Here is a 111989-nt window from a genome sequence, read left to right on the forward strand (position 1 = left end):
AGGTGGCGCGACGGAATGCCGAGCGCGGGGTCCTTCGGAAGGCACCCCAACACGGCGACGTGCGGCAGGGAGGCCGCCACGGCCTCCCGCAGGATCGCCTCATGGTTCGCGCTCGCCACGTTGTTGAAGATGACACCGGCAACCTTGACACCGGGATCGAAACTCGCGAAGCCGTGCACAAGGGCGACGGCGCTGCGGGCCTGGCTCCGGGCGTCCACGACGAGCACGACCGGCGCCGCGAGGAGCTTCGCCACCTGCGCCGTGCTCCCGGACTCGGAGACGCCGTCGATGCCGTCGAAGAGCCCCATCACCCCCTCGATAACCGCGACGTCGGCACCGGCTGCGTGGCGGGCGAAGGTAGAGCGGACGAAGTCAGGGGGACACATCCAGCCGTCCAGGTTCACGGAGGGTGCACCGGTAACCAGCCGATGATAGCCGGGGTCGATGAAGTCCGGCCCCACCTTGAAGGGGGCGACGCCAAACCCGCGCCGCCTCAGAAGGGCCATGATGCCGAGTGTGACCGTGGTCTTCCCCGAGCCGCTGTGCGGCGCTGCGATGACGAATCGTCTCATCGGAGCCATCCTGTCACCCGTTCACCAACTGCACCACGGTGTTGCCGTCGGCCCAGTAGTCGATGATGTTCATGGCGCAGTACTGCTGGTCGATGCTGAAGAAGGAGCCCAAGGGCGCCTTTATCGCGTCCAGCAGGACGATGCGGTTCACCCCGCCGTGCGCCACGACGAGCACGTCCTCGCCGCGGTGCCGTTCCACGATCTCTTTCAGGGCCGGCAGCACGCGGGCCGCGAGCTCTCCGAGGCTTTCTCCGCCGGGGGCGCAGAAGTTTTCCAGGTCCGCGATCCGTGCCGCCCACTCGTCCGGTCGCTGCTCCTGGATCTGCGCGACGGAAAGCCCCTCCCACACGCCGCAGTTGAGCTCGCGGAGAGCAGGGACCTTCACCGGGGCCACGCCGAGGTACGGCCCCAGGATCTCGCCGCCGCGCACGGTGCGGTAGAGATCGCTCGTGTAGAGGGCGGTGATCCGGTCCGGGTCGAGGCGCGGCTTCATCTGGTGGTACATCTCCTCCCCGCGCTGGGTGAGGCGGACGTCGAAGTGCCCGTTGTAGCAATGGGAGCGCTCGACCTCGCCGTGACGGATCAGGTGTATGCGTGTTCTTTCCATGGTCACGTCCTTTCTCCGGACTACCCGAGCCGCCCGAGAAGGGCCAGCAGGAAGAGCAGGGAGAATATTTCGTTCAGCTCGCTGGCGCACCCGATCACGTCACCGGTTACGCCGCCCAGCCTGCGGTGCGCCCACCCCTTGACGCCTAAGGTGAGCACGAACAAAAGGAGCAGGGTGATGAGGCCCGAAAGCCCCAGAAGCAGCGCGCCGACCGCCACGGTGCAGGCACCGGCCAAGACGAGCTGCAATGCCCCGGCACCTCCGACGAAGGCGTGCCCGAGGCCGTCCTTGCGGGCGCGCTTCGAGCCGACCGTCATCTGCACCTGGGCGAAGCGCGCCGCCATCGGGAAGAAGAGAAGGGCCGCGCGCTTGTGCTCGACGGGGATCGCCAGAAGCGCCTGGTACTTGAGCATGAGCCCCAGCACGAGACCGACCGCGCCGACTGCGCCGACGCGCGAATCCTTCATGATCTCGAGGAAGCGCTCCCTCGGGCCGCGCGCCGCCAGCCCGTCACAGACGTCTGAGAGCCCGTCCAGGTGCAGCGCCCCGGTCACGATACTCAAGAGGGCGACAAGCACGAGGTCGCCCACCGGGCGCGGCAGAAGCGGCGCGAGCAGGAAGTCGGCCCCCACCATGAGGGCGCCGACCGCGAGCCCCACCAGCGGGAAAAAGGCCATGGAGCGCCCCAGGTCCTCCTCCTCGCAGCGCACCGTTACCGGCAGCGGCACGATGGTGAGGAACTGGAAAGCGATGATGAAGAGACGCATCGGTCCTCCCGCCTCCTAAGAGGAGGCCACCCCGGCTTCTTCGAAGGTCGCCATCTCCTTGAGCACCTTGACGCCCGCCTCGATGAGTCCCATGGCGAGCGCCGCGCCGGTTCCCTCGCCGAGCCGGAACTGCAGGTCGAGAAGCGGCTTGACCCCGATCCGCTCCATCATCATCTGGTGCCCGATCTCGACGGAGGTGTGCGCGGTGAAGATGTAATCGCGCACCGACGGATGCATCTCCGAGGCGATGAGCGCGCCGGCGGTGGATATGAAGCCGTCCACAACGACCGGGATGCGGTTCGCTGCGGCGCCGAGCACGAGTCCGGCGATCCCGGCGATCTCCAGCCCCCCCACCTTGGTGAGGACGTCGAGCGGGTCCTTCGGGTCGGGACGGTTCAGGTCGAGGCCGGCCTGGATCACCCGGATCTTGTTCTCGAGCGCCTCGTCGCCGATGCCGGTGCCGCGGTGCGTCACCTCGCGGACGGTGCACCCGGCAATGGCGGCGATGATGGCGGAAGAGGGGCTCGTGTTGCCGATCCCCATCTCGCCGGTGCCCACCATGGCGACCCCTTCCTTCTTTGCCTCGTCGGCGAGCGCGATGCCGACCTCGACGGCGGCGACCGCCTCTTCAGCGGTCATGGCGGGTCCTTTCGCGAAGTTGCGGGTTCCCTTTGCCACTTTCCTGATGATGAGTCCGGGAGCGGGCTCGAAGTCGTAGTCGACGCCGACGTCCACCACACGCACCTCGGCACCCGAATGGCGCGCGAGCACGTTCACCCCGGCGCCGCCGCGCAGGAAGTTGAGCACCATTTGCGGCGTGACCTCTTTGGGGAAGAGGGAGACCCCTTCCTCGACGATGCCGTGATCGCCCGCGAAGGTGAAGATGACCTTCTTGGTCGTGTCGGGGGAAAGGTCCTCGGTGATGGCGGCGAAACGGCGCGCCACCTCCTCCAGACGCCCGAGCGAGCCCTGCGGCTTGGTCTTGTTGTCGAGTTTGGCCTGGGCCTTGGCGAGAAGCGCCTCGTCCACGGGCTGAATTTTGGCCAGGGTGGCCTCCAGAAGTGTCATGCCTGCCTCCTTGTGCGTCATCGCAACTTTCATTTGAGCCTGAGCGGCAGCCCGGAGATGGTGACGTACACCTCGTCGGCCGCCGCGGCTATGATCTCGTTCGCCTCACCCGCCAGGTCCCGGAAGGTCCGCGAGAGCGGGTGCTCCGGGACGATCCCCATGCCGACCTCGTTGGTGACGATGATGAGTGGTGTATTTAAATGCGGGAAGCTTCCGGCGAAGCTCTTCACCTGAGCCAGGGCCTCCTGCGCGCCCCCCTCGCAGCGAAAGAGGAGGTTCGTGACCCATAGGGTGACGCAGTCCATGAGGATCACGTTGAAGCGGTGCTCATGGGCGCGGATCGCCGCCTCCACCCCGACGGGCTCCTCGACGGTCTGCCACTCGGGCCCGCGTCTTCCCCGGTGCCGCTCGATGCGCTCGGCCATCTCGGCGTCCCCCGCCTCGCCGGTGGCGAGGTAGCCGCGCAAGGGGGCGTAGCTCTCGGCTAACCCCTCGGCGAAACGGCTCTTGCCGCTTCTCGCACCGCCGGTGACCAGGACCGTTTTGGACATAAAAAAACCCCCCTTCCATGGACGGAAGGCGGGTCAAAAATCGCACTACGGGCGCGATTCCGGCTTTAGCCCCTCTGCCACGGAGGTTGCAGTAGCTTCCTTCCTGGCAGGTTTCCTGACTCACGGGTCGTCTTACTCGCCGCGCCTTCCCGATAAGATCAGTGGCGTTGTTGCGGCTTTCATCTCCGTTCACAGTTGCGGGACAGCGAGGGATTCACACCCTCTTCCCTTTTAACCCCTCCTCGGGGCACCAGGACGAACGTCTTAATTTTTTACAGCGCCATGTTTACTAACAGAGGCGCCGCTGGTTGTCAATCAATAACCGGCAAGGCTTCCGGCGCGATTTCGCCGGGTTCGGCGTCTTCGGGCGCCAAAAGGGCATCGATACGTGCCCACACCGCGTCGCGTCCCTCCTTGTTCAGGGCGGAGAAAAAGGTGAGCTCCCCTTTCGCCACGCCGAGCTTCTCCGCAATCACCGCGGTCTGCCGCGCGCGCTCGTTCTTCGAGAGCTTGTCGCACTTCGTGACCACGAGGATGGGGGCGACGGAATAGGCCCTCAGCCAAGTGAGCATCTGCAGGTCGTCCTCGGTGGGAACCCTCCGGATATCCAGGATGAGCACCACGCCGCGCAGGTTCTTCCTTTTCGCGAGGTAGGTCTCCATCATCGGGCGCCAGTCCTTCTTCACGGCGAGCGGCACCTTGGCGTAGCCGTAACCCGGCAGGTCGACCAGCATGAAGTCGTCGTTCACCTGGAAGAAGTTGATGAGCTGGGTACGCCCCGGGGTGGAGCTCGTGCGCACCAGGTTCTTGCGGTTAACCAGCACGTTCACCAGCGAAGATTTACCCACGTTGGAACGGCCGGCGAAGGCGATCTCGGGGAGGTCCCCCTCGGGGTAGTGGGCGGGCCTTGTTGCACTTTTAATAAACTGCGTCGTCTTTACGATCAATGTACCGACCTGTCCTGTTTTTTCGCCGCAGTATAGACCGCGCCGCCCCCCCTTTCAATCATTAAATCCCCGCTTGATTAAAGCTAACGATTTGGTATATTTTGGAACCTGACCGAAACCCGCCGTCCCAGCCCACGCAAGGATCTCATGGCATGAACAAAGAACTCGAAACTGCGATCATGACCGCAGCGGACCTCCCCACCATCCCCATCGTCGCCATCAAGGTTATGCAGCTCATCGAGAGTGACACGGCAACGGCGGAAGAACTGGCCAAGATCGTTTCCTCGGACCCGGCCGTCGCGGCCCGCGTCCTAAAGATATCCAACTCATCTTTCTACGGCTGCCGCCGCCAGATCCAGACCCTCTCCAGCGCCATCGTCATCCTGGGCTTCAGCACCTTGCGCAGCCTCGTCGTAGCCGCCTCGGTGAAGCAGGTCTACAAGCCGTACGGGCTCACCGAGAAGATGCTCTGGGAGCACTCCTTCGCCGCAGGTCTCGCCGCCAGGATCATCGCGAGCCGCACCCGCGCCGCAAACGAGGAGGAGGCCTTCCTCGCCGGCCTGTTCCACGACATCGGCAAGATCATCATGAACACCCTGGACCGCGACAAGTTCCAGGAGGTCATGCAGCACTGTTACAACGAGGGGATCACCTTCGGGCAGGCGGAGCGCGGGATATACCCCTTTACCCACGACGAGGTGGGGGCATACGTGATAAAGAAGTGGAACTTCCCGGAGATACTGACAAGCGCCATACTGCAGCACCACAACCTCGACTTCACCGAACTGGACGACCCGGCGGTGGTCAACCTCACCGCGGTCACCTCGCTTGCGGACCAGTTCTGCCTCAAGCTCGGCATCGGCATCAGGGAGCCGCGGGAAGATGTGGATCTCGCCGGCTCGAAGGCAGGCCAGATGCTGAACCTAAGCGAGGACAAGGCCGAGGAGATGCTGGAGATATTCGACAAGGCCTTCGGCGAGGACAAAGCCCTCTTCACCAGCTAAGCCTCGGGAGTTTCCCCCACCTCGGCCTCCTGCAGCAGCTTTTTCGCCTCGTCGGAGATGCTGACGCTGTCTGCCTGGTCCGCCTTGTGGCCCGGCTTTTCCCGCTTGCGCCGCTGCTCCTGCCCCCCCGCGTCCGGGTCGATCCTGAGGTTGTTCGAAATCCTGTCGACGATGTAACTCATGCTCCCGATCCTCCCGCCGCCTCTGGTCATGAATATCAACGACCGGCATCTTAGCAGCAAGTTCACGCTAATGGAAGCCAATTAACCGAAGCCGCAACAGCCCTCCGGCGAGAGATCGCTCTTGTCTGGGTGAAGGCGCTGCAGTATACTTCGGAGCTTAGTGAAAACTCACCGTCCGGAAAGGGTGTTATGAAACTAAATACAAAGCTGGTGATGATCATGCTCACCATGCTGGTAGTCGCCACGCTGGTACTCTTCCTCCTGAACCAGTTCAGCCAGAACGACCTGGTGCAGGAGATCCAGGAGAGTTCCACGGTGGTCTCCAAGGCGATTCAGCTGAGCGTGGAGGACTTGACCTCTGAAGAGGAATCCTCCCGCCTCTCCGAGTACCTAAGCCACGCCAAGAACAAAGGGATCAACGAGATCAACATCATCAACAACGAGGGTGAGATCATCAACTCCTCCGACCCGGCGCAGGTCGGCAAGAAGCGCGAGATCAAGAAACTCGAGAAGGGTCTCAAGGCCTCGCGCCGCGGCGGCGGAGGGGGATCGCTCAAGCCCTACGACCTCGTCGTGCCGGTCATCGTCGGGGACGAGCAGCTGGGCTACGTGCAGATCAACCTCCTTTTGGACAACATCCGCGACATCCAGCACGCGAACTTCGTCCGGCGCCTCTCCGCCACGGTGCTCGTATTCATGGCGGGGATGATCCTCATCATCTTCCTGGCGCGCCGCTACACGAGCCCGATCAGGCGCCTGGCCACCAGCGTCAAGGAAGTCTCCGCCGGGGACCTGAGCGTCACCTTCGAGGCGGGAAGCGGCGACGAGATCGGCGAACTCGCAGCGAACCTGAACGAGATGGTGAAGAAGTTGAAGGAGAAGGAGCAGCTGGAAAAAAGGCTGTACGAGGCGGAACACCTCTCCAAGGTGGGGCAGCTGGCCGCCGGTATCGCCCACGAGATCCGCAACCCGCTGAACTACATAAGCCTCGCCATCGACCACTTGAAGAGCGAGCTGCTGCCGACCTGCCGCGACAAGGGGGGCGAGCTCACCTCGATCGCGGACAACATCAAGGAAGAGGTCCGCAAGGCGAACTACATGGTCTTGAACTTCATGAACTACGGTCGGCCGCTCAAGCTGAAGCTGCAGCAGGTGAGCTACAACGACCTCGTCAGCAAGGCGATGCAGATCATGCAGGACCGGCTCGTCGAGCGCAACATCACCGTGGTCAGGGAAATCCCGGCGGATCTCCCCCCCCTGCAAATCGACCCGGAGCTGATGCGAAACTGCCTCTGCAATTTCTTGAGCAACAGCACCCAGGCGATGCCCGAAGGGGGCCCCATCACGCTGGGGGCGGCGCTCGACGCCGACAACGGGGTTTTCCGCCTCACCTTCAGCGACCACGGCACCGGGATCGAGGAGCAGGACCTGGAGAAGGTCTTCCAGCCCTACTTCACCACGCGCGAGGCCGGCATAGGTCTCGGCCTCGCCATCACCGAGCGCATCATCAAGGAGCACGGCGGCAGCATCTCGGTTGCGAGCCGCAAGGGAGAAGGGACCACCTTCACCGTGCTCCTTCCGGCCCCCGGCGCGGCGCAGCAGAGGCAGGAAACGCGGGAAGCGGCGGCGCAGGCCTAAGCCGCCGGCATCGATCAAGACATGAATGAGACAGGAGTGGTAATGAGCGGCAGCATCCTGGTAGTAGACGACGAGAAAGGGCAGCGGGACATCCTGAGCGCCATCCTCACCAAGGCGGGGTACCGCCTCTGCACCGTGCCGAGCGCGGAGGAGGCGCTGCAGGAGTTGGGGCGCGCGGAGTACGACCTCCTGCTCACCGACCTGAAGATGCAGGGGATGACCGGGATGGAGCTCATGGAGCAGGTACTCGCGGAAAATCCCGCCCAGTGCGTGGTCATGATGACCGCCCACGGCACCATCGATTCCGCGGTGGAGGCGATGAAGAAGGGGGCCTTCGACTACCTGGAGAAGCCGCTCGAACGCGAAAACCTGATCCTCACCGTGCAGCGCGCCTTCGAGCGCATCATGCTCCTGAAGGAAAACCGGGTGCTGCAGAAAAAGCTCGCCGAGACGAGGACGCTGCCGAACATGATCGGGGAGCACCCGAAGATGATGGAGGTGGCCCGCATCATCCACAAGATCGCCCCCACCTCCACCACGGTCCTCATCTACGGCGAGTCGGGAACCGGCAAGGAACTGGTGGCGCGCGCGATCCACGACGGCAGCCCGAGAAAGGACAAGGCGTTCTTCGCCATCAACTGCGCCGCCATCCCGGACGCGCTCATGGAAAGCGAGCTCTTCGGGCACGAAAAGGGGTCCTTTACCGGCGCAGGGAGCCGGGAGATCGGCATCTTCGAGGCGGCCGAGGGGGGCACGGTATTCCTGGACGAGATCGGCGAGATGAACGTCGCCATGCAGGCGAAGCTTTTGCGCGCCATCCAGGAGAAGGAGATCCGCAGGGTCGGCGGCAAGGTGAACATCCCGGTCGACGTGAGGATCATCTCGGCCACCAACAAGGACCTCGAGCAGGAAACCAAGCGCGGAAACTTCCGCGAGGACCTCTTCTACCGCCTGAACGTGATCCGCATCACCCTCCCCCCGCTGCGCGAACGGGGGAGCGACATCGTGACCCTCGCGCACTTCTTCCTGAAGAAGTACAGCGCGGCGTCCGGGATACCGGTCAAGGGGATCGGCAAACCAGCGCTCAAGATCCTTTTGGACTACAACTGGCCCGGCAACGTGCGCCAGCTCGAGTCGGTGATCGAGCGCGGCGTCCTCATGGCGGAAAGCGATTACATTCAGCCCGAGGACCTGCCGGCCGAGGTGCACAACGAGGCGACCCCGGCAGGGTCGCTCCCCTTCGACTTCCCGGCCGAGGGGATATCCATCGACAACCTGGAGCGCGACCTGATCACGAAGGCCATGGAACGGGCCGACTGGGTCATCGCAAAAGCGGCACCACTTCTTGGCATGAGCTACAAGACGCTACAATACCGGCTGGAGAAGTTCGGTATCGGGAGGCCGGAGTAAGTAGCGAGGAGGCGGCATGAACCTCTTCTCGACGCTGCACCGCTTCACCGTTGTCCCCTCGCTCCCGAAGGAGCTCACCGGGCTGCAACGGATCGCATACAACCTTTGGTGGACCTGGGAGCCGGAGGCCATCGGCCTCTTCAAGCGGCTCGACCCGGAGCTTTGGCGCACCACGCGCCACAACCCGCTCGAGATGCTCGGCTCCCTCCAGCAGGCGACCTACGAGAGCCTGATGCTGGACGAGGGGTTCATGTCGCACCTCTGTCACGTGGAGGAGCGGCTTGGCGAGTACCTCGCCACGCGCACCTGGTACGAGCGGCACGGCAACCCGCACGCCCGCATCGCCTACTTCTCCATGGAGTTCGGCCTGCACGAGTCGCTCCCGGTCTACTCGGGGGGGCTTGGCATCCTGGCCGGAGACCACCTCAAATCCGCGAGCGACCTGGGGCTCCCGCTCGTCGGGGTCGGGCTCCTGTACCGGCAGGGTTACTTCCGCCAGTACCTGAACCTCGAGGGGTGGCAGCAGGAGATCTACCCCGAAAACGACTTCTACAACCTTCCCCTCACCCTCGAGCGCGACGCCGACGGCAACCCGCTCTCCTTCGAGGTCGAGTACCCCGGACGCCCGGTGCGGGTGCAGATCTGGCGCGTCATCGTGGGGCGGGTGCGCCTGTTTCTGCTCGACACCAACCTCGAAGAGAACGCCCCCGCGGACCGGGAGATCACGACGCGCCTTTACGGCGGCGACCAGGAGATGCGCATCCGCCAGGAGATCCTGCTCGGCATCGGCGGGGTCCGGGCGCTGCGCCTTCTTGGGGTAGAGCCCAACGTCTGCCACATGAACGAGGGGCATGCCGCCTTCCTCGCCCTGGAGCGTATCCGCCTCCTGATGGAGGAGCGCTCGCTCACCTTCGGCGAGGCGATGGAGGCGGTGCGCGGCGGCAACGTCTTCACCACCCACACGCCGGTCGAGGCGGGCATCGACCACTTCCCCCCCGAGCTTCTCGAGCGCTACCTTGGGCAGTACTACCGCCGCCTCGGGCTCTCCCGGGAGCAGTTCCTGGCCCTCGGCATGCAGAACCACGGCAGGAGCAACGAGAACTTCTGCATGGCGGTCCTCGCCATGAAGCTCTCGGTGCATTCAAACGGCGTGAGCGAACTGCACGGCATGGTCTCGCGCCGCATGTGGGCCGACGTCTGGCCCGACCTCCCCGAAGAACAACTCCCACTCACCTACGTGACCAACGGCGTGCACCAGAAGAGCTGGCTCTCCGAGGAGATGAGCGGCCTTCTGACCCGCTACTTAGGGACCCGCTGGATCGAACAGAGCGACGACGCCCTCTGGCGCAAGGTCTCGCGCATCCCGGACGCCGAGCTTTGGCGCACGCACCGCCGCGGCACCGAGCGCCTCGTGGACTACGCCAGGCATTCGCTGAAGACCCAGTTGCAGAAACTCGACGCGAGCACCAAGGAGATCGATCGCGCCGGCGACGTACTCGACCCGGAGATCCTCACCATCGGGTTCGCGCGCCGCTTCGCGACCTACAAGCGCGGCACGCTCCTTCTGCACGACAAGGAGCGCCTGGACCGGATCCTGAACCACCCGGAGCGCCCGGTGCAGATAGTCTTCGCCGGGAAGGCGCACCCCGCCGACCACCAGGGGAAGGAGCTCATCCGGCAGATCGTGCAGCTTTCCAAAGAGGAGAAGTTCCGGCGCCGCATCCTCTTCCTCGAAGACTACGACATCTCGGTGGCCCGGCGCCTCGTGCAGGGGGTGGACGTCTGGCTCAACACGCCGCTGAGACCTTTGGAGGCAAGCGGCACGAGCGGCATGAAGGCGGCCTTCAACGGCGGGCTCAACATGAGCATCCTGGACGGCTGGTGGTGCGAGGGGTACCGCGGGAACAACGGATGGGCCATCGGCAGGGGGGAGGTCTACGACGACCTCACCTACCAGAACGAGGTGGAGAGCCGGGCCATCTACGACCTTCTGGAGAAGGAGATCGTGCCGCTTTTCTACAACCGGGGGAGCGACGGCGTGCCGCGCGGCTGGACCGCTTTCATGAAGACATCGATGGAGACCCTCTGCCCGGTGTTCTCCACGCACCGCATGGTGCAGGAGTACGCCCGTCGCTGCTACCTCCCCGCCTTCGAGCACTGGGAGCGGCTGAACCGGGACGACCTGAGGCTCGCGGTCGAGCTCGCGCGCTGGAAGGAGCGGCTGCACGGCGTGTGGGGGGGGCTTTCCATCGTGGCGGTGGAGGCCACGTGCGCGCGGGAGGTTACCGTCGGGGAGCGGGTTCCCATCTCGGTGCAGATCACCCCCGGCGAGGTGCCGCTCTCGGAAATCGCGGTCGAGGTGTACTTCGGGGTGCTCGATTCGAGGGGATCGATCGTGGGAGGGGAAGTGGTGCCGCTTGCCCCCGCACCCGACCCGGAACGGGCCGGTCACTTCGGCGGAGAACTTGAGTGCCGCTTCTGCGGGCGGCACGGCTTTATGTTGAGGGTCATGCCGCGGCACCCGGAACTGGGGACCGTGTACGACCCGGGGCTGATCCTTTGGGGGTGATTCCGTGGAGGTGAGGCGCCCGCCTCACCTCTTCTTCAGGCTGTAGACGTAGGCCAGGATCTCGGCGACCGCGGCGTAGAGCCCCTCCGGGATCTCGGTCCCCTCGTCCACCTGGGCGTGCAGCTCGCGGGCGAGGAAGCGGTTTTCCACCAGGGTCACCCCGTTCTCCCGCGCCACTATCTTGATCTGCAGCGCCATCTCGTCGACACCCTTGAAGATCACCATCGGGGCGGACATCTTGAAGCGGTCGTATTTCAGCGCCACGGCGTAGTGGGTCGGGTTGGTGACCACGACGTCCGCCGTCGGCACGATCTGGCGCATGCGGCGGCGCGCCATCTGGAAGGCCTTCTGGCGCTGCTTCCCCTTGATGGCCGGGTCCCCCTCCGTGTTCTTGTGCTCGTCCTTCACCTCCTGCTTGGTCATCATCAGGTTCTCGGTGAAACGCCACTTCACGAAGGCGAGGTCGAGGACCGCGAGGAGGATCAGCACCCCGCAGGTATGGAGCACGATCTTGAAGGCGAGGTGCCCTATGAACTGCAGGATCCCCTGCAGGTCCTGGTCCACCAGAAAGACGATCCCCTCCATCTCCTCGGCGAGGATCTTGTAGGCCATGTACCCCACGATCGCCATCTTCATGAAGGACTTCGCCACCTCGAAGACCGAGTCCTTGTTGAAGAGCCTCGACACCCCCTGCGCCGGGTTCAGGCGCCCCAGGTCGAACTTCAACTTCTCGGAGCTCAGGTTGATCCCCCCCTGGCCGATCTCCACCGCCATCCCCGCGATGAGGCAGACCAGCATGAACGGGGCGACCATGATCGCCAGGTTGGCGAACTCCTTCATCATCAGGTGATGCACCCCGCCCGGGGTCACCTCGATGGTGGCGAGCCCCCCGAAGATGTCCCTCATGGTCCCCTGCAGCGTCTTAAGGATGAGCCCCGAGGTCGCGTAGAGGCCGATCATGGCCGCGATGAGGGTGAAGGCCGAGGTCATCTCGCGGCTGCGCGCGACCTGTCCCTTGCTCTTCGCGTCGGAGATCTTCTTGCTTGTAGGTTTCTCTGTTTTTGAGTGTTTGTCGTCGGACATCGGAGGGCCTTAGGCTAAGAGCCTGAAGAGCGTGCGCATCTGGTCCGTGAAGTTGGCGAAGCTTCCCTGCAGCACCCTGAGGAAGATCGGGAGGGAGATGCCGAGGAGGAGGAAGCCGATCCCGATGTTGAGCGGCATGCTCACCATGAAGACGTTCATGGCGGGGAAGCTTCTCGCCACGATGCCGAGCGCCACGGTGGTCGCCAAAAGGGCCACCGAGACCGGCGCCGCGAGCTTCACCGCGATGACGAAGACCCCGGTGCTCGCCTGGGCCAGGAACTTCAAAAGCCCCCCGCTCACGTGCCAGGCCCCGAGCGGGATCACCTGGTAGCTCTCCACCATCGCCCTGATGAAGAAGTGGTGCACGCCGAGCGAAAGGAAGATGAGGGTGGCGAGCGCCCCCTGGAAGATCGCCATGGTCGGGACGTTGTTCTGGGTGGTCGGGTCGAACTGGGCGGCGATTGATATCCCCATCTGGGTACCCACCATCTGGCCGCAGAGCTCCACCGCGGCGAAGACGAACTGCGAGATCGCCCCGAGGGTGAGCCCGATGAGCGCTTCCTGCACCACCAGGAGGATGAGGGAGATGGAGTCGTTCGCCGCGGTCATCGCCTGCGGCCGGATGATCGGGAAGATGAGCAGGGTCAGGGCGAAGATGAGCACCGCCTTGACGCGGTTTGGCACCACGCGGGCGCCGAAGATCGGGATCGCCATGAAGAGTCCCGACACCCGGGCGAGAACCAGGCCGAAGGGGATCAGGTCGGCCAGGGTGCTTAAGGGGAGGGAGTCGAACACACCTAGTGCCTCATGTTCGCGATCATGCCGTAGATCTCGCGCGTGAAGTCGCTCATGTACATCATCATCCAGGGGAAGAAGACGACCATGGCGACCATGACCGCGATGATCTTGGGCGCGAAGGCGAGCGTCGCCTCGTTGATCGAGGTCACCGCCTGGAAGATGCTGACGAGGAGGCCCACCACGAGGGCGCAGATGAGAAGCGGCGCCGAGAGGAGGATCACCGCCTCGAAGCTCCGCCTGCCGAGTTGCACTACCATTTCCGGGGTCATACCAACTCCTTATCCGAAGCTCTTCACGAGCGACCCGATGACGAGCCCCCAGCCGTCCACCAGCACGAAGAGGAGGATCTTGAAGGGAAGCGAGATCATCACCGGCGGCAGCATCATCATACCCATCGACATGAGCACCGAGGCGACCACCATGTCCAGCACGAGGAACGGGATGAAGATGAGAAACCCGATCTGGAACGCGGTCTTCAGCTCGCTCACCATGTAGGCCGGGATCAGCGTCATGGTCGGGATGTCGTCGGCGTTACGCGGCCTCGGGAGCTTGGAGAGGCTGATGAAAAGCGCCAGGTCCTTCTCGCGCACCTGGGAGAGCATGAATTTCCTGAGCGGCGCCACGCCGCGCTTGAGCGCCTCCTCCTGGGTGATCGTGTTCGCCTTGTAGGGCTGCAGCGCCTGGGTGTTCACCTGCTGCCAGACCGGCGCCATCACGAAGAAGGTGAGAAACAGCGACAGCCCGACGATGATCTGGTTCGAGGGGGCCTGCTGCGTCCCGAGCGCCGAACGGAGAAAGGAGAGCACCACGACGATGCGTGTGAAGGAGGTGGTCATCATCAAAAGGCTTGGCGCCAGCGAGATGACCGTCATCATGAAGAAGATCTGCAGCACCACGGAGACGTCGCCCGGCTTGCTCACCTTGCCGACCCCGACGCTCACCGTGGGGAGGGAGAGGGGCTCGGCACCCGCAGTCGCGACCAGAACGAGGGAGAGGGCCGCCAGAAGAACGACCCCGAGGATCTTGTCAGCTTTCACGCACATCCACCGCTTTTCCTTAACTGTGCGAGCGGCGCCTCCCTGCGCGGGAGCACGCCCTTGAGCGCCGCCAGCTTGTCCTTGAGCCCGGCCGGTACGACCAGCCCCCCGACCCCTTCGGGGACCACCTCGATCTCCTCCAGCATCTCCACCTGCTTCAGGAGGGTGACCCCCTCGCCGCTGTTGCTAAGGAGCAGGTATTCTCCGCCCACCTCCACCAGCATGAGCGACTTCTTGGGCGCCAGGTGCTTCGTCTCCACCACCCGGATGTAACCGCCCCGGTTCCCCTGCGGCATCTTCATCAGGCGCCCGGCGAGGTAATAGAGGATCAGGATGATCCCGATCACGAGCATGAGCGAGCCCGCCATCTGGGCCAGGCTCCCGACCAGGTCGGGCCCCCCTTCGGCGTGTGCCGCCCCCGGAAGGGCCAAAAGCGCTGCGGTCACTGCGGCGAGCGTTCTCATAACACCTTGTCCACCCTTTCGTTCGGGCTCACGATGTCGAGGAGCCTGATGCCGAACTTGTCGTTCACCACCACCGCCTCGCCGCGCGCCACGAGCTTCGAGTTCACGAAGACGTCCAGCGGTTCGCCGGCCAGCTTGGTGAGCTCCACCACCGACCCCTGGTTCAGCTGCAAAACGTCCCGCACGAGGAGCTTGGTGCGCCCGAGCTCGACGGTCAGCTGCAGCGGGATATCCATGATGAAGTCCAGGTTCTTCATCTGCGGGGCTTCCTTCTGTTCGTCCAAAGCGAGTTTTTCGCTCAATCTTCACCTCCAGTCAGGGCACGCGTGATCTGTACCGCCTTGTTGCCGCCGCTTACCCCGGCAATTCCCATAAACTTCTTGGTCCCCCCCACCTTCACCACGAGCTCGTCCTTGCCGCTCGTGTCGAGCATGACCACGTCACCCGCCGAAAGGCCGGTAAGGTCGGCGAGCGATATGGTCGCCCCACCCATCTCGACCGAGATGTCCATCGGCGCTCCCATGAGTTCCTCCGAGAGGCGGTAGGACCAGAGCGGGTCCACCACCATCATGTCCATCTGCACGCCGCGCTTTAACTTGTCGCGGATCGGCTCGATGGTCAGGAACGGGATGGCGAGGATCATGTTCCCCACCGTCTCCTCGATCTGGATCTTCATGCTCATGGTGACCACCTGGTATTCGGGGGGGACGATGTTCACCAGGCGCGGGTTCATCTCCAGGCGCAGGAGGTTCATGCTCGCCGGGCAAAGCGGCGCCCATGCGCGCTCCAGGTCGGCCAGCGCATCCTTGACGATCTTCTCGACGAGGCGGAGTTCGATCGAGGTGAACAGGCGGTTCATCCCCTGCCCCGAGGTAACGCCGGAACCGCCCAGGATGCTGTCCACGATGGTGAAGACCAGGGTGCTGTCGAAGGCGATGAGGGCGGCACCCTTCAGGGGGTCCATCTTGTAGATCGCCATACAGACCGGGGAAGGAAGCACGCTCAGGAAATCCCCGAACTTGTAGGGGACCGCCTCCTCCTTCTTGATGTCCACCATCCGCCCGAGCCGGTTCGACATGGTGACCCGGTTGTAGCGGATGAAACCGTCGTAGACGATGTCAAGGTTCGGGATGGCGCGATGAGCCTCGATATCGAGCAGGTCGAACTGCTCCGCCTGAGGCCCTTCCTTGGCGAGCTCGTTTTCCGGGACCAGGGTCCCGTCGAAAACGGCCGCCACGAGGGCGTCAATCTCTTCCTTGGTGAGGAGTTTTTCCATCGATGGCACCTTTTACTGCACCACGTATTCGGTGCGGCGAACCCGCGCGGTCTTTTCCGAGTGGAGCTCGCGCTCGAGGACCAGGGTCCCGCTGAACACGGCCGCCACGAGGGCGTCGATCTCTTCCTTGGTGAGGATTTTTTCCATCGAGAGCACCTCTACTGCACGACGAAGTCGGTGAAATAGACCTTGGTTATCTTGCTGGGCGGCACCACCTTGGAAACGGCGGCGAGGATCTGTTCGCGCAGCTGGTTTTTACCCTGCAGGTCCTGGATCTCCTGCATGGTCTTGGTGGTCAGGAGGATGAGGATGGCGTCCCGAAGCGGTGCGAGCTTCGCGTCGAGCTCGGCCTTCGCCTGGGGGTTGGCCATCTCGAACTCCACCTTGATCTTCAGGTAGCGCAGTTCCTGACCGTCGTAGATGTTGACGATGAAGGGCTCCAGGGGATAGATGGTGCCGCCGACGGCACCCCCCCCCTCGCCCCCTTCCTTGGCCGGTGCTCCATGCTCCCCACCACCTTCCGCCTTCGCCTCGACCTTCGCGCCTTCGGGAGCTTTCGCCTTCTTGCCCCCTCCCATGAAAAAGGCGGCCGCCCCGCCGATGGCGAGGACCGCCACCACGGCGCCGATGATGATGAAGAGCTTCTTGTTGTTCTTTTCGGGGGTCTCTGGGGCCTTTGCCGGTTCGGCCATGCTGGGTTCTCCTTTTAAACAGCGAGAGCTGGTGTATTCGGTTTGAACACCCTTGCAACCGAGATGCCAGATCCGCGAAGCCGCGCCTGTTATGACGGCACGGGCGCGGGGCGGCACCGGCGGAACGGCTCGCAAACCCTTATGTTACGGCGCCTTGCACCATATCTCGTTGTATCGTGATGTGCCGGGGAATGAGGGGCCCCTATGCGGCGGCCGGAACAGGGTCAACTTTTTGACCGGCACGCCGTTAACCCGGGCTGCCGGTGCGGCGCACGCGGCGCAGGGAGCGCATTTCCCCGCGGCATGCGGGATACGGGAGTGGAAACGAAGGGGATAAAGCCCCGGAAAGGGCGAGCGCGCCGTCGGCGACGCGGGTGTCAGAGCTACGACGTCGGGGGCGGCTTTGACGCGGGGAAGGGATCGGGGGCGCGGCTTACCGCCGCGCCCCCGCTTTCGCTAGCGGATCAGCTGCAGGACTTCCTGCGTCATCTGGTCCGTGGTGGTGATGGTCTTGGAGTTGGCGGAGTAGGCCCTCTGCGTGACGATCATCTTGACGAACTCGCTCGCCATGTCGACGTTGCTCTGCTCGAGGGTGTTGGAAAGGATCTTCTCGCTCACGCCGTTGGCCTTGTTGGAGGCGAGGGAGAAGGCGGTGGTCGGAACGCCGGATTCCGTGGTCGCCTGGTAGAGCGAGCCACCCATCTTGGTGAGGGCGGTCGGATCGGAAGCGGTGACCAGGGCAAGGCGCTGCACGGTGGCCGCGTTGGCGGTGGTTGCAGGGACACCGACCGCCCCGGAGGTGTTGTAGTAGTTCTGGGTGATGCCGTCGGTGGCGAGGTAGGTGATGAGCCCCGAGTTGTCGACGCTGATGATCTTGCCGAAGTCGGTGGTCGGCGCGGTGCCGGAGTTCACGAACTTGATCGGGTTACCCTGGGTGTCGAGCACCTGGTAGCCGTCCGGGTTCACCAGGGTCAGGTTGTTGTCCACCTGGAAGGCGCCGGCGCGGGAGAGAAACGCGGAATTCTGGGTGCCGATGGGGAAGGTCGCGGTCGGCGGCGCCAGCGCGAAGAAGCTGTTCCCCTGGATGGAGAGGTCGGTTACGTTCTCCGAGGTCTGGGTGGAGCCTTGGCTGAACATGTTCTGCACTACCTGCATCTGCACGCCTTTACCGATCTGGGAGCCCCCGCCGACGTTCTGGGAGAGCATGTCGGAGAAGAGGGTCCTTGCCCCCTTGAAGCCGATGGTGTTGACGTTGGAGATGTTGTTGCCGATGACGTTCATCGCTTCGCCGTTCTGGATGAGACCGGTAACGCCGGTAAACAGTGCGGAAGTAACGCTCATTTTTTTGCCTCCTTGGGCTTAGGTTGTGGGACGCCTCGGTCGGTCGGTGTCCCGCGGGCTTTCCTTCTGGAGGGCCAGCCCGTTTCGTTTGTCGTGTTTAGAAAAATACTGCCGAGTCGATGTTGGTGAAAACGTTTCCTTTCATCCCCTGACGATCCATGGCGGTGACCACTGTCCGGTTTTTGACGCTTACCACTAGGGCCGCGTCCCCCATCAGGATCAGGGACTCCCTGCCACCTTTTTGCGCCACGCTGTCCACCGCCCCTTCCAACTGCTTCATGTCGGCTTCGGAGAGGGTGATGCCGCGGGATTTCAGGCGCTCCTGGGCGTGCTGCGACAGCTTTACCGGCTGCCCCGGGAGTTTCTGGTCCAGGACCTGAGCGAACGCCGTGCCGCTCCCCGCACCCTTCGCCGCGGGCTTGTTCCCGTTCGCGTTGGGTTTTACCGGTGCCTGGATCGGTTGGGGAAAGAGGATGCTGTTGTCGATCATCCTAGGCCCCCTCGGTTACCGAAGTGACGTCCGTAAGGTTCAGCTTGAGCGATCCGACGGAGAGTACCGGTGTGGTTCCGGACATGTCTACGCCGTTCACCCTGCCGCGCACCAGCCCCGTGCTGGTGACCGTGTTGCCGGTGGCATCCTTTGCCGAGACGCTGAAGCTGTAAGCGCCCGGGGTGAGCGTTGCGCCGGAGTTGTCGGTGCCGTCCCAGCTCACGCTGTTGTTCCCGATGCCCTGCGCCCCGCCGTCGATGGTCTTCACCACCTTGCCGTTGGCGTCGAGGATCGAGACGGTGACCGTCGTGGCGCTCCGCGCCAGGTTGTAGTTGACCGCGGAAGCGCTTCCCGAGGTGAGCTCCACCTGGGAGCCGGGTGCCTCCACCTCCTTGCCGATCAGGGAGACCGCCGCGAGGGTTCCCGCGTTGTTCCCCTGGGACAAGAGGCTCTGGAGGTTCGTGTTGGTGTTGTAGGCCTGCTCGACCTGGGTCAGCTGGGCCAGCTGGGAGATGAACTGCGTGCCGTCCTGCGGATTCAGGGGATCCTGGTTCTGCAGCTGGGTCACGAACAACTTCAGGAAGTCGTCCTTGTTCATCCCGGTTGCCTGTTTCATGGCGGCCGCCGCCTGCGAGGTGCTTGCCGCCGATGTTGCATCGGTAATCATGCCTTCCTCCTTTTTAGAATCTCACGTCGAGCAGGCTGTTGACCTCGGCAGTCAGATAATTGACTCGAGGTGCATCCTGGCCGTCGTACCCTGCACCCCTGGCGAACCTCTGGGGCTGCTGCTGTTTCTGGTTCCCCCTCTCCTCGTTGAGCGGCCCGTTGAAGCCGCCACCGCCGGTGGAGACGTTGAAACCGTCCATGGTGAGATTCTTGCCGGAAAGGGCCTCCTTGAGGGAGTCGAGGTTGCCGAGGAGCAGGTCCTTGACCATCCGGTTGTCGGCCTGGACTTCCACGTTCAGCCGGTTGTTCTCCATGCGGACCTGGATCTTCAACTCGCCCAGTTCCCCCGGGTTCAGCCGGATGCTCATCTGGCCGTTCCCCTTGCCGTCATGGGTCACCACCCCTTCCTTTACCTGAGCCAGTATGCTCTCGTGCAGCGGGGTCCTTGCCTGCGCCTGTTTCGCTTCGACAGGCACCGTGTCGGCGGTGTTACCCTGCGCCACTACCCCGGCGCCGAGCAAATGCCCGTTTTGCTGCTCCCCTTTTTGCTGCGCCCCGCCGCCATGGCTTTCCGAAGCCTCACGAACCGCACCAGGTTCCTGGGTCAGCTTGGTTGCCGCGGGTGTTGCACGTCCGGTGCCGGAAACCTCTTCGCCGGAGTTCTTCGCCGCGCCGGCCTGCAAAGCCTGCTCAGCGCCGCGCCCTTCCTTGCCTGCGGGGGACTCGCCGTGGCGCATCTCCCTGTGCTGCTGGGCCTTCCCCGTCGCGGAATCGGCGTCTGCTGTGGCCTGGGTCGTCTGCTGATCAGCGCCGGCAACGTTCTCCTTCTTCCCCTCGCCGTAAGCCACCTTCACCTCGGCCGCTGCCTGCTTCGCCGTCGCTTCCCGGGTCGCGCCGTCAACGGCACCGGAGGTTTCCTTGGCCGCCGTGGAAGCGTCCCCCTGTGCCGGGGCCGTCGCCTCGGTTACCGTGCCGTCGGTGACAGCGGTTGCCGCCGCCTTTGCGTTCTCCGCCGTCTGCACGGAGAGGTCGCGTACCGGCATGGCGACGAACCGCCCCTCCCCTTGCTGCCGCGCGGAGAGACGCTCTGCCGCTGCCGTCTGATCGGCGACGACCGATGTTTTGGCCGCCTCGGGAAGCTCCTTCGGCTGTGCCACTTTCCCGGACGCCTCCTGCGCCTGGGGCTTCTCGACCTGCGCCCTTTCTGTGGTGCCCGTCGGAGTTATGACCTTGGCTCCCCGCTCGTCGCGGGGAAGCTGCGCCGCATCGGCCTTCTGGCCTGTTTCGGCTCCGGTTGCCGCGCCCATGAGGGGCCGGTCTCCCGTTTTGTCCTGCTGAACCTCCTGCTTCGCTTCCTGCCCGACTGCCGGCTTCGCCGCCTGTGCTGCCTCGGGCTCCCCGGCCTGGGGACCTTTTGCCTCGACAGTCGGCTGCTGCAGGGCTTCCAGCCTGGAGAGCGCCTGAGCGCCCGCCTCGTCGGCGTTGCCCGCGCCTGTCTTTTGCTCCTGGTGTGACGCCACTTGCGCCAGCGCCACGACCAGTCCCGGGTTGGGTTCCGGGATGAGCCCCGCCGGGACGTTGTCCTGCGCCGACCGCACCAGGTCGACGGAAGTTGTGTCCTGCGCGGGTGTTGCCGCGTCCTCCGGGGTTCCCACCTTTTTGGAAGGCGCCTTTTCCGCAGGTTCTGCGGTCGCCGCGGTCGCTTCCCGCACCGCGCCGTCGGAGGTATCCTGCGCCGGACGTTGCCTTGCGGCAACGGTATCTCCCGGCTGCGCCTCCTGGGAGCCCGCTCCCTTGCGGGGGGCGGCTGGCGGCGCCGCTTCGGCCTTCGCGCCGACTTCCTTCGCGGGTTTTCCTTCCGCCGCCGGTTGCTTCGCTTCCGCTTTCCCCTGGGAGGAGGCCTGAGCCTGTTTCCCCTGGAGCATCTGCTGGAAGCCGCCGGTACCGGAGGGTGCCGCGGGTGCCGACCCGGCCGGAGCCGCCGGGAAGGCGTCTGGAATAAATGCTGCGTTTTGAACCATCATCTCGTATCACCTCCTTTTTGTTTGGCGTTACGGCGGCGTCCGCCGCCGGTCGAATCCGCCCTTGCAGGCGGTTCAATCAGTATCTTCGCCTACTTGCCGGCGAGGTTCAGCCTGGTCCATTCAAGGACCCGCGGCTGGCTTATGAAGGGGATGAGCTTGACGGCGGTCTTCTGATCCATCTGGTTCAGCATCTGGATCACCATCTTCTCGTTCAGCTTGTTGAGCAGGTTACCCGCCTCCTCCGGCTTCAACCCCTTGTAGATCTTGATCATTTTCTTGTAGCGCTCGTCGTCCTGCTTGTTCTTCGCGGTGAGCGACTCCTCGATCCCCTTCTTGGCCGCGTTCAGTTCCGCGACCCGGGCGTCGAGCTTGGCGGCAAGGCGGTTCAGCTCGGCCTCCTTCGCGTTCAGCACCGCTTCCTTCTGTGCCAGCTGCTGCCGTTTCGCCTCGAGTGCCGCGGCCTCGACGGAAGCCGCGGAGCGGGGAGGATTCTTCACCTCGGCCGCCTGCACCGAGGGCCCTTCCCCACCGCCGCTTAAAAGCGGCAGCGCGACAAGCGCGACGGCGGCGGTCCGTATCACCCCTTTCACTTGCGCCCCCTCCCCTGGACCGCGATCTCGTCCAGGAAGGCGCGTTCCCGGTTCAGTTGTTCCATCCTCAGGTCCCGCATCTTCTTCTCCTTGAAAACCTCAAGGGCCTTCTTTTCCTTCGCCGCGGCCAAAAGGGCCTCGCGCTTTTCCTGCACCGCCTTCTCGAGGACCACCAGGCTTTCCCGCAACTGCAGGATTTCCTGGCTCTTTCGTCTGGAGAAGTCGCCGTAGAGCTGCAGGTCCTTCGCCTCGATGCCGTTCATCTGGCGTTCGGCGCATTCCTTTTCCCGCTGCTCCATCATGGCCTTTTCGTTTTTCAGCCGCTCCCTGGCGCTCTCGTGCTGCTGCTTCGCCGCAGCGAGTTCCAGTTGGTGCATCTTCTCCACTTCCTTGCGGAACTTGAGCACCTGTTCGAGCCTGAATTCCTGTCCTGCCATGGTCTTTCCTCCCGCCTTCGCCAAGCTCCGCAACCGGGTGTGTTCAGCCCACCCCCTTGGCGTGTCCAGCCATTTCCTGATACTGCCGAGGGCGGCGTGTCAAAATCCCGGCACGCGGCCGGGGGCCGCAGAGCATGCTGCATAAAGCGTGCTACTGGAAGATCTTCGCGAGCGCCTCGATCGATTCCTCGAAATTGACCTCGTCGGCCACGTCCTGCTTCAGGTACGCGACCATGCGGTCCATCCGCGCCACCGCCGTGTCGATCTTCGGGTTGCTCCCCGCCTTGTAGGCGCCGATGTTGATCATGTCCTCGGCCTGACGGTAGGTCGCCAGGGTCTCCTTGAACTGCCCGGCGAGCGCCCGGTGTTCCCTCGTGGTCACGTCGCTCATGACGCGGCTCGCACTGTTCAAGAGGTCGATCGGGGGGTAGATGTTGCGGGCGGCAAGCTCTCGGGTGAGGATGATGTGCCCGTCGAGGATGCTGCGCATCGCGTCGGAGATCGGCTCGTTGAAGTCGTCCCCTTCGACGAGGACGGTATAAAGGCCGGTGATGCTCCCACCCTGGAAGTTGCCGGTCCGCTCCAGAAGCCTAGGGAGCGCGGCGAAGACGCTCGGGGTGTACCCCTTGGTGGTCGGGGGCTCGCCGATGGCAAGACCCACCTCGCGCATCGCCATGGCGAAACGGGTTGCGGAGTCCATCATGAGGAGCACCTTCTTCCCCTGCGCCTGGAAATACTCGGCGATGGTGGTCGCGATGTAGGCGCCGCGCATCCGCACCAGGGGGGGCTGATCGCTCGTCGCCACAACGACCACCGATTTTCTGAGCCCCTCCGCCTGCAGGTCCTTCTCGATGAACTCGCGCAGCTCGCGGCCGCGCTCGCCGATCAGGGCGATGACGTTGACGTCCGCCTCGGTGTAACGGGCGATCATGCCGAGAAGGGTCGACTTGCCGACGCCGGAGCCCGCCATGATGCCGACCCTCTGCCCCTCGCCGCAGGTCAAAAGCCCGTTGATGGCGCGGATGCCGAGATTCAAAGGCTTCCTGATCGGGCGGCGCTTCATCGGGTTCACCGGCAGCGCGTAGATCGGGTACTCGTCCACCGTCTCGATGGGGCCCTTGTCGTCGATGGGGTCACCCAAGCCGTCGATGACCCGCCCCAAAAGGGCAGGGCCCACCCCCAGGGCCGCCTTCTCGCGCCTGACCGAGATGACGCTGCCAAGTCCCACCCCCCTCAGCTCGCCCAGCGGCATCAGGAGCGTCTTGTTCTCGCGGAAGCCGACCACCTCGGCGGGAATCGGTGCATGCCCCTCGGAATGCACCTCGCAGACGCTCCCGACCGCGGTCTCAGGGCAGAACCCCTCGATCACGAGCCCCACCACCTGGGTCACCTTCCCGTTGAAACGCACCGGCTTGGCCGCCTCGACCACCGGCAGGTACCGTGCCAGATCAATTCCCACCGTTTTCATCCTCCCGCCGCGCGTTGCGCTCCTCGGAAAGCCGGCGCATGATCTCCTCGAGCTGCGCGTCGAAGCCGGCGTCGATGTTGCCGCGCACCGTCTCCACGACGCACGCGGCGGGCCCAAGCGTGGGGTCCTCGCGCAGAACGATCTTCTTGCGGTCCCGGCTGAGCGCCTGGAACTGGGGGGAGTAGGCCACCACCTGGTACTCCTCCGGGTTCAGCCGGACCACGATCTCCCCCTCGTCGGCGGCAAGCTCCACCGCGCCGTGCACGAGGTTCGCGATCAGCCCCGGGTCGATGGCGAGTTCGCGCATCATCACCTTGCGGGCGATCATCACCGAGAGCTTCAGGAGGTCCTCCTCCGCCTCGTGCAGGAGCTGGCCGCGCACCGCGCCGGTGGCCAAGAGGGCCTGGGCCATCGCCTCGCTCACCTTGGCGAGATCCTCCTCGGCCTGCTGCCTACCCTTCTTCATCCCTTCCGCGTGCGCCTGCTGGATCCTCCTGAGTGCCTCCTCCTCGGCTATCATCTCCGGGGGGACCTCCGGTTCCTCTTCCTCGACCGGCAGCGGTTCCTCGCCCGCGAGGGAAACCTGGCGGAACACGTCCTGCCCCGGGGGGGGGACCAGTTCGTTGCCGAGCGGCTCCAGGGTGAAGGCCTGGGACTCGAACCCCTTCCTGATGATCTTAGACGAGGACATCTTCCGCCCCGCGTCCCGCGATGACCACCTTCCCTTCCTCCTCCATCTTCCGGACGATCTTGATGATCTCGCTCTGCGCCTTCTCGACGTCGGAAAGGCGTACCGGCCCCATGACCTCCAGGTCCTCCTTGATCATCTCCGCCGCACGGCTGGAGATGTTGCGGAAGATCTTGTCCTTCACCTCGTCCGGCGAAGTCTTCATGGCGAGGGTGAGGGTGTCGTTGGAGACCTCGCGCATGATGGACTGGATGGCGCGGTCGTCCAGCTTGAAGATGTCCTCGAAGGTGAAGAGGTGCTTCCTGATCACCTCGGCCAGAGGCGGGTTCATGGTGTCGAGTTTGTCGAGGATCTTCTTCTCGCGGCTTCTGTCGAGATGCGCGAACATGTCGACCACCTTCTCGACGCCGCCCACCTTGAAGCGCTGCACGCCGCCCAGGGCGGTCAGCTCCACCCGGATCACCTCGTCGATCTCGGAGAGGATCTCGGGGGAGACCTGGTCGACCTCGGCGATCCTGATCACCACCTCGGCCTGCAGCTCCTGCGGCAGGAGTGCGATGATCTCGCTGGTCTGCTTAGGCTTCAGCTTGGCGAGCACCACGGCGATGGTCTGCGGATGCTCCTGGGAGAAGAAGTTCGCGATGGTGCGGGGGTCCATGGTGGAGAGGAGGTCGGCCATGTCGCCGATGCCGGAGGTGCGGATCTCCTGCAGCAGGGTCTCGGCGCGCAGGGGACCAAGGGCCTTCTCGAGGATCTTCTTGACGAACTCCTCCCCCTGGGAGAAGAAGCCGGTCTCGGGGTTCGTGATGTCGGTGAACTCCTCCACCACCGACGCGATCTCCTCGCGCGGCACGTGGCCCAGTTTCGACATGCTCTGGCTGATCCTCTTTATGTCGCCGTCGTCCATGTGGCCGAAGACCTTGGCGGTTGCCTCGGGGCCCAGATATAAAAGGAGTATGGCGGCCTTTTCGGCTCCGGTCATGCTGCACCTCTAGGGGTCGTGGATTTCATCTAGTCCTTGCGCGTCAGCCAGTTCTGCAGGATCTGGGCGGCCTGGTAGGGGTCCTGCTTGACCTTCTCCACCAGCTCGATCTGGGTGACCCTCATCTTCTCCTGGGCGAGCTTCTGCATCTCGAGCATGTGTGCCTGCTCGGCGTCGTCCTGGATCGGCATGAAGGAGGAGGCGGGCTTCTTCTCCACCTTGAGCATCTTCAGAAGCGGGCGGATCACGAACAGGATCAGGGCGAGGAAGCCGAGCCCGATCAGGCCGTTCTTGATCAGGGCCTGCACGATGGGGGCGTCGTACCACTGGGGCTTCTCGCCCGCGCCCTCGCCGGTCTCCTGGAACGGGATGTTGGCCACGGTCACCTGGTCGCCGCGCTCGGCGTTGAAGCCGACCGCGCTCTTCACCAGCGCATCGATCTTCTGCATCTCGTCCGGGGTGCGCGGCTGGTATTTCGGGTTAGACCCGGGCTTCGCGCCGACCGGGAGGTCGTACTTGCCGTCCACCAGCACCGCGACCGACACCTTGGAGAGCGCCCCCACCGGCTCGATGATGCGGGCCGTGGAGCGGCTCACCTCGTAGTTCAGGGTTTCGTCGGTCTTGGAGCCGCCGCCGGACTGTCCCGCGCCGCCCGGCGCGGTGCGCCCGAGGTTCGTCTGCGCTCCCGGGACGCCGGAGGCGGTGGCCGTGGTGCCCCCCTTCTCCTCGCTTCTCTGTTCGCTCCTTACCGCGGCGGACTCGGGGTCGTAACGCTCCTCGTACTTCTCGACCTGCTTGAAGTCGAAGGTCGCGGTGACGCGGGCCACGCACTTGCCGGAGCCGACCACGCGGTCCAGAAGGCTCTGCAGCTTGTCTTCCTGGGTCTTCTCGAAGTTCCTCTGGGTTTCCTGGCGCGATCCGGTCAGCTTGCTGGCGGGGTCGGAAGCGGTGTTGCCGGAGAGCATCTTGCCGCGGCTGTCCAAAACGGTCACCTGCTCGGGGTCCATCCCCTCTATGGAGGAGGCGACCAGGTGTACGATCCCCTGCACCTCGGCTTCCCTGAGGCCGCGGTTCGACTTCATCTTCAGTACGACCGAGGCGGTGGCCGGTTTCTCGGCGTCCTTGAAGAGCGTCTTCTCCGGGATGGCTAAGTGCACGCGGGCCGACTCGACCCCGGCGATCTGGGCGATGGTGCGCGAGAGCTCACCCTGCAGGGCGCGCTGGTAGTTGAGCTTCTGCACGAACTCGGTCATGCCGAAGTTCTTGCGGTCGAAGATCTCGTAGCCTACCCCGCCTCCCTGCGGGAGCCCGTCGCTCGCCATGGAGAGCCTCAGGTCGTAGACCTTGTCCGAGGGGACCATGATCGCCTTGCCGTCGTCGGTGATCTGGTACGGCACCTTCTGCTCTTTCAATTTTTTGACGATCTCGCCGGCGTCATCGCTTGTCAGGTTGGCGAAGAGCGGACGGTAGTCCGTCTTGTTCGCCACGGTGATGAGCGCCGCGAACGCGAGGAGCGAGGCGAGCGCCACACCACCCACGACGAGCCGCTTCCCGGTCGACAGAGCGAGAAAAGGTTCCAGCAATTTTTTAAGCCCTTCCGGCATGGTGTCTCCAAGTTATGCAGGTTATACCGGCATCCTCATGATCTCCTGGTACGCCTCGACCGCCTTGTTGCGCACCTGCGTCAGGAGCTGGAAGGAGATGTTCGCCTTTTCCACCGCGAGCATGACCTCGTGCAGCCCTTTCCCCTCGCCGGTCGCCATCGCCTGGATCGACTTGTCGGCGGTCGCCTGCTGCTCGTTCACCTTGGAGACCATCTCCTCGAGGAAGCTGCCGAAGCCGACGGTGGGGTTTGCCTGGGTGGCCTGCGCCTCCTTGGCGGGAAAGGCCTGCGCGAGGCCGTCTACCTTGGTGAGTGCCGAAATTTCCATTGCCATTGATTACCTCCTCGCTAGCGCAGCAGATCGAGCGTCTTGAGAGCCATGCTCTTCGCCGCGTTGGTCGCGGTGATGTTAGCCTCGTAGCTGCGGCTTGCGGTGATCATGTCCGCCATCTCCTCGACGACGTTGATGTTGGGATAAGCCACGTACCCGTTCGGGTCCGCGTCCGGGTGCCCCGGCTCGTACTGCATTCTCGGGGGGCGCTGGTCCTCGTTCACCTGGGTGACCTGGACGCTGCGGGCGTCGTTGGCGCGGGAGAGCGCCGCGCCGAATGAGCCGGCCTCCTTGAGCGGGGTGGCGGTGAAGACCGCGTCCTTGCGCCGGTACGGGCCCCCTTCCGCGGTCCTGGTGGAATTGACGTTGGCCAGGTTGGAGGAGATGAGGTTCATCCTGGTGCGCTCGGCGGCGAGGGCCGAAGCGCTGATATCCATCGAGGTGAAAAAGTCCATTATAAGGTACCCCTTATCGCCTGCTTCAACTCATCGAACTTCTTGCTGAGAAGCTGCACGCCGGCGTTGTACATGATCTGGTTCTCGGCCAGCCGCCCCATCTCGGTCTCCATCTCGACGCCGTTGCCGTCCGGGCTCATACTGCGCGTGCCGACCTCGACCACGTCCCCCTGCACCCGCTCCAGCGATGCGGCGCGCCCCTTGAGCGGGATGTGGCGCGGGTTGGTGACCCCGCTTTCCTTCACCCCCCCTTTGAGGGCGCTTTTCAGCTGGCTCTCGAAAGAGACGTCGGTTGGCGTGTAGCCGGGGGTCTCCACGTTGGCGAGGTTCGACGAGATCATCGTCTGCCGCTTGGCCCTGAGATCCAGGGTCTTCCCCAGAAGTTCAACGGTCGTCCCGAATATTCCTTGTACTGGCATGTGCTTCCTCCTTGTCGCCAAGCTGCAGCAGCAAAAGCCGTACCAGCGCGACAGGTCCCTGTTATCGGCAGCTTGCACGCGCCGACGACAGCAAAGTCATATTTCTGACAGCGTCAGGGGAGTTGCCCGGCGATCTTCATGCGCCAGTTGAGGTCGTTCAGCGCCTCGCCGGCCAGCTTGCCCCAGGTCCCCCCCGTGGCGGTCGCCTTCTCCCAGCTTCCCTTCGCCTCGCGCACCGCCCCGAGCTTCAGTTGCAGCTCGCCTGCCTTGAACAGGAACTGCCCCGCCATCTCGCCGCCGGCGACGCTTGCGCCGACCTGGCAGGCCGCGAGGGCGTGCGGGTAATCCTTCACCTCGGCGAGCTCGACGGCGAGGTTGTAGTAGGCGTCCGGGAGGAGGGGATTGCCGCTTTTCGCGCTCGTCGTGAAACGGACCAGGCTGCGCACCGCGCCGCCGTGATCTTTGGCGGCCTGGAGCGCCTTGCCGAGGTAGTACTCGCTGTCGGGGAGAGCGGCCTTGGCCTTGGGTGCCTTCAGGAAGGCGAGCTGCGCCGCCGCCCCGGGGAGGTCCCCCTTCTCGAAGGCGAGCCGCCCGAGCTGCTCCCGCACCCTGCCGAGGTTGGGGTCGCGCGGGTAGCGCCCGAGGAAGTCGCGCGCCGTCGCCTCGGCCAGCGGTGCGTTCCCCAAGACGACCGCGTCGTCCACCATGCGCGAAAGCATGAAGGGGGCGCTCGAAGCAGCCCAGTTCTTGCCGTCCAGGTAGTTGAAGAGCTCGAGCTCCTGCGCCGTCTTCCCGGTCTTCTCGAAGGCCTGGGAGAGCCGCGGCGCGAAGCCCGCGTCGCCGAAGCAGCGTGAGAGGTACTCGCGGTTGTCCATGGCGAGGCGCACGAGCCCCTCGTCGTTGCCGGCCGCGGCGGTCTCCTGGTAGACGGGGAACAGGATCTCCTCGCGCATCTTGCTGAGGACGGTGGAGAAGATGCCGCGCGGGTAGCGCCGGTTGTAGGTCACCGCCGCTTCGAGCGCATCCTTCGGGGGGGCGTAGAGCGCGAGCAGCAGCGACATCTTGAAGAGCGCCTCGTCACGGGAGGAGGGGTCGCCGGGCTCGCCGTAAATCGCCTGGTACCTGGCGAGGAGCTGCCGGTAGCGGTCCCGCGAGATGGAGAAGAGCGCGCGGTCGGCAAGCTTCAGGCGCGCCCTCCCCGCGGCGGCGCTCCCATCGGCGTACATGACCACGCTGCGGTACATGGCAAGGGCGGCCTCCTTCTGCCCGTTGCGCTCGATCAGGTCGGCGAGCCGGTTCAAAAGCTCGGCCTGGTACGGGGTGCCGACGTAGCGGTCCATGAGGCGCAGCAGCATCCTCCTGGCGCCGGGGAAGTCGCCGGTGCGCGCGAGGGCGTCGGAGTAAGGCTGCATCAGCTCGGGTGCCTGGTTCAGGTACCCGGGCCAGAGGGTTTCGGCATTGCGGAAGGAGGCGAGCGCCTCCTGGTGTCGTCCCAGCTTCTCGTACGCCTCGCCCGAACGGAAAGAGGCGAGCGCCTTCACGCGATCCCCCTTCTTGTCGAACATGGCGAAGACGTTCACCGCCTCCTCGGCGCGGTCCCGGTACAAAAGGCTTTCCCCCTGTTGAAACAAAAGCGCCTCACCCTCGGGGAGGAGCTCTTTCAGGAGCTTCCCGTCCGTAGGCGAGAAGGGAACCCCGCCCGGCTCGGCATCGAAATCGCGCACGAAGCGCTCGGTGCCGGAGAGGATCGGCTCGCGCCCCGGTGCTATGTCCACCCGGCTCACGCGCGTCATCGCCGGTCCGATGTCGATGGAAAGGACGCTCGGGTTGGCGCAGGAGATCGCTTGCGCCGAGGCATCGGCCACGCGCACCGGGACCGAGACGTTCAGTACGCCGCGCGTCTCGGAGGCGTTGACCCCCGCGATCATACGGTCGTTCAGGTTGCGCAGCTTTTTGAAGCTCGGGGCGTCGGCATCGCGCACCTCGAGCCGTACCCGCCCGGGGAGGACGCGCAGCGTGTAATCCGGCGGAGAGAGGAAAGAGAGGCTGACCCTGGTGAACCCTTGGTGGGGATATACGGCGACGCGCAGCAGTCGATTTTGCTGCTGTGCGAAGGCGCCCGTCGGGAGCGCGCAGGCGAAGAGCGTCGTGACGAGCCCCAGGAGGAGCCACGGTCTGGTTTTGCGCGGAAAGCGGATCATGGGAGAGTGCATGGCAAAAGGCATGCCGTAGCGGCGCGGGATGCGCCGTCACGCCAAGCTACCGATACTGCGGGGTTTTATCCGGGGAGATTTTTCCGGCGGCGCCGAAAGAGGGGCCGGCGCGCCGCGCCAGTCAAAAAAACTGCGGCGGGGGATGTTTTTTTGACTCGTGCGTCAGTGCAGGAATTTCGCCACTTTCTCGGTGAGCTCGTGCGGCTCGAAGGGGGGCATCACCACACCCTTCACCCCCGCCTTGAGCGCTTTGAGGACCGCGGTCCGGGTCCATTCGTGGGCGCAAAGGAGCACGGCGCCGCCGCTTCGATCTACGAGCGGCACCACCCGCTTGCAGATGGCGAGGTCGCGGTCGGTGGTGTTTTTGAGCGAGATGAAGGCGACCCTCACCTCCCCTTGGGCAAAGAGCCCCGGGAGATCGGCCCCGAGTGGGGCGTCGATGAGGTTCATGCCGCTGTCGGCAAGCCCCTCCACCAGCTCCCGGCGCGCGTCGTCGTCGCCCAGCACCAGGATGGAGGCCGCAGGAGCCTCCTCCTCGACCTCCGCCTCGACCTCGGGCGCGGCCGCTTCGACCGCCGCCTCTTCCGGCTGGGGATCGAACAGGTTCGCCAGCGGGTGCGGGATCAGGATGTCCACCATGTTCATCTCGTGCCCCTCGATCTGCAGGGGGGCACGGTACATCAGGTATTCTCCGTCCGGGAAGGGGACGTCGTCGGTGAGGGGGTCGGTCCCCGGCACGTACTTCTGCGGCGGAAGGAGCTTCAGGTGCACCTTGTCGGGGAGGTTCGGCTGGAACACCGAGTTGAAGGAGCCGATGATCTGGTTGGCGATCTCGCCGAAGGCGTCCACGTCGTCCGGCTCCTGGATGGAAAGCCTGCGTTTCTCCTGGATCCTGGGCCCCGGGATCCCCAGGAGGATGGAGCTCATCACGATGGTGTCGCCAAGCGAAAAGAGGAGGTAGAAGAAGCCCGGATACGCCTCGCGCGACTCCACCCCGACCACGTAGATCGGGTTGTCCTCGTCACCCAGGTAGCTCTTGCGGTTGGTGTTGAGGACATCGGAAGCCGCCACGGACATGGCCTGGCCCAGGAGCATGCCGCTCTCCTCGCCCGCCTGCTTCATCGCGGCATCCAGCATCGATTGTAGTTTTTCGAATCCGGCCATTTGAATCTACCGCCTAGACTTCCTTCCTGAGTTTGAGCCCGACAAGGAACCGGTCACCCTCGTTGGTGAAGGGGATGATGACGCAGTCGCTGTCGGCCATCGAGTTGACCGTGTAGTCCTCTCCCGAGATCACCGTCGGGATGGAGAGGTTGATGTCGAGCCCCCCCTTGGAGAGGATCTGCTTCACGTAGCCGCCGAGCATGTTGGCGATCTCGCCCAGGGCGTCGTTCACGTCCTCGCCCACCTCGTCCACGTCCATGCCGAGCATGTTCGAGGTGATCCTGAGTGCCAGGTGCTGCGGGCAGTGGATCGAGAGGATGCCGGTGTAGGTCCCTGCCAGGCCGACCATGCCGGTGACCGAGCAGTGGAAGGAGGTGACGGGCTCCTTCAGGGGATAACTATCCTCGAGGGCCATCATCACCATGGTTTCGAACACCTCTTTGGTGGCGTTGATGACGTAAGTGGCCAGGTCCGCCTCCTGCAGGTGTGTCGCGGTAGCGATTTCCTGGTTGAGGGACATCATAAGAGTCCTCCGAGCTTCTCGTTCAACTGGTCCGGTGTGAACGGCTTTTTGATGCTGTCGCTGGCGCCGTTGCTGATCGCTTCCTTGAGGATGTCCTCGCCACCCTCGGTGGTGATCATGACGATCGGGGTGTTCACTCCCTTGCCCCGGACGCACTTGATGAATTCGAGCCCGTCCATGTTCGGCATGTTGATGTCGGACAGGATCAGGTCGATGGTTTTGCCTTCCATGGCGGAGAGTGCCTCGATGCCGTCGCCGGCCTCGTAGATGTCGTCTACCGGAAGCCCCGCCTGGCGCAGGCTGCGGGAAATGATCTTTCTCATGGTCGAGGAATCGTCCACTATCAATACGTTGCCCATGCTGTTATCCTCCTTGGCTGTTATCTATGCGCGCACACGGCGGCTTTATTTTGCTGCTGCGGTTGGCCCGCATGGCCTTTCATTTGCGGCCGATGAGTGCCTAATCGGCCGTCATCGCTGGAAACTTTAACCTTTAAATTGGCGCCTGAAGGTGGTGCGCTCCCCCTTGAGCGGCAACAAGACGGTGAAGCGGCTCCCTTTGCCGGCGGTGCTCTCGACGCGGATGCTGCCGCCGTGCGCCTCGACGATCGCCTTGCTGATGGTGAGGCCAAGGCCGGTCCCCTTGAAGCCGCGGGCCGCCGAGGAGCGGAAGTACTTGTTGAAGACGCGGGAGACCTCGTTTTCCGGGATGCCGATGCCGGTGTCGGCGACCTCCACGAGCAGGCGGTCCTCCTCGACCGTTGTGCTGACGCTGATGGTGCCGCGGCGCGGGGTGAACTTCACCGCGTTGCCGATCAGGTTGGCGAAGACCCTGGTGATCTGCTTCGCGTCAAGATCGAGTGTCGGGATTCCGTCGCAGAGGTCGCTCAGGAAGTAGGAACCGTGCACCGCCGCCTCCTGTTCCCCGTCGCGGCAGCATCCTTCGAGGAGGGCCCGGGTGTCGGTCGGTTGGCGGTCTATCTGCAAAAGCCCCGCCTCAAGGCGGTAGGCGTCCAGGACGTCGTCGATCATGGAAAGCATCTTCGCGGCGCTCTTGTCCATCTCCTTCACGAACAGGTGCAGCGAGGGGTCCATCTTGGTGGGCATCTCCCCGATGAGCGCCTGCATGTACCCCATGATCACGGTGAGCGGCGACTTGAGGTCGTGGGTCATCATCGCCACGAACTCCTCGCGCTGGCGCTTCTCCTTCTTGTCCGCGCTGATATCGCGCAGTTGGAATAGTTCGCCCTGGGTGTCGCCCGGAAGCTTCGAAGAGCGGACCTGGATCACGGCGCCGTCGATGCTCACCTCCGCCGGTTCGTCCTGGACGTTCTCGCTGAGCACGCGGTAGACCGGCGTCCGAAGCGGCAGCATGTCCACCCTTTTGCCGACGACCTCGGCGCGGCCGATGTGAAGGATCTCCTCCGCCCGACGGTTCATGAGCAGCACGTGGCCGCCGGCGTCCAGGTAGACCACCCCCGAATCGATCTCCTCAAGCAGGGACGCGGTTATGTTTTCAAGTTGCTCCTGCATGCTACCTCCACCATGGGCCTAGGCCCTGCTTGGGCTTATCGGAACCTGTCTGCATACCTTGAGCCAAAAGGACCGCAAAAGTTTACCAGAATTTGAAAGGGAGGGGCCGCGCAGAAAGTCCGACTGGTCCGACTGGTCCGACTGGTCCGACTGGTCCGACTGGTCCGACTGGCAGTGCTGGCAGTGCTGGCAGGTGCTGGAGCGGGTGCGGGCGGTAGGGGTGGGGCTGGTGGCAGCTAAGCCGTAGCTGCCGAAGGCGTCCCTTCCCCCGCCTGCGGACCGTAGCCTGTGGGCGTAGGTCCGGAGGGGGAGGGACAGGGAGGGGAAAACCTACTTGCCGCCCAGTTGCAGCGGCAGACCGTTCTGGTACCAGCCGACGATGCCGTCGGTCATGTTGTAGACCTCGCGGTACCCCTTGGAGGCGAGAAAGCTCGCGGCGGTGGCGGAGCGGGCACCGACGGCGCAGTACACGAGCACCGGCCGGTCACGCGGAACCTCCTGCACCCTGCGGTTCAGCTCGCCCAACGGGATCAGCACGGAACCTTTCAGGTGCGCCTGACGGAACTCGTCCGGGGTGCGCACGTCGAGCAGGAACATCTTCTTGTTCTTCGACATCACGGCCTGCGCCTGCTTCGATGTCACGTTGGCAAGCCCTACGGCCTGGGAAAGGGAAGCGGTGAGTACGACTACGGCAAACAAAACGGCAAACAGTCTCATCAATAATCCTCACTTTTCAATTCATCTATTCTGCTTCGAGCACGTACCCCACCTGCATCGGCTTGAACCCTGCCGGGAACGCCTGGGCGAGCCGGGCCGCCGCGTGAAACCCGGTGCAGTGCCCCGGGCAGATCTTCTTCAGTCCGTACTTCTTGAGCGCCTTTATGGTCTGGTCGACCTGCGGCTGGGAGGAGAAGGCCAAGTGACACCCACCCACCACCCCGTAGACCCGGTCCACCCCGGTCTTCTCGCGAGCATGCTCGATGGTGTTGATCATCCCGGCATGGCAGCATCCGAGGAGGATCAAAAGCCCCTTCCCGGTCACCACGACGAGCGACTGGTCGTCCCGTATCTCGTCCCTCTCGCACCCCGCCTCGTCGCAGAAAAGCCCCGCGTCACCTTCTTCGTAAGGAGTCCTGCGCGGCACCTCGCCGGTCAGGAAAACGCCGGGCATCACCTCGCGGAACTCGTCGCTGTAGGAGAAGACGGCCCCGAGACCGGCCAGGAACTCCTCGGAGTAGGGCACCCCCACCGAGCGGGCGGTCCCTTCCCGCACGGAGTAACGCCGGGTGAAGATGCCGGGGTGCGCGAGGATCCTTTTCGGGCCGCCAACCTGCAGAAGCGGCCAGAGCCCCCCCGCGTGGTCCCAGTGCCCGTGCGACAACACGACCTGGTCGATCCCCTTCAGGTCGACGTTCATGCGCTGGGCGTTGTGCAAAAGCGTGTGCCCCGCCCCGGTGTCGAAGAGAAGGGACCGGTCCCCCTCCTGCACCAGCGCGGCGAAACCGTGCTCGCCCAGCGTGCCGGAAAGCGCACCGGCGGTGTTGTCGCAAAGGACCTTGATGCGGCAGATCATTTACCGCACTCCCTGGGCGGGAGCTTGGGAACGCCGAGCTTGTCCAGGATGGTCATCATCGGGCACCAGTTGGTGAAGCCGGACTGCAAAAGGTTCAAGCCGATGAAGGCGGTGAACCAGAGCCAGCGCGGATCGTGGTAATGGGCCAGCGCCAGGGAGATCAGGGTGAAGGTGCCGGCTATGAGTCTAAGCAGTCTGTCGATGTACATATAACCTCCTTGTCCGGTCACTTTTTCTGCAAAAGTTCCGCCACCTTGCCTGCGGTATTGGCGGTGAATTCGACGCAGCGCTTCTTGCCGTTGGCGGTGAGGGCCTTGCAGCAGGTGACCCGGTACTGCTCCTTGAACCAGTGGTGCAACTCCTTCGTCAGCGCGGCGGAAAGCTTCCTATCCTTCACCACGAGGCCGATGGCCATGGTCCCGCCGGCCACCGCGCCGCAGATGCATCCCGCCCCCGAGCCGCCGCCGAAACCGGAAGCCAGATGCACCAGTTCGTCCCCGGCTTCGGGTAGGAATTCGTTTTTCACCGAAGCGAGCACCGCCTCGGCGCAATGCATCTTGCCGGAACGGTAGAACCCTTCAGCCTCGGTGGCGACCTTTTCCGCAACGGATGCGCCTTCCACATTCTCTGCCACGTTCTTTCTAAGCCAAAACACTACAACCTCCTAAGCTGCGAGCTTTTTTTGATGTTTTTCCTTCCAGGACTGCACCATGAAGTAAAGGATCGGAATCGTGATCCTGGAAAGTGTCGTCGAGGCGATCTCGCCGCACATCATGGCGAGGGCGAGCCCCTGGAAGATCGGGTCGAACAGGATTACGAAGCTCCCCACCACGACGGCGGCGGCGGTGAGCAGCATGGGACGGAAACGGACCGCGCCTGCGTCGATGATCGCCTCGTCGAGCGGCATCCCCTCGCGGCGGCGCAATTCGGCGAAATCGATGAGGATGATGGAGTTTCGCACGATGATGCCGGCCAGGGCGATGAAGCCTATCATGCTGGTCGCCGTGAAGAAAGCCCCCATGATGGCGTGCCCGGGCAGGATGCCGATCAGGGTGAGCGGGATCGGCGCCATGATCACGAGCGGCGTGGTGAAATCCTTGAACCAGGCCACCACCAGCACGTAGATGAGCACCATGACCGCGGCGAAGGCGGCACCCAGGTCGCGGAAGACCTCGTAGGTGATGTGCCACTCGCCGTCCCACTTGATGCCGGGGCGCTCCTCGCTCCAGGGCTGGGTCGCCGCGCGCTGCTCGATGTGGTAGCCGCCGGGAAGCGCTATGTTGTCGATGTCCTTGTGCATCTTGAGGATGGCGTACACCGGCGCCTCGATCACCCCGGCCACGTCGCCTATCACGTACACCACGCTCTTCATGTTCTTTCTGTAGAGCGATTTGTCTTCCACGCCGCGCACCACGCGGACCAGCTCGGAAAGGGGTACGTTCCCCTTGTTACCGGCGACGTAGATGGAGGAGAGCGAGGAGACGTCGCTTCGGGAACCGACCGGGAGGCGCAGGTTGATGCGCACCGGTTCCTTCTCCTGGGGCACGTGCATGATCCCCACGTCGGTTCCCCCCACCGCGAGTTTAAGGGTCTGCACCACCTGGGCCGTGTCCACCCCTGAGAGCGCCGCCTTCTCCCGGTCCACCTCGAAGCGCAGCGTGGGATGGTCGTCCTCCTGGTACCAGTCGACATCGACGACACCGGCGGTGTTTTTGAAGATGTCCCTGATCTTCTTGGCGATATCGACGCGGGTTTTCTGGTCCGGGCCGTACACCTCGGCGACGAGCGTCGAGAGGACCGGCGGACCCGGCGGGATCTCGGCCACTTTGAGGCGCGCGCCGTAGCGGTCCGTGATCGCCTTGAGCGTCGGACGGATCCTCTTCGCGATGTCGTGCGACTGGGCGGAGCGCGCCTCCTTCCCTTCCAGGTTGACCTGGATCTCGGCGACGCTCGGCCCCTGGCGCAGGTAGTAATGGCGCACGAGGCCGTTGAAGTTGAACGGGGAACTCGTGCCGACGTAGCTTTGGAAGTCGGTCACCTCGGGGACCTTCCTGAGCGCGTCGCCCAGTTCGGCCACCATGCGCGCGTTGTCCTCGAGGGTCGTCCCCTCCGGGGCGTCGATGATGAGCTGCAACTCGCTCTTGTTGTCGAACGGCAGCATCTTCACCGTCACCGCCTTGAAGTAGACGAGCGAGCAGGAGACGAGGAGAAGGATCACCACCATGGAAAGAAAGCCGTAGCGCACCTTCTTGTCGTGCAAAAGCCTCCCCATCATGCGCCGGTAGAATCCCGTCATCCATGACTCTTCCGGGGGAGCGTCGGTGCCGTAATGCGACTCCCCCTTCATGAAGCGGTAGGCGAAGTACGGCGTGACGATCAGCGCGATGAGCAGCGAGAAGACCATGGCCATGGACGCGCCGACCGGGATCGGGCGCATGTACGGCCCCATGAGGCCGCCTACGAACCCCATCGGGAGGATGGAGGCGATGACGGCAAGGGTCGCCAGCATGGTCGGGTTCCCGATCTCGTCCACCGCCCGCACCGCCGCCTCGAGCGGCTTGAACTTGGTCGTGGTGAAGTAGCGGTGGATGTTCTCCACCACCACGATGGCGTCGTCGACCAGGATGCCGATGGAGAAGATGAGCGCGAACAGGGTGATCCGGTTCAGCGTGTAGCCGATCCGGTTGAAGATGAACATGGTGAGCGCGAGGGTCACCGGAATCGCGATCGCCGCCACGGCGCCGGCGCGCCATCCCATGAAGACCGCGATCAGCAGGGTGACCGAGATGGCGGCCAGGAACATGTGGAACAGGAGCTCGTTGTTCTTGTCCTTCGCGGTCTCCCCGTAGTTCCTTGTGACGGTCACCTGCATCTCGGAGGGGATCAGTTTCCCCTTCTGGAACTCGACCCGCTTCAGGAGGTCCTCGGCGACCCAGGTCGCGTTCGCCCCCTTGCGCTTGGCGATGGCGATGGTGACCGCCGGGTAGTCGGCCGCGCCCCCTTTCAGGTGCTTCTGCGCCGCCGCGGGGCCGAGCCCGAAGAAGACGTAGTCCTTCGGTTCCTGGACGCCGTCGGTGATCGTGGCGACGTCCGAGAGGTACACCGGGCGACCGTCCTTCACGCTGACGACGAGCCTACCCGCGTCGGCGGGGTCGGAGATGAAGCCACCCGCCTCCAGGCTGTACTCGCGGTTACCCGAGGCGAAGGAGCCCGCGCGCTGCGAGACGTTCCCCTTCTCCAGCGCTGAAGCTACGGCAAGCGGGGTGAGACCGTAGGAGGAGAGCCGCACCGGGTCCAGGCGGACCTTCAATTCGCGTGAGAGTCCTCCCTTGATCTCGGAATGCGCCACGTTCTCCACTTTCTGGAGGTCGTCGCAGAGCTCGCGGGCCACCTTTCTCAGGGCATGGTGGTCGTAGCGGTCCGACCAGAGGGTGAGCGAAACGATAGGAACGTCGTCGATCGACTTCGACACCACGAGCGGCTCCCCCGCGCCCGGCGGGAGGAGGTTTCGGTTGCTCATCACCTTGTTGTAGAGCTTGACGAGGGAATCTTCCATGCTCTCACCGACCAGGAAGCGGACCGTGATGATCCCCATCCCCTGGCGGCTTGCCGAGTAGATGTATTCGACCCCGTTGATCTCCCAGATCTTCTTCTCGAAGGTGGTCACCACCCGCTCCTCGACCTCCTTAGGAGAAGAGCCGGGCATGGGGAGGTAGATGTCCACCATGGGGACGACGATTTGCGGCTCTTCCTCGCGCGGCGTCGCAAAGACCGAGTAGAGCCCGATCAAAAGCGAAGCGGCCACGATGAGCGGCGTCAGCTTGGAATCTATGAAGGCGCGGGCGATCTTCCCCGCGAAACCCAGGTTGTTCATGCTATCTCCGATGATGGCGGTACCTTCACTTCCACCTACTGCACCTTCGCGCCGTCGACCATCTTCTCTATACCGGCGGTGACCACCTTCTCGCCGGGGGCGAGGCCGGAAAGGATCTCGACACGTCCCCCCTGGGCGCGCCCGGGCTTCACCAGCCGCAAGCGGGCGAACCCGTCGGGCGACACCACCCAGACCGAGGTGAGCGAGGAACGCTGCACGACGGCCCCCTCGGGGACGGCGATCCCCTTACGGGATCCGGTCTTGAAGAAGGCCTTGCCGTAGCTCCCGGAGCGCAGCCCGCGGGAGGGAAGATCTACCTTGACGGTGAAAGTCCGCGTCGCGGGATCGACCACGGGCACCACCTCGGAGACGCGCCCGGTCGCCGGGGCCCCCTCTACCGCGATGCCGAGCTGGTCGCCCCCCTTCACCTTGCCGAGCAGCGTCTCCGGGGCGGAGACCTCGAGACGGTACCCGTCGTCACCTTCAACGGTCAGAAGCGGCGTCCCCGGGAAGACGGTCTGCCCCGCCTCGACCTGCTTGGCAACCACCACACCGGCTATGGGAGAGGTGACCTTGCCGTAACCCGCGACGGCACCGGCGGCTCTCGCCCCCTGGCGCGCCTGGGCGAGCCTCGCCTCGGCACGCGCCACACCCTGGGCGGCAACCTCCTGCTCGGTCTTTTTCGTGTCGAACTCCTGGCGGGTCACCGCCTGCTCGGCGACGAGGCGCGAGTAGCGCTCGAAGGTGACATCGGCGAGCCTCTTCTGGGCCTGTGCCTCGGAGAGGGCGCGTGCCGCCTCCTCGACGCCGGAGACCGCTCCCGCTGCCGCCGCTCCGCTCTCGACCGCATCGATGGCGGCCAAAAGCTTGCCGCGCCCGACCCGCTCACCTTCCCTCACGTACACGCGGTTGACACTCCCGGCGATACGCGCGGCGATGAGCGCGGTGTTGCGTGCCTTCACCGTGCCGACCGCCTCCTGGACGTCGGCCAGATCCTCGGTCGCCACGGTAACCACGGTGGCTCCCTGCACCACGGGGGGTGCCGCCGGGGCGGCGCTCTGCTCCTTCTTCGCGCCGCAACCGAAACCTGTTGCTATGACAAGGGCAAAAAAGGCTGCCCGGTACGCTTTCATCGCATGACCTCCTGTATTAAGACGCCGGTACGGAAATAGACCTCTGCCGTAGCGGCGTAACCGGCGTTTTCAACTTCCACAAGGTTCGCCCGGGCGCGGTCGAGGGCGGTCTCGGCGTCCATCACCTCGACGAGCGGGGAGAGACCGTTGCCAAAGCGCAGCGTCACCAGGCGGCGGCTCTCCTCGGCGTCCCGCACCGCGGAACGGGCGCTCTCAAGCCTAAGCAACGCCTCCTGGCGGTGCAGCACGCTCTCGGTCACCTGGAGCGCGACTTCGCGGCGCTCGTTTTCCAGCACCTCGGCGGCACTTCTCTTGGTGAGCTCCGCCTGCGTCTTCTCATGGGAGCGCCGCATGCCGTCGAAGAGCTCCCAGCGCAGGTTGACGCCGACGTTCCACGAATCCTTGTCGGTGCCAAGCGGCATGTCGCGGTCGTTCAACTGGTAGCTGCCGCGGGCGTAGAGGGTGGGGAGATAGGCGTTTTTCGCCTGCTTCACCGCGAGCTCGCCCCGCTCGACCGCGTTCTCGGCGGCCTTCAGGTCGGGACGGTTCTTTTGCGCGAGGACGATCAACTGCTCCGTTTCCGGCGCCGGTTCCTCCAGGCGCGGCATGTCGCCGATATCCAGCGTCCCCCCCTGCGCACCACCGACAACGAGGTTAAGCCGCATGCGCGCTATGAGCACTGCGTTGTTCGCCGCCACCACGCGCTGCTCCGCCTCGGCCACGGCGGTTGCCGTGCGCAGGCGCTCCGACTTAAGCCCGATGCCGTCCTTCTCGCGCAGCGCCGCCAACCGGTCGTGCTCGCGCGCGTTGATCACGGACTGCTCCGCAACCTCGCGGTAGGCCTGGGCCTTGCGCACCTCCAGGTAGGCCACGTAGACGCGGAAGGCGATTTCCTCGCGCCGTGCCTCTTCGGAAAGCGCCGCCGCCTCGGCCCCTTTCCCGGCCATTGCCACGCCGTTCGAGATGCCGAAATCAAGCAGCGGCTGCTCCAGCGTCACCGCGGTTTTAAAGTCGCCGCGCGGCGAGGGGTTGTTCAGGGGATCGGCGGCGAAGTCCTTGGCGGGGCTGATGCGGGCTTCGTCCAGCTTCATCATGAAAACGGTGCTCGGGGTATTGGAGAGGACCGCGCCGCTTTCCAGCGACACGCGAGGCAGGTAACGGCTGCGGCTCACCGCAACGCCCTGCTCCGCTGCCCCCTTCTCCAGCGCGGCGGCCTTCAGCAGATGGTTGCTTTCGAGGGCGCGCTTCACCGCCTGCTGCAGCGTCACCACCTCTCCAAAGGCGGGCGTCGTCAGGACGGAAAAGAGCAGTGCGAGCAGCGGTGCAAACCTTCTATTCACCCGTGAAACCTCCTTGCGGGCATAGTTGTGATCTTGTGTCGAGATATATTCGAATTCTTATATATATACTCCGAGACCGATTGTCAAGGTAATAACCTTATAAGCATAGGTTAAGTAGCCCATATCGGATCTCACGACCGAAACATTGTAACAGCTTAGAAAGGGTACCGCGCTTTCCACATGAAAAATGTGGCGGGAGCGAGGACCTAAATGGAACTTTCGAAAGGGGAGCAGGGACTTTTGGAAGCCAACAAAAAAGACCGGCGCGCTCCGCAGGTGAGCGCGCCGGTCTTAACGCTTTTATTCCGGGAGGGATCAGGCGCCGGGCTGGTCCAGCAGGTAGCGTCCGACGTAGTTCTTGGAGAACTGCATGGCGGTACGACCGCAGCGCTTGGTCTTGTCGTGCGACCACTGTATCGCATCCAGCTCCAGTTCCTTGCTCCAGGGGATGGTGACGTTGCGGCTCTTTGCCTCGCGCTCGACGCACTGGCGCACCGCGTCGAGGTAGCGGTCCTGGGTGAAGACGTGGAAGGCGACCCAGAGGCCGAAGCGGTCCGAGAGGGAAACCTTCTCCTCCATCGCCTCGCTCTCCTGCAGCTCGCCGTTCACGTATTTGCCGCCGAGCAGGTCGGTGTTGTACTGGGGAAGCAGGTGGCGCCGGTTTGAGGTGACGTAGATGAGGACGTTTTCCGGAGCGCAGTACACCGAGCCGTCCAGGGCGCTTTTCAGCATCTTGTAGGAGAGTTCGCCGATCTCGAAGGTCAAGTCGTCGCACAAAAGGATGAAGCGGTAGGGCTGATCCTCGACGGCGCTGAAGATCTCGGATAGGTAGATGAGGTCTTCCTTCTCTACCTGGATCACGCGCAGCCCCTCAGCGGCGAATTCGTTCAGGAGCGCCTTCACCATGGAGGACTTGCCGGTCCCGCGCGAGCCCCAAAGGAGCGCGTTGTTGGCCGGGAGCCCCTTCACGAACTGGCGCGTGTTGTTGACCATGATCTCCTTCTGCTTCTCGCACCCGAGCAGGTCGTCGAGCTTCGTCTGGTCGGTGACTTTCACCGCCTCCAGGTAACCGGAGAAGGAGTGACGACGCCAGTTGGCGGCGTGGCAGGTTTCCCATTTGACCGCCTTCACGGCCTTGGGGAGTAACATTTCCACAGAGCTCAGCACGCGTTCGAGCTGGGCAACGACTTCCGGTTTCAGATTCAGCATGTAGGTTTCCGTCCCCCGTGCGGTGGGTCCCTGACCGGCTGTTTGCTGACATGAAACAACCGCGTCCCGGTAACCCCCGGTAATTTTGTCCATTCTGTATACGTTATCGGGCATGGGCGTGTCAAATTAAAACAATGTGTCAATTGGATGGAACCCGGCTGCGGCAGAGCACCCAGGCGCTCACCCCCGGCAGGACGAGACCGGCACGTGCGAGAACGATCATCATGGCGTTTTCCAGATGCAAAATACCGGCGACGCCACGGCTCACAAGTCCACCGAGACGGAAGGGTCCCTGGTCCTGCGCCCCCTGCCATTTGGTGCACCTGTCCATCAAAAACTTCGGGATGAGGAGGGAGCCGAAGAGGTAGCCCGAGGAGAGGACGGCGAGACCTGACGCTGCGGCAACCTCCCTCAGCTCCTTGAGGCGATAGCGCCGGTAGCGACCGAGGAACCAGTCCCTTCCGCTGAAGAGCGACGGGAAGGCGGGCACCGTGATGAGGACGTGCCCCCCGGCCGCAACGTGCTGCCATACCAACCGCTTGAGAAACCGCCGGTCTTCTTCGACGCGCTCCAGCACGTCCACAAGCAGGGTCAACTCGAAGCGCCTTCCGGCGGCGGGGAGGTCCGGCACGTAGATCACCCCCCGAGCCGGAACGAGCCGCGTAACGGTCCTTTCGGTGAGGTCGGCGACCACGGCGGTGACGCGGATGCCCGGCAAGGCCGCACAGAGGGACCTGCTGAGGTACCCGTCCCCGCAGTCGACGTCGAGAACGCTCATGCCGTCGCGCAGATTTTCCCCGAGCAGCATCGCCACGGTGCGTGCCCGCGCCACCTCCCACGGGCCCCTTTCAGTAAGTGCCGCCTCCTTGCCGGGGTCCATGGCTAAAACCTCAGCTCGCAGCTCAACCCGGTGCCGGAACCGGTGACCTGCGGGCGCAGCGAAAGGCTGCGGAGCGGTGAACTGCCAAGATCAGTGCCGGCGGCAGGAGAGTCCGGGTCGTCGCCGTGCAAAAGTACCGGGAGGAAACCGCCGGTGAAAGGCCGGGTTACGGCTACGGCAGGAACGTAGGGGTCATAGTGGTGGTCGAGGCCGCCGCCAACGGGGAGCGCCGAGGCCGGCCCCGGCAGGGTAGCCGTGGCGAAGGGGAGAAGAAGAGCCGTCGCGATATGGTGCAGGGGGGATTTGACCATAGGCGATATTAAAGATTACCAATGATGCCTTGTCAAACCGTAGCGGCGCGCGGCACCTCGAGTTCCCCGGTGTGGCTCAGCCAGGCGAAGGAAAGCGCCAGCATGTCGGCCACTCCTCCCATGGTGAGGTTGCGGCTCACGTAGTGGGCGTTTCTTTCGGCAAGAAAGGCGATGAAGTCCTCGCGTTGTGCCACCAGCAGCTCCAGGGTCGCCCCGTCCTCGCGCACCGTCTCCAGCCCTTGCCGACCGCAGCGGTGCAGGGCGGTGGTGTCCTCGACACTCGCCATGAGCCGCCCCAGCATGGCGAATGTCGCGCTCCCCCGGTTGCCGCCCTCCGCCATCTCGCGTCGGAAAACCGGAAGCGCCTCGCCGAAGAGCGCCGGGAGACCGCGCAGCGCCTCCCCCCGGATTCCATCGGCACGGTAAATCTCGCGCACCCGGCTGCCGTTACTCCCCGAGGCGTCCGCCGGACCGAAGAGTTCCCCGGCTAGCCGCGCCACCGCGGCGCTCAAGGCCGCCTCGTCGCGGCGGCCGGTGCGCGCGCTCGCGCAAAGCAGCAGACCACTTAAAAAGATGTACCCGCGGTGACAGTTGGTGCCGGTTTCCTCCAGCATGGCCCGTTCGGCCTCCACACCGAGACGCACCTGTTGTGCGAGCACCTCCCCTGCGGCGAGCGAGTCGCTCACCCGGTCAAGGTACCCGGAGACGACGGCGAGGGAGGCTTCCATGCGTGGGACGGAGAGGTCGCGGTGGGATCCGGAGTCGTTCAGGTCGACGAGCCCGGGCTTCGGGGTGAGGTAGAGCTCCATGAAGGCGCCGCGCACGAGGCTGCGCGAAAGATGCGTGAGCTCAGAGCGCATCGATGAGGGCCCTGGCCGCGCGCGCCAGTTCGTCGCTTGTGTGGCGCCCGGCGCGGATGCAGGCGAGCGCCGGTTCGCGGCAGATGAGGCAGCTTCTGGGGGCCACGTCGAGGTCGGCGCGTCCCATCTGGTTCCCGGCGTGGTCGTAGACGTCGAGGTCGAGCAGCCTTCCCGCCGGGTGCGCCCCCTCGAGGGCTATCCCCAGCCGCTTCACCTGGGTGGCGAGAAGCCGCGTGCGATAAAGGACGAAGGGGCCGAGGGCGTCACGTCCGCGCGCGGCGGCGCTTCCCTTCATCGCCTGAAGGAGCGCCCGTTCCCCCCAGGCGAAGAGCCGTTCGGCCCGTGCGCCGGTCTTCTCCGCCCCCGGGAGGTTCAAGGAGAGCATCACCGTCGCGGGAAACAGGGTCGGGAACAGGGTGTCCAAAAGCTCCTGCCGGCGGTCCCGCGCCGCCAAGAGGCTATTCCTTAACGCGTCTGACGACATCGATGATGCTCCCGTCGCGGTACTCGATGGCCGCCACCACCTCGTCCTCGAACTCGAGGGGGCGCGGCGTGCCGGTGACGCGGCAGATCTCGCGCTGCAGGTCGGCGATATCCTTCACCGGGAGCTTCCTTCTGATCAGCTCCTCCTTGAGCTCGGCGTGCCTGTCGTTCACCGCGATGCCGCGCTCGGTGACCACGACGCCGATGGTGTCCCCCGGGGTGGTGATGGTGGTGACCCGGTCGCGCACGATGGGGAGGCGCCCTCGGATCGAGGGGGCGACGATGATGGAGAGCTTGGCCCCGGCCGCGGTATCGGAGTGTCCGCCGGTGTTGTGCAGCAGATAGCCGTTCGATTCGGTGTTCACGTTGACGTTGAAGGCGGTGTCGACCTCGGTGGCGCCCAGGATGACGCAATCGAGCCGGTTCACCACGCTCCCGGCGTTGAAGGGGTTCGCGTACATGTCGGCGCTTATCTCCTGGTGTGCGCGGTTCACGCCGATGGAGCGCACCGCCTCCTGGTCGAAGCACTGCACGTCCATGAGCGCCGAGAAAAGCCCCTCCTCGAGCATCTCGACGAAGTAACCGGTGATGCCGCCGCAGCCGAAGCTCCCCTTGATGGAACCCTTGCGCATGGCGTTACGCACCTTCTCCGCAACGGCGAGCGAGATGCCACCCGAGCCGGTCTGGAAGGAGAAGCCGTCCTTTAAAAGCCCGGACGCCTCGATCACCTGCGATGCGTAGCTTGCGATCTGCAGGCCTACCGGATCGGTGGTGACCCGCGTGGTGGTGGAGACGATCTTCGCCGGGTCCCCCAGGCGGTCGACCGCCACCACGTAGTCTACGAGGGTCTGCGGGATGCCGACCGGAACCGCGGGAAAGGGGACCAGGTTGTCGGTGACCGCGACGACGCAGGAGGCGTAGCCCGCGTCGATCTGCGCGTAACCCAGGCTGCCGCAGGCGGACGGGCCGTAGTAGCCGTTCATGTTGCCGTACTCGTCGCAGCAGGGGGCCGCGATGAAGGCGACGTCGATCTTCACGCTCCCCTCGATGATGGAGCGGGCCCGGCCGCCGTGGGTTCTGACCACGATGGGGCAGGAAAGCTCGCCGCGGCTCGCCAGTTCGCCGATCAGGCCGTTCACGCCGCACTGGAACCCGGCGATGACGCCGCTTTTAATGTGCGGGATGATCTCGGCGTGCACCGGATGCACCGAGGAGGAGGCGATCCAGATCCCCTTGAGCCCCATGGCCGCGATCTCGGCCACGATGCGGTTCAACAGAAAATCGCCGTTTCTCAAGCTGTGGTGCGTGGCGATGGTCATGCCGTCGGCAAGGCCGCTCGCCTCGATCGCCTCCCTCAGCGAGGAGAGCCGCTTCCCCTGCCCCGGGTTCACGCGCTTCACCGGGCGGGCGGCGACGGTCCCTTCCGGCCGCAGCGACCAGGCGTCGCCGTAGGGGACGAGTCTTTTTCCCGCGTAAGAATCCGGGATCTCACGTCCCAGGCTATTGAGCGCCATGAATCTCCTCCTCGTCGATCAGGGTGTCCACCATGCCGTGGGCGTAGGCGGTGCGCAGAACGCGGGCGGCCCGCTTCACCACCGGGGCGTCGACCATCTTCCCCCCGAGGGCGATGACGCCGGTCCCCAGCTGCCGCGCCCGTTTGATCGCCTCGATCACCTGGAGCGCGTACTCCACCTCGTGCTCTTTCGGCGCGAAGACGTCGTGCACCACCTCGATCTGGCGCGGGTTCACCAGGCACTTCCCGGTGTAGCCGAGCCTTTTGGCGAGCTCGGTCTCGGCCCGGAGCCCCTCCATGTCCGAGACGTCCGCGAAGATGGTGTCGACCGCCTGGATCCCCTTCGCCTTGGCGGCCCAAAGGACGCGGGTACGCGCGTTGAAAAGTTCCTCGCCGCCGCGGCTTCTCTCGATCTCCATGCTCGCCGTGTAGTCCTCGGCACCGAAAGCGAGGGCGAAGATGCGCTCCGAGCTGTTGGCGATGCCTACCGCATTGATGACGCCAAGCGCGCTCTCCAGCGAGGGAAGGATGCCGAAGCGGCCGATCTCGACCTCGAGCTCCTCCTCGAACTCGGTCAAGAGGGTGTCCAGGCGCTCCACGATCTCGGGGGTGTCCGCCTTGGGGAGCCTGATGCCGTCGGGCATGGCCGGAAGCACCACCTTGAGGTCCTCGTACCCCCACTTCGAGTCGAGCGGGTTGATGCGGACCAACAGTTCCTTGTTGCGGTCGGTGTAGTTCAAAAGGAAGCGCTTCACCAGGTGGCGCGCCGCGTCCTTTTCGGCTAACGGCACCGCGTCCTCCAGGTCGATGATCACCGAGTCGCAGTTGAAGATGGGGATGTTTTGAAGCATGGAGGGCATGTTGCCCGGAACGTAGAGCAGGGAGCGTCGCAGCTTGAAGTCGGCCATCAGGAGGACTCCTCGTCGATGTAGATGGTCGGGATGCCGCCGACCTTGGAGACGTGGCGTTCGACGCCGGAGACGTCGAGTTCGGTCAGGACGATCTCGCAGGTGGCGAAGACCTCGGCGTCGTACAGGTGCCCGCCGACGACCTCGCCGGAAGATTTGGACATCATGATGTGGAAGTGGCAGTCGAGAAGATCGTCCTCGCCCGGCACGATGTTCCCTTGCAGTCCCAGAAGCTCGCAGGGCCCCTCGATGTCGTGGATCGTGATGCGCGGCGTGGTGATGGGGAGCTTCGCGCCGGTCTTGATGCCGCGCAGCTTCACGTTCTTCACGCTGCCGAGCGCCGAGACGATCATGGCGTAGCGCACGTCGGTCAGGTGTGCGAACTGCAAAAGCCTCGTGGTGAGGCGCTCTCCCGGGGTGATCTTGATGATGAAGCGCCTGCCGTTGGTGCACTCCTTGTACCAGAGACCTTCCATCTATCCCTCCGTGGCGCGCATGATGGCCGTCTCGAGGCGCGCCTCTATGGCGTAATCGAGGGCGCCGCGGTCGGTGATGCGCACCTCGCCCGACTCGATGCCGTGCTTTTCCAGCACCTCGTCCACCTTGGCCCTTATCAGCGCGCCGAACTGTTTCACCACCGTCGACTCGATGGTCACGGAAAGCGTCTCCGCGGGCTCCAGGAAAACCATCAGGTCGCTGGACTGCATCGTCCCCGCCTGCGCCTTCTTCACGATCTTCATTTGCCTCCTCCCTTTACCCAGATCTTGATCCCCTCGCTGGAGAGGAGAAAATCCAGGGTGCTTACCGGCACCAGTTCCGCGATCCCCTCCAGTTCGCCGTTCAGGAGCATATCCCGCACCCGCGAGGCCGAAATGGGACGGTCCATGGCGCTTTTTCTCTCGACCTCCTGCACCTCGACGCCGAGCGGAGGGAGGATGCGGTGCATCGCTTCGTTGTAGGCCGCGGTGGTGCCGCACCATGGTTCGCTGCCGACAAAGCGGGTTTTCACGTGGAAGTGCGGTGCGATGTGCCGGGCGAAGAGCAAAAGGTCGAGCTCCATCTGGATCGCCCCGCCGGGGTCACCCCCCTTGAGGAAGTAGGTGGGGAAGGTGATGCTGGAAACGGCGTACCAGGAGGTATCGAGGACGACGACGTTTTCAAGGTCCGCGGTCCCCTCCTGCACCATGCGCAGGCGGGCGCCAAAGGGGAACAGGGAGCGCTCCTCGCGCACGACGAAGAGATAGAGCTGGTCCACGGCCGCGGCCGCCTGCTCGATCAGGTAACGGTGTCCGAGCGTGAAGGGGTTGCAGTTGGCGACGATGGCGCCGTTGTTGCCGGGGAGGATCTGCTTTGCGTATCTGGAGAGATAGCGCCTCAGGCCGTCGCCGTATTCAAGGAGGGCGGTCGTGCCGGAGGCAACCAGGAGGTTGAAGTTGAGCGCCTCGAAACCCGGGACGAGGGCTGGCGAGGTGAAGACGAAAAAGGAATCGACGCCGTCTTGATAACCGCGGCCGACCAGTTCGGTTACCACCTCGTCGAGGAGCGTCCCCCCCTGGTGCGAGGGTGTCACGGCGAGCATCTTGAGGACGCGACCCTGCCGCGCCCCGACCGCCACGAGGCGCCCCGCCTCGAAGACGCCCACCAGGTCGTCATAGGGGGCTTCGAAGCGAAGGCCGCTTGCTTCTACCAGCGCCCGGGCCTGCCCGAGATCATCCGTGGAGAGAAGTGAAGTAACCATCCGCAAAGACTAACACCAAAGATATGTATACGTAACCGCGTATACCAAAAAAACTTTTCCGATCTATCAGGGTGGGTTACCCGATCTCTCATAGCCCGGGCAAGATCCAGGCAGTATTAAGAAAAAACTATGATGCAGGCGCCCTCTTGTGCTATCGTGCACGGTTCGCAAAACAACAGATATTATTCCAAAAAGCAAAGACCCATATGAACATCTCGGTAGTGATACCTGCCCACAATGAAGCAGAGAACATAGAGTCCCTTGTCCAGGAAATCGTGGCGACCGGCCTCGACTGTGAGATCGTGGTGGTCGACGATGGCAGTACCGACGACACCCATGCGCGGCTGCTTGATTTGAAGAAGTCCGTTCCTTCCCTGAAGGTGGTGCAACACGACCGCGCCTACGGCCAGAGCGCCGCCGTTGCGACCGGTATCAAGCAGGCCGGCGGCACCCTGATCGGGACCTTGGATGGTGACGGCCAGAATAACCCCGCCGACCTGCCGAAGATGATCGAGGCGATCCGGAACAGCACCAACCCCAACCTCAAGATGGTGGCCGGCTACCGCAAGAAGAGGGACGACTCCCCCTGGCGCATCATAAGCTCCAGGATCGCCAACGCCTACCGGCGCTTCTTCCTGAGGGACGAGACCCCGGACACCGGTTGCGGCCTCAAAGTCTTTTACCGCGCCGCTTTTCTCGAGCTCCCCTTCTTCGACCACATGCACCGTTTCCTCCCGGCCCTGATCAGGATGAGAGGTGGAGACGTCATCTCCGTCGAGGTGCACCACCGTCCGCGCACCGCCGGGGTCTCCAAGTACGGCACGCTGAACAGGTTGTGGGTCGGCATCGTCGACATCTTCGGCGTCTGCTGGCTTCGCATGCGCGCCAAAAACGTCAAGATCACGAGGCTCGACTGATGACGCTTTCCGAGAAAACCTGGGTAGGCATCGGTCTCGCCGGGCAGTTTTTCTTCACCATGCGCTTCGTCGTGCAGTGGATCGCCACCGAACGGAAGAGAAAGAGCGTCATCCCTGAATCGTTCTGGTACTTCAGCATATTCGGCTCGCTGATCCTCCTGGTCTACTCGCTGTACCGCAAGGACCCGGTGTTCATCCTGGGACAGGCCTTCGGCTCCACGGTCTACGTCAGAAACCTCTTCTTCATCCACAAGGAAAAGAAAGATGCCGCAGCGTCAACCATGGAGTAGTCAGAGCTGGCTTCCCTTCGCAATCCTTGCCTTTCCGGTCATCGCATTTTCCCTTCTGCTCCCGTACTTCCCGGTCGATGAAACCCGTTACCTTTCGGTCGGGTGGGAGATGTGGAACAAGGGGTCGTACATCGTCCCGCTGCAAAACGGACTCCCCTACTCCCACAAACCCCCGCTGCTTTTCTGGCTTTTCAACCTCGACTGGCTCCTTTTCGGCGTGAACGAAGGGACGCTCCGTTTCATCCCCCTCATCTTCAGCATGATGAACGTGGCCCTCGTGCACCGGATCGCGAAGAGGCTCTGGCAGGACGAACAGGTCGCCCGCTACGCCGCGCTCGTCCTCGCCTCCATGCTCTCCTACCTCCTGTGGTCCGCGGTGATCATGTTCGACGTCGTGCTCACCCTGTGGGTGCTGCTCGCGGTGGACGCGGTGATCTCGGCGGTGAAGGAGCAGCGCCTCTTCTGGTTCATTCAGCTAGGCATCGCCATAGGCTTGGGCATCCTCACCAAGGGTCCCGTGGTTCTGGTCTACGTCCTTCCGGTCGCGCTCTTCGCACCCTTCTGGGCACCCGGTGAGCGCCCCGCCGGCAGGTGGTACGCCTCCATTGCGCTCTCCCTTGTGATCGGCATCGGGGTTCTTTCCTTCTGGCTCATCCCCGCGGCGTTGACCGGCGGCGAAACCTACCGCCGCGCCATCCTCTGGGGACAGACGGTGAACCGGATGGCCAACTCCTTCGCCCACAGGCGCCCCATCTGGTGGTACCTCCCCTGGATTCCGACCCTGCTCCTGCCGTGGACCCTGTTCCCCCCGGCCTGGCGCGCCTGGAAAAGACTCACCGCAGATCCGGGGGCGCGCATGGTCATGATCTGGGGCGGCGCGAGCCTCCTCGTCTTCTCGCTGCTCTCCGGCAAGCAGGTCCACTACCTGATCCCGGTGCTTCCTGCCTTCAGCCTCCTCATGGCGAAGAGCATCGCCCAGGAGCAGGGGGACGTCGCGCGCTGGAGGCTCCCCATAGCGCTCCTATACCTGATCCTGGGGGCCGGCCTGCTCACCGCCTCGTTCATCAATCAAGGACGCGTGCTCAGACACTTCGATCTGGACGAGGTGAGGTGGGCGGCCGGCGGCCTCGCCCTGGTCGGCGCTCTCCTCTTCTGCCTGCGTCCCCGCACCATGCCCGCCCTGGTCACCCGGGTGGCCGCCGCCTCGCTTGCCTGCTGCGCGCTCGTGCTGCTGGGGGGGCAGGCCATGTTCATGCGCTACGACCTGCACCCAATCGCTCAGGCGATCAGGGAGAAGCAGGCCGAAGGGTACGAGGTGCTGCACGCCGACAAGTACCACGGTCAGTTTCATTTCATGGGGAGGTTGGAGCGCCCCCTGGTGGAGCTTAGGAGTGCGGATGAGGTCGGAGCATACGTGGCGACCCACGACAAGGTTGCCCTCATCACGTACGAGCCGGACAAGCGGCCCATCGATGCGGGGGAGTGTTTCTTCCTGCAGCCTTTCAGGAGCAAACAGGTGGTACTTTGGAACCGTAAGGGGATCGACCGTTATCTGAAAGAAGCCGGTGCGGCGCGGCAAGCGGAGGAGAAGTACGAATAAGGAAAGGGCCCTCCGGCATCGGAGGGCCCTTTTTGCATTTCAACCCTTTCTACCGGAACCCCGCCTCCTTCCAGGCGTTCACGCCACCCTTGAGCGCCGACACCTTGCTGAACCCCATCTCCTGGAACTCCGCTGCCCGACCGGCAGACGTGTGTTCCTGCGGTCAATTACAGTAGAAGATGATCTCCTTCTCCTTCGGGATCTCCGGGAGCCTCGCGTTGAACTCTCCCATGGTCAGCCCCTTCTCCAGGCGGATTCCGCCGCACATCTCCTCGCTGTCGTAGGCACAGACGAAGAGGGCCTCCCCGTCCTGCACCTTCCTGCGCGCCTCCTGAACTTGGATCCTTTTCACCTCGGCCATGACTTCCTCCTTCCATCCCCTTAGGATGGCCCCTGGACCACTGCTGCTGTTGTCTCCCACCTCCTGGCGGTCCGGTGTCGGCATCCGAAGCTGCCGACACCTGCCGCCGGAGCGCTTCGCCCGGGAGGCAGCGCTACCCCATGTGGCGGTAGCAGAACTCCCCGAGATAGGCAAGCGCCGTATCCGGCGCCTTGTTGCAAAGGTAATGCAAAGCCTTCCTCGCCAGCGACCGGTCGTATATCGGGGGGGAGAGCTCAGAGTCGCTTGGGTAGAGGAAGTGGGGAAGATCCAGTATCTCGGTCCCCCAGTGTGACTTGAAGTCCATCAGGCTTTTATTCTGCTCCTTGGTCTGCCCGAAGTCGAACCGCTGGTACCCGGCGCGGCAGGCGTCCTTGATGATGTTCCAGAGCAGGAAATGCAGGGGGCTGCAGCTGATATGGTCCGTGTTCATCGCGGAGTACTCGATGGAGACACGTCCTTTGTAGTTGAAAAGCAGCACCCCCGCGATCGTCTCGGCACCCTTGCGGCAGAGCAGGAGCTCCGCCAACCCCTGTCCGGAGAAGGTCTGCCAGAGCGACTTCACCAAGGCGTACGGCTGCGGGGGAAGCCCCTTTTTCCTCCTCATGCCCCGGTGCAGAAGGTAGAAGTCCATCAGGTCCCTCTCGCGCCTTCCCCGGATGATGTTCAGCCCCGATCGCTCGGCGCGAAGGATGCGCTGCCGCACGCAGCTTCTGTGGAAGCGCATCCTGACCTCCTCCGGGTCGCGGGAGAGCCTGATGAAGTGGTGCTTTAGACCGCAGTCGGTGCGGAACCTTTCCCGATCGAGCAGGTGTGGCGCCTGCGCCGTCCTGATCTCGATGCGCGGGATCTCGAGGTGCTCGGCAAGCCGCAGCACCGCGTCGCACAAAATCTCCATCTCGGACGGCTCCGAGACCAGCGGATCGCAGAGGGTGGCAAAGGGGATGCTCACCAGGCGCCGGCCGGTCAGCCAGCTCCGCACCGCGTAGATAGGTAGAGCCGCCTTGATGCCGCCGCCGGGGGCGGTGAGCGCCAGGTAATAGCCGCACATGTGCGGAAAGTTGTTGTCCAGCACCCGTTTCCAGCCGGAGAGGTGGGTGATCCAGCCGTAGGGATGGGAGTTAACGAACCGGTCCCAGCGATGGTTGCGCAGCGGATCGATGAGACTCACCCCGCTGCCGAGGTCTGCCTCGAGCGCTTCGCGGGAAACGTCAATAGCCACTGCCGACCTCCCTGACACCCCAAAAATTAACAACGTCTTACTCTATCCGTCGCCTGTTCCAAGTCAAGAGGGGGGGCACCGTACAAAATCAAACAATCCTGTTGAGGAAAGTACGCGCCCTGCTAAGATACTTGTCGTTGCCAATTCCCGGGCAAGGAGGGAGTCATGGGCGAAAGACTGACCGAATGGGCCGAGCGGCCGTTGAACTTCCGCGAAGACCAAAGAGAAAACCTCGACCCGCAACTGCGGCGCCTGAACGTGAGGCTCGGGGCGCATGCCCTGCTCGACTTCGTGCTTGACCCTCCTGCGTACCTGCTTTTAGCCGGCGCCGTCGGGCTTCTCGCCAAGCGCAGGTACGCCCTCGCCTCGCTGCTGGCCGGAGGCTTCGTGCTGCAACAGGCACTCTCCAGGGTCGGCGCCACCGGCGCACAGGAGGGGCTTGAGGAGCAGAAAAGAAGGGAGATCGCCTTCGAGCGGCGCACCATGAAGGCGCAGCGCGGGGATTACGGCCGGCTCGACGTGATCGCCTTCAAGTAGGGAGATTTCAGTTACGGCGCGAGCGCGCCGATAAGGATGGAAAGCAGCACCACTAATAAGCCGGAGCGACTAATGACGCTGGTTGAATGGGATGAAACCCTGATCCTGGGAGTGCAGCGGATCGACGCCGATCACGAAAAGCTGGTGGAGATCCTGAACCGCTGCTACAACGCGCTCATGCAGCACGACCACACCCACGAACTGCATGACATAGTGGTGGAACTTCTGGATTATACCCAGTACCACTTCGGCACCGAGGAAGCGCTGATGCACGAGGCGCGCTACCCGGCGGCGAAGGCCCACACCGCCGCCCACCGCACCTTCATCAAGTCCATCCACAACTTCAGGGACCGTTTCGAGGCGGGGGAATCCTTCGTCGCCATCGACGTCCTCGTCTTTTTAAAGGACTGGCTGGTGGCGCACATCCAGAACACGGACCGCTCCCTTGCCCAGTACGTGACCGAAGTGGCCCGGTTGTAAAAAAAAAGCGTCCGGCAAGAATCCCGGACGCCGCTTTTCCCACTCCCTGTTTGCTACTCTCCGCCGTAGAGCCCCGTCAGCACAGCCTCCTCGATGACATGGTCCTGCATCGCCACGTCCAGTTGCCCCTTGCTCGCCGTCCCCGCCAGCTCGAGCGTCGTGTCGAGCGCGTACAACCGGAAGACGTAGCGATGGGTGCCGGAGGGGGGGCAGGGCCCGCCGTACTGGTTGTGCCCCCAGCTGTTCTTGCCGATCACCACCTCGCGCGGCTCCGCCTGTTCCACGAGCTCGGTGGTCCTTGGCCCCATGTTCCAAAGGATCCAGTGCACCCAGAGCCCGTTCGGGGCGTCCGGGTCTTCCATGACCAGAGCCAAGGACTTGGTGCCGTCCGGCACGTGCTCGATCCTAAGTTCCGGGTTGATGTTGTCACCATCGCAGGTGTACCTTGCCGGAATGCGCCCGTTGTCCTTGAAGGCCGGGCTGGTCAACCGCATCTCTCCCATGAGTCACCCCCTTTGACCGGCCTTCGCCGGCCCGCCTGTTACTCCACGCCTTCCTGCGGCACGCCGCAGACCTTCACCTCCACCACCAGATCCTCCACCTGGGCGAACTGCTCACTCGTGGCACCCGCCGGCCGGAAGAGCTCGACGGACCAGAGCCCGTCGTTCGCCCCCTTCCCCACCGGGCTCGCGTTCTCGTGGGTCGCCATGCCGCAGAATTCGGAGCGCCGCACCGAGCGGCGGTTCTCCACCCGCCCGAGGAGCAGCGGCGGAAGCCCCCTCTGGTCCACCTCCACGCGCTCCCCGCGCCTTAAATACACCCCCCGCTCCGGAAGCCGCACCAGGGCAGACCAGGGGACCGCCCCCGCCTCGCCCAGAAGGGACGCGCTCACGCCGCGGAAGCGGCAGTTCTCGAGCCCCTGGAAAAGCTCCGGCGGCACCTGCACGCGCACGGCGAAACTGTCACGGGCGTGCCTTAGCTGTCCCCACGCGTTGCGGTTCATCAGGGCGCGTACCGAGAAGGCGCGGGTAAAGGCCTGCTCCCTGCGCTGGTAGCAAGCGATCCACTCCAGGGCGTCGCGCGTCCAGATCGTGCAGCTCGCGATGGACGCCCCCAAGGTCTCGGACCAGGAACCAAGCGGCGAAGGAGCGTCGTGGCCGTAGATGCGCATGAGCCCTTCCTCGGCCACCGCGATCCGGTCCAGCGCCGCCTCGTAGTCTCGGCATAGCCTTTTCAACACCAGGTCGCGCTGCTCGTTCATGGCCAGGGGGCCGCCCGGAGCGGCGAGCTCCTTCCTGCGCCGGATCGACTCACCGCGCAGGCCGATCATGCCGGTCGCCTCGGCTTTTTCCGGCTCCTCCTGCGCCTCCTCTTCTTCCGCCGCCGGCGGCGCCGCTTCCGTCTCAGCGCCCGGTACCTGTTCCTGCGTCTCCTCCCGCGGAGGGACCGGCTCCTCTTGCGCAGTGACTTCCCGCTCGTTCGGCTCCATCGACTCGACCCGTTGCCGGTCGAGCTCCAGCTCCTTTTCCAGGATGGACAGGTCGTGGCTCAGTTCCTGCCAGGCACGATCCAGCGCGGCGTACTCCCTGAAGTCCGCGATGCAGCGCTCCAGGAGCCGTTCCGCCTCGGCCAGGAGCGTCTCGGTGTGCCGGGTATCGAACCTTGCCGCCAGCATCACCGGATCGGGACGGTACGCGGCCACGTTACAGGCAAGCTTGCTCATCCGCCACCTCCTCTCTCGAAAACCGCGCTGGAAGGGGCGGCTCGCGCCGCCCCGGAGCATGTCAGAGGAAGGTGGTCCTGGTCCCTTCGGAGAGGCGGGAGATCAGATCCTGGCAGATCTTTTCGCAGCTTTGGCAGGACGAGCGGCAGATACGGCAGTGCTGGTGCATCTCGGAGTGCACCTCGCACTCCTGCATGCAGAGGCGGCAGGCGACGGCGCAGCTCTCAAGCTGCGTCCTCAAAAGCTGGGGGACGGCTTCGGTCTGGCGGGACAGGACGCGCGCGGTGGTCTGGCAGATGTCGGCGCAGTCGAGGTTCAGGCGGATGCACTTGGTGAGGTTTTGCACCGTCGCCTCACCAAGGCACGCATCGGCGCAGCTCGTGCAGACGTCGGCACACTCGACGAGAGAGCTGATGCACTCGGTCACGGCGGTGACGTCCATGGTGAGTTTTCTCGGGTGGGCGGCGAACATTTCGGATGTCTTCATGGGCTTCTCCTTTGTGGTTGGAATGTCGGCACAACAGTTAGCACATTCTAATCACCTTGCCGGAGAATTCAATGCGGACAGGGACAAGCAGGGCCCTTTTTCTGCTAAGGCACCCTCCCCTCGGCGCCGGCCCAGGCCGACTCCGAGAGCCTCCGTATGGTCAGCACCTCCTCTGCGCCGATGCCCAGTGAGAGGAGGAAGGCGTGGTGCGCCTGGGGGGCGCGACGCTCGAACTCGGCGTGCCAGGTCTCCATGGCCCTGTCGTCCATGCCCGCCGCACGCAGCATGGCGACCCAGGTTTCCTTGTCCATGCTCTCCGGGAGCGACTCTCCCGACTGGACCCGGAGCATGCGGGCGAGCAGGCTCTGCTGGGCCTTGAGCGCCCTGATCTCCTCACCGATCGCGGCGAGCCGACGCTGCAGGACCGAGCGCTCTCCTTTTTCCGGGGCGGCGAGGATGGCGCGGATCTCGTCAATGGAGAGACCGGCCTTGCGGAACGAGGCGATGGCGGCGAGCCGGTCGAGGTCGCCTTCCGAATAGAGGCGGTACCCCGCCTCGCTCCTCTCGCTCGGGGACAAAAGCCCCTCCTGGTCGTAGTACAAAAGCGTGCTCCGGGAAAGCCCGAACCTCTTTGCCAGCTGGCTGATGCGGTACATGCCTGCTCCTTCGAAAAAAGCGGCCCCGGGCGCCCGGGGCCGGCAGGTTAGGCGTGGTGCGCGCGGATGGCGGCGATCCGCTCTGCGGGGAGCCCCAGCCACTCGAGGAAACTCTGGTGCCCCTCCGGATTCTCAGTTTCGAAGAGGCGGTGCCATTTCTCCATGGCCGCGTCGTCCAGCCCGATGGCCCGGAACCGGGCGGTCCACTCGTCTACCGTTACCTTGCTCATAGTCTCGCTCCTTTTATATTTGGTGGCGTCATGGCCATGACAGTCGGGGATACTAAACCGTGAAGCGGTAGACGGGTCAAGATAAATTCGACTAGGGGCAAAACGGCAAAGAGGCCCGACGGCGCTTGCCGTCGGGCCTCCCTGTTTCCAGCAGACGTTGCCGCCGTACGCTAGAAGGTCTCGAACTGCTCGTCGAGATCGTTCAGGTTGATCTCGGCACCGGTCACCGGGCCGGACTGGGTGAGCTTGTTCCTCCCTCCCTTCGCCTTGGCCGGGGCTTCCTTACGCACCGGCCGCACTTCGGGCTGCGGCTCCTTCCAGCGCACCGGTGCCGCCTTGGCGCCGCGCTCCTGCCCTATGTTGAAGTAACCGATGGTCGCCTGCAGTTGTTCCGACTGCGAAGAGAGCTCCTCCGCCGTCGCGGACATCTGCTCGCTCGCCGAGGCGTTTTGCTGGATCACCTGGTCGAGCTGCTGGATCGCCTTGTTGATCTGGGCCGCGCCGCTGTCCTGCTCCTTGCAGGCGGCGGAGATCTCCTGCACCAGTTCCGCCGTACGCTGGATATCCGGGAGCATGCGGTCCAGCATCTGACCCGCCGTCTCGGCCACCTCCACGCTCGTCGAGGAGAGGTCCGAGATCTCGGCGGCCGCCTTCTGCGAGCGCTCGGCGAGCTTTCTCACTTCGCTTGCCACCACGGCGAACCCCTTGCCGTGCTCACCGGCACGGGCCGCCTCTATCGCCGCGTTCAGCGCCAGGAGGTTCGTCTGCCGCGCGATCTCCTCGATGATGGAGATCTTCCCGGCGATGTCCTTCATCGCCTGCACCGTTTGCGCCACCGCCTTGCCACCTTCCTGGGCGTCCTGGGCGGACTTCACGGCGATCTTTTCGGTCTGCATGGCGTTGTCAGCGTTCTGCCTGATGTTGGAGGACATCTCCTCCATGGAGGAAGAGGCCTGCTCCGCCGCGGCCGCCTGCTCGCTCGCCCCCTGGGAGAGCTGCTGCGACCCGGACGACATCTGCTGGCTGCCGGCGGCCACGTTGTTGGCGGCCTCCTTGACGTCGGTGACCACCGCGGAAAGCTTCGACACCATGCTCGAGAGGGAACGCATCAGCTCGTCGTTCGCCGAGCGCTCCTCGAGCTGAACGGTGAGGTTGCCGCCGGCCACCTCCTTCGCCGCGCTCGTGATCGCGGAGATGGCGGCGATCAGCTGGTTCAGGTTCTCCTTGATCTGGTTGAAGTCGCCGCGGTAATCCTCCCGTATCGGTGCAGGCATGTCACCCTTGGCGATGCGGTCGACGTATTCGGCGGCCACCTGCAGCGGGCCGATCACCGCGTCCAGGGTCTGGTTCACCCCCTCGACGATGCGCCTGAAGTCCCCCTCGTGGCGCCCCGCGTCGGCGCGCGTCCCGAGCTTTCCTTCCACGGCCGCCTGGGAAAGGGCTTTCGCGTCGTCGACGAGCGCCTGGATGCGCTCCGTCATCCCCTTGAGCGCGGCAAGCAACTGGCCCGACTCGTCCTCGGAGTCGGCGTCGAGGTTCACGTTCAGGTTCCCCGACGCGATCTTGTTCGCCGCATCGAGCGCCCTGCCGAGTGGCTTTGTTATGGCGTTGGCCACCATGGTGGCGAAGATGAAGGCGAGCACGGCACACAGGATGCCGCCCCCCACGAGGATCGCCTTGGTCCTCGCCTCGAGCGCCTCGGCGTCCTTCATGCGCACGGCAAGGAGTGACATCTCCTCCTTCTGCATGTCGGCCAGGACGACGCGCATCGCGTCCATGAACTGTTTTCCCTTGGCCTGCTGCACCATCCGCACCACCTGCTCCACGCCGGCCCCGCTCCCGGCCTGCCGCCTGAGGGCGATGAGGGGCTCCACGTCGACCTTCAGCCAGTCCTCCTTGGACTGGAACAGTTTCGTCAAGCGCTCCTGCTGCTTCGGGTTGTCCGAGGTGAGGCGCTTCGCCTCCTCCCATGCCTTGGAGAAATCGGTCTTTCCGGCGTTCAGCGGCTCGAGAAACTTGTCCTCCCCGGTGAGGGCGAAGCCTCGTTCGCCGGTTTCGATGTTCACCAGGGCGGTCAGCAGGTTCCCGACCTGTTCGGTCACCTGGTAGGTATGGACGTTCATCCTGTTGGCCTTGCCGAGGGAGGCGAGGTTCAGGTAAGCCACCGCCACCAGGGTGGCGACAAGCACGATGATTATGGAAAAGACTAGGTACAGCTTCTTACCGATCTTCATGTTCTTGAAAAAGCTCACATCTTTCTCCTTTTTTTCACGCCGGGCAGCGTGTGTGATGCGATACGGCAGGAAACACGTCCGACGACGCGAGGGGCGCGCCCGCCTCCGCCGTCGTGACAGTACCCCGGCCAATCCGGGTTCAATGCAGACCGATATCGTCCGCTAACTGCAGAAGTTAAGGTGTTTTTTTCGCCTTACCTCCCACGAGCGCCCCCCCTCTTCGCGTCACCCGGGACATTTCGTATACTTAGCCTCGATTTATCCCATAATTTTTTTTCGTTCCCCCTGACGCTGTCATAGTGCCGGACCTCACTGACTCATCAACGGATCTTCCAACGACGGGATTGCCCGTCTGCTTGCACCGATATGGATACGCGGCAGCTTTGCAAAGCATAGCGAAGCCGCCTGCTTCACTTGGCGACCGCTGCGCTTTTTCCTTAAAGTTTCCGAGCAATTCCCCCGACACGTCTATCAGACGGAGCAGTAGTAATCGAAACCGAATGTTGCTATACTACGGTGGTTGTCAAAGATTTATCAGCCTTAATCCTTCTGTGTGAATTGCATGTAGTGCAGAAACAGGGAGACAGGAGATGGCGGAAGGTCTGCAACTGAGGAAATTTCTCGCACCCGAATTCATCTTCGGAGCAGGTGCTAGAGAACTGGCCGGGCGTTATGCCAGGAACTTCGGCGGCCGGAAGGTGCTCGTGGTCTCGGACCCCGGCGTGGTCCGGGCGGGATGGACCGCCGATGTCACCAAGAGCCTCGAGGCGGAGGGGCTCCCCTACGTCCTTTTCACCGCACTAACCCCCAACCCCAAGGCCGAGGAGGTCATGGCCGGGGTCGCCTTGTACCGCGAGGAGCGCTGCGACGTGATCGTGGCGGTGGGGGGGGGAAGCCCGATCGACTGCGCCAAAGGGATCGGCATCGTTTCCTCGAACCACAGGCACATCCTCGAGTTCGAGGGGGTGGACATGGTGAAGGCGCCCATGCCTCCCCTGATCTGCATCCCGACCACCGGGGGAACCTCGGCCGACGTCTCGCAGTTCGCCATCATCAGCAACCCGCTCGAACGGGTCAAGATCGCGATCATCAGCAAATCGGTGGTGCCCGACATCGCCCTCATCGATCCCATCACCCTCACCACGATGGATCCGTACCTCACCGCCTGCACCGGTCTCGACGCCATGACCCACGCCATCGAGGCCTTCGTCTCCACCGCCAGCTCTTCGATGACCGACCTGCACGCGCTGGAAGCGGTAAAGATCCTCTCCTCCAGCCTCATTCCCAGCATCCGCAACCCGGAGGACCAGGAGCTCAGGAGCCAGGTGATGATGGGGAGCCTGCAGGCGGGGCTCGCCTTCTCCAACGCGATCCTAGGTGCCAACCACGCCATGGCGCACAGCCTTGGCGGCGCCCTCGATCTCGCGCACGGCGAATGCAACGCCATCCTTCTCGATCACGTCATCGACTTCAACTTCGACGCCGCTCCGGAACGCTTCGAGCGCATCGCGCAGGCGATGGGACTCGACCTGCGCGGCATTCCCGTCCTTCAGAAGAAGAAGCTCCTCATCGAGCATGTGCGTTCGATGAAGGCCCAGGCAGGCGTGGCACGCACCCTGGCCGAGGTGGGAGTCGGGGTCGACGATCTCAAGCAGTACAGCGAGCACGCACTGAAAGACCCCTGTATGGCCACCAACCCGCGCCGCGCCTCAAAGAGGGACATAGAGGTCGTCTATGAAGAATCCCTCTGATCCGCCCGACTCCCCCCCACGCGACGACCTCGACTCCCTCGAGACCCTGCAGCGCAAGCTCGCGGGTTTCGGGGAGAACTCGCTGCGCAAGACCTACTACCCCGAACTCCAGGACCGCCTCGAGGAGCTGGAACGGCTGAAGGCGTTCCTCGATCACAGCAACGACGCCATCTTCCTCGTCGAAACGGTGACCGGCCGGATCGTGGACCTGAACGACTCCGCCTGCCGCCAGACGGGATGGAGCCGCGAGGAACTCCTGGCAAAGTCCCTCTTCGAGGTATCCGACCTGCGGCATTCCAGCGCCGAAGCGCTGATACGCGCCCCGGAGCGCCGGGAAGAGCCGCGCGAACTGATCGTCACCGAGCTGCACAAAAAAGGGGGCGGGCGCTTCTGGGCCGAGCTCACCCTGAACCGGACGCAGTTTCGCGACAAGGCATACGTCCTCGCGGTGGCGCGCGACATCACCACCCGCCGCGCCGTCGAGGAGGCGCTGCGCCAGAGCGAGGAGTTCCTGAAGAACGTGGTCGATCACATCCCCGCCATGGTCTTCGCGAAGGACGCCGCGAAGCTGCGCTTCATCACCATCAACAAGTACGGCGAGGAGCTCCTCGGTTTTTCCCGCAAGGAGATCCTCGGCAGGAGCAACCACGACCTCTTCCCAAGCGAGCAGGCCGACTTCTTCAGCGCCAAGGACCGGGAGACCCTCGAGTCGGGTGAACTGGTCGAGATCCCCGAGGAGGTGATCAGCACCGCCGCCGGGAACCGTATCCTGCACACGAAGAAGATCCCCCTCATGGACGACCATGGAAAGGCTCGCTACCTCCTGGGCATCGCCGAGGACATCACCGAGAAGAAACAGCTCGAGGAGAAGCTCCTGCAATCCCAGAAGATGGAGGCGATCGGGCAGCTGGCCGGCGGGGTGGCACACGACTTCAACAACATCCTCATGGTCATCATGGGGTACGGCAGCATGCTGAGAAGCGATCCCTCCCTGGCGTCGGGACACCGGGAGCAGGTGGAGCGGATCATGGAGGCCGCGGATAAGGCGGCCCAGCTCACCGCCGGCCTGCTCACCTTCAGCAGGAAGCAGGTGATAAAGACGCAGACCGTCGACCTGAACGAGGTGATCCGGCGCGTGGAAAAGTTCCTCTCCCGCATCATCGGGGAGGACGTGCAGCTCAAGTCGCAGCTTCCCGAGCACCCGCTCCCGGTGGAGATGGACAGCAACCAGATCGAACAGGTGCTGGTGAACCTCGCCACCAACGCGCGCGACGCCATGCCGCGCGGGGGGCTACTCACCGTCTCCACGTCGCTGCAGCGCATCGACCAGGGGTTCGTCGATGCCAACGACGCCGGCTCGCCCGGCCCCTACGCGGTGGTCTCCATCTCCGACACCGGCAGCGGGATGGACGAGGCGACGCGCAGGAGGATCTTCGAACCCTTCTTCACCACCAAGGAGCTGGGCAAGGGGACCGGGCTCGGCATGTCCATCGTGTACGGCATCGTGAATCAGCACGGCGGCTTCATCAACGTCTACAGCGAGCCGGGCCTTGGCACCACCTTCAAGATCTACCTGCCGCTCAGCCCCTCCGCCTTCGAGGCGGCCGAAGCGCTCAGGGAGCTGGAGCACCCGCGCGGCGGGAGCGAGACCATCCTCGTGGTCGAGGACGAGGCGAACCTGCGCACCCTCCTGGAGCAGATCCTCTCCGGCGCCGGGTATCAGGTGCTGGTGGCGGAAAACGGCGCCGTCGCCGTCGACACCTTCGCAAGAAACGAGGGGAAGATCGCCCTCATCCTCATGGACATGGTGATGCCGGGGATGAGCGGCAAAGAGGCCTGCGGCGCCATCCGCAGGATCGCTCCGTCGGCGCGCGTCCTCTACACGAGCGGCTACACCATGGACATCATCAAGAGCCGCGACCTCCTGGAGGAGGGCACCGAGCTGATGACGAAGCCGGTGCGCCCGGCCGATCTTTTAAGAAAGGTGCGGGAGATGCTGGACCGCTAGAACTCGCGGCAGCGCAAAAGGAAGAGACGGTCGGCGTAGCTGCCGGCGCGTTTGAGATCGGAAGGGGAGAGTTCGGCCGCCGTAACGGGGCGACGGAAGCGGCGCAGGAAGCGGCGTTCCGCACCGTTTAGGGGGCCGTTTTCGTTTCCGAACCGCCCCGGGATGTGAACCGGGGTGAGCCGCCAGGGGGAAAGGGCCGGGAGAAGACAGGGGTTCAGGCGAAAGACCGCGCTCGAGTCGGGGCAAGGGCCCTTCACGCGGCGCCCGAGGTACAGCACGAAGTTCCCGGGGGACTTTTTCTCCTTCTCCATAGTCAGGATCCGTTCCACCTCGCGCTCCGGCTCCGGGAGGGCGCCCCGGTGCGCGAAACGAAGCGGGGTGAGCCCGCTTGCCGCGACGAGCTCCATCAGCTCCCCTATGCGATAGCTTTTCACCTGCGGATGCAGCAGGGCATCGGCGAGCCCCGCCCGGCTCGCCACCTCGCCGGAACTTTCGAAGAACTCCCTCAGCCGGGAGCCTTTTGCGCTGCGCGCCACCATCCTTTTAACCGCCTCGGGCTCTTTCACCTTCAAAAGCCTGAGCGCACGCCGGATGGCATCCTCCTCGCGCCGGGTGTAGCGGCTGTAGACCATCACCCTCATGATCCCCCCTTCCCCGAGGCGCGCGGCGAGCGCGCGCACCCCCGCTTCCGGCTCCGGAAGGTGGTGCAGCACCCCGTAGGCGTCGATGAAACCGTAGGGGCCGACGGCGAGCGCCGGGTCGAGGAGGTCCCCGGCCACGAAATCTACCCCGGTCACCCCGTGCACGAGGCAGTGCAGCCGGGCGCGCTTGAGGCTCGACTCGGAGAGGTCGAGGGCGGTGATCCGGGCCTTCGGGTTGGCGACGGCGAAAGGATAGGGGGCGAAGGTGCCGCACCCGGCGATGAGGATGCGGGCGAGATCGGTCGGTGGAAGTCCGCCGTTGAAGAGGGACCAGAGGGCGTCGAGGTTGTTCGCGTAGGTGTCGGCGCGGCGCACCGAGGCAAAGAGGGGATAACTCGGGTAGGGGTAAAGCTCGTAGTGGCGGCGGACGGCATCGGGCATGACCGACACTCTAGCGCGGCGGGGCCGCCTTGGCAAGAGGCTCCAATGAGAAAGGGGCGGAAAAATCCGCCCCCCTCTTTGCCATTGCCGATGACCTCGCGGGCACCGGCCGGTTTCATCGTCAATCGTCAATTGCTACATGACGATCTTGACCATCGCCTGCGGCGCGTACTCGTTCACGCCGCTTACGCCGAACTTGTTGTGCCAGTAGATGAACTCGGTGCCGAAGTAGACGCTTTTCGGAGCGTCCCAGAACTTGCCGAGGTCGAGGAGCAGGCGGGGCTGGGCGTCGATGTTGAAGACGAGGTTCCCTTCGCCGCCGGCGATGTCGGTGAACCCTTCGAAGAGCATGTCGGCCTTGCCCACGCTGAAGGGAAGCTGCCAGCAGGGGGTCACCTGGTAGGTGCTGCCGGACTGCTTCGGGTCGTTGCGCACGTAGACGTTCAGGTCGGCGAAGTTGAACTTCGGCAGGTTGAGGCTGAAGCCGACGCCGTAGAGGTAGTTGCGGAAGCCCTGACCCATCTCCAGGGTGCCGGCTACCAGCACGTCCTTCACGAAAGGAGCGGAGAGGTCGCGGCCGGTTATCTTGCCGATGGAAAGGCGCGGGGAGAGCTCGCCGTAGATCCCGGTGTCGTCCTTCTCGGTATTGGTCACGTCGAAAAAGAGGAAGGTGTCGCCGTACTTCCAGGCGTTGGCATGTTCGACGGTGATGGTGGACTGGGTGTCCTTGGTGCCGGTGAACGGGTTCTTGAACTGCCCCCCCCAGAGGTACTGGATGTTGGTCTCGTTCCAGAGCGTGGCGCCCGCGTGGGCCTCGGTCGCGGCGAACGGCGCGAGTGTCAGGGCGGCCAGGGCCAGGGCCTTGAAACCGGTGGAAAGGGCGCTGCGGATGGATCTCTTCATCTGTGGTGCTCTCCTTGGCTCATTAGTAAAAAAAAGGCCCGTGAAACTACCACGTTTTTTGATTCAGTTCACCTTTTTTTGATCTAATTAAACCAAGCAAAACAGTCGACATGCGAAAGCGGAGCAGGAGCGGCGCCCGGGGCGGAGCGATCCCGCGCGCTTCACCTCCGGACGGCGGGGCTAACCGCCGCCGTCTAGCACCTCGCGGACCTTCGCGGCAAGGGTGGGGAGGGTGAACGGCTTGGGGAGGAAATGCACCCCCTCGTTGATTACGCCGTGGCGGGCGATGAAGTCCGAAGCGTAGCCGGACATGAAAAGGGTCTTGACGCCGGGGTTCGCGATCCCGAGTTTCAGCGCCAGATCGCTGCCGTTCATCCCCGGCATGATCACGTCGGTGATGAGGAGCTCAGGGGCCCGCTCCAGCCGGGAGACCGTTGCAAGCGCCTCTTCCGGGGTCGAGGCGACGGTGACCCGATACCCCAGCTTGACCAGCATGTCGGAAACCATCTCGCGCACCCAGAGCTCATCCTCCACGACGAGGATGCTCTCGTCCCCCTTCTGGTAGAGCGCCTCCTCCTCGCCCCGCACGCCTCCCTCTTCATCCGGGACGGACGGAAGGTAGATACGGAAGACGGTCCCTTCCCCGGGGGCACTCTCCACCTTGATCCCTCCCCCGTTTTGCTTCACGATGCCGAAGACGGTGGCAAGGCCGAGTCCCGTCCCCTTTCCCGGCTCCTTGGTCGTGTAGAAGGGCTCGAAGATGTGGTCGAGGACCGTCCCGGCCATCCCCTGCCCTGTATCGCTCACCGAGAGGAGCACGTACCTGCCGGGGGCGAGCCCGGAGGCGGCCTCGAGCGGGTTACCCGACAGGGTCGCGTTTTGCGTGCTGATGGTGATCCGTCCGACGCCGGCGATGGCGTCGCGCGCGTTGACGCAGAGGTTGGCGAGGAGCTGGTCCACCTGCGAGGGATCGATGTTGACCCGGTCCACCCCGTCCCCCGGCACCCAGAGCAGCTCGATCTCCTCGCCGATCAGCCGCCTGAGCATCTTCAGCATCCCGGCCACCGCCTCGTTCACCTCGATCACCCGCGGCAGCACGTTCTGGCGTCTGGCGAAGGTCAGAAGCTGCCTGGTGATGCTGGAAGAGCGGTTGGCGGCATCGAGGATCGCCTCCAGGTGCCTGCGCTGCCCTTCAGCGAGCTCGTCGTCCATGAGCCCAAGCTCCGCGTGCCCCAGGATGACGCTCAGCATGTTGTTGAAGTCGTGGGCGACACCGCCGGCCAGCTGGCCGACCGACTCCATCTTCTGCGCCTGCAGGAACTGCTGCTCGACGCGCCGCTGCTCCGTGATGTCCAGGATGATGGTGAAAAGCCGCTTCTCTCCCCCCACCGCGATGGTCTCGGTCCACATCCGGCAGAGCACCGGCCGCCCCGTGCTCGCGTACAGGGTGAGTTCCAGATCCTTGATCCGCCCATCCCTCAGCATCCGCTCTTTCAACTGGTCACGCTGGGTCTGCGTCACGAGCCCCAGGTCCACCGAGCGCTTTCCGATCACCTCGTCCCGGCTCCACTGCACCGCATCCAGGAAGCGCTGATTCACCTCGAGGTAGACCCCGTCCTCAAGCGAGCTGACCGCCAGCATGAGGGGCGCGTTGTTGAACGCCGCGGCGAAACGCTCGTTGCTCTCCAGCAGATCCTGCTCCGCCCGCTTGTTCGCCACCGACTTCCAGACCGACTCCATGAGGAGGGTCAACTGCAGCACGTCGGTGTCGTCGTATTCGCTTTCCTTGTTGGCCATGCCGACCACGGCGACGATCCGGTCGCCGGCGAAGACCGGGATGCTCATGAAGCGGCTGAGATGCGCGTGCCCTTGCGGATACCCCTTTTTAAGCGCGCTCTCCGCGGCGTAGTCGTTCACGACGACCGCCCTGCGCTGGCGTACCACCTCGCCCCAAAGCCCGGTCTTTTCCAGGGTGCACAAGATCTCCCGCTCGGGGAGGCCGCACTCCCGCATGACGTCGCGCGACCAGCAGTTCAGGGTGAACTCTGAACGCTCCTCGTCGTAATGGCCGATGAACCCGATCCGGCTTCCGGTCAATCGGATCGCCTCTTCGAGCGCGTTGTCCAGGAACCCCTGCACCGACTCGGACGGGTACTGCAGGATCCCCAGAAGGGTGACCAGGCGCGACTCGCTGAGCCTGATCTTCTCGGTGTCCTGCCGCTGTCGCGTGATGTCCCGGTTCGAGGCCCTGAGCCCGAGGAACACGCCTTCCTCGAAGATGGGGCGGCACAGGTGCTGGATCCAACGCAGCTCTCCGCCGCGGGTCAGGATGGGCACCTCCAGCGTTCTGGCCGGCCGGGACGGGTCGGGTATCCCTTGGTGCAGTGCCCTCAGGCTCTCCCTGAAATCGTGGTGCACCACACGGTACAAAAGCTCCGGTTCCTCCTGGAACTCCTCCCTCGCATAGCCGGTGAGCTCGATGCAGGAAGGGGACATGTACCTGATCGCCCCGTCCGGTCCCACCCAGTATTCCCAGTCCTGGGTCCAGTCGCACACGGTACGGAACTTCTGTTCGTTTGCCGTCAGCCGCCGCGTGTCCTCGAAACGGCGCCGTGACGACACCGCTATGCCGGCGGTACCGAGCACCCAAAGCAGGAAGTAGCGCCCGACCGTGTTCCGGTCACTTGCCGCCTGCTGCTCCAAGCGCGCCACCAAAGGTACCGAGATGACCAGGGCGCCCCGCACCGCGCCCTCCCTGTCGCCCGATGCGCTGTGGCAGGTGAGGCAGGAGGTTTCCGTCACGAAGGCGGAGATGAAACGGAGATAGGGAGCCCCGGCGATACTGGCAACCTGGGACCGCTCCCGGGACTCACCCCGCTCGAAGGCGAGCAGGCTCTCCCGCTCCCAGGGGTCCGGGGCGTTCACGGGATTCACGGGTTTTAAACTGGTGATCCTGCTGGTGACAGGGGGGAGGTGCGGCGCCTGGCGCGGGGAAGGGACCGTCGCAAAGACCATGCGCGTCAGGTAGGCCGGATTCACCAGGGTAAGCCGCATCCCTTCGGTGGTGGTTACATCGCGGCGGACAACGGTGAGATAGGGATTGGGAGCGGCCTTCCCGACGGGAACGTAGACGCCCCCCATCCTGGCGGCCCAGGCGCGGTACTGCAGATTGAGGCGGAAGTAGTCGCGGGCCTCGTCTTCGGCCCGCTGCAGCATCTCTTTGCGGTCGCCGGTAACCGCCGTCGCCGCCAGCGCCACGATGACCACGGTCCAGACGGCAATGGAGAAGATACCGTACTTTTTAAGAAGACAACCCTTTGTCTTGCTTGGCATTGAATCACCCGGCCCGATACTGCACGCAGGGTGGCTCACCCTGCTGATCACTCATCACAATGTCACGTAGAGCACGCTATGCTGGCGATGCTCTCCCTGACTCATTTATCGGCACCCGGCAGGCTGAGTTTAATCATTTTCATCAAAAGGCTAAATGTTGTCTCTCCATTTGATCAACGCTTCCATCATCTGGTTCGATACCAGGCTGAACTCCCCATCCAATTCCATCATCCGCTTCGCCCCCTCAGGGTCACCTTCAACCGCCATATGCGCCACGTTGCAGGCCACCTTGTGAAACTCGGCATGCAGTTCCTTCACCCTCTGGTAGTAGGCGGAGGCACGGTGCCTGGGGGGGATTTCGCTGCCGTAGAACCACTTGCCGAAAGCACAGTCATGTTCGGTGCACGGTCCCTTGGGGCTTTCCAGTTCCCCTTTGGCTATCACCTCATTGAGTCTGTACTTGTACAAGGCATGCTCGCTTATGGCGTTGTTGATCTCCTGTTTATCCATCTTCTCCCTCACAGATATTATGAGTTGCCGCGGACGAAAGAAATGTCTTCCTCTTATCGGCAGCAAACACGACAACTTAAGTAAGCAAAGTGCATTCCAAAAAATATCTCACACGCCGATGACGCTCCGACACCGGCCGCCAAACCCCTTTTCCTGCTGAAATATATGTGGAATCTCGATGCAAGCCGACCAACCGACAAATGACTTCAAGTTAATGTGATTTGGATCACAACACCCACAGGTGGGTCGAACCCCCCACATCTGCGAAGCCCACCGAATAATTACACCTTTTTGGTAAGTCAGGTCAGCAAACAAGTCAGGGGAGGGAGCCCGACGATCCTCGGGGCGAAAACATACCCAATTAGTTCAGCCCAACACAGCCCCCCTCAGCGACAGCAAGCCCTTACCCGCTTCATGCCGCCCTGCTCACTCCTGTCGCTCAACGACAGGTCCTCAACAGGGCAAGACTGAACCTTACACTTTTTTCGGCCCTTCCCTACTGACACAACGACGTATACGGCTTAGACAGATGGTTCAGCTGTGGTAAACTTTCCGGATTATTTTGTCGCAATTGATGGATTTGCAATAGCTGATCCAGCACTTATGGCACAGGAGAAGAGCCACATGCTTACCATGCAGGAAATCAAAGCTCACTATTACTTCACCGAAACCGATGCCGAACTGCTCAAAGAGCTTTTCCCGCTCGCGCAGGAGAACAGCCAGGCCATGGTCGAGGAGTTCTACTCGTACCTTCTGAAGATCCCCGAGACCGCCGTGTTCCTGCGCGACCCGAAGGACCTCGCCCGGCTGAAGAGAACCCATTCGGAATGGTTCCTCTCCCTTTTCTCGGGGCACTACGACAACGAGTACATGCTCACCCTGCAGGCGATCGGCCAGGCCCACGTGCGCATCAAGGTGAGCGCCCACTACGTGAACGCCGCCATGAACGTGGTGCGCCGCTTCCTGATCGAGATGCTGCAGGCGAACTTCCCCGACATCGCGGTCCGGCGCAAGTACCGCATCGCGGTCGAGAAGATCCTGGACATCAACCTGGACGTCATGAGCACCTCCTACCAGGAAGAGGAGCTGCGCAAGGTCTTCGTCTCGCACAAGCTCGAGTCCAAGCTCATCCACGCCGCCGAGCGCTTCACCTACGGCTTGAACCTCATCCTCGTCATAGCGCTCACCGGCGTCTCCCTCTCCGTGGTGACCCTCTTCTTCTATGACCTGGTCCACATCTTCCAGGGGAACTTCGAGAAGGGTATCCTCTCCGCGCTCGGCTCGCTGCTCATCCTCTGGATGATGATCGAGCTCATGGACAACGAGATCAAGACGCTCAAGGGAGGGAAGTTCAACATCCTGATCTTCATCGGCGTGATCATCGTCGCCCTGATCCGGGAGATCCTGATCTCGACCCTGCGCCACGACGCCCTGGAGACCCAGGCATTTCTCGCCGGGACGCTCCTCATCCTGGGGATCGTCTACTTCCTGGTGGCGAAGAGCCAGACCGTCACCGCGCACTGACGCCGGAAAACGGCGGCAAAAAAGGCGTCCCGCTTGCTGCAGGGCGCCTTTTTCCGTCTTGGAGGGCGACGAAGCGGAACTACCAGGAGTAAAGGTAGGAAAGCTCCGCGCCTAGGGCGCGCGCATCGCGCGGGCTGGGGTCGCTCAGGGTAGCCCCCACCCTGAAGCCGTGGCTTGCCACGGCGAGGCTGAAGGCTGCGTACTCGATGTTGTAGGCGAGGGAGAGATCAACCCAGGGGAAACGGTAGTCGGCCGAGAGCCAGGTGCGCGGCCTCCCTTGCACGAAGATGCAGGTCCCCCCGGCGCTCAGACTCCCGTAGTCGTAACCGAGGGAGAGGTCTGTCTTCACCGGAATCGTCTGCCGCAGGCTCTTTTTCCCCTCGTATCCGCTGATGCTCGGGGTGAAGTCCTGGTACCCGTTGGGCGCGGTCGTCGAGGTGGGGTTGACCGCATAGGCCTTCGTGTAGGGGACCGAATCCCACATGAGCGTGCCGGCCAGGTCCCTTAAGAGCAGCTCGGCGTGCCACCCCCCCCTGCGGTAGCTCGCCCCGAGGTCCCCGCTGTAGCCGTACCCCCACCCGAGCGTCTCGTCGTCCACGCGGTAGAGGATGTTGTGCCCGTAGGCGTAGTCGAGGTACAGGTCGTAGTCGTAGCTTTTCGATCCGGTCGCGGTGACCGCGCCGCTCATCGAGCCGTACTGCAGGTAGTGCGGCGTCATGACGCGCAGGGTGAGCCCGGCGGAGAGCCCCTGGAGCACCGCGTCCAGGCTCGCACCCCGCGAGACCTCGACGCCGCTTGCCGTCCATCCCCTCATCCTGATGTCCGCCTGGTAGCGACGCCCCGTGGTCAGGTCGAGTTTCTTCTTCACGCTGTAGATGAACTCGATGGAGTCACGGTTGCTGTCTACGAAGAGCTCGCCGCGGTTGAATGCCGCCACCCGCCAGTTGTGCGCCACCACCCCGCTTCCCGCATACCAGTACAGGTCGGCCAGGTTGTGCTCCTTCGGCGTGAAGCGCCCCTTCCAGCTGTCATCGACGATGCTCATGACCGGCAGCACCGTGTCCGCGGCGAAGGCCGAAGCTTCCAGAAAGGCTCCATCCTTATGCCCTGCGAGCAGGGCGGGGTTGAAACCGCTCATGGGCACGGCGCCCAGGGCCGGCGACGCCGCAAAGATGATGGGGATGCCGCAAAGGAGTGCGGCAGCTCTCAAAAGGGGCAGGAAAAGGGAGGCCTTGCGGCCTCCCTGCAATGCATGGTTCATCAGGTTTTCCTTCGGGAGGTACTGCTTGAGAGGCTAGATCAGTGTCTCGAAATAGCTGTCGGCGTAGGTCACCTTCGGGACGCCGAGCGGGCTCGAGAAAGTGGCGACATCGTCACCGCCGCTTGCCTTCATGCTCCCGCTGAACCTGCTCTCGGCCGGCTTACTCTTGTCGTTGACGATGGTGCCATGAAGACCCGCCTGGTTCGACAAGGTCGCCGAGGTCACCTCCGTAAAGACGTTGTAGGTTCCGGTGCAATCGAGCCAGATGGTCGCGTCGTTCGCCAGCGTCCTCGTGTACTTCACCTCGAAGTTGATCACCTGGAAAACAGACATGCTTGCCTTCAGCATGGCCGTGATATTGACGCCGTTGCCGGCCACCAGAGAGCCGTTGAAGATGCCGCTCCACTGCGGGAAGTTGGTCTGGTCGTCGGCGAGGGTCGGGTTGTAGCTGGATGCGTTGGAGAAGGTCCCGGTCAGGGTCCCCTGCAGCGTCATGGTGACGGTCCCCTGGTCCAGCGCCTCGATCTTACCGCTGAAGGCGGCCTGGGTCGGTATGGTGGCATTCCCCTCGTTGGGGCTTATGTTGGGGTTCCACACGAGCGTCGGGATGTCGATGCTGCCGGTGACGCGGGCCGTGGAGCTGGTCGCCACCCCGCTGAAGTAGGCCTTGGTGAGCATGACGCTGTCCGGCATGGTCGGGTTCTGGGTGAGGGTGAAGGTCAGCTTCCGGTTGTTCGCGCTGTCGTCGAAGTCGAAGGACGCCACGGGCGTAATGAGTTTCCCCCTGAAGGTAATCGCCATGGTCGTGTCCGAGACGACCGCACTGTAGGAGGCGGTCATGGTGGCGTTGCCGCCGCTTGCCGTCTTCAGGGTGGTGAAGTTGACGCTCCCGCTCGTCGGCATGTTGACGTCGTTCACCGTGACGGTGCCGGAGAGCAGGGTCACGTTGGCGTCGGTGACGATGGTGACCGTCGCCGTGGTGCCGGTGCTGCCCGTGACGATGGTGAGCGTCTGCCCGGGATGCTTCTCCGGATCGGTGAAGGGATAGGTCGTCCCCGGGGTGATGCCCGTGAGGCCGCCGACCGAGGTGACCACCCAACCCACCAGATCGCCTACGCTTGAAAGCTCGGGGCCGACCGTGGTCTGCAGTTCGGCCGCGGTGGCGTCGAACGGGGTCTTGAGCGTGCTCCCCACGTCCCCTGTGTGGTAGTCGACCACGGTGAGAACCGTGTTGCGCAGGTCGCTTATCATGGCCTTCGCCTGCGCCACGCCGTTCGGGTTCTCGGGGGGATTCACCTCGCTGTCGGTGAAATGCTGGATGGTGCCGTACATGGAGGTTGTTTCGGTGTTGATGGTGGGGGCGAGCATCGGCTCGGGGCCGCTGGTCAGGGCGACGATCGCCTGGGTGAGGGCACCCCCGGTCGTCGAAAGCATCGGGGTTTCCGCGGAGAGATCGGACTGGATCATCCCGATGGCGTCTTTCACGTCGCTTGCGTCGCCGTTTTTGACCATCTGGGAGATGGCGGCGAGGGCCACACCGTAGTCCACGGCGGTCTGGCTCGAAGCTGATGCGACCTTGGTCGCGTCGGTGACGTCGACCGGCTGGGTGCCGATGATGTCCACGCCGAACGCGGTGCTGACCACCGCGTTACTGTGGTCTATGTTCGTCTTGCTGAAGCCTCCCGCAGCCGAACTCATCTGCTTGAAGGCGACATCGGTAAGCGGGGTTACCGCCACGTTTACTGAGCCGGTTACATCGGAAAGCGCCGCCTTCAGCACCGTGTTGGGCACGTCTGCCGTCCCTGTCGCCTCGTCTAAGTAGGTGCCGCCGGTGACGATCACGATGAGGTTTCCCTTGTAGGAGAGGTTCTGCACCTTGTACGTGCCGTCGGACCCGGTCGTACCGGTGCCGAGAAGCCTGCCCCGGGTCCCGTCGGCGTTGACGGCGTACACCGACACCGCACCGTCCTTGATCGGCCCTTTCGAGGCGACACCGTTCACCGTGGTCGAAGAGGAGGAGGATCCTCCCCCGCCACAGGCTGCCAGCAGGGAGCACAACACTGCAAGTACAACGATACTCTTGAGCGACCGATACACTTGTTCCATGAAGCACCTCCTTGTTAGATGTAAGCCAACAAAGAGTATCACCCGCCCATCCTGAGACAACATTATTTACTTATTATTAATCGTATACGGAACGCACTGCCAGTGAGGAGGGTCTAATGCCTTGAGAGAGACAGCGGCGGTCGGTCCGTCGCAACGGGAAATACTGCCGTTACCGTTGCAATGCAGCGAGGTGGCGGGAAGGCCGGCATGATCTAGGCGTGCGGGCGCTCAGACTCCCCGCCGGCGGTCATCACCGCGACCAGTCCCAGCACCCCGCAAAGCGCCATCGCGGCGGTCATGGGGACCGCGGTGCCGTCGTGGATCGCCCCGACGAGCGCCCCGCCGGAGGCGCCCAGGAGGTACTGGATGGTGCCGAGCAGGGCGGAAGCGCTCCCGGCCGCCTTGTCGAAGGGGGCGAGCGCGAGTGCCGTTATGTTCGGGTAGAGAAGACCGGTCATGCAGAGGCAGACGAAGATGAACAGCATCTGCAGCGGGAACCCGCCGAAGCCGGTCGCGGCCGCGGCGATGAGGAGGGAGCCGGACACCCCGGCGGTCAGAAAGGCGAAGAGTGCTATGCGCCTCGGGGCGTAGCGGCGCAGCAGGCGGCGGTTCATCTGCGAGGCGCCGATCAGGCCGCAGGCGTTGACGCCGAAGAAGACGCCGAAAAACTGAGGGGAGAGCCCGTGCAGCTCGATGAAGACGAAGGGGGCGCCGGAGATGTAGGAGAAGTTGACCCCCGCCACGCAGCCAAGCCCCACCGCGTAACGCAGGTAGCGGCGGTTCTTCAAAAGGTGACCGTAGACCGCCACCATGTCGGCCGTGCTTCTTTTTACGCGCCGCTCCGGGGGGAGCGACTCGGGAAGGGCCAGGGCCGCCGCCACAAGGGAGGCGAGGCCGAAGATGCTCAGGAAGACGAAGATCCCCCTCCATCCGGTGAAGAGGAGCAGCTGTCCCCCGGCAAGCGGCGCCAGAATCGGCGCAAGCCCCATCACCAGCATGAGCAGTGAAAACATCCGCGCCGCCTCAGCCGTGTCGTAGAGGTCGCGCACCACCGCACGGGAGATCACCATCCCCGCCCCGCCCCCGAGCGCCATCATCACGCGCCAGAGCAAAAGAGCGGTTCCCGAGTGTACCAGCGCGCAGCCGATGGTCGAGGCGACGTACAGCGACAGTCCGAGCAGAAGCGGCTTGCGCCTTCCCCAGCGGTCCGCCAGCGGCCCGTAGAAGAGCTGTCCCAGCGCGGAGCCGAAGAGAAAGGCGGAGACGGAGAGCTGCACCGTGCTGAGCGGCACGTGGAGGTCGCGCGCCATCTGCGGGAAGGCAGGAAGGTACATGTCTATGGACATGGCGGAAAAAGCGGTCAGGGCGCCGAGGATGAGCACGAAGACGGCCAGCTGGCGCCGGCTCATCTGAGAGGGGTGGAGGGGTGCCGGCTTTGTAACAGGGTTCATCGAAACCTCACTGCGCCGAAAGTTGCTTCATACAACTATTCGGTGAAAAAAAACTAGCGGTCGAGATTGCCGCAGGCGCGGCGCAGGACGTCGCGGCAGATCTCGAGGTCTCCTGCGCCGATCCCTTGCTGGGCTTCCTCGAGGATGCCCCGGGCGAGGCGGGTGGCGCGGTCCATGACCTCCTTGCCCAGGTCGGTCAGGTAGAGCAGGCGCTCGCGCGCGTCGTTGGGACTTGGCAGCCGGACGATGAGCCCGCGCTCCTCGAGTACCGCCGCGAGCCGTGCCATGGTGGTCTTGTCCTTCGCCGTCTTTCCCGCCAGCATCCCCTGGGCCAGCCCGTTGCACTCCCAGAGCTGCACGAGGAGCGAGTACTGTTCCGAGGTGATCGGCACCTCGTTTTGCACGAGCACCGCGTTGAAACGCCTGAGCACCATCCTCGAAAAGCGGGAGGCCAGGTGCCCCAGCGATTTGTCCAGTTTGTAGTCGGTAAGTGCGTCCATTGGTTGCACCATACAACTAATTAAAAACGAAGTCAACCGGACCGGCCGCAAAGCCCCCCTCCACTTGCGGAAGGTTATTCATGGAATTCCGCGGATGGCAGAAAACAGCGACCACGAAGCATCTCGGGTGCCCACGCGCTCCCCCCTTTGCGAAGGGGGGACGGGGGGGATTTGCCTTTGCATCGTTCCTACGGTCCAGCGTGGGAACGCAAAGCCTCGGACGCTCCGGCGTCTGCTTGCGTGACGCCCCCCCAAAAGGTGCTGCACATCTAGCCGGGCTAAATCCCCTCTGTCCCCCCTTCGCAAAGGTTCTTCAGGAAATTCCGGGAGAAACGCCCTTTGAGGCCTCCCCCTCCCCCTCCCGCAAGGGGAGGGGGACTAGAGGCGCCTGTTCCCCGGAATTCCCGGATGAACCTTTGCAAAGGGGGGAACTTGGTGCCAATGGTCACTGCTCGGAACGGTCCAGCATCTCGCGCACCTTGCGCAAGAGCTCCACCGGCTGCACCGGTTTCATGATGAGCTGGATCCCCTGCTCGCTCACCCCGCGCCGCTCCATGAAGTCCGAGGTGTAGCCGCTCGAATAGAGGATCTTCGCCCCCGGCTCGAGCCTGGCGATCTCCTCCCCCGCCTCCATGCCGTTTTTCCTCGGCATGATGAGGTCCATCACCACGAGGGCGATGCTGCCGCGGTTCGCGGCGAAAAGTTCCACCGCCTGCTGGCCGTCCTCCGCCGCGATCACCCGGTAGCCGAACTTGGTGAGGACGGTGAAAAGCAGCTTGCGCACCTCGGCGTCGTCCTCGGCGAGGAGCAGGGTCTCGTTTCCGCCGCGCGGCGCAGGGAGTTCCTCCCTCGCGCCACCCGCGGGAAGTCCCGCGTCCAACTGCGGCAGGAAAACCCTGAAGGTGGTGCCGTGCCCCGGTTCGCTGTAGACGTTGATGAAGCCGTTATGCTGCTTCACGATGCCGTACACGATGGCCATACCGAGCCCGGTCCCCTTCCCCACCTCCTTCGTGGTGAAGAACGGCTCGAAGATCCTGGCCCGGGTCTCCTCGTCCATGCCGCAGCCGGTGTCCTCCATGACGATGCAGGCGTAGCGCCCCGGCTCGCTGTGGCCGAACGGGCTCTCCACCCCTTCCTCGATCTCCACGCTCTCCGTTTTCAGGGTGAGCGTTCCCCCCTTGGACATGGCGTCGCGGGCGTTGGTGGCTAGGTTGATCAGCACCTGCTCGATATGGCCGCTGTCGGCCATGATGGTGATGACGCTCTCCGTGCAGGGGACGGCCCTGAGGGTGATGTCCTCCCCGATGATGCGCACGAGGAACTTCTGCACGTGCTGCACTATGTCGCACAGGTTCACCCGTTTCGGTTCCATCACCTGCTTGCGGCTGAAGGCCAGAAGTCCCTTGGTGAGCTGGGCCGCCCGCTCCGCCGAGACCATGATCTGCTCCACCTCGCCTTTTTGTTTTTCGCCAAGCTTCGGGTCCACCTCCAGCAGGGAGCAATACCCCATGATCACCTGCAGCACGTTGTTGAAGTCGTGGGCGACCCCGCCCGCGAGCTGCCCGACCGCCTCCATCTTCTGCGCCTGCCTCAACTGCTCCTCCAGGCGCCGCTCGGCCGTGATGTCTCGCACAGTGGCGATGACGCCGATTATCTCCCCCTGCGCGTCGCGTAACGGTGCACGCGTGTCGACCGCCCATCCCGAGACGCCGGTGCTCTCTATGTAGAAGGGAAAGTCCACCGACCCCGACTCCTCCCCCTCCAGGGTGCGCGCCAGCTTTTCGATCACGCCGGTCTCCTGAAGGAAGGGGAGGACGTCCTGCGGACGCCGCCCGAGGATCTCCTCGGCCTTGATGCCGGTGAAGCGCTCCATGTACGGGTTCCAGACCTGGTAACAAAGCTCGCGGTCGTAGACGATGATCCCCTCCTGGGCCCCCGCGATGATCTGCTCGTTGTACTGGCTCGCCTCGAGAAGCGCCTGATCCGCCTTCAGCTTCGAAAACGAGATCGCGATGTAATCGACGAGGTCCTCGTAGAGGGCGACCTTCTCGGCCGACACGAGCCCCGGGCGCCGGTCACTGAACTGGAAGAGCCCGATCCTCTCCCCGTGGGAGTGCAACGGAACCAGGGCCAGGGATCGGTACCCCTCGCTGTGACACCGGCACTTCCCGTAGCCGTCGGTCTCCGCGGTGCCGTTCGCGGTCCAGTAACTCCCCCGCGGCGTGCATGCCGCCTCCCTCGGACAGCGGTCGGAGATCACCTCGCCGCACAGGCAGCGCAGCGCGGCACGCCCCTGGGGGTCGCGAAGGGGATTCCCCTGCGCGTCGCGGTCGCAAAGCCCCCTCTCCTCGCCGACAAAGGACTCGGAAAGGCCGATGGTCTCGCAGTACGGGTAGTCGTCTCCGCAACGCAGCCTGATACCGATCGCCTCGCAGCAGGAAAGATCGCTGAAAAAGCGCGCCGTGCGCGACAACAGCTCATCCACCCGTTGCGCCTCGTTGCAGATGCGCAAAAGCTCCACCGTCGCGTTTCTGCGGATCTCCTCGCGCTTCCTCGAAGTGATGTTGTCGCAAAGGGCGACGAAGTAGCCCTGCTCCACGCCGTAAAGTGACACCGCGTACCACTGCTCGAGCGGTTCGAGGTAGGTCTCCAGGTGCTCCGGCTCCCCTTTTTCCGCCACCCGGCCGCATGCCTGCAGCAGCTCCGGATTCGTCTCCCTGACCTGCGGGATCACCTGCGAGATCCGCTTCCCCGTCAGGTCGGTGAGGCCGCTTAGATGCAGCAAAGCCCGGTTCACGTTGAGAAACACGAAGTCCTCCGCGGCGCCCGAGGCGTCCCGGACCACCCGGCAGGAGGCGAACCCCTCCAGCATGTTCTGGAAGAGCTGCTGGTACTCCTGCTTGCTCTTTTGCAGCGCGCGCTCCGCCTGTTTCTGTATGGTGACGTCGTTCAGCATGACCAGAAGGCAGGGACGGCCGCCGAGCACCACCACGTCCGCAGAGAAAAGAACGTCGATCACTTCCCCGGACTTGCGCCTCAATTGCAGCTCCTGGCTCACCCCCTCCCCCTGACGCACCTTCCCCACCACCTCGTCGCGGGTCGCCTCGTCGAGGTATATGCCGAGCTCCACCGCGGTGCGGTCGAGTACCTCCTCACGGCGGTAGCCGAGGAGCCTGAGCCAGGCGGGGTTGACCTCCAAAAGGCGCCCGTCTTCCACGGCGCCGATGCCGATCGCCACCGGCGCGTGGTCGAAGATGGTTCTGAACCTGGTTTCGGTGTCCCGAAGCGCCGCCTCCGCCCGCTTGAGCGGCGTGATGTCGATCAGGGTCGAGAGGATGACCTGCTCCCCACCTACGGTCAAAAGCTGCGACCAGAGCTGCGCGAGGAAGATTTCGCCGTCTTTTCTGTGGAAAGGCTGTTCCCACCCCCGCACCGTTCCGGTCGCGCGCAGCCCTTCGACGAAGCGGCGCGCCGACTCCGGGTCGGGCCAGATGTGGCGCCCGGATCTCCCGATCGCTTCTTCGCGGGTGTACCCGGTCATGGCCTGCCAGGTCTCGTTCACATCCAGGAAGACCCCGTCCTCGAGCCGGGTGAGCGCGATGGCGGCCGGGTTTCCCGAGAAGGCGAGGGCGAATTTCTCCTCCGATTTCAGGAGCGCCTCCTCCGCCCGGCGCCGCTCGGTCACGTCCTGGATCACCGCGAGCACCGATACCGGACGCCCCTCGGCGTCGCGCGCGAGGTTCAGGTTCACCTGGCAACAGACCGACGAGCCGTCGGAGCGCAACACGCTGAACTCGGCCTCCACGCCGCCGCGCTCACCGACCAGGCTTTTCAGGTACGCCCTGCAGTGCTCCCTCTCCTCGGGCCGGGTCACCTCCGGGAGCCCCAGCTGCAAAAGGTCCGCCTCGCGGTAACCGGTCATGCGGCACAGCGCCGGGTTCACCTTCAGGAACCTGCCGGTCGCCGGATCCATCTGCGCCTCGCCCAGGCTCGACTCCATGAACATGATCCGGAACTGTTCCTCTTTCTCCTGCAGGCGCTCTTCGGCCAGGCGCCGCTCCAGTTCCAAAAGTTCGATGCGCGCTTCGCGGAGCTCCTCTTCCGAGCTTTGCGCCTTTTCGCGCGCGTCCACCTCGCCGCACCTTGCCTGTTGCAAATGCTCCTGCATGTAGGCGAAGAGGACGCCGACAACGATGAAGGCCAAGACTGAGACCGCACGGCTTGCCGGGACGACGGCTAAGGAATAAAGCGGGGGGATGAACAGATAGGAGATCAAAAATCCGGAAATGAGGGTCGCGGCGATGCCGATCCGCTTGCCTCCCAGGCGGGCACTGACATAGACGGCGGGGTAGAACAGGATGTAGGCGTAGGGCTGCAGGAAATCCCAGAAAAGCCACTGTACGGCACAGGCGAAAAAGGGGAGCAGGAGTGCTGCCACAGCCTTAAGATTGAATGTTGGCCCCTCTTCCACCCTCTTTTCCTCCAAGACATGACAGTCATAAGTGCATGCTTGCCCGCTTCGAATAGTCCTTTTGAGATCACTCCATCGGACTATGAAAAGACAAAGACTCAGTCTACCTTGAGGCCGCTCTTTTGCAACGATACGGCCGGATCCAAGGTACAGGTGGGATCTCTAATACACCGCCCGAAGATACGGTGGGGCATTCGGCGCGCCATCCTCCCTCAAGTATTCAGCGCCGAAACCGATACGGGGAGTGATGCCCACGCGGCAAACCAGCAGCAGGAGGAAGCACCATGTTCGATATCCTTTGCCGTTTCAGAATCGGCACCCGCCTAAACGTCTGTTTTTCAATAGCCACCATGATCATCATCCTTCTGGGCGTCCTCGGATATACCGGTACCGCCAGGATGCTCGACCACGTCAAGGACGTTGCCGGCACCCACGCGAAGCTCCTCGAACTCGCCCAGGCAAGCCGTGCCGACATCAACGTCCTGCGCCGCTTCGAAAAGGATGCATTCATCAACATGGCCGACGCCGGGAAGCTCGAGGAGTACCGGAAGAAATGGGACGAGAACATGGCCGGGTTCCAGGCGCGCAACGACGAGATGATGAAACTTGCCGAACACCCGCGCGAGAAGGAGATGCTCTCCGGCATCAAGCGTGACAGCGAGGCGTACGCCGCCGGCTTCCGCAAGGTCTACGATGAGGTGCAGGGAGGCCGCATCACCACGACCCAGGACGCGAACCACGCCATCGACGAGTACAAAAAGCCGACGCACCAGGCGGAAGCCCAGGTGGTCGAGTTTTCCAAGCTGATGACCCGGCAGATGGCCGACACGGTTGCCGAGGCGCAAGCCGGGGCCTCCGGGATCAGGCTCTCCATCGCCGTCATCGCCATCATCGCCGCCACCATGGCGGTCATCCTCTCCATCATCATCACCCGTTCCATCACGGTACCCCTCGCACGTCTCGTCACCGTCGCCGACACCATCGCGACCGGCGATCTCTCGCGCGACCTCGACGTTTCCTACCGCGACGAGACCGGGCAGCTCATGGGTACCATGAAGACCATGACCGGGAACCTGCGCGGCATGATCGGCGCGGTGAGCAGCACATCGGAGCAGGTGACCGCCGCCGCTAACCAGATGCACGAGATCTCCCGGCAGATCGCCGAAGAGGCAGAGGAGGTGGCGAGCCAGTCCGGCGCGGTTTCCACCGCCGGCGAGGAGATGTCGGCGACCTCCGGCGACATCGCCATGAACTGCCAGAGCGCGGCGGAAGGGGCGCAGCGCGCCGCGCAGTCGGCCAGCGACGGCGCCGCCGTCGTGGATCGCACCGTCGCCGTCATGGGACAGATCGCGGACAAGGTACAGGAATCGGCGCGGACCGTGTCGAGCCTCGGCGAGCGCTCCGACCAGATCGGGGCCATCATCGGCACCATCGAGGACATCGCCGACCAGACCAACCTGCTCGCGCTGAACGCCGCCATCGAGGCCGCGCGCGCCGGTGAGCAGGGAAGAGGTTTCGCCGTTGTGGCAGACGAGGTGCGGGCGCTTGCCGAGCGGACCACGCGCGCCACCCGCGAGATAGGGGAGATGATCAAGGCGATCCAGGCGGAGACGCGTGGTGCGGTGACCGCGATGGAGCAAGGGGTGTCCCAGGTGGCGGCAGGCACCGAGGAGGCGGCCAAGTCCGGGGCGGCGCTCAGGGAAATCCTGGAACAGGTGAACGCCGTCGCCATGCAGGTGAGCCAGATCGCCACCGCCGTGGAAGAACAGACGGCAACGACGAGCGAGATCTCCGGCAACATGCACCGGATCACCGAGATCGTACACCAGACTTCGCAGGGGGCGAACCGCTCCGCGGTCGAGGCATCCCACCTGACCGGCTACGCGGCCCAGCTCCAGGATCTCGTGCAGCGTTTCCGGCTCTAGAGATACGGGCCATGAACGAAAAAGGGCGCCCCGCATCGGGGACGCCCTTTTTTTTGCCGGATGCCGCTGGAACCACTACCGTTCGTATACGCTAAATAGGAGCCGTCAATTAAAAAAACATATTGCAGTGCGGGCGGCAAGGGTATATATTCCCGCACAATCTGTGTGACTTTAACGCTTCGCCGACCGCTTTCCTTCCGATGGCCCCCAGACCGGCCGCCAACCCATGATAGGAGGAGTAGGGATGCCTGACTGCGAGCTTCTTAGCGGATGTATCTTCTTCAACGACCAGATGGCCAACATGCCTTCCACCAGCAACGTCTTCAAGATGATGTACTGCACCGACCACTTCGAGGGGTGCGCGCGCTACACGGTGCGCAAGGCCGCCGGCAAAGAGGCCGTACTCGACGACCTGTTCCCGAACCAGATGGAGCGGGCGAGGGAAATCCTCGAAAAGCGCTGACCCTTTCCAAGCGCCGTCCCGACCGTCGTTTACCAAAAAAGAAAGGCCACGGATCTCCGTGGCCTTTTCTTGTTCATGCAAGGCATCCGGCCATTACACGCCGATGCCGCGGATGAAGATCTCCAGGTACTGCCGCACCAGGCTCTCGTCCTGCTCAGGCGACTGGCTGATCAGCTTCTTGGTCGCCTGCAGGCTCAAAAAGAAGTAGTTCACCATGCCGGCCAGCGCGAGCGCCGCATTGGCCGGGTCCACTTCCGCCCTGAATTTCCCCTGCTGCTGTCCCTGTGCGATCGCTTCCGCCATGATCACGATCACCTCATCGATCACCGGCCCCACCAGCGTCTCGAAAAAAGGGGTGGGGTTCGTCAGTTCGCTCGTGTAGAAACGCAACAGGTGCGGGTTGTTGCGGTGCCTCTGGAAGGTCCAGCGCAGATAACTCTCCACCATCTCCACCGGATCGGTGACCTGGCGCCGGATCTCGTGTATCTCGGCAAAGCAGGCGAACTGCTCCTGCAATACCGCAGAGTAAAGCCCTTCCTTGCTGCCGAAATGGTAGGAGATCATCGAGATGCTGGTCCCCGCCGCCAGGGAAAGCTCCCTTATGCTGACGCCGTTCACACCCCGCTCCGCGAAAAGCTGCGTCCCCACCTCCATAAGCTTCTTGTGAATCCCGGTCTTTTCCATGCTCCACCCCGGCTCTGTTGATGTCGGCCGCCAAGACATTAGCAAAATCGCCGGTGAATTACCAATTGTATTGCAAATAAAACGACGTACTGATATGTTGTATTCGTTTTTCGAACGAACGTTCGAAATTCAACAAGGCGCCAGCGCACAACTTTCCGCCGTTCGCACAGCGGAACAACATCATATCAGGAGGATGCAGCTAAATGTCCGAATTGCACAACAGGATCAGGAAGTCGAGCCTTCACGAGCGGATCACCACCGTGGACCAGGTCATCCCCATGTTCAAAGACGGCATGAACGTGGGCTGGTCCGGGTTCACCCCGGCCGGCTATCCCAAGATGGTCCCGATCGCCCTCGCCGACCACGTCGAGAAGAACAACCTGCAGGGGAAACTGAGGTTCAACCTCTTCATCGGCGCCTCCGTAGGCGTCGAGACCGAAGACCGCTGGGCGTCGCTCGACATGATCGACCGCCGCTGGCCCTACCAGACCGGCAAGAACATCCAGGCCGGCATCAACACCGGGCGCATCCGCATGGGCGACAAACACCTCTCCATGTTCGCGCAGGACCTGGGCTACGGCTTCTACACCAAGGATAACGGCGGCCGCCTCGACATCGCCATCATCGAATGCTCCGCCATCACCGAGAAGGGGGAGCTGGTGCTGACCGCCTCCTGCGGCGCGGTACCCGAGATCGTGCAGATCGCCGACAAGATCATCATCGAGGTCAACACCTCCATCCCGAACTTCGAAGGGCTGCACGACATCGTCGAGCCGATCAACCCGCCGAACCGCCTCCCCTACCTGATCTGCCGCGTCGATGACCGCGCCGGTTCCCCCTACGTCCGCGTCGACAACGACAAGATCGTCGCCATCGTCGAGTCGAACCGTCCGGACAACGGCCGCGCCTTCAGCGAGCAGGACGACACCTCCGAGGCGATCGCGAACAACATCATCGACTTCTTCTCCGCCGAGGTGAAGGCAGGCCGCCTGCCGAAAAACCTCCTCCCGCTGCAGTCCGGCGTCGGCTCCATCGCCAACGCGGTCATCGGCGGCCTCGCCAACGGCCCCTTCACCGGGCTCAAGGTCTGGACCGAGGTGCTGCAGGACACCATGCTCGACTTCTTCGACTCCGGGAAGCTCGACTTCGCCTCCACCGTCTCCCTCTCCTTCTCCGTGGACGGCTTCAAGCGCTTCTACGAGAACTGGGACAAGTACAGCAACAAGGTGATGATGCGTCCGCTCTCCATCGCGAACCACCCGGAGCCGATCCGTCGCCTGGGGTGCATCGCCATGAACACCCCGGTCGAGTTCGACATCTACGCCCACGCGAACTCCACGCTGGTCGGCGGCACCAGGATGATCAACGGCATCGGCGGCTCGGGCGACTTCCTGAGAAACGCCTTCCTCTCCATCATGCACACCCCGTCGGCGCGCCCGACGAAGACCGACCCGACCGGCATCACCTGCGTCGTTCCCCACGTGCCGCACGTCGACCACACCGAGCACGACCTCGACGTGCTGGTCACCGAGCAGGGCCTTGCCGACCTGCGCGGCCTGAGCCCGAAAAGCCGCGCCCAGCTCATCATCGACAAGTGCGCGCACCCGGACTACAAGCCGCTGCTGCAGGAGTACTTCGACATGGCGAAGAAGGACTGCATCGAGAGAAAGGCGGGCCACGAGCCGCAGCTCTTGGACCGCGTCTTCAAGATGCAGGTAAACCTCGCCAAGAACGGCACCATGAAGATCGACAACTGGGACATCTAGCCAGCAGGCTCCAGTCGTTTCGCTTAAAAGAGCAGGGCAGTCCGATCGGGCCGCCCTGCTTTTTTATTTTCGGCCGCACTTCACTTTCTCGCAGAAAAAAGAGGGTTGACATTTCGGGCTCTCGGATTTAGTTTAATGTTAAAGCATACGACATCGAACAATGATGTCGACGATAAGAGAAAGGGAGAATACGCCATGAAAACCACATACTGGGACGCCGTCAAAAACCGCAGGACTTTTTACGCACTGGACAAGGAACAGGTGACAAGCGACGAGCGGATCCGCGAGCTTGTCGGCGAAGCAGTGCAACACGTGCCGTCGTCCTTCAATTCGCAGAGCAGCCGGGTGCTCATCCTGCTGGGCTCCGAGCACGACAGGCTTTGGGATCTCACCAAGACGGAACTGAAGAAGATCGTGCCGCCGGAAAGCTTCGGCGCCACGCAGCAAAAGATAGACGGCGCCTTCAGAAGCGGCTACGGCACCATCCTCTACTTCGAGGACACCGACGTGGTGCAAGGCCTGCAGGAGAGCTTTCCCGCGTACCGCGAGAACTTCCCGCTCTGGTCGCAGCAGTCCTCAGGGATGCTGCAGTTCGCGGTATGGACCGCCCTCGAGGCCGAAGGATGGGGCGCCTCGCTGCAGCACTACAACCCGGTGATCGACGACGCGGTAAGACAGCAGTGGCACGTCCCGCAAAGCTGGAAGCTGGTTGCCCAGATGCCCTTCGGCAAACCGGCGGCGGCACCGGGAGAGAAGGCGTTCGCACCGCTTGAAGGGCGCGTGAAACTCTACAGTTAGAGGATCGCGAAGGAGCAGGTCATGTCACGAAGATTTCCCTCGGTATTCGTATCCCACGGCTCTCCGGCCATCGTGCTGGAGGATTGCCCGACGCGGGATTTCCTGAAAGATCTCGGCGCGCAGCTCGGGCGTCCCAAGGCCATCGTCTCGGTCTCGGCCCACTGGACCACCGATACCCCGAGCGTGACCGGTCACCCCCAGCCGCCGACCATCCACGACTTCGGCGGTTTCCCGGATGATCTGTACCAGCTGCGCTATGCCGCTCCCGGCGCCCCCGCACTTGCCGGGAGCGTTCTTTCCCTGCTGCAGAAGGCGGGCATTCACGGCGGGATGGATCCGGAGCGCGGCCTGGACCACGGTGCCTGGGCGCCGCTCATGCTCATCTACCCGGATGCCGACATCCCGGTGGTGCAGCTCTCGGTCCAGCCCCGGCTCGGTCCCCATCACCACCTGGAGATGGGCGAGGCCCTGCGTCCACTCAGGGACGAGGGTATCCTGCTCCTCGCCAGCGGCTCCGCCACGCACAACCTCGGCGACTTCTTCGGCCGCGCGCTCGACGCCGAACCGCTCCCCTACGCGAGGGAATTCGCCGAATGGCTGAAAGACGCCGTGGTGGAAGGGCGGGCGAACGACCTGGTCGACTACGAACGGCTCGCCCCCCACGCGCGACGCAACCACCCCACCCCCGAGCATTTCCTCCCCCTGCTGGTCGCGATGGGGGCCGGAGGGAGCGGGAGCGTTTTGCACGACGGTTACACCTACGGCGCCCTCTCCATGGCCGCCTTCAAATGGGAATGAGTTGCAGCGAAAGGGACCGGCTCCGCCAGGTGCCGGTCCCTTTCGCGGAACGCTCCATTCCGCCCAGCCACCTCACCCCCAATTCCGCACACTCCTAATGCATGCAGACCGCAAGCGGTTACTATTAAATGCACTACTGGAGGTGCCTATGAGAATAACGATGCAGGACTATGTCGGCGGTAGTTGCGAAGCGGTCAGCAACGCAAACCATTTCATCTACCTCTGGTTCCGGACCGGGGGCAACCCTTGCCAACAATGCGGCTTCAACCCCGATACCTGCACATGGCGCAAGCAGCTAAACGTTTATGCGGCCAGATACCGCGAGGTAAGCCGCCACGCCGACGGCTAGGTGCGCACCATGATCTTTGCCGGACACCATAAAGATAAGCGCCATGGCCTGCTGATGGACCACCCCTTGGACGATCCTTCCTGCTGCAGGCAGTGCGCGGCCCTTTGCTGCAGATCCTTCCCGAACGTCGATCTCACCTGGGAAGAATACCTGCGTCTTGGGGAGCTTGGCGCCACCCGTCTGCATTTCTCCCTGTACGGCCCCCATAAACTGATCATCGAAAACGGCTGCGAATTCCTGGACGGGAACCGGTGCAGCATCTACGAAGAACGCCCGGCGATCTGTCGCCGCTTCTTCTGCACGCCCGCCTGAGCTGCTCTACTGCTCAAGCCCCAAGCGCGGAGAGCCGACGACGCACCTGATCCTGCTGTTTGCAACGTGAACCACCGAAAGCTGTTGCGGCGAGCGCCGCTCTTCATATACCATGCACCACGGGGTGCGCCCTCAGCGCACCCTCCCGGTCCGTCCGGCAACAAGCCACGTGGTGCCACAACTCATGACCGAACCAACGTTCACCGCGCCGGCCATCTCGGCGGCGCTTTCCGTTCTCAAGCTCTTCCTGATCCCGGTAGGGGGCGGCATCCCCGCCGGCGTCCTGCTCGCGAAGTCGAGCGGGCTCGCCTGGCCGTTGATGGCGCTCGTCTACCTCGTCTCCGACATCATCCTCGCCGTCGTCTTCGAGCCGATCCTGCGCGTGCTCGCCCTCATCTGCGGAAAGATCCGTTTCCTGCGCCGTTTCGCAGCGGCCATGAAAGAGGCCAATGCGCGCCACGCCGCCCAATACCAGGGGACCGCGGCCGGCCCCATCGGGCTCATCCTCATCGCCTTCGGCGTCGATCCCATGACCGGACGCGCCTCGGCGCTCGCCGCAGGCCACGGCTTCGTCGCAGGCTGGGCCTTCGCCATCGCGGGAGACATGCTCTACTTCGGCGTCATCGCCTACTCCACCCTCAGCCTCAACCGCTACATCAAGGATCCCGAGACCACCATGCTGATCATCCTCGCCCTGATGTTCCTGCTCCCCGTCGTGATACGCCGCATCCGTTCGAGACGCCCTGCTTCCGTTGCCCGGGAAGACCTCGCCTGAGCCCCCTCTTCCGCCGGTCCCTGCCGCCTCCTTCCTCCACGGCGTAAAATAATCGGCGGCACCGGTTAAAATTTCCCCCTCGCAGGGTAAGCTGTTCGGATGAAAAATTTCCTCCTCGAAACCGTGCTGCTACTCACCGTGCTCATCCACCCGGCGCACGCCTTCCCCCCACCGGAGCGGCTCGTCTACGACGCGACCTGGAACGGCATCAGCGCAGGGAGCGCCGTCATAGAGCTCACCAGGGAGGACGCCGGGTTCAAGGCCGTGAACACGATCCGCTCCGCGGGCCTCGTCTCCACTATTTTCCGCATCGAAGACCGGATCGAGTCCGTCATGTCCGCGGAAGGCCGCCCGCGTATCTACCGCGCCTCGATCAACGAGGGAAGACACCATACCCGCAATGAAGTCGTTTTCGACTTCAAGGGCCTGCAAGCCGAGACAACGGACCAGGTCAGGAACACCCGAAAGAAAGAGGCCATCACGGCCGATACCCATGACGACCTTTCATCCCTCTATTTCCTCCGCTCCCGCCCCCTTGCCCCCGGGACGAGTATCCTCTTCGACATCTACGATGGAAAACGCCTCTGGAACGCCGAGGCGCGCGTGACGAAGCGGCAACAACTGACAACACGGCAGGGGACGGTCACCGCCTTGGTGGTCGTCTCGACGCTCAAGGCGAACGGCGTCCCCTCGCCGGTCGGCGGAACCACCTTCTGGTTTTCCGACGATTCCCGCCACATCCCTCTGAAGATAAAGACGAAGCTCAAGGTCGGAGAGATGGTTCTCACCCTCAAATAGCCCACTCAGACAGTACTCCCGGTCCATTAATACCGTTACATTTACCTTCCCTTTACTTTTTTCCACATTTCTGCCACATTTTTTCCCTATTTCTTTGTCACTGTAACAGCGCACGATGCGGAAGAATCCGTTTCGGCATACCTAAGACCATGCCGCATCGAGACACGATGCACGAGCTGGGGGATTCGATGAGAAGACATGTACTACAAAGTATCTTGTTGGTTACCATGCTGAGCGGGTGCGTGACCGTGCCCAACGGCCCGAGCGTCAGGGTCCTTCCGTCCAAGGGAAAGTCCTTCGAGACCTTCATGCAGGAGGATTCCACCTGCAGGAATTGGGCGCAGTCGCAGCTCGGTTCTCCGGTCCAGGAAACCTATGACCGGAACATGGCGACGAGCGCGGTCGTCGGCACCGCGGTCGGCACCGGTGCAGGAGCCGCGATCGGGGCCGCTTCCGGGCACGCCGGAGCGGGCGCCGCGATCGGGGCCGCGACCGGCCTTCTCTTCGGCGCCGCCGCCGGTTCCGGCGCCTCGGAGGTCTACGGTGCCGAAGCGCAGCGGCGTTACGACAACTCCTACGTCCAGTGCATGTACACCTACGGCAACCAGGTCCCGGGTGCGCGGCAGCCTGCAGCGACCCGCGTCGCGGCAGTACCGCCTCCGCCGCCGCCCGAGCCCGCTCCGATACGCGTCGTGCCTCCACCCCCTCCGGGGCCGCCCGTGGTCGCGCCACCCCCTCCGGAGCCCGTACTCGTCCCGGCGCCAGAAGAGTACGAGCAGGAGCCGCCCGAATTCATCTATTCGCCGCAGTTGAACGCCTACGTGGCGGTCGCGGTCCCCTACGAGCTCGTCTATACCGGGAACGAGTATTACTATTACAGCGGCGGCAACTGGTTCCGCGGTCCCTACTACAACGGTCCCTGGACCTACGTTCCGAGGACATCCTACCCGCCGCTTTTCGTCCAGTACGAGGTGGTCAACATCCGTCACTACCGCGACGTCGAATACCGGCGCTACCGGCGTGATGTCGGCCGCTACGACGGCCGTCTCTACCGTCCCGTCTCGCGCGGCGAGCGGTACCGTCCAAGATACTAGGGGGAAAACGCCCCCCGCGTTTACTCTCTTCTAACGAATAAAGGCACCCGATGAACCGGGTGCCTTTGTTTTTTCCAGGGCGTGCATGGCGGACGAATCGCTGCCTAAGGCATACGGACTTGGCTTTTCCTCACGCAGGCATGAAAAGCCTGGGGCAAATGCCGCACAGGTTCCGAGGTCTCTGCGCTTAAAGCCCTATGATCTCGGTCGATTGCAGCAGCCACTGGTTTTAGTGCGCCGCTATGTGCCCGAACGATAGATGAAACAACAAAAATTAAAATAAACGCAGCAAAGGGGCATAAAGGTTGCTCCTGTGTTCCAGTTTCGGCGCCGCGTCACGCGGCGACTGAGGCAAATAAAGACACAGGAGGTAATGGATGAAGTCAGTAAAAGAAGTCAGCGGGGGCCGACGGCCGGTTCGTTTGGCGGCAGCTCTCATTCTTGCGGCGACGGTCTTTTCGACCACGATGATCGGCTCCGCAAACGCTGTGACCGCCGGTGTCACCTGGAGCACACAGGGTGACTTCGAGAACAACGAATCCACCACCGCGACTCCGACGGCACGCCAGGAGATCGACACCGCCTCGGCTCCGGGGTCGGTGCAGCTCGGCCCCAAGCAGTTGCGCAACAATGGGGCCATTTTCAGGAACAACCGTTCCTCGTCTTCGACCGCCCAAGCGATCAACCCGACAACCAATCGCGTTTACACCGTGGGCGACCAGACCGTGAGCGTGCTCGACGCCTCTACCAACGAAACCATCGGCTTCATTCCGATGGTCCAAACACCGGGCGCACTGCTGATCAGCACGCGGACAAACAAGCTCTACGCCATGAACGGAAGCACCATCTGGGTCTACGACCTTAACACCAACGAATACCTGAAAACCATCCCCCTCACCGACCCCATAACGGGTTCCATCTATAACTCCGATGCCGAAAAGGTCTACCTGACGCATGAAAACGGCACCATGTCCGTGATCGACGGGGCCGTGGACGAGGTAGCAGCGAAGGTGACCGTCGGCGTTTCACCGGCAGGCGGGGTGTACAACACTGCCGATAAAAAGGTGTACGTCCTGAACGACCACGACATCTCCATCGTGGACGGCGGCAGCAATGAGATCGTGGGCACCATCACCGTCAACGATGCCGCTTCAACGTCCAAACTGGTCAATGCAACTGTCAACGCCACCGGGAGCAAGATATACGCGGTTTGCGGTGCCGACTTGCAAGTGATCGACGTTGCCGCCCGAAAACCCATCACCAAGCTCACCTGGGCGCCTGGATGACCTTCCCGCTCAACGTGACCTACGACAGCCTCCACAACAAAATTTACGTTTCCATCGTGTACGGCCAAAAGATCACGGTGATAAACGCCGCCAACGATACGGTCCTGAAAACGATTCCTTACGACACGTCTTATGTCAACGTCAACCTGGCATGCAGCGCAACAAGCGGTCGCCTCTATGCAGCTGAATACATCATCGACACCGCCACGGACACCATCGTCGCGAAGCAGAAAAACCTTGCCGCCAGGACCGTCGTCCACGACCCGCAAGGCAACAAACTCTACGCGATGAGCGACGAACTTCTGGTCATCAACACCCTCACAGGGAAGATGGAGAAGGTCGTCAAGATAAAGAACCCGTACCTCGCCGTCGTCAATCCCAACGGCAAGAAACTCTTTGTACTGGAGGAAGCCCGTAACTACGTGTCCATCGTGGACACCACGACCTACGAGATCGTCTCACGCGTGGCGCTTCCAAGCAACTACGCCGAGGGGATCTACAACTCCGTCAGCGACAAGGTCTACTTCTTTCAGACCGGGAGCATAGCGGGAACCATCCTCGACGGGGAGACGGGGGTCCAAGTCAGCTCATTTTACTCCAGCTATTATTCGGACGGCAAAGCGGTCTTCCAACCCGCGACCAATAAGATCTATGTCGGGGGCTGGGCGCTGGACTGTGCAACGAACACCGTCCTCGGCACCGTTCCTGTCAAGGGCCGGGGCACCGCCGCCCCCGACAGCCCCCTCATCTACTTCCCCTATAACGGCATCACCGTCTTCGACTCCGCCACCGACCAGGTGGTGGCAAACTTCGGGTCCACGCTCGCCGGCAAGGAAAATTTCGAGCGCGTCGCCTACGATGCCGCCGGTAACCGCCTGATTGCCGTAAACGACACCATGGCCTACGTCCTGGATGCGACGTCCGGCGCCGTTCTCAATACGCTGCCCCTTCCAAGTACCGGGGTTTCGCAGGCCTTCTTCAACGACAGCAACAAAAAGACCCTCGTCTTCAGGATGTTCTTAGGGTATTCGACCATAGGCGGTGTCTGCGACCTCAGTGATTACGCAACACGCGGGATTATCGGAGGGGACGCCGCCGAGGTGGCCCTGCGCGTCGATACCCATGACATCACCGGGGGGGCGACGCTCTTCGATGCCTACAGCCTCCGCTACAGCTACGAGAAACTGATGCCCGGTCAGCACATCCGCTTCCGTGTCAGAAGCGCCGCCACCCAGGAAGGGCTCGCCGCCGCGAAATACGTCGGCCCGGACGGGACCGCCGCCACCTGGTACGACGAAACCGCTTCGGGTGCGCTGACCAACGCCGAAGGGACTGAAACGGTGATCCCCCTTTTCGCCATGGGGACCCAGGCAGGCAGGTTCATCGAGATAGAGACCGCACTCACCGCCAACGGGCTGAGCCCCAGGCTGGACGAGGTGAAACTCGAACTCTCCGCGGTCGCCTCACCGACATCGGCCTCGCTGCAGCAGCTCGACGAAGCGGGCGCGCCGGTCTTGAAGCCGATCAAAGACGCGACGGTCTCCTTCCGTGTCTCAGGCATCCCGGCCGGCTATTTCGCCCAGTTTGAAATCCGCCCGAAGGGAACCCCCTTCACCGGTGAGTCGACCGCAACGGGAGGTGCTGCCGATGCTTCCGGCAACAGCACCGCAGCCGTCGCGCTCCCCGAGGGAGAATATCAGTGGCAGGCACGCCTCGCCCTGAACGCCGACAGCTGGACGGCGTGGACCCAGTTCCCGGGCGCACTCACCATCGACAGGACGCCCCCCGCCATGGGGATCAAAGGGCACACCATCATGGGGACCCTAGAGGCGGGCGCCAGAGTGACGGTGATGGCCGCCGCACCGCTCATCGTGGAACCGGTACAGTACCCGACCGCCACTACGTGGCACTGCACCGTCTCCAACCTTGCCCCCGGCGTCAACCAGGTCGTGGTGACGGTGAGCGACGAGGCGGGGAACCTGACTTACACTACGCTCCTTCTGAGCGGCTACTAGACCGCGACACTCGAACAAAAAAAGGCACCCGGTTTCCCGGGTGCCTTTTTCTCGGACCTACTTCGTCTTCTCCCCCTCCACGGGGTAGTTGTTGTCCTGCCCGAGACTCAGCAGAAATCCCTTCATCTTGCCGAGCCCCTCCGTGGTGTCGTTCCATCCCATGGTACCAAAGCGCAGATCGTAGGCGTCGTACCCCAGCTGGTTCAGCATGAGGGTGACCGCCGCCCCGATGTGCCCTATGTAGCAGACCACGACGATCTTCCGGTCCGTCGGCAGCTTCCCGAGGCTCTCCTTGGTTGCGACCTGGGAGAAGGGGATGTTGACCGCGCCGGGAACATGCCCCATGGCGTAGTCCTCCGGGCGCTGGATGCTGACGATGAATACCCCCTTGCCCCCGTCTTTGGCCGACTCCCGGTAAAGCTCGGCGCGGTCCATGAAGAAAGGCTTGCCGGAGGCAAGCACCGCTTTGGTCCGCTCGGTGATGAGCTCGTCCCCCCCGGCCCCCTTACCCGGAACCGCGGGGATCTTCCCGCCGGGTGCCGCTTCCGCGTTCACGCTGCTCACCGGGTAACCGGCCGAAGCCGTGTAAGGTGCCGCCGATTGGGCGCGGTTCCAGTGGCTTAGCCCCATGGGCATGGTGGTGGCGCGGTACCCCAGCTGGTTGAAGTAAAGCGACGCAACCATGGAACGGTGTCCGTCGTCGCAGGTCAACACGATCATCTTGTCGCGCGGCAACAAGGCCAGGGATTTCCCTTCCGTGATCTCCTCGAACGGGATGTTCACCGCACCCGGCACGTGCCCCTTGGCGAACTCGGCGCGGGGCTGCAGGCTCACGATGAAATACCCCTGCTCGTGGTCTTTCACGACATCCTCGTACACGTTCTCAGCCGTCATGAACGGCGGAGCCGCAAAGAAAGCGGTGCTCCTCTTCAGGATCTCCTCCGACGACCGGGCTGATGCCGTCGCCTGCTCCGACTGTTCCCGGCTCTGCGCCCCGCCCGCACCGGCCCATGCCGGGACGGCAAGACAGACCAGCAGGACCGCCATACGGGTGATCGATCTGCAGTTACTGAACCTCATAGCATTTCTCCTTCGAACAGAAAATGTCCCCATACAGGGCAACGCCGTTGCCGCGCACTATCCCACTTAGCTTCCGGAGGCTCAAGGAGAACTTGATGAACGGGTCAATCAGAGGGACGAACGGTGATGGCGGACGAGAGCGCCTTCTTCACCGCCGGCACCAGGCGGCGGGAAACGGGGACGGCGGGGATGGCGGGATCGTGGAAGGAGACCGTCATGCGGCTCTCCCCGGCAGGCCCGATCGCCTTCACGTGCCGGAGGTTGACCACGAAACTCTTGTGCACCTTGAGAAAATCGGCGGTGGGAAAGCGCTCCAGGACCGCCTTGAGGCTCATCAGGAGGTAAAACTTCTTGCGGGGAGTGTGGATGCGGCAGTAGTTGCCGTCGGCCTCGATCAGGTGTACCTCGTCCGCCGAGAGGAAATGGAAGGCGCCGTTTTCGTAGATCGGCATCTTTTTCAGTTCGAGGTGACCGCTTGCCGGGTTGGTGCGGGCGCCGGTCTGTTCCGAGAGATCCATGAAGGAAACCGCCCAAGCTATGGCGCTCCCCGGCACCATGAGGCGCGACAGGCTGATCATCAGGACCTTGCCGAGGAAATCGATCACCATCGATCTCGACCTCGACTCCTGCACCCCCGACAGCTCGTTCAGGACGCCGCGAACCTTCTCCCGGCTCTTCGGAGGATGCATCTGGAACAGGTTCCGGCCCACCGGCGCCATGTCGGGACCGGCCACGCCCAGCGCATGCTCGTTCATGCCGAGCACCTCCCAATCCTCCGACAGGAGCACCAGGCCGATCTCCATGCTGCTGCCTTGCTCGCTCAGGTACTGTTCCAGTGACATGAAGGCGACTCTAGCTCAATGTAGGCCCTTACTGCAAGAAGCAAAAAGCCGCTGGGCACCCCGCACTGTTGCCGGGCAACACCCCGGCCCGCGCCTTTTCTCCCCCCTTTTCCCGCCCCTCCGCATTGACAAAGAACGACATTAAGATATTTTCACATTGCTGCGGATGCCGCAGCCCGGCACGGCGACACGATACGGGCCGGCAAAACCAGGTAGGGCGACGCATTACGGCATGGGAAGCGAGGATGCGCGCCGGAAATCAACGCACAAAGGGAGGCTCAATGAACGCTGTCGATCAAATCAAGTCCTTGATGAAGGAAGAGAAACAGGAACAAATCACCAAGCAACTGGTCTTGCAGTCCCTCCAGGAACAGGGAATCCGCGATCTTGACGGGTTCGCCACCCGTACGCTGGAGATGGTGATGAACTCGAAGCCCCAGCCGTTGTCCGCGCTGATGCCGGGGTTGGAAGGTAAAAGCAGGGAAGAGGCCATCATGGAGCTGCTGTTTGGCAGCAAAGCCCAAAGCGCAGCCAGGGACATGCAGCACAAACAGCCCAAGGTGCCGTTCACCCTGGGTGGCGTCAGCTACCATCCCGAGGAAATCCGGCGCTTCAACGGCAAGCCCCTCCACTTCATCTGGAGTTCGGAAATGGCCGCGAACGGCTTCCTGACCGCGGTGAACGATCCGGAAGAATACCGGGCGGAACTCACCAGCGAGGTTGCCGTGAGAAACCATGTGCCGGGGGCGGGGCATTCCTTCTACGAGCACATAAACTACGGCGGACACGTGCTCAACCTGGCGTACCGCCACGCCTACCCCGACTTGACCAAGGTCGCCATGAGCGGCTTCTGGTTCTGGACCACGAGTTGGAACGACAAGATATCCTCGCTGCGGACCGGGAGCGGCGGGGTGATTGCGGCATGGGATGTCATGAGGCCCTACCTCACCGGTTCAACCGTTCGTTTCCCCCCCTTCAAATCGATACCTTCAGTCGGCGCGGTGTGGAACGACCAGATCTCCGCGATCATCGGGTAGGGCATCACCCCTGAACAAGCCCGACGCACCGAAGTAAAAGGCCACCCGCTTCGCGGGTGGCCTTTTTGATGCCGCTACCAGTAGATGAAGGTCCCGATGGCGCCGATGTTGGCGTCCTGGGTGGCGCCGTTGAACCAGCGGTCCTGCGCCCAGGTGTACTCGCCGATGATCTGGACGAACGGGTTCACGTTGTAAGTCACCGCAACCACCGCCGCCTGCTGCTTCTGGATGTTCAGCTCCGTGTCGTTGCCGGCGAGCTCCGCCCTGCTCTGGCCGTAGTTGACGCCCAACTTCACCACAGGGGTCACCTTGTAGGTCGCCTGGTTCAAAAAGCCCCAGTTGGTCCTCTCCCTGCCGTCCGCGGAGAGCGCGTCCGCGCCCTGCATCCCCAGCATGCCTAGGGCTTTTCCGCCGTAGCAGGAGGTGAGGAGCTGAAGCCCGCCCACATCGAGCTGCACGCCCCCCGCCCCGCCGACCGAAGTCACGTGACCGCCCGGACGCACCGCTGCAACGGTATGCTCCGGCGTGATGCTGCCGTCCGGGTTCAGCGTCACCGGAACGGTCACCGTCCGGGCGGAGGAGAAGCCTGCCTGCTGGTAAAGCCCGGACACCCACCCCTGGAACTTCCCGCCGGAGAACTCCTTAGCGTAGGAGATCTCGCTCTCCAGGCGCGGCACGTTGCGGATCGTCGCCGCACCGATGTCGTTGGTGTCGTTCACGCTGAAGGCGACCTTGAAGCCCTTCATATCCGGCGTCGTGTACCTGATCTGCGCCCCGAAGTTGGGGTAGAGGTAGCCGTAGCCGATGTGCCCCATGGTCGGCCCGTTGTCCACCGGCCCGATCACCCCGGCCCCGAAGAGCGTCATGTCGGTGAGGATGTTCTTCGCCTGGTACAGGTTGATGGCGCGGCCGGCAAGAATCTGGCCGAAAGCGCCGGTCGCCGTCATGTTGATCTCGCGGAAGTCGATGTTCGGCGAAAGGTCGGTGCGGCTCCCCCCGTTGTTCTGAACCTGCGGGTACAGGCCGAGACGCACCGCGTAATCTACGCCGTTGACGGTGGGAGACTGGATGTTCAGCCCCACCCCCACCGGGAGCAGGCCCGTCCTCACCCTGAACTGCTGCTGGCTCTCGCCCGTACCCGTCTGGTCGCCGCCTATCTCGCCGCCGATGACGCCTGCCGGGCGCCGCCCGACCGACTCGTAGGTGGCGAAGACATTGAGGAAGCCGTCCGTGGAAAACTTCCACCCGTTGGTCCCGCCGATCTCGAAGGCCTGCACTGACTGTGCGCTCGCAGCGACAGCCAGTACCGCTGCCAGCATCGTTATCTTACTTTTCTGCATGTTCCCCCCTGGTTGAGTGATTCCATCATTGCATCAGCATCTATTTAAAAAGTGGCTTTATGATAGGCCACAGGCGTTCTGCTTCATCAAAAGATGTTTTTGTATGACAATATTTGCAGATGTAATACAAAGCAAAACACGTACTGTATCAGAACCGTCGTGCAGCTGTTGTGCATGAAGTTTTGGATACAGTTAAATAGAATGCCTTTATAGCAATTGATGTACCGACACCGACTCGCGCCGCACTATTTCTGTGGACTCCACCATTACTATTTGTAAACAAAGATTATTTGTACAGGCAGGGATGTTTCAATCGGGTAGGAACTTCATAGTACGTGGAACAAAGCGGAACATCAGAGCGGTCAAAGCTGGAACAAGTACCGCTTTTGGAACAGTCGGACGTTACAAAGCTGCACACGGGCCCTTCCCGCACCGGCAGCCATGAACATCCTTAAACTGACCTGTCAGGGCAGATAAAGCCGGGGGGGGCAAAGCAAGGGAACCGGACCACAATTGACAGCCCAAGCAACATTGGTAGATTCTTACCTCAAATAAAAGCGTGTTGGCAGAGGAGACTCCAATGGCATCTACACTCCGTATAGGCAGCCACGGGCATGAGGTAGCACGAATGCAGGAGCTTCTCAATAAACACCTTCACCCAAGTGCAGCCCTAAAGGTAGACGGTTTTTTCGGCCCGCGCACCGAAGCCGCGGTCCGACGCTATCAGGCTTCCGTTGGGATCGGTATTGACGGAATTGTCGGGTTGCATACCACTGGAGCACTGGAACAGGGACTAGAGCCTAAAGAAGGTGCTCACAAATCAATCGCCATAGATTTCACTAGAGCGCCTTGGGTCGGTATAGCAGTGCGGGAAATCGGCCAGGCACAATTCCGCGGGGAAAGACAGAATCCTCGAATCTTACAATACCATGCATCAACAACACTTCGTGCGACAACCGATGAAACAGCGTGGTGTTCCTCCTTCGTCAACTGGTGCCTGCATGAAGCCGGAATAGAAGGAACACGTTCCGCCCAGGCGACAAGTTGGCTTCATTGGGGAGCCATCTGCTGCCCAAGAGTCGGTTCTATCACCGTCATCCGCGAACTAGATCCTCCCCCATCACGTTCCGGCTACCATGTAGGGATTTGGATAGAGGACAATGGTCATCATTTCAAGTTGTTAGGCGGCAATCAAAGCAAGATGGTTAAAATATCAAGTTACCCCCGAGCGGGGTGGCGTCCTATAGGACATCGGTGGCCCATTGAACAAGAGGAAAAATAACATGATGCGAATGGTTCTTACCCTAGTTCTTTTTTTTGGAGTCACCTGCGATGCTGCACAGGATCGTTTCACTGCGGGCGAATTTTGGGCTTCCTTTAGGCAGGCCGTACTGGCTAACGACGAGAGAAAAATCATTTCGATGACGAAGCTTCCCTTAGCAGTATATGGGGTCAGCGACAACACACCAGCCATGTACTATGACAGAAGTGAGTTCCCAGCAATTTTCCGCAAGATCCTGATGCAATCAGAGTACCGGGTAGTTGGCAATAGGATTGTATCGAAAACCGTTCTCGGCTTGATACATGACAAAAAAGTACTGACCCAAACGGACCTACAAAATAAGGATGCTTTCCGATTTTACCAGCTGGAGTTCGAAGCGATAAACGGCAGGTGGTTTTTGATTAGAGGGTATCTGGAGGAATAACCAAGGGCTGAAGCCAAAGGAACTCCAACTTCAACCCTCTATGCAGCTTGAACCGACCGGATCGCAGCCAGTTCTTTTGCCAGATCCTTTTCCGCCTGCCATAGGTCTACAGCCCGTTGTGCGTTCAACCAAAATTCAGGGCTGTTTCCGAAAAACCGGGAAAGCCGAAGCGCCATGCCAGGGCTCACCGCCCTGCGCTCCCGTAACAACTCGTTGATTGTTTGTCGGGATACTCCCAAGGTCCCCGCGAGCGCTCCAGCCGTCAAACCATAGTCCGGCAAGAAGTCTTCCCGCAGCATCGCCCCCGGATGCGTCGGCGGTATGTCTCTTTTTGCTTTATTGTTTTTAAACATTACATACCTCAATGATAATATTTCACATACGAAAGTGCGTTCACGACCAGCCTTACCTTACCATATGAGCCCCCCAGATGACGCGGACAATTGAGGAGATCAGTGCATGCAAAAAGTCTTTACCTTTTTTATCGCTCTCGCCTTGTCATGGCCAGCCCAGGTCTCCTTCGCTGTAGGCTACGTTGGCTTTACCGAACTAAATCCTGGAAATTGTACCCCTATAGATCCACAGCTGGCTAAGAAGTTGCCACCGTCATGGCACAAGTACCTGGCGTTCACAAAAATATGTTCCTTAAAAAAGGAAAAATCATCAAAAGCAGTGGTCTCTATTATTTCCATTTGGACTGAAGATTATCTTAGAACTAAACGGACAAAGGTATGGGAGGACTTTCCTTACAGCATTATTGTTGATGACCGCATGAACGTCTTAGGAACACTCCCAGAGATTTTCCCGGTAGAAGCCCCAGCCGAGCCTGCCGTTTATTTCGGAAAGTGGAAATCTGAAGTGCCAACAGAAATAAGAGTGGATGTCTATGACCCTACCGTCGTCGGCGACCACTACTATTCCCCTCTGATCTGGAACGAAAAGCAAAAGAGGTATTACATGATGGATAAAGAGCCAAAATCAGGGTCGAGGCCAAAACGACAGCAGCGGTGAACAAATCAAAGCCGTATTTACTTGCCGAGCATCCCCTTCTTCAGACTTGCGTCAGCCGGCTTATCTCCCAGGTAGATGGCCAGGACGGCGATCACGAGCGGTCTGGAGACCAGGGTCCCGAGGGGCTTGCCGTTGTGCTTGGCCGTCACCGTCCCGTCTCCGCCCAGGAAGATGTCGACCTCGTCGCCGCGCTTGAAGTCCACCGTGAAAAAGGAGAGGAATTTCTTCACCTCCGCAGCATCGGCAAGCTCCGGCGAGTTGTTCGCAAAACCCTCCTGGAACGCCTCGACGATCTTCTCCTTTTCCACCTTCGGGTAGACGAAAGCCATCCTGATCAACTTGTCCCCGGTGTCACGGAGCGCTTCCGGGCCGCTGGTCAGGCGGCGCATGGAATACAGGGAGCCGACGTAGACTTTGACGAAGAATTTCTTCCTGATGCCGCTGCCGTTTAAGGTCAGGGCTTCGGAATTCACCGTCACTTGCGGTTCGACCTTCACGCCTGCAATTTCCTTCGCCGGAGCGGTGCCGGCAACAAGCACCGCCAAGATCAACGCAAGTATCACTCTCATCTTGCAGCCTCCTTACCCCGGTATAACCAGGCCCGAAACCTTAGCCTCGGCGGGCGGCCTCGATCGCCGCGATGTCGATCTTCACCATCTGCATCATCGCGTCGAACGCGCGCTTCGCGGCGGCGGGGTCGGGATCGGTGATGGCTTCCGTCAACGCGACCGGTGTAATCTGCCACGAGATGCCCCACTTGTCCCTGCACCAACCGCAGACGATCTCCTGCCCACCGTTGCCGACGATCGCGTTCCAGTAGCGGTCCGTTTCCGCCTGATCCTCGGTCGCGACCTGGAACGAGAACGCCTCGTTGTGCTTGACCTCGGGTCCGCCGTTCAGTCCGAGGCACGGGATGCCCATGACGGTAAACTCGACCGTCAGCACATCGCCCTGCTTCCCCGAGGGGTAGTCTCCCGGTGCTAGGTGCACCGCGTCAACCGACGAATCCGGAAAGACCTCCGCGTAAAAGCGCGCCGCCTCTTCCGCGTCGCCATCGTACCAAAGGCAAATCGTGTTCTTTGCAGGCTTTTTCATGTCATTTCTCCATTTGTCGCCACCGTTGCCGAAGCGGACGATGCGCTCGCAGTCATAGGGCCTTGCCCCCCCCGCACTCATTTCGGACCCAACTCTAACAACGCCCCACCGAATGTCAAAATCTCTGCAACGCTTTCCCGCAGTATTTCTCCTCTAAGATTCTTGCGCAGCTATCGGGTCTCCTCAGGTGCTCTCAGAGGGCTGCAGTTTTTTGCTCGGTCGCCGGTTGACAGGCCCCAGTATTGTTGGCATTTTCTAATACTTGATTTCAACACAAGGAGGCAGTCATGGGATTCGAACTGGAGCCGTTGTACCAAACAATGACGTTCGCGCTGCTCGAGTTGGCGGTTGGAAACGAGGAAGATCGTTCCGTCGATGTCGGGACTCGCAGCGGTGCTACGCGGATCAGAATCGTGGAATCGACAGGCGAAGTCACGATGACGGTGTACGGCACGGGGTACTATGAGCTCGCTGAGCAGTTGGTTCTTTCCTGCCTGAGAAGGATCAGCGTGCAACGCCTGAACGAACTACACAAGACGCCGCTCAAAAAGGCTGCGCCGCTCACACTTGCGAAAGGATAGGGAGGCTTTATGGAAACCGGGGAGTTCGAGATCGGAAAGCTGTGGGAAAATGTCGCTCTGTACCTTTTGCAGCTCTGCATGCGCGATGACGGCGACAAGGATTTCGGAGTGATGTTACTTGGGAACGACGTCCACCTGAAGGTGATCGGTCTCTCTACGAACACGGAGATCAACGTCATAGGTGGGGAGGAGTACAACGACCTGGCGAAACAACTGGTACTGGCGTGTCTTCAAAAGCTAAGCGCCGGTGACCTCGTCGAGCTGAGCCTGAAACAGCTCAATACCGAAGCCGACGTGCTGAAACCGGCATAGCTCTGGCCTGTCTGAGAACTCTCTTCAAGTGCTTCACACGTTCAGCGAGAGCCTCATAGAAAAGGCCACCCGCATCTTCGCAGGTGGCCTTTGTATCTCCGGGACCGGCAACCGGTATCCGAGCCCGGCGCTCTCCCGCTAAAACAGGGGCGCCGCAGCCGGGAGGCTCGCGGAATCGATCCCTTCACAGTTCGCATTGTCCACGCTCAAATTGCCCTGGGCGTCCAGCCGCACGGTCCAGATGGTATCGTAGTCTGTCGCCTGCCAATCCGTCCATCCGTCCGGCAGGGCGGGATAGTCGCCGCCGTAGCTCTCGATGAGTTTTTTGAGAAACGGCTTTATGTGACCGGATTCCCACGCCACCAGCAACGTCTTGTTCGAGAACGTGCCTCCGGTGAAGAAAAAGTCCTTGGTGGCCTGGGCCACGGTGTCGTCGGTCGGGGTGAAAGCCGATCCGAGCGAGAAGGTGGTTGCCAAGTGGTATGGGAGGTTGTTGGCGATCACGTACGGCAAAACGGTGAGCGAGGGGCGGATATAGGAAACGTTGGCGGCGCCGTTTGGATACCAGATGCCGGCCGGGTCGATGGAGTAAACCATGTCGGGTTTTGTTATCCTGCCCTTCAGCATGTCGGCAAGCGAGAGAGCACGCCACTGCCCCGCCCCCACATAGTTGCCGTCGTCGAAACGAGAGCCGGAATCCGGGTGCGCCTCCGCGTGCCGGACGATGTAGACGGTGGCATTGGTATTCATATGGGCGGGAACCGTTGCGCCGTTTTGTCCGCCAACCCTCGAATAGGAAAGAGGGGTGTCCGTGCAGGCGACCGTTGCCACAGCTGCGGGAAGAACGGGATAGGACGACGACGGTTTCACCTTGCTGTAGTAGGTGACCAGATGCGCGCCTCCTGACGGCGGGATGGATACCGCATGGATGCGGTCCCCCCCCGGATATGCCTCCGGCAGCGCCAGGTTGTAGCCGTACTTGGCGTTGATGGACTTGAGCAGGGCATGGACCGTCTCCCAAGGCGCGGAAAACACGAAATACCCCGTTCTCTTGTTATCGATGATGTTGAAGACCAGGCTTTCGTTAGCGGCGCCGGCATCGTGGAAATCGAGCCCGGTGCAGTCGGGGCAGTAGGTGGGGAGGACCGACAGGGGCGGCGTCGGGGGGACCACCCCGTCCGGGACCTGCCCCTGCCCGTATGACGCCTTGACCGGGAAACTGTTGCCGGTGTAGGTGTTTCCGTTATGGTCAATCGGCAGGGTTGTCTGGTTCAGGAGGGCGAACTGCTGGATGATCCCCAGGGGTGCCATGTCGGGATACCCGTATGCGGTCTGCAGATGGGTCATCGGTTCGACGGCGTAGATGCTGGTGACGTTATCCCCCCCCAGCACCTGCTCTTTCAGGTAGCTCGCCAGGAGGAGCGAACGCTGCAGCCCCTGGCCGGTGAGGTTCGCGGTATCCGGGGCTACGTCGCCGCTGTCGTGAAAGGCGAGATCGGGGCTGATCACGAAGATCAGGTTGGTGTTGTCGGCACCAAGGGGCTGGGTGGAGGAAGACGAAGACCCGCACCCCCCAACGGAAAGTACCACAGCCAGGTACAGCAGCAACGACATCACGACAGGCATCTTCCTCATGGACGACCTCCAGGATGCGATATTGGTCCAAAACGTCAGACGTGTGGGGCTCGAATTCAAGCGGCACAGGGACCCGGCGGGATCGTTGCAGTAGTGGCTATAACTTGCATAGCTCGCACACCTCCTTCATTGACCTGGAATTTCACATCTGATGACTGGCTCAATTCTTGGGACGATATTTGCCGTCATCATGCCCAGCGTCATTGCGATCCCATTCAAAGACTGCATGTCTTTCTTATCGTCACAGGTGAGGGGCACTCAAGGGAAATAGTTGTCCATTCAAATACCCAAATTAACTGAAGGGAAAGGTATAGATGCGGCATCAAAGCGGCCGTGACACGGATCCCCCTACACGTCAGGGTCACGATCTGGCATAATGAAGAGGTGAAAAGAGGTGAGAGAGATGAGATGCGACTATAAAGACGACTTCAAGATCGACTACACCGATTCCCTCCACATCACGAAGGGAAATGGAGTCGACATGACCGTCAAAGATGAAGACATACCGGCCAACGTGAAACTTTGCCTCAACTCCGCAGTGGTGCGTAACAGTTGCCACGAACTTAGGGCCGCGGCAAGGGCGCTGACCAGCGACATAAGCAAATCGTTCGACATCGAATAAGACGCTTTTTACAACCGCAGCAAATGAGGCCACCCGCATCGCAGGTGGCCTTTTTCTCTCTGGAGGGACCAGCAACGCGCTTTCCCGTCAAAACAGGGGCGCAGCGGCGGGGAAACCCGCCGGTCCGGAAAGGTGTAGGGGGACAACGCCGCTTCATCTGTTAAAATTCTTTGGACGCCGTTCAAATGAGTTTCCATCCGGGCTTTGCCGAGCGCGCCCCAAAGGGTGCGCGGGCCGGAAGACAGAGACGGCACGGGACGTCACGAAAAACCGCGGGAGACGATGTTCCGGCAGCGTTTCGCCGCGGGCGCCAGGAGACGATGTGACCGCCACCAGAATCCTGATCACGCTTTTAATGGTCCTTTCCGCAGCATCATCTTTCGGCGCCCCACCGAAGGCGTCGCCCGCACCCGTCCAGCATCAGCCGTCCGTGCAGCCGTCCCCGGTGATTTTTGATGGCCGGACGCTGTTTCTGATCCGGGACAAGGTCCTGTCCTATTCACCCTCCGACCGGGCCAAAGCCGTCTCGTTCAAACTCGGCAAGCTGGCGCAGGACATAAGCCTCCCCGCCGAGGCCGTCGTCACAAGCGACACCGAGACCACCACCGACATATTGGCAGGCGACACCATAATAATGTCGGTCACGGACCGGGATGCCGCCGCCGAGGGCAAGACAAGGCAGGAAACCGCGCGGCAATTCGCGGCCGCGATGAGAGGCGCCATCGCGGCGCACCGGGAGAGCTACGGCCCGAACGGGATCCTGCTCTCATCGCTTTACGCGGCCCTCGCCACCGCGGTGCTCGTCTTTCTCCTCGTGTCATTCCGCCGGGCTTTCCCGCGACTGTACCAGAAGATACAATCCCTGCACGGCACGAAGATCAGGTCACTGAGGTTCCAGTCCTTCGAGATAGTGAACGCCGATCGCATCGTCTCCATGCTGACCAGCGTCGCCCGTGGCGGACGCATCATAGCCACCGTGCTTCTCTTCTACATCTACGTCCCGCTGGTCTTCAGCTTCTTCCCCTGGACCAGGGGGTATGCCGAAACCCTTTTCCGGTACATCTCCGAGCCGGTTCTCGCCGTGCTTCGCGCCGTGGGCGATTACCTCCCCAACCTCTTCTTCATCGTGGTCATCTCGGCGGTCACCTTGTTCGTGATACGCTTCACGCGGCTCTTCTTCGCCGAAATCGGCAAAGGGACGATAAGCCTCCCCGGTTTTTTCCCCGAATGGGCCGACCCCACCTTCAAGATCGTCCGCTTCCTGATCTTCGTATTCTCGGTGATCGTCGCCTTCCCCTACCTTCCCGGTTCCGACGCCCCCGCTTTCAAGGGCGTCTCCATCTTCTTCGGCGTCCTTTTGTCCCTGGGTTCCACCTCCGCCGTCGCCAACATCGTGGCCGGCGTCATCCTGACCTACATGCGGGCCTTCAAGCTGGGCGACAGGGTCAAGATCGCCGACACGGTCGGGGACGTCACGGAAAAGACCCTCCTCGTCACCCGGGTGAGGACCATCAAGAACGTCGACATCACCATCCCCAACTCCCTGGTCCTCGGGAGCCACATAACGAACTTCAGTTCCTCAGCGGCCGAGTACGGGCTCATCCTGAACACGAGCGTCACCATAGGCTACGACGTGCCGTGGCGCCAGGTGCACATGCTGTTGAAGGATGCCGCGAAGAGAACCGAGCACATCCTCGAACTTCCGGCCCCGTTCGTCCTGCAGACCGCGCTCAACGACTTCTACGTGAATTACGAGTTGAACGCCTACACCGACCATCCCCACCAGATGGCGACGCTCTACTCCGACCTGCACCAGAACATCCAGGACGCCTTCAACGAGGCGCAGGTGGAGATCATGTCACCGCACTACACCCAGGTGAGGGACGGCAACAGCAGCACCATTCCGGAATCCTACCTTCCCGACGACTACGCCCCCTCCTCGATAAGGATCTTCTCCACCCGAGAGAAGGCCCCCACGCGGGAGTAAAAAAAACCAAAATCAGAGGGCCCATGAAATTAAAAAGGCTGGGGTCAGGCTTGCAAAGTTGCAAAGTCGGTAAGATTTGTCTTCAACTGTTTCATCCGTTCCGCAAGACCAGCGTCGCTTTTACATCTAGCCGTGAGCCTTGCTATAGACGAGCTCAGACTAGTGACGTCGCGGGCTAAGACACGGCCAAGTTATGTAAGAGTCTCGTCGCTCATTTCCCTTACCGCCCAAGCAGCCATACTGCGCGCTTCTGCCATCTTAAAGCTTCGGTCTGCGTTAACCAGACCGCCTTTAGGCAGCCCATACAGCATTTCTACTGCTGTTATTACATCCACTATGGTTGGTTTGCGCAAGCGCTCCGGCTCCATCTTCTCAACGACCATGTCAATAAAATCATCCGCACCAAGAAGCCGTGAGTCAGCAGTATCTCCACTGCTGAAAGCGTCACAATGACCATCCCGCATGTTCTGCTTGACGAAGTCCAGAAATGCGAGTCTTGCACGTTGCATGTTGGTGCCGAAATAGCCAAGGACAGGTTTGGTTCGCAACCATGGCAGAAACTCCTTGTCGGCATAGGCACGATGGCTGCTCCAGAGATAGTCGACAGGATCGTTGACGAGGCGTGCACGAATGGGATTGAGGTGAATGTAAGATGTTAATTGAAGGAGGTATTCGTCGGCGTCAACTAGGATAGCCTTGTACCGTCCCTGGAAGAGGTGCCCAACTCTATTCTGCCGCCAGTTTACCCAGCGGGTATACCTGAAAGCGAGATTCTGGATGATCCTCGCTAGAGGAGTGTCGGATACTTGGCAGAGGAGGTGAACATGGTTCGTCATTAGACAAAAGGAGAGGATCGAATGGCCAAACCTTTCGATCCCCTCCTGGAGAAGCAGGTAGAACTTGTAGCGGTCCGCCTTGTCATAGAAGATGTCCTGCCGGTCGTTCCCCCGCAGGATCACATGATAGTAAGCACCTGGGAAATGTATCCGCTGTCGACGAGCCATTACCCAAAGCTAACTGAACTTTGCAACTTTGCAAGCCTGACCCCAGATTCCCTTGGCGATCACATACGGCAAAACGGTGAGCGAGGGGCGGATATAGGAAACGTTGGCGGCGCCGTTTGGATACCAGATGCCGGCCGGGTCGATGGAGTAAACCATGTCGGGTTTGGTTATCCTGTCCTTCAGCATGTCGGCAAGCGAGAGAGCACGCCACTGCCCCGCCCCCACGTAGTTGCCGTCGTCGAAATGAGAGCCGGAATCCGGGTGCGCCTCCGCGTGCCGGACGATGTAGACGGTGGCATTGGTATTCATATGGGCGGGAACCGTTGCGCCGTTTTGTCCGCCAACCCTCGAATAAGAAAGAGGGGAGTCCGTGATCCCAGATCCACAATTTTATGGATCGTTAGCAAAAAGGGGCAGCGCTTGATGGATTAAAAACCACCAAATGCTGCCCCTTCAGTAAACCTGATGACAGGTACATTAATATTTTACATTAGTTACCTACGTCCCGCCAAGCACGCGCTACCTCAACTCATTTTCTATTGAGGTTAAAAATTTCTTCTTCAACGCTAGTACCTTAGGCCTTGCGCCACCTTCCAATTTAAAATTGAAACCAAACCTGTAGATCTCTGGCATATACAGCTTGTTATCGAGATTTAAGACTATGCCGATTCTCTCTAGACGTTCCACTTCATCAGCAGTAATCCCTAGTTCATCTCTTGTGAACGGAATGTGCCTAGCGCTCTCATCTGCTTGCTGAAATTTGACATTAATCTCTTTAAGCTCTGGGAACTCTTGCTGAGCTTCGTCAACTTTCTTAGCACTACAAGGTTGCAATGCCTGCCTTATGGCTGTAGGGGTGAGGAGCCTATCTGTTCTCGAGTGGCTTTTACTCGCGGCATAGATAAGCAGCCTGACAAGGTCTCTTGCTTGTAAACGTCCATTGAAATCTGAAAGAGCGGCGTAGACCCAAATGCTGGATCTAGCCTCATTTGCGGTGGGAGAACCAAGCTTTGCCCCCCAAATTGGATAAAGCTTCTGCTCAAGATCACGTGTGTTAAGCTTCACCATGGAGTCAATGTTTAGAGACTCCAAAACGCTTGCATTAATGCATAACCAAGCTACAAGCTGAAGAGACTCCCTGAAGTCCCAATTCAGAGCGAATTCTTTATACTTATCGGCAAACTGGCCAAAATTCTGCTTGATTGCAGTGGCTGCCAAGTCCTTTCTCACAAGTATAATAAACCCTATTGCTGAATCCCTTATCATGCTAAAGGCCGAAGGTAATTCTAAAAGTGCCCTTAACGCTTTTTGTTGAATCGGACTTTCATCTATTTCTTGAAGTGTAGTCTCAAGCCCGTCAATCAGAAAGATGATTCTTACACCTGAAAGCTTAACAAGGTTATCTAAATATTCAGGAGTGATAGAAGATTCTGCCCCGCCAAACCCAAGGGCAGCGACAACCTCATTTAACCAAAACTTCTCCCAATCTGTTTCTGACCAACTTGCACATTTAACAGTGGCATCTTTAATATTGCTAATAATGTCACGAACACTCCAACGTGGAATGTCTTTACCGTGTATTGCCTTCCACGCCTTGGTCCTTGCATTATTCGTGACATCAATAGCTGCCTCTTGCATTGAGGCAACTGGTTCAAGGAGAGGGAAGAAAAGTGCATCGCTGTCACCTTGTCCCTCACCAGGCAAAGCTTTCCGAATAAAATGGGACCACTGCTGCAATCTTGCAAGCTGAATGTAGGTAAATGTCTTACCAGCGCCTTTCGAGCCAATTACCACCAAATTAGGCATTCGATCCCTGTAACTTTGCCCAAGCTTTCGAAGACCTGACGTTATTAGGATGTCCGTGCCCTTGCCGCTCTCGGCATACTCGAACATTTCACAAAACTCACCGAGGGTTTTAGCCGAACCCATTACAGCATTATATTCTACTTCTGATTCAGCAACGGCAGGCCCTTTTACCTCAATTTTTTCTGCAAGAGCCTTCACAGTTTTATACAGATCAGTGCCTTCCAGTCTACGAGATAAGTCATCCCAGTTATTTACAAGAAGAAGCTCCTGGGCAAACTCGGAAGTGTAAATAGCAAGACGAGAAGGTGTTGAATCATCATCGCTGTCATTGTAATCTGGATAACAATTCAATAACCTTTCGTGTACCATTTCCATTTCGGTGTTTTCAATCTTATCACTTTGAACCATCGATATGATGACATTAGGGTCAGAACTTCTCCCGTGTTCAACTTGATTTCGGTTAGGAGCAAGTTTAGCTATTTGTTTTATAATGAGCTCAGTCCCCTTCAAAGACTGCTCATTCATTGTCGTCACAATAACTCGCTTTATTCTTGAGTCAAACATGAGAGGACTCGATAACTCGCTGGCACCCGCCCTAAGGTCAATTAAAACGACGTCCACGCCAAGTTTCTTTCCCAACTTTTGAAGTAAGTCCGACAGGGCCCACGGCCCGTACTCGCCCTTCACTATGTGCTCCGGTCTTATTGGCCAATCAAGTATTTGTTCTTGAGTTCGATAAGCCGGCATAAAATACCAGGTACAATTTCCTTTCTCTCGCCCAGTTTTTTGTAGTTCTTTGGTTATGAAATCAAGGCTACTTTCAGCACCTTCTGATAAATCATTGTGGACCAGCTCCATGAAATCAATAAAAGAAATTCCAGCTCCAGATATTTCGTGGTCATCCCACACGGTTAGTCCAGGAGCTTCAACATCAGCGTCAACTACAAGCACTTTCGATACTGATTCTGACGCCATCTTGACTTGTAAATATGCAGCGAGGTGTGTTGTTCGACCAACCCCTCCCTTGAAAGATTGGAATAAAATCATACTTGGCCCATCCACCCAAACTGACGGGAAGAATTCGGCAGACGTGTCTTCTAATCTCGGGCGGTAAACAAACTCGTCCCAAAAGGGCCTTATCTCGCGCTCTGGCTCCACATGTTCCGAGTCTTCCACAAACGCAATGGGGATATACCGGCTGTATTTTGTTTCCAGATATACTCCAGCCTCTCCGTCTGTAACTGATTTATACCAACTCCTAAAGCACTCATGCAAAATAGCATCAGCATTAGCAATATCATCAATGGACGAAACGTATACCTCGATTACGTCCCAATAACAGTCAATAGTGATTATGGGGGCCGGATATCTGCCGAGTGGAAATGCTTGCTTTAGTAGTCGTCTTATATCAAGCCAAGTTAACAGCCTCATTTTCACCTCAAATCCTGCTCAATTTTTACAATGATTGCATCAAGTTCTTTTTCTAATATTTCATCTTCATTTGAAACGGCACCATATCGCCACATTTGATTATAATCTCTTGGGGCCACCTCTCTTTTTATTAATTTCCCTTTCTTATTTATAGGCGAGAGGATTGTGGATGCAATCTTGCTATAAAGTTTTGGCGGAAAATTGAGGTTTCCAAGCAGCGCTCTTATGTCATGCTGGACGATGCTGAAGTATGGGCATTCTCCAGTTAGACGTTTGCCTTCATTTCGCATATGTAACGCTTTGAGGCCACACTCAACGGCATAAAACTGGACTAACCTTTTTGTCCCAGATGGCGGCATCTGGGCAGAG

At 62.2% G+C, this 111989-nt stretch carries 113 protein-coding genes and 1 riboswitch (2 of these 114 running past the window's edge); of the genes, 33 read left to right on the forward strand and 80 right to left on the reverse strand.

Annotated elements, in window-relative coordinates:
* The 6 genes from D6Z24_RS01785 to yihA form a co-directional block, all read right to left on the reverse strand.
* On the reverse strand, positions 1–572 hold the 5' portion of the coding sequence (locus D6Z24_RS01785) for a cobyrinate a,c-diamide synthase (protein WP_129124824.1). 811 nt of this gene lie to the left of the window's left edge; only the first 572 of its 1383 coding nucleotides appear in the window; its start codon is at positions 570–572; the stop codon falls past the left edge of the window.
* Positions 573–585: 13 nt separating this feature from the next.
* On the reverse strand, positions 586–1179 hold the full coding sequence (locus D6Z24_RS01790) for a histidine phosphatase family protein (RefSeq protein WP_129124825.1): 594 nt from the start codon (positions 1177–1179) through the stop codon (positions 586–588).
* A gap of 20 nt (positions 1180–1199) precedes the next feature.
* Positions 1200–1946 (reverse strand): adenosylcobinamide-GDP ribazoletransferase, encoded by a 747-nt coding sequence (gene cobS / locus D6Z24_RS01795; RefSeq protein WP_129124826.1) that lies wholly within the window; start codon positions 1944–1946, stop codon positions 1200–1202.
* 15 nt (positions 1947–1961) lie between these two features.
* On the reverse strand, positions 1962–3014 hold the full coding sequence (gene cobT, locus D6Z24_RS01800) for a nicotinate-nucleotide--dimethylbenzimidazole phosphoribosyltransferase (protein ID WP_129124827.1): 1053 nt from the start codon (positions 3012–3014) through the stop codon (positions 1962–1964).
* A gap of 29 nt (positions 3015–3043) precedes the next feature.
* On the reverse strand, positions 3044–3565 hold the full coding sequence (gene cobU / locus D6Z24_RS01805; protein WP_129124828.1) for a bifunctional adenosylcobinamide kinase/adenosylcobinamide-phosphate guanylyltransferase: 522 nt from the start codon (positions 3563–3565) through the stop codon (positions 3044–3046).
* Between the two features lie 88 nt (positions 3566–3653).
* Positions 3654–3835: riboswitch (cobalamin riboswitch) on the reverse strand.
* A 41-nt stretch (positions 3836–3876) separates the two neighbouring features.
* Positions 3877–4512, reverse strand: coding sequence for a ribosome biogenesis GTP-binding protein YihA/YsxC (gene yihA, locus D6Z24_RS01810; RefSeq protein ID WP_129124829.1), 636 nt, complete (start codon positions 4510–4512; stop codon positions 3877–3879).
* A gap of 152 nt (positions 4513–4664) precedes the next feature.
* Between yihA and D6Z24_RS01815 the strand changes: the two genes are divergently transcribed.
* Complete coding sequence (locus tag D6Z24_RS01815; protein WP_129124830.1) at positions 4665–5516, forward strand: HDOD domain-containing protein; 852 nt, start codon at positions 4665–4667, stop codon at positions 5514–5516.
* Here D6Z24_RS01815 and D6Z24_RS01820 read toward each other — a convergent pair.
* Entirely contained in the window at positions 5513–5698 is a 186-nt protein-coding gene (locus D6Z24_RS01820) for a hypothetical protein (RefSeq protein WP_129124831.1), read from the reverse strand. The genes D6Z24_RS01815 and D6Z24_RS01820 overlap by 4 nt on opposite strands.
* A 189-nt stretch (positions 5699–5887) precedes the next feature.
* On the opposite strand from D6Z24_RS01820, the gene D6Z24_RS01825 reads away from it, so the two are divergent.
* The 3 genes from D6Z24_RS01825 to glgP are packed head-to-tail and all read left to right on the forward strand — an operon-like array spanning position 5888 to position 11315.
* On the forward strand, positions 5888–7336 hold the full coding sequence (locus D6Z24_RS01825) for a sensor histidine kinase (protein WP_129124832.1): 1449 nt from the start codon (positions 5888–5890) through the stop codon (positions 7334–7336).
* Between the two features lie 42 nt (positions 7337–7378).
* Positions 7379–8746 (forward strand): sigma-54-dependent transcriptional regulator, encoded by a 1368-nt coding sequence (locus tag D6Z24_RS01830; protein ID WP_129124833.1) that lies wholly within the window; start codon positions 7379–7381, stop codon positions 8744–8746.
* A 16-nt stretch (positions 8747–8762) separates the two neighbouring features.
* The gene (gene glgP, locus D6Z24_RS01835) at positions 8763–11315 is read left to right on the forward strand and encodes an alpha-glucan family phosphorylase (RefSeq protein WP_129124834.1); all 2553 of its coding nucleotides are present in this window, start codon (positions 8763–8765) and stop codon (positions 11313–11315) included.
* Positions 11316–11339: 24 nt separating this feature from the next.
* Here glgP and flhB read toward each other — a convergent pair whose 3' ends face one another.
* The 27 genes from flhB to D6Z24_RS01965 all read right to left on the reverse strand — a co-directional run bounded on the left by flhB (position 11340) and on the right by D6Z24_RS01965 (position 33591).
* Positions 11340–12398 (reverse strand): flagellar biosynthesis protein FlhB, encoded by a 1059-nt coding sequence (flhB, locus tag D6Z24_RS01840; protein ID WP_129124835.1) that lies wholly within the window; start codon positions 12396–12398, stop codon positions 11340–11342.
* Positions 12399–12407: 9 nt separating this feature from the next.
* Complete coding sequence (gene fliR, locus D6Z24_RS01845) at positions 12408–13193, reverse strand: flagellar biosynthetic protein FliR (RefSeq protein ID WP_129124836.1); 786 nt, start codon at positions 13191–13193, stop codon at positions 12408–12410.
* Positions 13194–13195: 2 nt separating this feature from the next.
* Positions 13196–13465, reverse strand: coding sequence for a flagellar biosynthesis protein FliQ (fliQ, locus tag D6Z24_RS01850; RefSeq protein ID WP_129124837.1), 270 nt, complete (start codon positions 13463–13465; stop codon positions 13196–13198).
* Positions 13466–13474: 9 nt separating this feature from the next.
* On the reverse strand, positions 13475–14233 hold the full coding sequence (gene fliP, locus D6Z24_RS01855; protein WP_281276074.1) for a flagellar type III secretion system pore protein FliP: 759 nt from the start codon (positions 14231–14233) through the stop codon (positions 13475–13477).
* Entirely contained in the window at positions 14230–14697 is a 468-nt protein-coding gene (gene fliO / locus D6Z24_RS01860; protein ID WP_129124839.1) for a flagellar biosynthetic protein FliO, read from the reverse strand. Before fliO ends, fliP begins: the two co-directional genes overlap by 4 nt.
* The gene (gene fliN, locus D6Z24_RS01865; protein ID WP_129125402.1) at positions 14694–14954 is read right to left on the reverse strand and encodes a flagellar motor switch protein FliN; all 261 of its coding nucleotides are present in this window, start codon (positions 14952–14954) and stop codon (positions 14694–14696) included. The genes fliO and fliN overlap by 4 nt, the downstream gene beginning before the upstream one ends.
* 41 nt (positions 14955–14995) lie before the next feature.
* The gene (gene fliM / locus D6Z24_RS01870) at positions 14996–15973 is read right to left on the reverse strand and encodes a flagellar motor switch protein FliM (RefSeq protein WP_129124840.1); all 978 of its coding nucleotides are present in this window, start codon (positions 15971–15973) and stop codon (positions 14996–14998) included.
* Positions 15974–15985: 12 nt separating this feature from the next.
* On the reverse strand, positions 15986–16120 hold the full coding sequence (locus D6Z24_RS21910) for a hypothetical protein (RefSeq protein ID WP_281275004.1): 135 nt from the start codon (positions 16118–16120) through the stop codon (positions 15986–15988).
* An 11-nt stretch (positions 16121–16131) separates the two neighbouring features.
* Positions 16132–16665 (reverse strand): flagellar basal body-associated FliL family protein, encoded by a 534-nt coding sequence (locus tag D6Z24_RS01875; protein WP_129124841.1) that lies wholly within the window; start codon positions 16663–16665, stop codon positions 16132–16134.
* Between the two features lie 456 nt (positions 16666–17121).
* On the reverse strand, positions 17122–18006 hold the full coding sequence (locus D6Z24_RS01880) for a flagellar hook-basal body protein (RefSeq protein ID WP_129124842.1): 885 nt from the start codon (positions 18004–18006) through the stop codon (positions 17122–17124).
* Positions 18007–18103: 97 nt separating this feature from the next.
* Positions 18104–18496, reverse strand: coding sequence for a TIGR02530 family flagellar biosynthesis protein (locus D6Z24_RS01885; protein ID WP_129124843.1), 393 nt, complete (start codon positions 18494–18496; stop codon positions 18104–18106).
* A gap of 1 nt (position 18497) precedes the next feature.
* On the reverse strand, positions 18498–19163 hold the full coding sequence (locus D6Z24_RS01890) for a flagellar hook assembly protein FlgD (protein WP_129124844.1): 666 nt from the start codon (positions 19161–19163) through the stop codon (positions 18498–18500).
* A gap of 13 nt (positions 19164–19176) precedes the next feature.
* Positions 19177–21186, reverse strand: a complete 2010-nt coding sequence (locus tag D6Z24_RS01895; protein ID WP_129124845.1) for a flagellar hook-length control protein FliK — start codon at positions 21184–21186, stop codon at positions 19177–19179.
* 89 nt (positions 21187–21275) lie between these two features.
* Positions 21276–21776, reverse strand: a complete 501-nt coding sequence (locus D6Z24_RS01900) for a MotE family protein (protein ID WP_129124846.1) — start codon at positions 21774–21776, stop codon at positions 21276–21278.
* On the reverse strand, positions 21773–22213 hold the full coding sequence (gene fliJ / locus D6Z24_RS01905; protein ID WP_129124847.1) for a flagellar export protein FliJ: 441 nt from the start codon (positions 22211–22213) through the stop codon (positions 21773–21775). Before fliJ ends, D6Z24_RS01900 begins: the two co-directional genes overlap by 4 nt.
* A 151-nt stretch (positions 22214–22364) precedes the next feature.
* Positions 22365–23672, reverse strand: a complete 1308-nt coding sequence (gene fliI / locus D6Z24_RS01910; RefSeq protein WP_246014533.1) for a flagellar protein export ATPase FliI — start codon at positions 23670–23672, stop codon at positions 22365–22367.
* Entirely contained in the window at positions 23662–24372 is a 711-nt protein-coding gene (locus D6Z24_RS01915; RefSeq protein WP_129124849.1) for a FliH/SctL family protein, read from the reverse strand. The genes fliI and D6Z24_RS01915 overlap by 11 nt, the downstream gene beginning before the upstream one ends.
* Positions 24359–25351: a flagellar motor switch protein FliG gene (fliG, locus tag D6Z24_RS01920; RefSeq protein ID WP_129124850.1), complete on the reverse strand. Its 993-nt coding sequence runs from the start codon at positions 25349–25351 to the stop codon at positions 24359–24361. Before fliG ends, D6Z24_RS01915 begins: the two co-directional genes overlap by 14 nt.
* A gap of 29 nt (positions 25352–25380) precedes the next feature.
* Positions 25381–26955 (reverse strand): flagellar basal-body MS-ring/collar protein FliF, encoded by a 1575-nt coding sequence (fliF, locus tag D6Z24_RS01925; RefSeq protein WP_129124851.1) that lies wholly within the window; start codon positions 26953–26955, stop codon positions 25381–25383.
* Positions 26956–26976: 21 nt separating this feature from the next.
* Positions 26977–27282 carry a flagellar hook-basal body complex protein FliE gene (fliE, locus tag D6Z24_RS01930; RefSeq protein ID WP_129125403.1) on the reverse strand — a complete coding sequence of 102 codons (306 nt, stop codon included), beginning with the start codon at positions 27280–27282 and terminating at the stop codon, positions 26977–26979.
* A gap of 20 nt (positions 27283–27302) precedes the next feature.
* Positions 27303–27740, reverse strand: coding sequence for a flagellar basal body rod protein FlgC (gene flgC, locus D6Z24_RS01935; protein ID WP_129124852.1), 438 nt, complete (start codon positions 27738–27740; stop codon positions 27303–27305).
* Positions 27740–28159 carry a flagellar basal body rod protein FlgB gene (gene flgB, locus D6Z24_RS01940; protein WP_129124853.1) on the reverse strand — a complete coding sequence of 140 codons (420 nt, stop codon included), beginning with the start codon at positions 28157–28159 and terminating at the stop codon, positions 27740–27742. Before flgB ends, flgC begins: the two co-directional genes overlap by 1 nt.
* Before the next feature lie 113 nt (positions 28160–28272).
* On the reverse strand, positions 28273–30360 hold the full coding sequence (locus D6Z24_RS01945) for a tetratricopeptide repeat protein (protein WP_246014534.1): 2088 nt from the start codon (positions 30358–30360) through the stop codon (positions 28273–28275).
* Positions 30361–30534: 174 nt separating this feature from the next.
* On the reverse strand, positions 30535–31536 hold the full coding sequence (locus D6Z24_RS01950; RefSeq protein WP_129124855.1) for a response regulator: 1002 nt from the start codon (positions 31534–31536) through the stop codon (positions 30535–30537).
* 13 nt (positions 31537–31549) lie between these two features.
* The gene (locus tag D6Z24_RS01955; RefSeq protein ID WP_407925344.1) at positions 31550–32059 is read right to left on the reverse strand and encodes a chemotaxis protein CheX; all 510 of its coding nucleotides are present in this window, start codon (positions 32057–32059) and stop codon (positions 31550–31552) included.
* Positions 32056–32418, reverse strand: coding sequence for a response regulator (locus tag D6Z24_RS01960; protein ID WP_129124856.1), 363 nt, complete (start codon positions 32416–32418; stop codon positions 32056–32058). Before D6Z24_RS01960 ends, D6Z24_RS01955 begins: the two co-directional genes overlap by 4 nt.
* A 126-nt stretch (positions 32419–32544) precedes the next feature.
* The gene (locus tag D6Z24_RS01965) at positions 32545–33591 is read right to left on the reverse strand and encodes a sensor histidine kinase (protein WP_129124857.1); all 1047 of its coding nucleotides are present in this window, start codon (positions 33589–33591) and stop codon (positions 32545–32547) included.
* 58 nt (positions 33592–33649) lie between these two features.
* Here D6Z24_RS01965 and D6Z24_RS21480 point away from each other — a divergent pair, with 58 nt between their 5' ends.
* Positions 33650–33838, forward strand: coding sequence for a hypothetical protein (locus D6Z24_RS21480; protein WP_162605049.1), 189 nt, complete (start codon positions 33650–33652; stop codon positions 33836–33838).
* Positions 33839–33921: 83 nt separating this feature from the next.
* Here the strand turns inward: D6Z24_RS21480 and D6Z24_RS01970 are convergent, their stop codons facing one another.
* The 17 genes from D6Z24_RS01970 to D6Z24_RS02050 all read right to left on the reverse strand — a co-directional run bounded on the left by D6Z24_RS01970 (position 33922) and on the right by D6Z24_RS02050 (position 49413).
* Positions 33922–34308 carry a rhodanese-like domain-containing protein gene (locus D6Z24_RS01970; RefSeq protein WP_129124858.1) on the reverse strand — a complete coding sequence of 129 codons (387 nt, stop codon included), beginning with the start codon at positions 34306–34308 and terminating at the stop codon, positions 33922–33924.
* Positions 34309–34333: 25 nt separating this feature from the next.
* Positions 34334–35164, reverse strand: a complete 831-nt coding sequence (locus D6Z24_RS01975) for an MBL fold metallo-hydrolase (RefSeq protein ID WP_129124859.1) — start codon at positions 35162–35164, stop codon at positions 34334–34336.
* Positions 35161–35373 carry a YgaP family membrane protein gene (locus D6Z24_RS01980; RefSeq protein ID WP_129124860.1) on the reverse strand — a complete coding sequence of 71 codons (213 nt, stop codon included), beginning with the start codon at positions 35371–35373 and terminating at the stop codon, positions 35161–35163. The genes D6Z24_RS01975 and D6Z24_RS01980 overlap by 4 nt, the downstream gene beginning before the upstream one ends.
* A 17-nt stretch (positions 35374–35390) precedes the next feature.
* A complete protein-coding gene (locus D6Z24_RS01985; RefSeq protein WP_198419496.1) occupies positions 35391–35819 on the reverse strand; it encodes a C-GCAxxG-C-C family protein in 429 nt (142 codons plus the stop codon).
* Between the two features lie 9 nt (positions 35820–35828).
* Entirely contained in the window at positions 35829–39038 is a 3210-nt protein-coding gene (locus D6Z24_RS01990) for an efflux RND transporter permease subunit (protein WP_129124861.1), read from the reverse strand.
* A gap of 35 nt (positions 39039–39073) precedes the next feature.
* The gene (locus D6Z24_RS01995) at positions 39074–40171 is read right to left on the reverse strand and encodes an efflux RND transporter periplasmic adaptor subunit (RefSeq protein ID WP_129124862.1); all 1098 of its coding nucleotides are present in this window, start codon (positions 40169–40171) and stop codon (positions 39074–39076) included.
* A complete protein-coding gene (locus D6Z24_RS02000) occupies positions 40168–41511 on the reverse strand; it encodes a TolC family protein (RefSeq protein ID WP_129124863.1) in 1344 nt (447 codons plus the stop codon). Before D6Z24_RS02000 ends, D6Z24_RS01995 begins: the two co-directional genes overlap by 4 nt.
* Positions 41512–41826: 315 nt before the next feature.
* The gene (locus D6Z24_RS02005) at positions 41827–42720 is read right to left on the reverse strand and encodes an ATP-binding protein (RefSeq protein ID WP_129124864.1); all 894 of its coding nucleotides are present in this window, start codon (positions 42718–42720) and stop codon (positions 41827–41829) included.
* 139 nt (positions 42721–42859) lie between these two features.
* Entirely contained in the window at positions 42860–43600 is a 741-nt protein-coding gene (locus tag D6Z24_RS02010; protein ID WP_129124865.1) for a class I SAM-dependent methyltransferase, read from the reverse strand.
* 2 nt (positions 43601–43602) lie between these two features.
* A complete protein-coding gene (locus D6Z24_RS02015; protein ID WP_129124866.1) occupies positions 43603–43911 on the reverse strand; it encodes a hypothetical protein in 309 nt (102 codons plus the stop codon).
* A gap of 32 nt (positions 43912–43943) precedes the next feature.
* Complete coding sequence (locus D6Z24_RS02020; RefSeq protein WP_129124867.1) at positions 43944–44771, reverse strand: triphosphoribosyl-dephospho-CoA synthase; 828 nt, start codon at positions 44769–44771, stop codon at positions 43944–43946.
* Positions 44761–45225: a citrate lyase holo-[acyl-carrier protein] synthase gene (locus tag D6Z24_RS02025; protein WP_246014535.1), complete on the reverse strand. Its 465-nt coding sequence runs from the start codon at positions 45223–45225 to the stop codon at positions 44761–44763. The genes D6Z24_RS02020 and D6Z24_RS02025 overlap by 11 nt, the downstream gene beginning before the upstream one ends.
* 4 nt (positions 45226–45229) lie before the next feature.
* Entirely contained in the window at positions 45230–46768 is a 1539-nt protein-coding gene (gene citF, locus D6Z24_RS02030; RefSeq protein ID WP_129124869.1) for a citrate lyase subunit alpha, read from the reverse strand.
* Positions 46755–47675 carry an HpcH/HpaI aldolase/citrate lyase family protein gene (locus tag D6Z24_RS02035; RefSeq protein WP_129124870.1) on the reverse strand — a complete coding sequence of 307 codons (921 nt, stop codon included), beginning with the start codon at positions 47673–47675 and terminating at the stop codon, positions 46755–46757. Before D6Z24_RS02035 ends, citF begins: the two co-directional genes overlap by 14 nt.
* Entirely contained in the window at positions 47675–48151 is a 477-nt protein-coding gene (locus D6Z24_RS02040) for a PPC domain-containing DNA-binding protein (protein WP_129124871.1), read from the reverse strand. The genes D6Z24_RS02035 and D6Z24_RS02040 overlap by 1 nt, the downstream gene beginning before the upstream one ends.
* On the reverse strand, positions 48152–48415 hold the full coding sequence (gene citD, locus D6Z24_RS02045; protein WP_129124872.1) for a citrate lyase acyl carrier protein: 264 nt from the start codon (positions 48413–48415) through the stop codon (positions 48152–48154).
* Positions 48412–49413 carry a [citrate (pro-3S)-lyase] ligase gene (locus D6Z24_RS02050; protein WP_129124873.1) on the reverse strand — a complete coding sequence of 334 codons (1002 nt, stop codon included), beginning with the start codon at positions 49411–49413 and terminating at the stop codon, positions 48412–48414. Before D6Z24_RS02050 ends, citD begins: the two co-directional genes overlap by 4 nt.
* 206 nt (positions 49414–49619) lie before the next feature.
* On the opposite strand from D6Z24_RS02050, the gene D6Z24_RS02055 reads away from it, so the two are divergent.
* The 3 genes from D6Z24_RS02055 to D6Z24_RS02065 are packed head-to-tail and all read left to right on the forward strand — an operon-like array spanning position 49620 to position 52220.
* On the forward strand, positions 49620–50330 hold the full coding sequence (locus D6Z24_RS02055; protein ID WP_129124874.1) for a glycosyltransferase family 2 protein: 711 nt from the start codon (positions 49620–49622) through the stop codon (positions 50328–50330).
* Positions 50330–50620, forward strand: coding sequence for a lipid-A-disaccharide synthase N-terminal domain-containing protein (locus tag D6Z24_RS02060; RefSeq protein WP_129124875.1), 291 nt, complete (start codon positions 50330–50332; stop codon positions 50618–50620). Before D6Z24_RS02055 ends, D6Z24_RS02060 begins: the two co-directional genes overlap by 1 nt.
* Entirely contained in the window at positions 50595–52220 is a 1626-nt protein-coding gene (locus tag D6Z24_RS02065) for an ArnT family glycosyltransferase (RefSeq protein ID WP_129124876.1), read from the forward strand. The genes D6Z24_RS02060 and D6Z24_RS02065 overlap by 26 nt, the downstream gene beginning before the upstream one ends.
* A 163-nt stretch (positions 52221–52383) precedes the next feature.
* On the opposite strand, the gene D6Z24_RS02075 is transcribed toward D6Z24_RS02065, so the two are convergent.
* Positions 52384–52581, reverse strand: a complete 198-nt coding sequence (locus D6Z24_RS02075; RefSeq protein WP_129124877.1) for a rhodanese-like domain-containing protein — start codon at positions 52579–52581, stop codon at positions 52384–52386.
* 133 nt (positions 52582–52714) lie between these two features.
* Positions 52715–53821, reverse strand: a complete 1107-nt coding sequence (locus D6Z24_RS02080) for a lipid II:glycine glycyltransferase FemX (protein ID WP_129124878.1) — start codon at positions 53819–53821, stop codon at positions 52715–52717.
* 165 nt (positions 53822–53986) lie between these two features.
* Between D6Z24_RS02080 and D6Z24_RS02085 the strand changes: the two genes are divergently transcribed.
* The gene (locus D6Z24_RS02085; RefSeq protein WP_129124879.1) at positions 53987–54358 is read left to right on the forward strand and encodes a hypothetical protein; all 372 of its coding nucleotides are present in this window, start codon (positions 53987–53989) and stop codon (positions 54356–54358) included.
* Between the two features lie 72 nt (positions 54359–54430).
* Positions 54431–54838 (forward strand): bacteriohemerythrin, encoded by a 408-nt coding sequence (locus D6Z24_RS02090; RefSeq protein WP_129124880.1) that lies wholly within the window; start codon positions 54431–54433, stop codon positions 54836–54838.
* A gap of 53 nt (positions 54839–54891) precedes the next feature.
* On the opposite strand, the gene D6Z24_RS02095 is transcribed toward D6Z24_RS02090, so the two are convergent.
* The 6 genes from D6Z24_RS02095 to D6Z24_RS02120 form a co-directional block, all read right to left on the reverse strand.
* A complete protein-coding gene (locus D6Z24_RS02095) occupies positions 54892–55341 on the reverse strand; it encodes a YbhB/YbcL family Raf kinase inhibitor-like protein (RefSeq protein WP_129124881.1) in 450 nt (149 codons plus the stop codon).
* A gap of 38 nt (positions 55342–55379) precedes the next feature.
* Positions 55380–56561 (reverse strand): hypothetical protein, encoded by a 1182-nt coding sequence (locus D6Z24_RS02100; RefSeq protein ID WP_129124882.1) that lies wholly within the window; start codon positions 56559–56561, stop codon positions 55380–55382.
* Between the two features lie 61 nt (positions 56562–56622).
* Complete coding sequence (locus D6Z24_RS02105; protein WP_129124883.1) at positions 56623–57048, reverse strand: four-helix bundle copper-binding protein; 426 nt, start codon at positions 57046–57048, stop codon at positions 56623–56625.
* Between the two features lie 104 nt (positions 57049–57152).
* The gene (locus D6Z24_RS02110; RefSeq protein ID WP_129124884.1) at positions 57153–57704 is read right to left on the reverse strand and encodes a MerR family transcriptional regulator; all 552 of its coding nucleotides are present in this window, start codon (positions 57702–57704) and stop codon (positions 57153–57155) included.
* 47 nt (positions 57705–57751) lie between these two features.
* Complete coding sequence (locus D6Z24_RS02115; protein WP_129124885.1) at positions 57752–57934, reverse strand: MerR family transcriptional regulator; 183 nt, start codon at positions 57932–57934, stop codon at positions 57752–57754.
* A 170-nt stretch (positions 57935–58104) separates the two neighbouring features.
* Positions 58105–60186 (reverse strand): methyl-accepting chemotaxis protein, encoded by a 2082-nt coding sequence (locus D6Z24_RS02120; RefSeq protein ID WP_129124886.1) that lies wholly within the window; start codon positions 60184–60186, stop codon positions 58105–58107.
* A 572-nt stretch (positions 60187–60758) separates the two neighbouring features.
* Between D6Z24_RS02120 and ercA the strand changes: the two genes are divergently transcribed.
* Both ercA and D6Z24_RS02130 read left to right on the forward strand, forming a co-directional pair.
* On the forward strand, positions 60759–61919 hold the full coding sequence (gene ercA / locus D6Z24_RS02125) for an alcohol dehydrogenase-like regulatory protein ErcA (RefSeq protein WP_129124887.1): 1161 nt from the start codon (positions 60759–60761) through the stop codon (positions 61917–61919).
* Positions 61903–63927 carry a hybrid sensor histidine kinase/response regulator gene (locus D6Z24_RS02130; protein WP_129124888.1) on the forward strand — a complete coding sequence of 675 codons (2025 nt, stop codon included), beginning with the start codon at positions 61903–61905 and terminating at the stop codon, positions 63925–63927. Before ercA ends, D6Z24_RS02130 begins: the two co-directional genes overlap by 17 nt.
* Here D6Z24_RS02130 and D6Z24_RS02135 read toward each other — a convergent pair.
* From D6Z24_RS02135 to D6Z24_RS02150, 4 genes are all read right to left on the reverse strand, one after another.
* Positions 63924–65009, reverse strand: a complete 1086-nt coding sequence (locus tag D6Z24_RS02135; protein ID WP_129124889.1) for a class I SAM-dependent methyltransferase — start codon at positions 65007–65009, stop codon at positions 63924–63926. The two genes, D6Z24_RS02130 and D6Z24_RS02135, sit on opposite strands and share 4 nt — an antisense overlap.
* 135 nt (positions 65010–65144) lie before the next feature.
* Positions 65145–65912, reverse strand: a complete 768-nt coding sequence (locus D6Z24_RS02140; protein WP_129124890.1) for a DUF5020 family protein — start codon at positions 65910–65912, stop codon at positions 65145–65147.
* A gap of 180 nt (positions 65913–66092) precedes the next feature.
* A complete protein-coding gene (locus D6Z24_RS02145) occupies positions 66093–69245 on the reverse strand; it encodes a GAF domain-containing protein (protein ID WP_129124891.1) in 3153 nt (1050 codons plus the stop codon).
* A gap of 150 nt (positions 69246–69395) precedes the next feature.
* Positions 69396–69755 carry a CZB domain-containing protein gene (locus D6Z24_RS02150; protein WP_129124892.1) on the reverse strand — a complete coding sequence of 120 codons (360 nt, stop codon included), beginning with the start codon at positions 69753–69755 and terminating at the stop codon, positions 69396–69398.
* A 624-nt stretch (positions 69756–70379) separates the two neighbouring features.
* Between D6Z24_RS02150 and D6Z24_RS02155 the strand changes: the two genes are divergently transcribed.
* Positions 70380–71279: a protoglobin domain-containing protein gene (locus D6Z24_RS02155; protein ID WP_129124893.1), complete on the forward strand. Its 900-nt coding sequence runs from the start codon at positions 70380–70382 to the stop codon at positions 71277–71279.
* A gap of 79 nt (positions 71280–71358) precedes the next feature.
* Here D6Z24_RS02155 and D6Z24_RS02160 read toward each other — a convergent pair whose 3' ends face one another.
* The 5 genes from D6Z24_RS02160 to D6Z24_RS02180 all read right to left on the reverse strand — a co-directional run bounded on the left by D6Z24_RS02160 (position 71359) and on the right by D6Z24_RS02180 (position 81068).
* Complete coding sequence (locus tag D6Z24_RS02160; protein WP_129124894.1) at positions 71359–72540, reverse strand: hypothetical protein; 1182 nt, start codon at positions 72538–72540, stop codon at positions 71359–71361.
* A 33-nt stretch (positions 72541–72573) separates the two neighbouring features.
* On the reverse strand, positions 72574–74646 hold the full coding sequence (locus D6Z24_RS02165; RefSeq protein WP_129124895.1) for a hypothetical protein: 2073 nt from the start codon (positions 74644–74646) through the stop codon (positions 72574–72576).
* A 212-nt stretch (positions 74647–74858) separates the two neighbouring features.
* Positions 74859–76097, reverse strand: coding sequence for a multidrug effflux MFS transporter (locus tag D6Z24_RS02170; protein ID WP_129124896.1), 1239 nt, complete (start codon positions 76095–76097; stop codon positions 74859–74861).
* Between the two features lie 53 nt (positions 76098–76150).
* Positions 76151–76597 (reverse strand): MarR family winged helix-turn-helix transcriptional regulator, encoded by a 447-nt coding sequence (locus D6Z24_RS02175; RefSeq protein WP_162605059.1) that lies wholly within the window; start codon positions 76595–76597, stop codon positions 76151–76153.
* A gap of 445 nt (positions 76598–77042) precedes the next feature.
* Positions 77043–81068 carry a PAS domain S-box protein gene (locus D6Z24_RS02180; RefSeq protein WP_129124898.1) on the reverse strand — a complete coding sequence of 1342 codons (4026 nt, stop codon included), beginning with the start codon at positions 81066–81068 and terminating at the stop codon, positions 77043–77045.
* Between the two features lie 284 nt (positions 81069–81352).
* Here D6Z24_RS02180 and D6Z24_RS02185 point away from each other — a divergent pair, with 284 nt between their 5' ends.
* A complete protein-coding gene (locus D6Z24_RS02185; RefSeq protein WP_129124899.1) occupies positions 81353–82993 on the forward strand; it encodes a methyl-accepting chemotaxis protein in 1641 nt (546 codons plus the stop codon).
* A gap of 244 nt (positions 82994–83237) precedes the next feature.
* Positions 83238–83456 carry a hypothetical protein gene (locus tag D6Z24_RS02190; protein ID WP_129124900.1) on the forward strand — a complete coding sequence of 73 codons (219 nt, stop codon included), beginning with the start codon at positions 83238–83240 and terminating at the stop codon, positions 83454–83456.
* Positions 83457–83549: 93 nt separating this feature from the next.
* Here D6Z24_RS02190 and D6Z24_RS02195 read toward each other — a convergent pair whose 3' ends face one another.
* Positions 83550–84140 carry a TetR/AcrR family transcriptional regulator gene (locus tag D6Z24_RS02195; protein ID WP_129124901.1) on the reverse strand — a complete coding sequence of 197 codons (591 nt, stop codon included), beginning with the start codon at positions 84138–84140 and terminating at the stop codon, positions 83550–83552.
* A 203-nt stretch (positions 84141–84343) separates the two neighbouring features.
* On the opposite strand from D6Z24_RS02195, the gene D6Z24_RS02200 reads away from it, so the two are divergent.
* The 10 genes from D6Z24_RS02200 (at position 84344) to D6Z24_RS02245 (ending at position 94131) form a co-directional block, all read left to right on the forward strand.
* Positions 84344–85906: an acetyl-CoA hydrolase/transferase C-terminal domain-containing protein gene (locus D6Z24_RS02200; protein WP_129124902.1), complete on the forward strand. Its 1563-nt coding sequence runs from the start codon at positions 84344–84346 to the stop codon at positions 85904–85906.
* Positions 85907–86101: 195 nt separating this feature from the next.
* A complete protein-coding gene (locus D6Z24_RS02205; RefSeq protein ID WP_129124903.1) occupies positions 86102–86704 on the forward strand; it encodes a nitroreductase family protein in 603 nt (200 codons plus the stop codon).
* Positions 86705–86725: 21 nt separating this feature from the next.
* Positions 86726–87502, forward strand: coding sequence for a DODA-type extradiol aromatic ring-opening family dioxygenase (locus tag D6Z24_RS02210; RefSeq protein ID WP_129124904.1), 777 nt, complete (start codon positions 86726–86728; stop codon positions 87500–87502).
* 148 nt (positions 87503–87650) lie between these two features.
* Entirely contained in the window at positions 87651–87851 is a 201-nt protein-coding gene (locus D6Z24_RS02215) for a hypothetical protein (protein WP_129124905.1), read from the forward strand.
* Between the two features lie 9 nt (positions 87852–87860).
* Positions 87861–88163: a YkgJ family cysteine cluster protein gene (locus tag D6Z24_RS02220; RefSeq protein ID WP_129124906.1), complete on the forward strand. Its 303-nt coding sequence runs from the start codon at positions 87861–87863 to the stop codon at positions 88161–88163.
* A 184-nt stretch (positions 88164–88347) separates the two neighbouring features.
* Complete coding sequence (locus D6Z24_RS02225) at positions 88348–88938, forward strand: hypothetical protein (protein ID WP_129124907.1); 591 nt, start codon at positions 88348–88350, stop codon at positions 88936–88938.
* Positions 88939–89037: 99 nt separating this feature from the next.
* The gene (locus D6Z24_RS02230) at positions 89038–89736 is read left to right on the forward strand and encodes a DUF3108 domain-containing protein (RefSeq protein ID WP_129124908.1); all 699 of its coding nucleotides are present in this window, start codon (positions 89038–89040) and stop codon (positions 89734–89736) included.
* Between the two features lie 188 nt (positions 89737–89924).
* Complete coding sequence (locus D6Z24_RS02235; RefSeq protein ID WP_129124909.1) at positions 89925–90830, forward strand: YMGG-like glycine zipper-containing protein; 906 nt, start codon at positions 89925–89927, stop codon at positions 90828–90830.
* 422 nt (positions 90831–91252) lie between these two features.
* Positions 91253–92116, forward strand: coding sequence for a YncE family protein (locus D6Z24_RS02240; protein ID WP_129124910.1), 864 nt, complete (start codon positions 91253–91255; stop codon positions 92114–92116).
* Complete coding sequence (locus D6Z24_RS02245; protein WP_129124911.1) at positions 92113–94131, forward strand: YncE family protein; 2019 nt, start codon at positions 92113–92115, stop codon at positions 94129–94131. The genes D6Z24_RS02240 and D6Z24_RS02245 overlap by 4 nt, the downstream gene beginning before the upstream one ends.
* A gap of 57 nt (positions 94132–94188) precedes the next feature.
* Here D6Z24_RS02245 and D6Z24_RS02250 read toward each other — a convergent pair whose 3' ends face one another.
* Positions 94189–95211 (reverse strand): rhodanese-like domain-containing protein, encoded by a 1023-nt coding sequence (locus tag D6Z24_RS02250; protein WP_162605060.1) that lies wholly within the window; start codon positions 95209–95211, stop codon positions 94189–94191.
* A gap of 104 nt (positions 95212–95315) precedes the next feature.
* Entirely contained in the window at positions 95316–96053 is a 738-nt protein-coding gene (locus D6Z24_RS02255) for a LytTR family DNA-binding domain-containing protein (RefSeq protein WP_129124913.1), read from the reverse strand.
* Positions 96054–96334: 281 nt separating this feature from the next.
* Here D6Z24_RS02255 and D6Z24_RS02260 point away from each other — a divergent pair, with 281 nt between their 5' ends.
* On the forward strand, positions 96335–97090 hold the full coding sequence (locus tag D6Z24_RS02260; protein ID WP_129124914.1) for a hypothetical protein: 756 nt from the start codon (positions 96335–96337) through the stop codon (positions 97088–97090).
* Positions 97091–97164: 74 nt separating this feature from the next.
* Here the strand turns inward: D6Z24_RS02260 and D6Z24_RS02265 are convergent, their stop codons facing one another.
* A complete protein-coding gene (locus D6Z24_RS02265; RefSeq protein WP_129124915.1) occupies positions 97165–98430 on the reverse strand; it encodes a hypothetical protein in 1266 nt (421 codons plus the stop codon).
* 580 nt (positions 98431–99010) lie between these two features.
* On the opposite strand from D6Z24_RS02265, the gene D6Z24_RS02270 reads away from it, so the two are divergent.
* Both D6Z24_RS02270 and D6Z24_RS02275 read left to right on the forward strand, forming a co-directional pair.
* Positions 99011–99712: an NlpC/P60 family protein gene (locus D6Z24_RS02270; RefSeq protein WP_129124916.1), complete on the forward strand. Its 702-nt coding sequence runs from the start codon at positions 99011–99013 to the stop codon at positions 99710–99712.
* 1 nt (position 99713) lies between these two features.
* Positions 99714–100136: a hypothetical protein gene (locus D6Z24_RS02275; protein ID WP_129124917.1), complete on the forward strand. Its 423-nt coding sequence runs from the start codon at positions 99714–99716 to the stop codon at positions 100134–100136.
* Positions 100137–100174: 38 nt separating this feature from the next.
* Here D6Z24_RS02275 and D6Z24_RS02280 read toward each other — a convergent pair whose 3' ends face one another.
* Positions 100175–100489 carry a HigA family addiction module antitoxin gene (locus D6Z24_RS02280; protein ID WP_129124918.1) on the reverse strand — a complete coding sequence of 105 codons (315 nt, stop codon included), beginning with the start codon at positions 100487–100489 and terminating at the stop codon, positions 100175–100177.
* 106 nt (positions 100490–100595) lie between these two features.
* Between D6Z24_RS02280 and D6Z24_RS02285 the strand changes: the two genes are divergently transcribed.
* Positions 100596–101147 carry a hypothetical protein gene (locus D6Z24_RS02285; protein WP_129124919.1) on the forward strand — a complete coding sequence of 184 codons (552 nt, stop codon included), beginning with the start codon at positions 100596–100598 and terminating at the stop codon, positions 101145–101147.
* Positions 101148–101164: 17 nt separating this feature from the next.
* Here the strand turns inward: D6Z24_RS02285 and D6Z24_RS02290 are convergent, their stop codons facing one another.
* Together D6Z24_RS02290 and D6Z24_RS02295 are read right to left on the reverse strand one after the other, a co-directional pair.
* Positions 101165–101716 (reverse strand): chalcone isomerase family protein, encoded by a 552-nt coding sequence (locus tag D6Z24_RS02290; protein ID WP_129124920.1) that lies wholly within the window; start codon positions 101714–101716, stop codon positions 101165–101167.
* Positions 101717–101756: 40 nt separating this feature from the next.
* Positions 101757–102242 carry a VOC family protein gene (locus D6Z24_RS02295; protein ID WP_129124921.1) on the reverse strand — a complete coding sequence of 162 codons (486 nt, stop codon included), beginning with the start codon at positions 102240–102242 and terminating at the stop codon, positions 101757–101759.
* Positions 102243–102529: 287 nt separating this feature from the next.
* On the opposite strand from D6Z24_RS02295, the gene D6Z24_RS02300 reads away from it, so the two are divergent.
* Both D6Z24_RS02300 and D6Z24_RS02305 read left to right on the forward strand, forming a co-directional pair.
* Positions 102530–102823 carry a hypothetical protein gene (locus D6Z24_RS02300; RefSeq protein ID WP_129124922.1) on the forward strand — a complete coding sequence of 98 codons (294 nt, stop codon included), beginning with the start codon at positions 102530–102532 and terminating at the stop codon, positions 102821–102823.
* A gap of 9 nt (positions 102824–102832) precedes the next feature.
* Positions 102833–103135 carry a hypothetical protein gene (locus tag D6Z24_RS02305; protein ID WP_129124923.1) on the forward strand — a complete coding sequence of 101 codons (303 nt, stop codon included), beginning with the start codon at positions 102833–102835 and terminating at the stop codon, positions 103133–103135.
* 138 nt (positions 103136–103273) lie between these two features.
* Here the strand turns inward: D6Z24_RS02305 and D6Z24_RS02310 are convergent, their stop codons facing one another.
* Positions 103274–104770 carry a histidine phosphatase family protein gene (locus D6Z24_RS02310; RefSeq protein WP_129124924.1) on the reverse strand — a complete coding sequence of 499 codons (1497 nt, stop codon included), beginning with the start codon at positions 104768–104770 and terminating at the stop codon, positions 103274–103276.
* A gap of 403 nt (positions 104771–105173) precedes the next feature.
* On the opposite strand from D6Z24_RS02310, the gene D6Z24_RS02315 reads away from it, so the two are divergent.
* Together D6Z24_RS02315 and D6Z24_RS02320 are read left to right on the forward strand one after the other, a co-directional pair.
* On the forward strand, positions 105174–105392 hold the full coding sequence (locus D6Z24_RS02315) for a hypothetical protein (protein ID WP_129124925.1): 219 nt from the start codon (positions 105174–105176) through the stop codon (positions 105390–105392).
* Between the two features lie 322 nt (positions 105393–105714).
* Complete coding sequence (locus D6Z24_RS02320; RefSeq protein ID WP_246014536.1) at positions 105715–107379, forward strand: mechanosensitive ion channel family protein; 1665 nt, start codon at positions 105715–105717, stop codon at positions 107377–107379.
* Between the two features lie 191 nt (positions 107380–107570).
* Here D6Z24_RS02320 and D6Z24_RS02325 read toward each other — a convergent pair whose 3' ends face one another.
* The 4 genes from D6Z24_RS02325 to D6Z24_RS02340 form a co-directional block, all read right to left on the reverse strand.
* Positions 107571–108338, reverse strand: coding sequence for a transposase (locus tag D6Z24_RS02325; protein WP_246014537.1), 768 nt, complete (start codon positions 108336–108338; stop codon positions 107571–107573).
* 54 nt (positions 108339–108392) lie between these two features.
* Positions 108393–108692: a histidine phosphatase family protein gene (locus tag D6Z24_RS02330; protein ID WP_129124926.1), complete on the reverse strand. Its 300-nt coding sequence runs from the start codon at positions 108690–108692 to the stop codon at positions 108393–108395.
* Positions 108693–108902: 210 nt separating this feature from the next.
* Complete coding sequence (locus D6Z24_RS02335) at positions 108903–111620, reverse strand: KGGVGR-motif variant AAA ATPase (protein WP_407925402.1); 2718 nt, start codon at positions 111618–111620, stop codon at positions 108903–108905.
* Positions 111621–111622: 2 nt separating this feature from the next.
* Positions 111623–111989: the 3' portion of a hypothetical protein gene (locus D6Z24_RS02340; RefSeq protein WP_129124928.1), read on the reverse strand. The gene runs 56 nt beyond the window's last position; 367 of the gene's 423 nt are visible here — the last part of the coding sequence; its start codon lies off the right edge, out of view; it ends in the stop codon at positions 111623–111625.

The organism is Geomonas oryzae, from assembly GCF_004117875.1.
Taxonomy (GTDB): domain Bacteria; phylum Desulfobacterota; class Desulfuromonadia; order Geobacterales; family Geobacteraceae; genus Geomonas; species Geomonas oryzae.

Bases quoted from the DNA above. Each gene is read 5' to 3' on its own strand.
- D6Z24_RS01790 (WP_129124825.1), bottom strand. From the start codon at position 1,179: ATGGAAAGAACACGCATACACCTGATCCGTCACGGCGAGGTCGAGCGC.
- cobS (WP_129124826.1), bottom strand. From the start codon at position 1,946: ATGCGTCTCTTCATCATCGCTTTCCAGTTCCTCACCATCGTGCCGCTG.
- cobT (WP_129124827.1), bottom strand. From the start codon at position 3,014: ATGACACTTCTGGAGGCCACCCTGGCCAAAATTCAGCCCGTGGACGAG.
- cobU (WP_129124828.1), bottom strand. From the start codon at position 3,565: ATGTCCAAAACGGTCCTGGTCACCGGCGGTGCGAGAAGCGGCAAGAGC.
- D6Z24_RS01815 (WP_129124830.1), top strand. From the start codon at position 4,665: ATGAACAAAGAACTCGAAACTGCGATCATGACCGCAGCGGACCTCCCC.
- D6Z24_RS01820 (WP_129124831.1), bottom strand. From the start codon at position 5,698: ATGAGTTACATCGTCGACAGGATTTCGAACAACCTCAGGATCGACCCG.
- D6Z24_RS01825 (WP_129124832.1), top strand. From the start codon at position 5,888: ATGAAACTAAATACAAAGCTGGTGATGATCATGCTCACCATGCTGGTA.
- D6Z24_RS01830 (WP_129124833.1), top strand. From the start codon at position 7,379: ATGAGCGGCAGCATCCTGGTAGTAGACGACGAGAAAGGGCAGCGGGAC.
- glgP (WP_129124834.1), top strand. From the start codon at position 8,763: ATGAACCTCTTCTCGACGCTGCACCGCTTCACCGTTGTCCCCTCGCTC.
- flhB (WP_129124835.1), bottom strand. From the start codon at position 12,398: ATGTCCGACGACAAACACTCAAAAACAGAGAAACCTACAAGCAAGAAG.
- fliQ (WP_129124837.1), bottom strand. From the start codon at position 13,465: ATGACCCCGGAAATGGTAGTGCAACTCGGCAGGCGGAGCTTCGAGGCG.
- fliO (WP_129124839.1), bottom strand. From the start codon at position 14,697: ATGAGAACGCTCGCCGCAGTGACCGCAGCGCTTTTGGCCCTTCCGGGG.
- fliN (WP_129125402.1), bottom strand. From the start codon at position 14,954: ATGAAGAACCTGGACTTCATCATGGATATCCCGCTGCAGCTGACCGTC.
- fliM (WP_129124840.1), bottom strand. From the start codon at position 15,973: ATGGAAAAACTCCTCACCAAGGAAGAGATTGACGCCCTCGTGGCGGCC.
- D6Z24_RS21910 (WP_281275004.1), bottom strand. From the start codon at position 16,120: ATGGAAAAAATCCTCACCAAGGAAGAGATCGACGCCCTCGTGGCGGCC.
- D6Z24_RS01875 (WP_129124841.1), bottom strand. From the start codon at position 16,665: ATGGCCGAACCGGCAAAGGCCCCAGAGACCCCCGAAAAGAACAACAAG.
- D6Z24_RS01880 (WP_129124842.1), bottom strand. From the start codon at position 18,006: ATGAGCGTTACTTCCGCACTGTTTACCGGCGTTACCGGTCTCATCCAG.
- D6Z24_RS01885 (WP_129124843.1), bottom strand. From the start codon at position 18,496: ATGATCGACAACAGCATCCTCTTTCCCCAACCGATCCAGGCACCGGTA.
- D6Z24_RS01890 (WP_129124844.1), bottom strand. From the start codon at position 19,163: ATGATTACCGATGCAACATCGGCGGCAAGCACCTCGCAGGCGGCGGCC.
- D6Z24_RS01895 (WP_129124845.1), bottom strand. From the start codon at position 21,186: ATGATGGTTCAAAACGCAGCATTTATTCCAGACGCCTTCCCGGCGGCT.
- fliJ (WP_129124847.1), bottom strand. From the start codon at position 22,213: ATGGCAGGACAGGAATTCAGGCTCGAACAGGTGCTCAAGTTCCGCAAG.
- D6Z24_RS01915 (WP_129124849.1), bottom strand. From the start codon at position 24,372: ATGTCCTCGTCTAAGATCATCAGGAAGGGGTTCGAGTCCCAGGCCTTC.
- fliG (WP_129124850.1), bottom strand. From the start codon at position 25,351: ATGACCGGAGCCGAAAAGGCCGCCATACTCCTTTTATATCTGGGCCCC.
- fliF (WP_129124851.1), bottom strand. From the start codon at position 26,955: ATGCCGGAAGGGCTTAAAAAATTGCTGGAACCTTTTCTCGCTCTGTCG.
- fliE (WP_129125403.1), bottom strand. From the start codon at position 27,282: ATGGAAATTTCGGCACTCACCAAGGTAGACGGCCTCGCGCAGGCCTTT.
- flgC (WP_129124852.1), bottom strand. From the start codon at position 27,740: ATGGACTTTTTCACCTCGATGGATATCAGCGCTTCGGCCCTCGCCGCC.
- flgB (WP_129124853.1), bottom strand. From the start codon at position 28,159: ATGCCAGTACAAGGAATATTCGGGACGACCGTTGAACTTCTGGGGAAG.
- D6Z24_RS01945 (WP_246014534.1), bottom strand. From the start codon at position 30,360: ATGATCCGCTTTCCGCGCAAAACCAGACCGTGGCTCCTCCTGGGGCTC.
- D6Z24_RS01950 (WP_129124855.1), bottom strand. From the start codon at position 31,536: ATGGCCGGATTCGAAAAACTACAATCGATGCTGGATGCCGCGATGAAG.
- D6Z24_RS01955 (WP_407925344.1), bottom strand. From the start codon at position 32,059: ATGATGTCCCTCAACCAGGAAATCGCTACCGCGACACACCTGCAGGAG.
- D6Z24_RS01960 (WP_129124856.1), bottom strand. From the start codon at position 32,418: ATGGGCAACGTATTGATAGTGGACGATTCCTCGACCATGAGAAAGATC.
- D6Z24_RS01965 (WP_129124857.1), bottom strand. From the start codon at position 33,591: ATGCAGGAGCAACTTGAAAACATAACCGCGTCCCTGCTTGAGGAGATC.
- D6Z24_RS01970 (WP_129124858.1), bottom strand. From the start codon at position 34,308: ATGAGACTGTTTGCCGTTTTGTTTGCCGTAGTCGTACTCACCGCTTCC.
- D6Z24_RS01975 (WP_129124859.1), bottom strand. From the start codon at position 35,164: ATGATCTGCCGCATCAAGGTCCTTTGCGACAACACCGCCGGTGCGCTT.
- D6Z24_RS01980 (WP_129124860.1), bottom strand. From the start codon at position 35,373: ATGTACATCGACAGACTGCTTAGACTCATAGCCGGCACCTTCACCCTG.
- D6Z24_RS01990 (WP_129124861.1), bottom strand. From the start codon at position 39,038: ATGAACAACCTGGGTTTCGCGGGGAAGATCGCCCGCGCCTTCATAGAT.
- D6Z24_RS01995 (WP_129124862.1), bottom strand. From the start codon at position 40,171: ATGAAAGCGTACCGGGCAGCCTTTTTTGCCCTTGTCATAGCAACAGGT.
- D6Z24_RS02005 (WP_129124864.1), bottom strand. From the start codon at position 42,720: ATGCTGAATCTGAAACCGGAAGTCGTTGCCCAGCTCGAACGCGTGCTG.
- D6Z24_RS02010 (WP_129124865.1), bottom strand. From the start codon at position 43,600: ATGGACCCCGGCAAGGAGGCGGCACTTACTGAAAGGGGCCCGTGGGAG.
- D6Z24_RS02015 (WP_129124866.1), bottom strand. From the start codon at position 43,911: ATGGTCAAATCCCCCCTGCACCATATCGCGACGGCTCTTCTTCTCCCC.
- D6Z24_RS02020 (WP_129124867.1), bottom strand. From the start codon at position 44,771: ATGCGCTCTGAGCTCACGCATCTTTCGCGCAGCCTCGTGCGCGGCGCC.
- citF (WP_129124869.1), bottom strand. From the start codon at position 46,768: ATGGCGCTCAATAGCCTGGGACGTGAGATCCCGGATTCTTACGCGGGA.
- D6Z24_RS02035 (WP_129124870.1), bottom strand. From the start codon at position 47,675: ATGGCCGACTTCAAGCTGCGACGCTCCCTGCTCTACGTTCCGGGCAAC.
- D6Z24_RS02040 (WP_129124871.1), bottom strand. From the start codon at position 48,151: ATGGAAGGTCTCTGGTACAAGGAGTGCACCAACGGCAGGCGCTTCATC.
- citD (WP_129124872.1), bottom strand. From the start codon at position 48,415: ATGAAGATCGTGAAGAAGGCGCAGGCGGGGACGATGCAGTCCAGCGAC.
- D6Z24_RS02050 (WP_129124873.1), bottom strand. From the start codon at position 49,413: ATGGTTACTTCACTTCTCTCCACGGATGATCTCGGGCAGGCCCGGGCG.
- D6Z24_RS02055 (WP_129124874.1), top strand. From the start codon at position 49,620: ATGAACATCTCGGTAGTGATACCTGCCCACAATGAAGCAGAGAACATA.
- D6Z24_RS02060 (WP_129124875.1), top strand. From the start codon at position 50,330: ATGACGCTTTCCGAGAAAACCTGGGTAGGCATCGGTCTCGCCGGGCAG.
- D6Z24_RS02065 (WP_129124876.1), top strand. From the start codon at position 50,595: ATGCCGCAGCGTCAACCATGGAGTAGTCAGAGCTGGCTTCCCTTCGCA.
- D6Z24_RS02075 (WP_129124877.1), bottom strand. From the start codon at position 52,581: ATGGCCGAGGTGAAAAGGATCCAAGTTCAGGAGGCGCGCAGGAAGGTG.
- D6Z24_RS02085 (WP_129124879.1), top strand. From the start codon at position 53,987: ATGGGCGAAAGACTGACCGAATGGGCCGAGCGGCCGTTGAACTTCCGC.
- D6Z24_RS02090 (WP_129124880.1), top strand. From the start codon at position 54,431: ATGACGCTGGTTGAATGGGATGAAACCCTGATCCTGGGAGTGCAGCGG.
- D6Z24_RS02095 (WP_129124881.1), bottom strand. From the start codon at position 55,341: ATGGGAGAGATGCGGTTGACCAGCCCGGCCTTCAAGGACAACGGGCGC.
- D6Z24_RS02100 (WP_129124882.1), bottom strand. From the start codon at position 56,561: ATGAGCAAGCTTGCCTGTAACGTGGCCGCGTACCGTCCCGATCCGGTG.
- D6Z24_RS02105 (WP_129124883.1), bottom strand. From the start codon at position 57,048: ATGAAGACATCCGAAATGTTCGCCGCCCACCCGAGAAAACTCACCATG.
- D6Z24_RS02110 (WP_129124884.1), bottom strand. From the start codon at position 57,704: ATGTACCGCATCAGCCAGCTGGCAAAGAGGTTCGGGCTTTCCCGGAGC.
- D6Z24_RS02115 (WP_129124885.1), bottom strand. From the start codon at position 57,934: ATGAGCAAGGTAACGGTAGACGAGTGGACCGCCCGGTTCCGGGCCATC.
- ercA (WP_129124887.1), top strand. From the start codon at position 60,759: ATGGCGGAAGGTCTGCAACTGAGGAAATTTCTCGCACCCGAATTCATC.
- D6Z24_RS02130 (WP_129124888.1), top strand. From the start codon at position 61,903: ATGAAGAATCCCTCTGATCCGCCCGACTCCCCCCCACGCGACGACCTC.
- D6Z24_RS02135 (WP_129124889.1), bottom strand. From the start codon at position 65,009: ATGCCCGATGCCGTCCGCCGCCACTACGAGCTTTACCCCTACCCGAGT.
- D6Z24_RS02140 (WP_129124890.1), bottom strand. From the start codon at position 65,912: ATGAAGAGATCCATCCGCAGCGCCCTTTCCACCGGTTTCAAGGCCCTG.
- D6Z24_RS02145 (WP_129124891.1), bottom strand. From the start codon at position 69,245: ATGCCAAGCAAGACAAAGGGTTGTCTTCTTAAAAAGTACGGTATCTTC.
- D6Z24_RS02150 (WP_129124892.1), bottom strand. From the start codon at position 69,755: ATGGATAAACAGGAGATCAACAACGCCATAAGCGAGCATGCCTTGTAC.
- D6Z24_RS02155 (WP_129124893.1), top strand. From the start codon at position 70,380: ATGCTTACCATGCAGGAAATCAAAGCTCACTATTACTTCACCGAAACC.
- D6Z24_RS02160 (WP_129124894.1), bottom strand. From the start codon at position 72,540: ATGAACCATGCATTGCAGGGAGGCCGCAAGGCCTCCCTTTTCCTGCCC.
- D6Z24_RS02165 (WP_129124895.1), bottom strand. From the start codon at position 74,646: ATGGAACAAGTGTATCGGTCGCTCAAGAGTATCGTTGTACTTGCAGTG.
- D6Z24_RS02170 (WP_129124896.1), bottom strand. From the start codon at position 76,097: ATGAACCCTGTTACAAAGCCGGCACCCCTCCACCCCTCTCAGATGAGC.
- D6Z24_RS02175 (WP_162605059.1), bottom strand. From the start codon at position 76,597: ATGGACGCACTTACCGACTACAAACTGGACAAATCGCTGGGGCACCTG.
- D6Z24_RS02185 (WP_129124899.1), top strand. From the start codon at position 81,353: ATGTTCGATATCCTTTGCCGTTTCAGAATCGGCACCCGCCTAAACGTC.
- D6Z24_RS02190 (WP_129124900.1), top strand. From the start codon at position 83,238: ATGCCTGACTGCGAGCTTCTTAGCGGATGTATCTTCTTCAACGACCAG.
- D6Z24_RS02195 (WP_129124901.1), bottom strand. From the start codon at position 84,140: ATGGAAAAGACCGGGATTCACAAGAAGCTTATGGAGGTGGGGACGCAG.
- D6Z24_RS02200 (WP_129124902.1), top strand. From the start codon at position 84,344: ATGTCCGAATTGCACAACAGGATCAGGAAGTCGAGCCTTCACGAGCGG.
- D6Z24_RS02205 (WP_129124903.1), top strand. From the start codon at position 86,102: ATGAAAACCACATACTGGGACGCCGTCAAAAACCGCAGGACTTTTTAC.
- D6Z24_RS02210 (WP_129124904.1), top strand. From the start codon at position 86,726: ATGTCACGAAGATTTCCCTCGGTATTCGTATCCCACGGCTCTCCGGCC.
- D6Z24_RS02215 (WP_129124905.1), top strand. From the start codon at position 87,651: ATGAGAATAACGATGCAGGACTATGTCGGCGGTAGTTGCGAAGCGGTC.
- D6Z24_RS02220 (WP_129124906.1), top strand. From the start codon at position 87,861: ATGATCTTTGCCGGACACCATAAAGATAAGCGCCATGGCCTGCTGATG.
- D6Z24_RS02225 (WP_129124907.1), top strand. From the start codon at position 88,348: ATGACCGAACCAACGTTCACCGCGCCGGCCATCTCGGCGGCGCTTTCC.
- D6Z24_RS02230 (WP_129124908.1), top strand. From the start codon at position 89,038: ATGAAAAATTTCCTCCTCGAAACCGTGCTGCTACTCACCGTGCTCATC.
- D6Z24_RS02235 (WP_129124909.1), top strand. From the start codon at position 89,925: ATGAGAAGACATGTACTACAAAGTATCTTGTTGGTTACCATGCTGAGC.
- D6Z24_RS02245 (WP_129124911.1), top strand. From the start codon at position 92,113: ATGACCTTCCCGCTCAACGTGACCTACGACAGCCTCCACAACAAAATT.
- D6Z24_RS02250 (WP_162605060.1), bottom strand. From the start codon at position 95,211: ATGAGGTTCAGTAACTGCAGATCGATCACCCGTATGGCGGTCCTGCTG.
- D6Z24_RS02255 (WP_129124913.1), bottom strand. From the start codon at position 96,053: ATGTCACTGGAACAGTACCTGAGCGAGCAAGGCAGCAGCATGGAGATC.
- D6Z24_RS02260 (WP_129124914.1), top strand. From the start codon at position 96,335: ATGAACGCTGTCGATCAAATCAAGTCCTTGATGAAGGAAGAGAAACAG.
- D6Z24_RS02265 (WP_129124915.1), bottom strand. From the start codon at position 98,430: ATGCAGAAAAGTAAGATAACGATGCTGGCAGCGGTACTGGCTGTCGCT.
- D6Z24_RS02270 (WP_129124916.1), top strand. From the start codon at position 99,011: ATGGCATCTACACTCCGTATAGGCAGCCACGGGCATGAGGTAGCACGA.
- D6Z24_RS02275 (WP_129124917.1), top strand. From the start codon at position 99,714: ATGATGCGAATGGTTCTTACCCTAGTTCTTTTTTTTGGAGTCACCTGC.
- D6Z24_RS02280 (WP_129124918.1), bottom strand. From the start codon at position 100,489: ATGTTTAAAAACAATAAAGCAAAAAGAGACATACCGCCGACGCATCCG.
- D6Z24_RS02285 (WP_129124919.1), top strand. From the start codon at position 100,596: ATGCAAAAAGTCTTTACCTTTTTTATCGCTCTCGCCTTGTCATGGCCA.
- D6Z24_RS02290 (WP_129124920.1), bottom strand. From the start codon at position 101,716: ATGAGAGTGATACTTGCGTTGATCTTGGCGGTGCTTGTTGCCGGCACC.
- D6Z24_RS02295 (WP_129124921.1), bottom strand. From the start codon at position 102,242: ATGAAAAAGCCTGCAAAGAACACGATTTGCCTTTGGTACGATGGCGAC.
- D6Z24_RS02300 (WP_129124922.1), top strand. From the start codon at position 102,530: ATGGGATTCGAACTGGAGCCGTTGTACCAAACAATGACGTTCGCGCTG.
- D6Z24_RS02305 (WP_129124923.1), top strand. From the start codon at position 102,833: ATGGAAACCGGGGAGTTCGAGATCGGAAAGCTGTGGGAAAATGTCGCT.
- D6Z24_RS02310 (WP_129124924.1), bottom strand. From the start codon at position 104,770: ATGAGGAAGATGCCTGTCGTGATGTCGTTGCTGCTGTACCTGGCTGTG.
- D6Z24_RS02315 (WP_129124925.1), top strand. From the start codon at position 105,174: ATGAGATGCGACTATAAAGACGACTTCAAGATCGACTACACCGATTCC.
- D6Z24_RS02330 (WP_129124926.1), bottom strand. From the start codon at position 108,692: ATGAATACCAATGCCACCGTCTACATCGTCCGGCACGCGGAGGCGCAC.
- D6Z24_RS02335 (WP_407925402.1), bottom strand. From the start codon at position 111,620: ATGAGGCTGTTAACTTGGCTTGATATAAGACGACTACTAAAGCAAGCA.